This is a genomic window from Actinokineospora baliensis (assembly GCF_016907695.1).
In the GTDB taxonomy this organism is placed as follows: Bacteria; Actinomycetota; Actinomycetes; order Mycobacteriales; family Pseudonocardiaceae; genus Actinokineospora; species Actinokineospora baliensis.
The window spans coordinates 6,039,142-6,154,484 of record NZ_JAFBCK010000001.1; the positions used below are offsets into that span (position 1 = coordinate 6,039,142).

At 71.9% G+C, this 115,343-nt stretch carries 93 protein-coding genes and 2 riboswitches (2 of these 95 only partly in view); of the genes, 43 read left to right on the top strand and 50 right to left on the bottom strand.

Features of this window, described 5'->3' with window-relative positions:
• Together JOD54_RS26885 and cobN are read right to left on the bottom strand one after the other, a co-directional pair.
• Nucleotides 1–167 carry the 5' portion of a hemerythrin domain-containing protein gene (locus JOD54_RS26885; RefSeq protein ID WP_204454461.1) on the bottom strand. 337 nt of this gene lie to the left of the window's left edge, so 167 of the gene's 504 nt are visible here — the first part of the coding sequence; it begins with the start codon at nucleotides 165–167; its stop codon lies beyond the left edge, outside the window.
• Nucleotides 168–534: 367 nt separating this feature from the next.
• Nucleotides 535–4,122: a cobaltochelatase subunit CobN gene (gene cobN, locus JOD54_RS26890; RefSeq protein WP_204454463.1), complete on the bottom strand. Its 3,588-nt coding sequence runs from the start codon at nucleotides 4,120–4,122 to the stop codon at nucleotides 535–537.
• A 49-nt stretch (nucleotides 4,123–4,171) separates the two neighbouring features.
• Nucleotides 4,172–4,288: riboswitch (cobalamin riboswitch) on the bottom strand.
• A 41-nt stretch (nucleotides 4,289–4,329) separates the two neighbouring features.
• Here cobN and JOD54_RS26895 point away from each other — a divergent pair.
• From JOD54_RS26895 to cobJ, 3 genes are read left to right on the top strand one after another with little or no spacing between them, the layout of a single operon-like run.
• A complete protein-coding gene (locus JOD54_RS26895; RefSeq protein ID WP_307860304.1) occupies nucleotides 4,330–5,433 on the top strand; it encodes a ferredoxin-like domain-containing protein in 1,104 nt (367 codons plus the stop codon).
• A gap of 2 nt (nucleotides 5,434–5,435) precedes the next feature.
• On the top strand, nucleotides 5,436–6,062 hold the full coding sequence (locus JOD54_RS26900) for a precorrin-8X methylmutase (protein ID WP_204454465.1): 627 nt from the start codon (nucleotides 5,436–5,438) through the stop codon (nucleotides 6,060–6,062).
• Entirely contained in the window at nucleotides 6,059–7,576 is a 1,518-nt protein-coding gene (gene cobJ, locus JOD54_RS26905) for a precorrin-3B C(17)-methyltransferase (protein ID WP_204454467.1), read from the top strand. The genes JOD54_RS26900 and cobJ overlap by 4 nt, the downstream gene beginning before the upstream one ends.
• Here cobJ and JOD54_RS26910 read toward each other — a convergent pair.
• From JOD54_RS26910 to cbiE, 4 genes are read right to left on the bottom strand one after another with little or no spacing between them, the layout of a single operon-like run.
• Entirely contained in the window at nucleotides 7,565–9,997 is a 2,433-nt protein-coding gene (locus JOD54_RS26910; protein ID WP_307860305.1) for a DEAD/DEAH box helicase, read from the bottom strand. The two genes, cobJ and JOD54_RS26910, sit on opposite strands and share 12 nt — an antisense overlap.
• Nucleotides 9,994–10,713, bottom strand: a complete 720-nt coding sequence (locus JOD54_RS26915) for a cobalt-precorrin-6A reductase (protein WP_204454470.1) — start codon at nucleotides 10,711–10,713, stop codon at nucleotides 9,994–9,996. The genes JOD54_RS26910 and JOD54_RS26915 overlap by 4 nt, the downstream gene beginning before the upstream one ends.
• On the bottom strand, nucleotides 10,710–11,453 hold the full coding sequence (gene cobM / locus JOD54_RS26920) for a precorrin-4 C(11)-methyltransferase (RefSeq protein WP_204454472.1): 744 nt from the start codon (nucleotides 11,451–11,453) through the stop codon (nucleotides 10,710–10,712). The genes JOD54_RS26915 and cobM overlap by 4 nt, the downstream gene beginning before the upstream one ends.
• Complete coding sequence (gene cbiE, locus JOD54_RS26925; RefSeq protein ID WP_307860308.1) at nucleotides 11,450–12,634, bottom strand: precorrin-6y C5,15-methyltransferase (decarboxylating) subunit CbiE; 1,185 nt, start codon at nucleotides 12,632–12,634, stop codon at nucleotides 11,450–11,452. The genes cobM and cbiE overlap by 4 nt, the downstream gene beginning before the upstream one ends.
• A gap of 84 nt (nucleotides 12,635–12,718) precedes the next feature.
• Nucleotides 12,719–12,888: riboswitch (cobalamin riboswitch) on the top strand.
• Nucleotides 12,889–12,915: 27 nt separating this feature from the next.
• Here cbiE and JOD54_RS26930 point away from each other — a divergent pair.
• The 3 genes from JOD54_RS26930 to JOD54_RS26940 are packed head-to-tail and all read left to right on the top strand — an operon-like array spanning nucleotide 12,916 to nucleotide 16,882.
• Nucleotides 12,916–14,904, top strand: a complete 1,989-nt coding sequence (locus JOD54_RS26930) for a magnesium chelatase subunit D family protein (protein ID WP_372440345.1) — start codon at nucleotides 12,916–12,918, stop codon at nucleotides 14,902–14,904.
• A gap of 11 nt (nucleotides 14,905–14,915) precedes the next feature.
• Nucleotides 14,916–15,530 (top strand): cob(I)yrinic acid a,c-diamide adenosyltransferase, encoded by a 615-nt coding sequence (cobO, locus tag JOD54_RS26935; protein ID WP_204454474.1) that lies wholly within the window; start codon nucleotides 14,916–14,918, stop codon nucleotides 15,528–15,530.
• The gene (locus JOD54_RS26940; RefSeq protein ID WP_204454476.1) at nucleotides 15,524–16,882 is read left to right on the top strand and encodes a cobyrinic acid a,c-diamide synthase CobB; all 1,359 of its coding nucleotides are present in this window, start codon (nucleotides 15,524–15,526) and stop codon (nucleotides 16,880–16,882) included. Before cobO ends, JOD54_RS26940 begins: the two co-directional genes overlap by 7 nt.
• A gap of 616 nt (nucleotides 16,883–17,498) precedes the next feature.
• On the opposite strand, the gene JOD54_RS26945 is transcribed toward JOD54_RS26940, so the two are convergent.
• Together JOD54_RS26945 and JOD54_RS26950 are read right to left on the bottom strand one after the other, a co-directional pair.
• Nucleotides 17,499–17,912, bottom strand: coding sequence for a DUF6114 domain-containing protein (locus tag JOD54_RS26945; protein ID WP_204454478.1), 414 nt, complete (start codon nucleotides 17,910–17,912; stop codon nucleotides 17,499–17,501).
• Nucleotides 17,913–17,972: 60 nt separating this feature from the next.
• Nucleotides 17,973–18,578, bottom strand: coding sequence for a DUF6230 family protein (locus JOD54_RS26950; protein WP_204454480.1), 606 nt, complete (start codon nucleotides 18,576–18,578; stop codon nucleotides 17,973–17,975).
• A 554-nt stretch (nucleotides 18,579–19,132) separates the two neighbouring features.
• Here JOD54_RS26950 and lepB point away from each other — a divergent pair.
• Nucleotides 19,133–19,666 (top strand): signal peptidase I, encoded by a 534-nt coding sequence (gene lepB, locus JOD54_RS26955; RefSeq protein ID WP_204454482.1) that lies wholly within the window; start codon nucleotides 19,133–19,135, stop codon nucleotides 19,664–19,666.
• 51 nt (nucleotides 19,667–19,717) lie between these two features.
• Here the strand turns inward: lepB and JOD54_RS26960 are convergent, their stop codons facing one another.
• On the bottom strand, nucleotides 19,718–20,524 hold the full coding sequence (locus JOD54_RS26960; protein ID WP_204454484.1) for a CbtA family protein: 807 nt from the start codon (nucleotides 20,522–20,524) through the stop codon (nucleotides 19,718–19,720).
• Nucleotides 20,515–20,718 carry a CbtB domain-containing protein gene (locus JOD54_RS26965; protein WP_204454486.1) on the bottom strand — a complete coding sequence of 68 codons (204 nt, stop codon included), beginning with the start codon at nucleotides 20,716–20,718 and terminating at the stop codon, nucleotides 20,515–20,517. Before JOD54_RS26965 ends, JOD54_RS26960 begins: the two co-directional genes overlap by 10 nt.
• Nucleotides 20,719–20,934: 216 nt before the next feature.
• Here JOD54_RS26965 and JOD54_RS26970 point away from each other — a divergent pair, with 216 nt between their 5' ends.
• From JOD54_RS26970 to JOD54_RS26995, 6 genes are all read left to right on the top strand, one after another.
• Entirely contained in the window at nucleotides 20,935–21,510 is a 576-nt protein-coding gene (locus tag JOD54_RS26970; RefSeq protein WP_204454488.1) for a histidine phosphatase family protein, read from the top strand.
• Nucleotides 21,511–21,946: 436 nt separating this feature from the next.
• Nucleotides 21,947–23,767 (top strand): sensor histidine kinase, encoded by a 1,821-nt coding sequence (locus JOD54_RS26975; RefSeq protein WP_239575375.1) that lies wholly within the window; start codon nucleotides 21,947–21,949, stop codon nucleotides 23,765–23,767.
• A complete protein-coding gene (locus JOD54_RS26980; RefSeq protein ID WP_204454490.1) occupies nucleotides 23,764–24,417 on the top strand; it encodes a response regulator in 654 nt (217 codons plus the stop codon). Before JOD54_RS26975 ends, JOD54_RS26980 begins: the two co-directional genes overlap by 4 nt.
• 140 nt (nucleotides 24,418–24,557) lie before the next feature.
• On the top strand, nucleotides 24,558–25,766 hold the full coding sequence (locus JOD54_RS26985) for a UDP-N-acetylglucosamine 2-epimerase (RefSeq protein ID WP_204454493.1): 1,209 nt from the start codon (nucleotides 24,558–24,560) through the stop codon (nucleotides 25,764–25,766).
• Nucleotides 25,763–26,929: an MFS transporter gene (locus JOD54_RS26990; protein WP_204454495.1), complete on the top strand. Its 1,167-nt coding sequence runs from the start codon at nucleotides 25,763–25,765 to the stop codon at nucleotides 26,927–26,929. Before JOD54_RS26985 ends, JOD54_RS26990 begins: the two co-directional genes overlap by 4 nt.
• Nucleotides 26,930–26,939: 10 nt before the next feature.
• Entirely contained in the window at nucleotides 26,940–28,286 is a 1,347-nt protein-coding gene (locus tag JOD54_RS26995; RefSeq protein WP_204454497.1) for a GH1 family beta-glucosidase, read from the top strand.
• Here the strand turns inward: JOD54_RS26995 and JOD54_RS27000 are convergent.
• Nucleotides 28,283–29,275: a beta-ketoacyl-ACP synthase 3 gene (locus JOD54_RS27000; RefSeq protein WP_204454499.1), complete on the bottom strand. Its 993-nt coding sequence runs from the start codon at nucleotides 29,273–29,275 to the stop codon at nucleotides 28,283–28,285. The genes JOD54_RS26995 and JOD54_RS27000 overlap by 4 nt on opposite strands.
• A gap of 135 nt (nucleotides 29,276–29,410) precedes the next feature.
• On the bottom strand, nucleotides 29,411–30,763 hold the full coding sequence (locus JOD54_RS27005; RefSeq protein ID WP_204454501.1) for a CoA transferase: 1,353 nt from the start codon (nucleotides 30,761–30,763) through the stop codon (nucleotides 29,411–29,413).
• A gap of 171 nt (nucleotides 30,764–30,934) precedes the next feature.
• Here JOD54_RS27005 and JOD54_RS27010 point away from each other — a divergent pair, with 171 nt between their 5' ends.
• On the top strand, nucleotides 30,935–31,720 hold the full coding sequence (locus JOD54_RS27010) for a metallophosphoesterase (protein WP_204454504.1): 786 nt from the start codon (nucleotides 30,935–30,937) through the stop codon (nucleotides 31,718–31,720).
• Between the two features lie 130 nt (nucleotides 31,721–31,850).
• Here JOD54_RS27010 and JOD54_RS27015 read toward each other — a convergent pair whose 3' ends face one another.
• Together JOD54_RS27015 and icmF are read right to left on the bottom strand one after the other, a co-directional pair.
• The gene (locus JOD54_RS27015) at nucleotides 31,851–32,711 is read right to left on the bottom strand and encodes a 3-hydroxybutyryl-CoA dehydrogenase (protein ID WP_204454506.1); all 861 of its coding nucleotides are present in this window, start codon (nucleotides 32,709–32,711) and stop codon (nucleotides 31,851–31,853) included.
• 44 nt (nucleotides 32,712–32,755) lie between these two features.
• Nucleotides 32,756–35,980, bottom strand: coding sequence for a fused isobutyryl-CoA mutase/GTPase IcmF (gene icmF, locus JOD54_RS27020; protein ID WP_204454508.1), 3,225 nt, complete (start codon nucleotides 35,978–35,980; stop codon nucleotides 32,756–32,758).
• Nucleotides 35,981–36,102: 122 nt separating this feature from the next.
• On the opposite strand from icmF, the gene paaI reads away from it, so the two are divergent.
• Both paaI and JOD54_RS27030 read left to right on the top strand, forming a co-directional pair.
• Complete coding sequence (paaI, locus tag JOD54_RS27025; RefSeq protein ID WP_204456663.1) at nucleotides 36,103–36,468, top strand: hydroxyphenylacetyl-CoA thioesterase PaaI; 366 nt, start codon at nucleotides 36,103–36,105, stop codon at nucleotides 36,466–36,468.
• A complete protein-coding gene (locus JOD54_RS27030) occupies nucleotides 36,465–36,932 on the top strand; it encodes a nucleoside deaminase (protein ID WP_204454510.1) in 468 nt (155 codons plus the stop codon). Before paaI ends, JOD54_RS27030 begins: the two co-directional genes overlap by 4 nt.
• A 411-nt stretch (nucleotides 36,933–37,343) precedes the next feature.
• Here the strand turns inward: JOD54_RS27030 and JOD54_RS27035 are convergent, their stop codons facing one another.
• From JOD54_RS27035 to JOD54_RS27045, 3 genes are all read right to left on the bottom strand, one after another.
• Nucleotides 37,344–39,944 carry a P-loop NTPase fold protein gene (locus JOD54_RS27035; RefSeq protein ID WP_204454512.1) on the bottom strand — a complete coding sequence of 867 codons (2,601 nt, stop codon included), beginning with the start codon at nucleotides 39,942–39,944 and terminating at the stop codon, nucleotides 37,344–37,346.
• 23 nt (nucleotides 39,945–39,967) lie between these two features.
• Nucleotides 39,968–42,067, bottom strand: coding sequence for a GAF domain-containing sensor histidine kinase (locus JOD54_RS27040; protein ID WP_204454514.1), 2,100 nt, complete (start codon nucleotides 42,065–42,067; stop codon nucleotides 39,968–39,970).
• A gap of 94 nt (nucleotides 42,068–42,161) precedes the next feature.
• Complete coding sequence (locus JOD54_RS27045) at nucleotides 42,162–42,761, bottom strand: hypothetical protein (RefSeq protein WP_307860311.1); 600 nt, start codon at nucleotides 42,759–42,761, stop codon at nucleotides 42,162–42,164.
• A gap of 90 nt (nucleotides 42,762–42,851) precedes the next feature.
• On the opposite strand from JOD54_RS27045, the gene JOD54_RS27050 reads away from it, so the two are divergent.
• Genes JOD54_RS27050 through JOD54_RS27065 form a run of 4 tightly spaced genes read left to right on the top strand, consistent with a single transcriptional unit; the run spans nucleotide 42,852 to nucleotide 45,853 of the window.
• Nucleotides 42,852–44,138, top strand: coding sequence for a class I SAM-dependent methyltransferase (locus JOD54_RS27050; RefSeq protein ID WP_307860313.1), 1,287 nt, complete (start codon nucleotides 42,852–42,854; stop codon nucleotides 44,136–44,138).
• Complete coding sequence (locus JOD54_RS27055; protein ID WP_204454517.1) at nucleotides 44,135–44,905, top strand: DUF1295 domain-containing protein; 771 nt, start codon at nucleotides 44,135–44,137, stop codon at nucleotides 44,903–44,905. The genes JOD54_RS27050 and JOD54_RS27055 overlap by 4 nt, the downstream gene beginning before the upstream one ends.
• On the top strand, nucleotides 44,902–45,366 hold the full coding sequence (locus JOD54_RS27060; protein ID WP_204454519.1) for a peroxiredoxin: 465 nt from the start codon (nucleotides 44,902–44,904) through the stop codon (nucleotides 45,364–45,366). The genes JOD54_RS27055 and JOD54_RS27060 overlap by 4 nt, the downstream gene beginning before the upstream one ends.
• Before the next feature lie 10 nt (nucleotides 45,367–45,376).
• Nucleotides 45,377–45,853, top strand: a complete 477-nt coding sequence (locus tag JOD54_RS27065; RefSeq protein WP_204454521.1) for a DinB family protein — start codon at nucleotides 45,377–45,379, stop codon at nucleotides 45,851–45,853.
• 675 nt (nucleotides 45,854–46,528) lie between these two features.
• On the opposite strand, the gene JOD54_RS27070 is transcribed toward JOD54_RS27065, so the two are convergent.
• The 6 genes from JOD54_RS27070 to JOD54_RS27095 all read right to left on the bottom strand — a co-directional run bounded on the left by JOD54_RS27070 (nucleotide 46,529) and on the right by JOD54_RS27095 (nucleotide 52,701).
• Entirely contained in the window at nucleotides 46,529–47,221 is a 693-nt protein-coding gene (locus tag JOD54_RS27070; RefSeq protein WP_239575407.1) for a peptidylprolyl isomerase, read from the bottom strand.
• A 158-nt stretch (nucleotides 47,222–47,379) separates the two neighbouring features.
• Nucleotides 47,380–48,600, bottom strand: a complete 1,221-nt coding sequence (locus JOD54_RS27075; protein ID WP_204454525.1) for an LCP family protein — start codon at nucleotides 48,598–48,600, stop codon at nucleotides 47,380–47,382.
• A 155-nt stretch (nucleotides 48,601–48,755) separates the two neighbouring features.
• The gene (locus tag JOD54_RS27080) at nucleotides 48,756–49,982 is read right to left on the bottom strand and encodes a class I SAM-dependent methyltransferase (RefSeq protein WP_204454527.1); all 1,227 of its coding nucleotides are present in this window, start codon (nucleotides 49,980–49,982) and stop codon (nucleotides 48,756–48,758) included.
• Entirely contained in the window at nucleotides 49,979–50,701 is a 723-nt protein-coding gene (locus tag JOD54_RS27085; protein WP_204454529.1) for a DUF1365 domain-containing protein, read from the bottom strand. Before JOD54_RS27085 ends, JOD54_RS27080 begins: the two co-directional genes overlap by 4 nt.
• A complete protein-coding gene (locus tag JOD54_RS27090; protein ID WP_204454531.1) occupies nucleotides 50,698–51,972 on the bottom strand; it encodes an NAD(P)/FAD-dependent oxidoreductase in 1,275 nt (424 codons plus the stop codon). Before JOD54_RS27090 ends, JOD54_RS27085 begins: the two co-directional genes overlap by 4 nt.
• Before the next feature lie 24 nt (nucleotides 51,973–51,996).
• Entirely contained in the window at nucleotides 51,997–52,701 is a 705-nt protein-coding gene (locus JOD54_RS27095) for an alpha/beta hydrolase (RefSeq protein WP_307860317.1), read from the bottom strand.
• Between the two features lie 876 nt (nucleotides 52,702–53,577).
• Between JOD54_RS27095 and JOD54_RS27100 the strand changes: the two genes are divergently transcribed.
• From JOD54_RS27100 to JOD54_RS27110, 3 genes are read left to right on the top strand one after another with little or no spacing between them, the layout of a single operon-like run.
• Complete coding sequence (locus JOD54_RS27100; RefSeq protein ID WP_204454534.1) at nucleotides 53,578–54,402, top strand: alpha/beta fold hydrolase; 825 nt, start codon at nucleotides 53,578–53,580, stop codon at nucleotides 54,400–54,402.
• A 19-nt stretch (nucleotides 54,403–54,421) separates the two neighbouring features.
• Nucleotides 54,422–54,985: a nucleotidyltransferase family protein gene (locus tag JOD54_RS27105; protein WP_204454536.1), complete on the top strand. Its 564-nt coding sequence runs from the start codon at nucleotides 54,422–54,424 to the stop codon at nucleotides 54,983–54,985.
• Nucleotides 54,986–55,018: 33 nt separating this feature from the next.
• Nucleotides 55,019–55,744, top strand: a complete 726-nt coding sequence (locus JOD54_RS27110; RefSeq protein ID WP_204454538.1) for a sugar isomerase domain-containing protein — start codon at nucleotides 55,019–55,021, stop codon at nucleotides 55,742–55,744.
• Here JOD54_RS27110 and JOD54_RS27115 read toward each other — a convergent pair.
• Together JOD54_RS27115 and JOD54_RS27120 are read right to left on the bottom strand one after the other, a co-directional pair.
• Nucleotides 55,741–56,433 carry a hypothetical protein gene (locus tag JOD54_RS27115; protein WP_204454540.1) on the bottom strand — a complete coding sequence of 231 codons (693 nt, stop codon included), beginning with the start codon at nucleotides 56,431–56,433 and terminating at the stop codon, nucleotides 55,741–55,743. The two genes, JOD54_RS27110 and JOD54_RS27115, sit on opposite strands and share 4 nt — an antisense overlap.
• Complete coding sequence (locus tag JOD54_RS27120) at nucleotides 56,430–57,341, bottom strand: ABC transporter ATP-binding protein (RefSeq protein WP_204454542.1); 912 nt, start codon at nucleotides 57,339–57,341, stop codon at nucleotides 56,430–56,432. The genes JOD54_RS27115 and JOD54_RS27120 overlap by 4 nt, the downstream gene beginning before the upstream one ends.
• A gap of 146 nt (nucleotides 57,342–57,487) precedes the next feature.
• Here JOD54_RS27120 and JOD54_RS27125 point away from each other — a divergent pair, with 146 nt between their 5' ends.
• Together JOD54_RS27125 and JOD54_RS27130 are read left to right on the top strand one after the other, a co-directional pair.
• The gene (locus JOD54_RS27125; RefSeq protein WP_307860318.1) at nucleotides 57,488–58,645 is read left to right on the top strand and encodes a sensor histidine kinase; all 1,158 of its coding nucleotides are present in this window, start codon (nucleotides 57,488–57,490) and stop codon (nucleotides 58,643–58,645) included.
• A complete protein-coding gene (locus tag JOD54_RS27130; protein ID WP_204454545.1) occupies nucleotides 58,642–59,238 on the top strand; it encodes a response regulator transcription factor in 597 nt (198 codons plus the stop codon). Before JOD54_RS27125 ends, JOD54_RS27130 begins: the two co-directional genes overlap by 4 nt.
• Here JOD54_RS27130 and JOD54_RS27135 read toward each other — a convergent pair.
• Nucleotides 59,191–61,059 carry an ABC transporter ATP-binding protein gene (locus JOD54_RS27135; protein WP_239575430.1) on the bottom strand — a complete coding sequence of 623 codons (1,869 nt, stop codon included), beginning with the start codon at nucleotides 61,057–61,059 and terminating at the stop codon, nucleotides 59,191–59,193. The two genes, JOD54_RS27130 and JOD54_RS27135, sit on opposite strands and share 48 nt — an antisense overlap.
• 152 nt (nucleotides 61,060–61,211) lie before the next feature.
• On the opposite strand from JOD54_RS27135, the gene JOD54_RS27140 reads away from it, so the two are divergent.
• Nucleotides 61,212–62,510 carry a glycosyltransferase 87 family protein gene (locus tag JOD54_RS27140; protein WP_204454550.1) on the top strand — a complete coding sequence of 433 codons (1,299 nt, stop codon included), beginning with the start codon at nucleotides 61,212–61,214 and terminating at the stop codon, nucleotides 62,508–62,510.
• A 28-nt stretch (nucleotides 62,511–62,538) separates the two neighbouring features.
• Here JOD54_RS27140 and JOD54_RS27145 read toward each other — a convergent pair whose 3' ends face one another.
• Together JOD54_RS27145 and JOD54_RS27150 are read right to left on the bottom strand one after the other, a co-directional pair.
• The gene (locus JOD54_RS27145) at nucleotides 62,539–62,748 is read right to left on the bottom strand and encodes a helix-turn-helix domain-containing protein (RefSeq protein ID WP_092780245.1); all 210 of its coding nucleotides are present in this window, start codon (nucleotides 62,746–62,748) and stop codon (nucleotides 62,539–62,541) included.
• A 187-nt stretch (nucleotides 62,749–62,935) separates the two neighbouring features.
• Nucleotides 62,936–64,564: an ABC-F family ATP-binding cassette domain-containing protein gene (locus JOD54_RS27150; RefSeq protein WP_204454552.1), complete on the bottom strand. Its 1,629-nt coding sequence runs from the start codon at nucleotides 64,562–64,564 to the stop codon at nucleotides 62,936–62,938.
• A 184-nt stretch (nucleotides 64,565–64,748) separates the two neighbouring features.
• Here JOD54_RS27150 and JOD54_RS27155 point away from each other — a divergent pair, with 184 nt between their 5' ends.
• Nucleotides 64,749–65,519: an SDR family oxidoreductase gene (locus JOD54_RS27155; RefSeq protein ID WP_204454554.1), complete on the top strand. Its 771-nt coding sequence runs from the start codon at nucleotides 64,749–64,751 to the stop codon at nucleotides 65,517–65,519.
• On the opposite strand, the gene JOD54_RS27160 is transcribed toward JOD54_RS27155, so the two are convergent.
• The 4 genes from JOD54_RS27160 to JOD54_RS27175 form a co-directional block, all read right to left on the bottom strand.
• Entirely contained in the window at nucleotides 65,516–65,764 is a 249-nt protein-coding gene (locus JOD54_RS27160; protein ID WP_204454557.1) for a hypothetical protein, read from the bottom strand. The genes JOD54_RS27155 and JOD54_RS27160 overlap by 4 nt on opposite strands.
• A gap of 43 nt (nucleotides 65,765–65,807) precedes the next feature.
• A complete protein-coding gene (locus JOD54_RS27165; RefSeq protein WP_204454559.1) occupies nucleotides 65,808–66,476 on the bottom strand; it encodes an acVLRF1 family peptidyl-tRNA hydrolase in 669 nt (222 codons plus the stop codon).
• Nucleotides 66,477–67,521: 1,045 nt separating this feature from the next.
• Nucleotides 67,522–70,317: a S8 family serine peptidase gene (locus tag JOD54_RS27170; RefSeq protein ID WP_204456675.1), complete on the bottom strand. Its 2,796-nt coding sequence runs from the start codon at nucleotides 70,315–70,317 to the stop codon at nucleotides 67,522–67,524.
• Between the two features lie 208 nt (nucleotides 70,318–70,525).
• Entirely contained in the window at nucleotides 70,526–72,079 is a 1,554-nt protein-coding gene (locus JOD54_RS27175; RefSeq protein ID WP_204454562.1) for a deoxyguanosinetriphosphate triphosphohydrolase family protein, read from the bottom strand.
• A 414-nt stretch (nucleotides 72,080–72,493) separates the two neighbouring features.
• Here JOD54_RS27175 and JOD54_RS27180 point away from each other — a divergent pair, with 414 nt between their 5' ends.
• The 3 genes from JOD54_RS27180 to JOD54_RS27190 all read left to right on the top strand — a co-directional run bounded on the left by JOD54_RS27180 (nucleotide 72,494) and on the right by JOD54_RS27190 (nucleotide 76,059).
• Nucleotides 72,494–73,612, top strand: coding sequence for a lycopene cyclase family protein (locus JOD54_RS27180; protein ID WP_307860323.1), 1,119 nt, complete (start codon nucleotides 72,494–72,496; stop codon nucleotides 73,610–73,612).
• A gap of 108 nt (nucleotides 73,613–73,720) precedes the next feature.
• Nucleotides 73,721–75,406, top strand: a complete 1,686-nt coding sequence (locus tag JOD54_RS27185; protein ID WP_204454570.1) for a GGDEF domain-containing protein — start codon at nucleotides 73,721–73,723, stop codon at nucleotides 75,404–75,406.
• A 74-nt stretch (nucleotides 75,407–75,480) separates the two neighbouring features.
• Nucleotides 75,481–76,059 carry a DUF2867 domain-containing protein gene (locus tag JOD54_RS27190; protein WP_204454575.1) on the top strand — a complete coding sequence of 193 codons (579 nt, stop codon included), beginning with the start codon at nucleotides 75,481–75,483 and terminating at the stop codon, nucleotides 76,057–76,059.
• Nucleotides 76,060–76,930: 871 nt separating this feature from the next.
• Here JOD54_RS27190 and JOD54_RS27195 read toward each other — a convergent pair.
• From JOD54_RS27195 to JOD54_RS27260, 14 genes are all read right to left on the bottom strand, one after another.
• On the bottom strand, nucleotides 76,931–79,606 hold the full coding sequence (locus JOD54_RS27195; protein ID WP_204454580.1) for an AAA family ATPase: 2,676 nt from the start codon (nucleotides 79,604–79,606) through the stop codon (nucleotides 76,931–76,933).
• Between the two features lie 237 nt (nucleotides 79,607–79,843).
• Nucleotides 79,844–82,009 carry a M4 family metallopeptidase gene (locus tag JOD54_RS27200; RefSeq protein ID WP_204454583.1) on the bottom strand — a complete coding sequence of 722 codons (2,166 nt, stop codon included), beginning with the start codon at nucleotides 82,007–82,009 and terminating at the stop codon, nucleotides 79,844–79,846.
• Nucleotides 82,010–82,174: 165 nt separating this feature from the next.
• Nucleotides 82,175–83,989 (bottom strand): glutamine--fructose-6-phosphate transaminase (isomerizing), encoded by a 1,815-nt coding sequence (glmS, locus tag JOD54_RS27205; RefSeq protein ID WP_204454587.1) that lies wholly within the window; start codon nucleotides 83,987–83,989, stop codon nucleotides 82,175–82,177.
• A 10-nt stretch (nucleotides 83,990–83,999) separates the two neighbouring features.
• Nucleotides 84,000–84,293 (bottom strand): hypothetical protein, encoded by a 294-nt coding sequence (locus JOD54_RS27210; protein WP_204454592.1) that lies wholly within the window; start codon nucleotides 84,291–84,293, stop codon nucleotides 84,000–84,002.
• A 34-nt stretch (nucleotides 84,294–84,327) separates the two neighbouring features.
• Nucleotides 84,328–84,873: a G/U mismatch-specific DNA glycosylase gene (mug, locus tag JOD54_RS27215; protein WP_307860325.1), complete on the bottom strand. Its 546-nt coding sequence runs from the start codon at nucleotides 84,871–84,873 to the stop codon at nucleotides 84,328–84,330.
• A gap of 151 nt (nucleotides 84,874–85,024) precedes the next feature.
• Nucleotides 85,025–86,434: an FAD-dependent monooxygenase gene (locus JOD54_RS27220; RefSeq protein ID WP_204454598.1), complete on the bottom strand. Its 1,410-nt coding sequence runs from the start codon at nucleotides 86,432–86,434 to the stop codon at nucleotides 85,025–85,027.
• A gap of 860 nt (nucleotides 86,435–87,294) precedes the next feature.
• On the bottom strand, nucleotides 87,295–87,669 hold the full coding sequence (locus JOD54_RS27225; protein ID WP_204454602.1) for a metal-sulfur cluster assembly factor: 375 nt from the start codon (nucleotides 87,667–87,669) through the stop codon (nucleotides 87,295–87,297).
• Nucleotides 87,666–88,109: a Fe-S cluster assembly sulfur transfer protein SufU gene (gene sufU / locus JOD54_RS27230; protein ID WP_204454607.1), complete on the bottom strand. Its 444-nt coding sequence runs from the start codon at nucleotides 88,107–88,109 to the stop codon at nucleotides 87,666–87,668. The genes JOD54_RS27225 and sufU overlap by 4 nt, the downstream gene beginning before the upstream one ends.
• A complete protein-coding gene (locus tag JOD54_RS27235; RefSeq protein WP_204454611.1) occupies nucleotides 88,109–89,386 on the bottom strand; it encodes a cysteine desulfurase in 1,278 nt (425 codons plus the stop codon). The genes sufU and JOD54_RS27235 overlap by 1 nt, the downstream gene beginning before the upstream one ends.
• Before the next feature lie 38 nt (nucleotides 89,387–89,424).
• Nucleotides 89,425–90,195: a Fe-S cluster assembly ATPase SufC gene (sufC, locus tag JOD54_RS27240; protein ID WP_204454615.1), complete on the bottom strand. Its 771-nt coding sequence runs from the start codon at nucleotides 90,193–90,195 to the stop codon at nucleotides 89,425–89,427.
• 20 nt (nucleotides 90,196–90,215) lie between these two features.
• Nucleotides 90,216–90,530, bottom strand: coding sequence for a Rieske 2Fe-2S domain-containing protein (locus tag JOD54_RS27245; RefSeq protein WP_204454625.1), 315 nt, complete (start codon nucleotides 90,528–90,530; stop codon nucleotides 90,216–90,218).
• A complete protein-coding gene (gene sufD, locus JOD54_RS27250) occupies nucleotides 90,527–91,663 on the bottom strand; it encodes a Fe-S cluster assembly protein SufD (protein WP_204454627.1) in 1,137 nt (378 codons plus the stop codon). The genes JOD54_RS27245 and sufD overlap by 4 nt, the downstream gene beginning before the upstream one ends.
• The gene (gene sufB / locus JOD54_RS27255; protein ID WP_204454629.1) at nucleotides 91,664–93,112 is read right to left on the bottom strand and encodes a Fe-S cluster assembly protein SufB; all 1,449 of its coding nucleotides are present in this window, start codon (nucleotides 93,110–93,112) and stop codon (nucleotides 91,664–91,666) included. It abuts the gene before it with no gap.
• Between the two features lie 22 nt (nucleotides 93,113–93,134).
• Nucleotides 93,135–93,860, bottom strand: coding sequence for a helix-turn-helix transcriptional regulator (locus JOD54_RS27260; protein ID WP_204454631.1), 726 nt, complete (start codon nucleotides 93,858–93,860; stop codon nucleotides 93,135–93,137).
• 326 nt (nucleotides 93,861–94,186) lie between these two features.
• On the opposite strand from JOD54_RS27260, the gene JOD54_RS27265 reads away from it, so the two are divergent.
• The 5 genes from JOD54_RS27265 (at nucleotide 94,187) to JOD54_RS27285 (ending at nucleotide 101,305) form a co-directional block, all read left to right on the top strand.
• A complete protein-coding gene (locus JOD54_RS27265; RefSeq protein WP_204454633.1) occupies nucleotides 94,187–95,869 on the top strand; it encodes a hypothetical protein in 1,683 nt (560 codons plus the stop codon).
• Between the two features lie 760 nt (nucleotides 95,870–96,629).
• The gene (gene mptB, locus JOD54_RS27270) at nucleotides 96,630–98,246 is read left to right on the top strand and encodes a polyprenol phosphomannose-dependent alpha 1,6 mannosyltransferase MptB (protein ID WP_307860327.1); all 1,617 of its coding nucleotides are present in this window, start codon (nucleotides 96,630–96,632) and stop codon (nucleotides 98,244–98,246) included.
• 11 nt (nucleotides 98,247–98,257) lie between these two features.
• Nucleotides 98,258–99,184, top strand: coding sequence for an ABC transporter ATP-binding protein (locus JOD54_RS27275; RefSeq protein ID WP_204454635.1), 927 nt, complete (start codon nucleotides 98,258–98,260; stop codon nucleotides 99,182–99,184).
• Complete coding sequence (locus JOD54_RS27280; RefSeq protein WP_204454637.1) at nucleotides 99,181–99,960, top strand: ABC transporter permease; 780 nt, start codon at nucleotides 99,181–99,183, stop codon at nucleotides 99,958–99,960. Before JOD54_RS27275 ends, JOD54_RS27280 begins: the two co-directional genes overlap by 4 nt.
• Before the next feature lie 397 nt (nucleotides 99,961–100,357).
• Nucleotides 100,358–101,305 carry a COX15/CtaA family protein gene (locus JOD54_RS27285; RefSeq protein ID WP_204454639.1) on the top strand — a complete coding sequence of 316 codons (948 nt, stop codon included), beginning with the start codon at nucleotides 100,358–100,360 and terminating at the stop codon, nucleotides 101,303–101,305.
• Nucleotides 101,306–101,311: 6 nt separating this feature from the next.
• Here JOD54_RS27285 and JOD54_RS27290 read toward each other — a convergent pair whose 3' ends face one another.
• Complete coding sequence (locus JOD54_RS27290) at nucleotides 101,312–101,623, bottom strand: hypothetical protein (RefSeq protein WP_204454641.1); 312 nt, start codon at nucleotides 101,621–101,623, stop codon at nucleotides 101,312–101,314.
• 138 nt (nucleotides 101,624–101,761) lie between these two features.
• Between JOD54_RS27290 and JOD54_RS27295 the strand changes: the two genes are divergently transcribed.
• Entirely contained in the window at nucleotides 101,762–102,733 is a 972-nt protein-coding gene (locus JOD54_RS27295) for a quinone oxidoreductase family protein (protein ID WP_204454644.1), read from the top strand.
• Between the two features lie 758 nt (nucleotides 102,734–103,491).
• Here JOD54_RS27295 and JOD54_RS27300 read toward each other — a convergent pair.
• On the bottom strand, nucleotides 103,492–103,935 hold the full coding sequence (locus JOD54_RS27300) for a MarR family winged helix-turn-helix transcriptional regulator (protein WP_204454646.1): 444 nt from the start codon (nucleotides 103,933–103,935) through the stop codon (nucleotides 103,492–103,494).
• Nucleotides 103,936–104,024: 89 nt separating this feature from the next.
• Between JOD54_RS27300 and JOD54_RS27305 the strand changes: the two genes are divergently transcribed.
• Nucleotides 104,025–106,073, top strand: a complete 2,049-nt coding sequence (locus tag JOD54_RS27305; RefSeq protein ID WP_204454648.1) for an MMPL family transporter — start codon at nucleotides 104,025–104,027, stop codon at nucleotides 106,071–106,073.
• A gap of 58 nt (nucleotides 106,074–106,131) precedes the next feature.
• On the opposite strand, the gene JOD54_RS27310 is transcribed toward JOD54_RS27305, so the two are convergent.
• Complete coding sequence (locus tag JOD54_RS27310) at nucleotides 106,132–106,737, bottom strand: FKBP-type peptidyl-prolyl cis-trans isomerase (protein WP_204454650.1); 606 nt, start codon at nucleotides 106,735–106,737, stop codon at nucleotides 106,132–106,134.
• Between the two features lie 190 nt (nucleotides 106,738–106,927).
• Here JOD54_RS27310 and JOD54_RS27315 point away from each other — a divergent pair, with 190 nt between their 5' ends.
• The 3 genes from JOD54_RS27315 (at nucleotide 106,928) to JOD54_RS27325 (ending at nucleotide 109,389) form a co-directional block, all read left to right on the top strand.
• Entirely contained in the window at nucleotides 106,928–107,932 is a 1,005-nt protein-coding gene (locus JOD54_RS27315; protein WP_204456680.1) for a hypothetical protein, read from the top strand.
• 46 nt (nucleotides 107,933–107,978) lie between these two features.
• Nucleotides 107,979–108,596, top strand: coding sequence for a hypothetical protein (locus JOD54_RS27320; protein ID WP_204456682.1), 618 nt, complete (start codon nucleotides 107,979–107,981; stop codon nucleotides 108,594–108,596).
• 121 nt (nucleotides 108,597–108,717) lie between these two features.
• Complete coding sequence (locus JOD54_RS27325; RefSeq protein WP_204454652.1) at nucleotides 108,718–109,389, top strand: HD domain-containing protein; 672 nt, start codon at nucleotides 108,718–108,720, stop codon at nucleotides 109,387–109,389.
• Nucleotides 109,390–109,515: 126 nt separating this feature from the next.
• Here JOD54_RS27325 and JOD54_RS27330 read toward each other — a convergent pair whose 3' ends face one another.
• Nucleotides 109,516–110,478 carry a heme o synthase gene (locus JOD54_RS27330; RefSeq protein WP_204454654.1) on the bottom strand — a complete coding sequence of 321 codons (963 nt, stop codon included), beginning with the start codon at nucleotides 110,476–110,478 and terminating at the stop codon, nucleotides 109,516–109,518.
• 330 nt (nucleotides 110,479–110,808) lie between these two features.
• On the opposite strand from JOD54_RS27330, the gene tkt reads away from it, so the two are divergent.
• The 3 genes in view from tkt to JOD54_RS27345 are tightly spaced (at most 56 nt apart) and all read left to right on the top strand, a layout consistent with a single transcriptional unit that may run on beyond the window.
• A complete protein-coding gene (gene tkt / locus JOD54_RS27335; protein WP_372440347.1) occupies nucleotides 110,809–112,926 on the top strand; it encodes a transketolase in 2,118 nt (705 codons plus the stop codon).
• A complete protein-coding gene (gene tal / locus JOD54_RS27340) occupies nucleotides 112,923–114,032 on the top strand; it encodes a transaldolase (protein WP_204454656.1) in 1,110 nt (369 codons plus the stop codon). Before tkt ends, tal begins: the two co-directional genes overlap by 4 nt.
• Nucleotides 114,033–114,088: 56 nt before the next feature.
• Nucleotides 114,089–115,343: the 5' portion of a phosphoglucose isomerase-related protein gene (locus JOD54_RS27345; RefSeq protein ID WP_204454658.1), read on the top strand. Its footprint extends 371 nt past the window's final position; the window shows 1,255 of its 1,626 coding nt (coding positions 1–1,255); its start codon is at nucleotides 114,089–114,091; its stop codon lies beyond the right edge, outside the window.

A 115,343-nucleotide genomic window follows, 5' to 3' on the forward strand; every position in this document is an offset into this window, starting at 1 on the left:
AGCGCCGGGTAGATCTCCCCCTCCTCGGCCTCCGCGTGCGCGACCAGCAGTTCCGCCAGGTCCCCGAGCACCGCCACCCGGTCGTTCGAGTTGTCCCGCAACCGCCGGAACAGGTCCTCGAACCGCCGGTGATCGGCCAGGATCAACTCGATCACGTCCGCAGCCACCCGCCGCCTCCTCACTGGTCGTCCCACCCGGATCAATACCCAGGACAACGGCGGGTCAACCCCTCCAGGCCACGGTAGGACCGCTCCGGGGACCCAGCCCCCGGAGCGACCCGATCAGGCGACGCGGACCCGGGCGGCTACTCCGATCCGGCCTCGATGTCCCCTTCGACCTGCAGGTACAGCTCGCGCAGCGCGGCCAGCGTGTCCGGGTCGGGTTCGGCCCACATCTTGCGTTCGGCGGCCTCCAAGAGGCGTTCGTCGATGCCGTGGCCGTCAGGACCGCGATCGCCGGGAACCCCCGTGTTCTCCGCGATGCTGGACGACCACCGCCACGGGTCGGTCCACCGGAGACCAAGTCCGCCCAGGGCTACTCGGATCCAGCCTCGATGTCCCCTTCGACCTGCAGGTACAGCTCGCGCAGCGCGGCCAGCGTGTCCGGGTCGGGCTCGGCCCACATCTTGCGTTCGGCGGCTTCCAGGAGGCGTTCGGCGATGCCGTGCAGGGCCCAGGGGTTGGACTCGGTGAGGAACTTGCGGTTCTCCGGGTCCAGGGCGTAGGTCTGGGCCAGCTTGTCGTACATCCAGTCCGCTACGACGCCGGTGGTGGCGTCGTAGCCGAAGAGGTAGTCCACTGTGGCCGCGAGTTCGAAGGCACCCTTGTAGCCGTGGCGGCGCATGGCTTCGATCCAGCGGGGGTTGACGACGCGGGAGCGGAAGACGCGGTTGGTCTCCTCCGACAGGGTGCGGGTGCGGACCGCTTCCGGGCGGGTGCTGTCGCCGATGTAGGCCTCGGGGGCGCGGCCGGTGAGGGCGCGGACGGTGGCGATCATGCCGCCGTGGTACTGGAAGTAGTCGTCGGAGTCGGCGATGTCGTGTTCTCGGGTGTCGACGTTCTTGGCGGCCACCGCGATGCGGCGGTAGGCGGCTTCCATGGCGGGGCGGGCGGCGACGCCGTCGAGGTCGCGGCCGTAGGCGAAGCCGCCCCAGACGGCGTAGACCTCGGCGAGGTCGGCGTCGTCGCGCCAGTTGTGGCTGTCGATCAGCGGGAGCAGGCCCGCGCCGTAGGCGCCGGGCTTGGAGCCGAAGATGCGGGTGGTCGCGGTGCGGGCGTCGGAGTCGGCGTCGGCGCGGACGTGGGCGCGCACGTAGTTGTCGGCGTCGGACTCGTCGAGGTCGGCGACCAGGCGCACGGCGTCGTCGAGCAGGTACACCACGTGCGGGAAGGCGTCGCGGAAGAAGCCGGAGATGCGGACGGTGACGTCGATGCGGGGGCGGCCGAGTTCGGCCAGCGGGATGGCCTCCAGGGAGCTGACCCGGCGCGACGCCTCGTCCCAGACCGGGCGGACCCCGAGCAGGGCGAGGACCTCGGCGATGTCGTCGCCGGAGGTGCGCATCGCGGAGGTGCCCCAGACCGACAGGCCCACCGAGCGCGGCCACTCCCCCGTGTCCTTGCGGTAGCGGGCGAGCAGCGAGTCGGCCATGGCCGAGCCGGTCTCCCACGCCAGGCGGCTGGGGATGGCCTTCGGGTCGACGGAGTAGAAGTTGCGGCCGGTGGGCAGGACGTTGACCAGGCCGCGCAGCGGCGAGCCGCTGGGCCCGGCGGGCACGTACCCGCCGTCGAGGGCGTGCAGGACGTGGCCGATCTCGTCGGTGGTGCGGGCCAGCCGGGGCACGATCTCCTCGGCGGCGAAGGTCAGCACGGCCACCACGGCCGGGTTCTCCGCGCCGAGGACGTCCACGCTGACCTGCCGCGCGTCGCCCCAGCCGCTGTCTTCCATGGCCTGGACCAGCGACAACGCGAGGGCGTCGATCTCGTCGACCCTGGTGCGGCTCTCCGACCCGTCCTCGCTGAGCCCGAGGGCCTCGCGCAGGCCGGGCAGCGCGGCCACCTGGCCGCCCCACATCTGCCGGGCGCGCAGCATCGAGTTGACCAGGTTGACCCGGCCGGGGCCGACCGGGGCGTCGCCGAGGGTGTGCAGGCCGTCGCGGATCTGGACGTCCTTGATCTCGCAGAGCCAGCCGTCGACGTGCAGCAGGAAGTCGTCGAACTCGGCGTCGTGCGGGCGGTCGTCGAGGCCGAGGTCGTGGTCGAGCTTGGCGGCCTGGATCAGGGTCCAGATCTGGGCGCGGATGGCGGGTAGCTTCGCCGGGTCCATGGCGGCGATGTTCGAGTGCTCGTCGAGCAGTTGCTCGAGGCGGGCGATGTCGCCGTAGCTCTCGGCGCGGGCCATCGGCGGGACCAGGTGGTCGACCAGGGTGGCGTGGGCGCGGCGCTTGGCCTGGGTGCCCTCGCCGGGGTCGTTGACCAGGAACGGGTAGATCAGCGGCAGGTCGCCCAGGGCCGCGTCGGGGCCGCAGGACGCGGACAGCCCGAGGTTCTTGCCGGGCAGCCACTCCAGGTTGCCGTGCTTACCGAGGTGGACCATCGCGTGCGCGCCGAAGGTGCCCGCGACCCACCGGTACGCGGCCAGGTAGTGGTGGCTGGGCGGCAGGTCGGGGTCGTGGTAGATCGCGACCGGGTTCTCGCCGAAGCCGCGGGGCGGCTGCACCATCAGCACCAGGTTCCCGGCCTGGAGCGCGGCGAGGACGATCTCCCCCTCGGGGTCCTGCGACCGGTCGACGAACAGCTCGCCGGGTGCGGGGCCCCAGTGCTCCTCCATCGAGGACCGCAGGTCTTCTGGCAACGTGTCGAAGTACGCGCGGTAGTCGGCGGCGGAGATGCGCACCGGGTTGCCGGTCAACTGCTTCTCGGTGAGCCAGTTCGGGTCTTGCCCACCGGCTTCGATCAGCGCGTGGATCAGCGCGTCACCGTCGCCGTTGGCCAGACCGGGCAGAGCGTCTTCAGCGCCGAGGTCGTAGCCAGCGTCCCGCAGTGCGTTGAGCAGCCTGATGGCGCTAACCGGCGAGTCGAGGCCTACTGCGTTGCCGATGCGTGAGTGCTTGGTCGGGTACGCGGACAGCATCAGCGCGACGCGGCGCTCGGCTGGCGGAGTGTGGCGCAGCACTGCGTGCCTATAGGCGATCCCAGCGACCCGAGAAGCGCGCTCGGGGTCGGCGACATAGACCGAGAGGCCGTCGCGGTCCTGTTCCTTGAACGAGAACGGCACCGTGATCAGGCGGCCGTCGAACTCCGGTACCGCCACCTGGGTCGCGGTGTCCAAAGGCGACAAACCGTCGTCGCTCTCCTCCCAGGCGGCCCTGCTGGAGGTGAGCGCAAGCCCTTGCAGGATCGGGATGTCGAGGTCGGCGAGCGCACCGACGTCCCACGCGCCGTCGTCGCCACCCGCGCTGGCGGCGGCGGGCAACGTGCCACCGGCGGCGAGCACGGTCACGATCAACGCGTCGAGGGACCCCAGGACCTCCAGCAACTCCGCGGGCGCGGTGCGCAACGACGCGCAGTACACCGGCACAGCCACTGCCCCGGCATCCTCGACAGCGTCCGCGAGCGTCGCGATGAACGCCGTGTTCCCGGCCAGGTGGTGCGCGCGGTAGTACAGGACGCCGACGCGCGGACCCTCGGTCCGGCGGACCTGCCGCTCCAGGTGGCCCCAGGGCGCCAACTCGACCGGCGCGGCGAACCCGGTGCCGGTGAGCAAGATCGTGTCGGACAGGAAGTGAACAAGCTCACGCAGGTTGTCCGCGCCGCCGAAGGCGAGGTAGCGGTGGGCCTCCGCGACGACCCCGCCCGGCACCGTCGACAGCTCCATGAGCTCCGCGTCCGGCGCCTGCTCACCGCCGAGGACGACCACCGGGCGCGGTCCCGCGAGCAGCGTGTCCAGGCCCTCTTCCCACGCCCGCCGACCACCGAGGAGCCGGACGACGACGATGTCGGTGCCCTCCAGCAGACCGGGCAGGTCGTCGAGGTGCAGCCGGGCGGGGTTGGCCAGCCGGTACTCGGCGCCGCTGGCGCGCGCGGAGAGCAGGTCGGTGTCCGAGGTCGACAAGAGCAGGATCATGGGGCCCTTCCTGGGGTCCTCGCCCCGGGTCGTGGGTGGCGACGGCCGGAGTGTCCTGGCTCCCGGATCGGTGCTCGACCTGGCCTTCCGGCGGGTGCCGTGGCGGGTTCAGGTGTCGCTCCCCGGTGACAGTGGCGGGACCGCGCCGGACTCGCACCGGCTTCCTCCATTGCCATCGCTGCTTCGCGCTCACCCTATATTCGGCGGGTGTCTTCCTCCCAGCGCCGAACGGGCGCCGATGCCTGCCCAGGTGCGCTCGACGTGCACCGGGCGGCCGACGGCGGCCTGGCGCGGGTCAGGATCCCGGGTGGACGGCTGCGCGCCGAGCAACTGCACCGGCTGGCGGATCTGGCCGCCGACCTGGGTGATGGCGCCCTGGAGTTGACCTCCCGGGCGAACCTGCAGTTGCGCGGGCTGGCCGAGGGCGCCGAGGTGGAGTTGGGCGCCGAGCTGGCCGGGATCGGCCTGCTGCCCTCGCTCTCGCACGAAAAGGTGCGCAACATCATGGCGTCCCCGCTCGGCCCGGGTGGGCTGGTCGCCGAGTTGGACGCGGCGGTGTGCGCGGAGCGTGACCTGGCGGAGCTCCCCGGGCGGTTCCTGTTCGCCCTGGACAGCGGTGCCGGTGACGTGGCGTGGTCTCGGCCGGACGTCGCGGCGCTGCCGGTCGGTGATCGGGTGGCGGTGCTCGTCGGCGGGGTCGATCACGGCATCCGGGTCGAGCAGGAGCGGGTCGTGTCGACCATGGTTGCGTGCGCGCTGGCGTTCCTGCGGGTGCGGGACACGCAGTGGCGGATCGCTGAGTTGCCGGACGTCGCCGCGGTCGTGGCCGGGTTCGACCGCGGGCCGGACCGGGTGATCCCGGGCACACCACCCACCGGCGGGCCGATCGGGCCGATCGTGTTCGCTGACGGCGGGCGCGGGGTCGGCGCGGCGGTGCCACTCGGGCGGTTGGCGGCGGATCAGGCGCGGGCCTTGGGCGATGTGGTGATCACGCCGTGGCGGGGGGTTGTGGTGCGCGGCGGGATGCCCGACATCGGGCTGATCACCGACCCGTCGGCTCCCGGGATCGGCGTGACGTCGTGCGCGGGTCGGCCGCACTGCAACAAGGCGCTGGCCGACGTGCGGGCGGCGGCGTTGGCGACAGCGGTGCCCGGGCGCGCGGTGCACTGGGCGGGGTGCGGGCGCCGGTGCGGGCGTCCGGTGGGTGAGGTGCTCGACGTGGTGGCCACCGAGGACGGCTACCTCGTCGACGGCCGGGCTGTGCCCGGCGAGCGGGTGGCTGAGGCGGTCGCCCGGGGAAGGCAGGACTGACGGTGACCGAGTACATCAAGGACGGCGCGGAGATCTACCGCCGCTCGTTCGCCACGATCCGCGCGGAGGCCGATCTGGCCGGGCTGCCTGAGGACGTGGCGCGCGTAGTGGTGCGGATGATCCACGCCTGCGGGATGGTCGATCTGGTCGGCGATGTCTCTTACTCCCCCGACGTCGTCGCCTCGGCTCGTGCCGCGCTGCTGTCAGGCGCACCTGTGCTGTGTGACGCGCAGATGGTGGCCTCCGGGATCACGCGTAAGAGGCTTCCCGCGGACAACGAGATCATCTGCACGTTGGGCGACCCTCGGGTGCCACCGCTCGCCCAGGAGTTGGGCAACACCCGTAGTGCGGCCGCGCTAGAGCTGTGGCGGGATCGCCTAGAGGGTGCGGTGGTGGCCATTGGCAACGCACCTACTGCCTTGTTCTACCTGCTGGACATGATCGATGCGGGGGCTGGGCGCCCGGCCGCGATCCTGGGTCTGCCAGTGGGGTTCATCGGCGCCGCTGAGTCGAAGGACGCTCTTGCCGCGCACGGCGGCGGCATCCCGTACCTGGTTGTTCGTGGTCGACGTGGCGGTAGTGCCATGGCGGTGGCCGCGGTCAACGCGATCGCGAGTGAGGCAGAGTGACCGGCACCCTCTATGGCGTCGGGCTCGGCCCAGGCGACCCGGATCTTGTCACCGTCAAGGCAGCCCGGTTGATCGGCGCAGCCGACGTGGTCGCCTATCACAGTGCGCGCCACGGCAGGTCTATCGCGCGCGGGGTCGCTGCTCCTTACCTTCGCGAGGGGCAGATCGAGGAGCAGCTGGTCTACCCGTTGACCGTGGAGACAACGGACCATCCCGGTGGGTACGCGGGGGCGATGGCGGAGTTCTACGAGCACGCCGCCGCGAGGTTGGCAGCGCACCTCGACGCCGGTCGCGACGTAGTTGTTCTCGCTGAAGGCGATCCGCTCTTCTACGGCTCTTACATGCACATGCACAAGAGGCTCGCCGACCGCTACCCGTGGGTGGTTGTGCCTGGCGTGACATCTGTTAGCGCTGCCGCCGCTGTCTTGGGCCGCCCGTTGGTAGAAGGCGAAGAGGTTCTCACCGTACTGCCGGGAACCCTGCCCGAAGAGGACCTCGCAGCGCATCTAACGCGAACCGACTCGGCGGCCGTGCTCAAGCTCGGGCGCACCTTCGGCAAGGTGCGGGATGCGTTCGCTGCAGCGGGCAAGTTGGATCAGGCTCTCTATGTAGAGCGGGCGACGTGGTCGGAAGGACGCAGCCTCCCACTGTCCGAAGTAGATCCCGAGACAGTCCCGTACTTCTCGCTCGCGCTGCTTCCCAGTCCTCTTAACGACAGTGTCCCCTCTGCCACCCCCGCGACAGGGGCATCGCCTGCGGCGGGTGAGGTAGTCGTAGTCGGCACCGGCCCGGCTGGGCGGCCTTGGCTGACGCCGGAAGCACAAGAGGCGCTATCAGCCGCTGATGACCTCGTCGGCTACAAGACGTACCTGGACCGAGTCCCGGTCAATCCCCGGCAGCGGCGGCACGCTTCGGACAACCAGGTCGAGGCCGAGCGCGCCGCTTTCGCCCTGGACCTGGCCAAGCGCGGCCGACGGGTCGCTGTCGTGTCCTCCGGCGACCCGGGGGTGTTCGCCATGGCCACGGCTGTGCTGGAGGTCGCGACCGACCCGCAGTGGGCGGACGTCCCGGTTCGGGTCCTGCCCGGTCTGACGGCCGCGCAGGCGGTGGCGAGCCGGGTGGGGGCGCCGCTGGGGCACGACTTCTGCGTGATCTCGCTGTCCGACCGCCTGAAGCCGTGGCAGGTCATCACCGAGCGCCTTGAGGCGGTCGCCAAGGCGGACCTGGTGATCGCCATCTACAACCCGGCGTCCAAGGCCAGGACCTGGCAGCTCGGCGAGGCCCGCGATCTGCTGCTGCGGCACCGGTCCCCGGACACGCCGGTCGTGATCGGCCGGGACGTGGGCGGCCCGGAGGAGTCGGTCCGGGTCGTGCGGTTGCAGGACCTCGACCCGGCGACCGTGGACATGCGCTGCCTGTTGCTGATCGGCTCGTCCCAGACGCGGCACCTGCTCAAGGCCGACGGCTCGCACGTGGTGTTCACCCCACGCCACTACCCGGCTTCACCTGCGTAGTTCCACCAGCGAGGCCAGCTCGTCATCGCCGAGTTCGGTGATGGCGCTGTCGCCGCCAGCGAGCACGGAGTCGGCGAGGTCGCGCTTGGACCGCAACAGCTCGGCGATCCGGTCCTCGACCGTGCCCTCGGTCACGAACCGGTGGACCTGGACGGGCCGGGTCTGCCCGATCCGGTAGGCGCGGTCGGTGGCCTGGTCCTCCACCGCCGGGTTCCACCAGCGGTCGTAGTGCAGGACGTGGTCGGCGCGGGTCAGGTTCAACCCCGTGCCCGCTGCCTTCAGCGACAACAGGAACACGCTGAACTCGCCAGAAGAGAAGTCTGCGACCAGACGCTCCCGTTGCGGCACAGGCGTGCCGCCGTGCAAGAGGCCGCAGTGGACGTGTCTATCGCGAAGATGCCGCTCCAGCAACCGGGCCATAGAGACGTACTGCGTGAACACGAGTACCGCTGACTCCTCGGCGAGGATCGTGTCCAGCAGTTCGTCCAAGAGACCCAGCTTGCCCGAGCGGCCTGTCAACCGCCCTTCGCGTTCACGCAAGAACTGGGCGGGGTGGTTGCAGATCTGCTTAAGCGACGTCAGCATCCGCAGTACGTGCCCACGGCGAGCCATGCCCTCGGCGGACCGGATCTCCGCCATCGCCTCACGCACAGCCGCCGTGTAGAGGCCAGTCTGTTCCCGGGTCAACGACACCGGGTGGTCGGTTTCGGTCTTCGGGGGCAACTCGGGGACGATTCCCGGGTCGGACTTACGCCTCCGCAGCAGGAACGGGCGGATCAGACGCGCGAACTTCGCCGCCACATCGGCGTCTACTGCCACCGGCTCGGCCCAACGCTTCTTAAAGGCAGCACGCGTACCGAGGAGCCCTGGGGTGGTCCAGTCGAGTAGGGCCCATAGGTCAGTGAGCGTGTTCTCGACTGGTGTGCCCGTTAGCGCTATCCGTGCCTGGCAAGGGATGGCGCGCAGGGCTTTGGCTGTAGCGGAATCCGGGTTCTTAGCGTGTTGGGCCTCGTCGGCGACTACCAAGCCCCAGGGCTGGTTGGACAACCGCGCGGTGTCGCGGCGTAGTACCGCGTAGGTGGTCAACACGATCCCCGTTGTGGCCACCATGCGTCCTTGGCCGTGGAACCTGGTCACTGGAACTGTTGGGGCGAACTTTGCGACCTCTCTAGCCCAGTTGCCCAGTAGCGAGGCGGGGCAGACCACGAGCGTGGGTTCGGTCGATGAGCGTTGCAGGTGCAGCGCGATCACGGTGATGGTCTTACCCAACCCCATGTCGTCGGCGAGACATGCGCCCAGGCCGAGCCGGGTCATCCGCGCCAGCCACCGCAGGCCGCGCAGCTGGTAGTCCCGGAGTACCCCGGTGAGTCCGCTCGGCTGCTCCACCGGGTCCGCGTCAGGCTCCTCCACTCGCTCGCGGAGTTCATCGAGCCACCCGGTCGCGACTACGTCAACTTCGCGCCCGTCGACTTCGGCACTACCAGTCAGCGATGCGGCCAATGCCTCTACGACCGTGAACGGCTTAATGGCGCGTGGTACGACCGTGGCGTCCAGTAGCACCCACCGGTCTCTTAGCCGCACGGCCTGAGCATGCGTCGCGGCGAGCCGGTCCACCTCGTCCTTGCTCAACGCGCTGCCGTCGAGCACAAGCTCCCAATCAGCGGCCAGCAGCCCGTGGGTCGCCTCTATGCGGCCCACGGTCACGCGGCGGGTGAGAGTGCCGACCATGTGGCGGGGCCAGTGCACGTCCACGCCTACGCGGGTCGCGTTGACCAGTAGGTCGCCGACCTCGGCCTCGGTCAACGCCAGGCGGTCAGGGACGTCGTGGTCGAGCAGCCTGCGCATCGGCGGCCAACGGCGCGCGACCCGGTGCAGGGCGTCGACCAGGGTCGCCCGCGCCTGCTCGTCGCCGCGCTTGGCCACCTCGACGGCGTCGACGACGACCCCGGCGAGGTGTACTTGCGGCACACACGTCCCGTCGGGGTCCAGCCGCAGCGACAACCGCAGCCCCCCGAGCACCCGCAACACGTCCTCCGGCGGCGGCCCGGCGATGGCCTCGACGAACATCCGCACCACGGCCAGCGGCTCAGCCGCGGTGACGTGCGCGTCCACCGGCATCCGCTCCGCCAACTCGGCCAACCGCTCCCGGTCGTCGCCGCTCAACGCCCCCCGCGCCACCTGCCGCAACGCCACCACCACGACCTCACCCCAGAACACCGCCGTCGGGTGGCACCCCACCGACCGCCGAGCCCGCGTCAACACCGGCACGGCGTCCGCGATCGGCAACCGGACCGCCGCCACGATCCGCCCCGGCAACACCAACTCCCCCAGCTCAACCCCATCGGGGAGGGCGTCGCCGTGGAACGCGACCCCACCGGCTGACTCCACGGTGGCCGCGCAGCGGTCCAGCCCGGTGATCACCGGAGCCAGGCCAGGACTTGGTCGACGGTCTCGGCAAGGGGGATGGCAGGTGGGGGTGGGGGGCGCCGGACGACCACTACGGCGAGGTCGAGGGCTTGGGCGGCTTCCAGCTTCGCAGCGGTGAGAGGACCGCCGCTGTCTTTGGTGACCAGAACGTCTATGCGGTGGTCGCAGAGTAGGGCGAGTTCGCCGTCCACTGTGTACGGGCCGCGGTCGAGGAGAAGTTTGGCGCCCGCGGGCATAGGCACTTCCGGCGGGTCTACGCAGCGGATCAGGTACCAGCGGGTGGAATCGGTGAACGCCGCGAGGCCCTGCCTGCCCGTAGTGAGGAAGATGCGGTCCCCGAGGCGTTCGGCGGTGGTACGGGCTTCGGAGAGGCTGTCGACCCAGTGCCAGCCGGAGCGGGAGGCCCAGCCGGGGCGGCGGAGCATGAGCAGCGGGACTCTTGCGATAAGAGCGGCTTCGGCGGCGGAGGCGCTGATTCGCTCGGCGAACGGGTGCGTGGCATCCACCACCGCGGCGATCCCGTGCTCAAGCAGCCACTGCGCGAGCAAAGCAGGCCCACCGAAGCCGCCGACGCGGACCTCACCGACCGGCAACCGCGGCTCGCGGACCCGACCAGCCAACGACGACACGACGGTGTGCTCCGGGCTGGTGTGAAGGGCGGCCGCGAGGGCCCGCGCCTCGCCGGTACCTCCCAGGACCAGGACCTTCACGGGCGGTCCCGCTCCGCGGAGTACAGGTGGCTCTCACGGAACCCACCCGGGTCGAGCACGCGCCCGACGATGATCACCGCGGTCCGTTTGATCCCCGCGGCGTGGACCTGGGCCGCGATGGAAGCCAGCGTCCCCCGCAGCACGACCTCCTCCGCGCGCGAAGCGTGCGCGACCACGGCGACCGGGCAGCACTCCCCGTAGTTCGGCACCAGCTCGGCGACGACCTCGTCAATGCGCTGCACGGCAAGGTGCAGCACCATCGTCGCGTGGGAGCGACCTAGCGTGTCTAGGTCCTCACCCGGAGGCATAGGCGTCGCGCGGGCGGCAGTTCGAGTGAGCACCACGGTCTGCCCTAGGGCGGGCACGGTCAACTCTTGCCGAAGGGACGCGGCAGCGGCGGCGAAGGCGGGCACGCCAGGAGTCACGTCATAAGGCACCTCAGCGGCGTCCAAGCGGCGCATCTGCTCGGCCATAGCGCTGAACACCGAGGGGTCCCCGGAGTGCAACCGAGCGACGTCGTGGCCAGCGGTGTGCGCTGCCACCATCTCGGCGACGATCTCGTCCAGCGTCAGGTTCGCCGTGTCGACCTTGCGAGCCCCGGATGGGCACACCGCCAGCAACTCTTCGGGCACCAGCGCACCCGCGTAGAGGCAGACCGGCGCGGCAGCGATGAGGTCGCGCCCGCGCACGGTGATCAGGTCAGCCGCACCCGGGCCAGCCCCGATGAAGTGCACGGTCATGTCCGCTCCTTGCTCGCGACCCACTGCGTGACCGGCATGGCCTGCCGCCAGCCGGTGAACCCGCCGACCGGGGCGGCCCGCCCGACGGACAACCGGGTCAGCGTCCCGCCGACCTCGGCGTACCAGCGCGCGACGAGCACCTCCGACTCGAGCGTCACCGCGTTCACCACGATCCGCCCACCCGGCCGCAGCGCCGCCCAGCACGCGGGCAGGACACCCTCGACCGTCACTCCCCCGCCGACGAACACCGCGTCCGGCCGCTCCAGCCCGGCCAACGCGTCCGGCGCCGAACCACGGACCAGGACCACGCCCGGCACTCCCAGCGCGGCCGCGTTGCGCGCGACCCGGTCGGCCCGGTCGTCGCGCGGCTCGATGGCGATCACCCGGCACGCGGGGTGCGTCCGCGCCCACTCGATCCCGACGCTGCCCGACCCCGCGCCGACGTCCCACAGCAGCTGCCCCGGCTCGGGCGCCAGCGACGACACCGTGACCGCCCGGACCTCGCGCTTGGTGATCTGCCCGTCGTGCTCGTAGACGTCGTCAGGCAGGCCAGGCACGCGCGGCAGCCGACGAGCGCCGGGATCGGCCACGCACTCGATCGCGACGACGTTGAGCGGCGACACGTCGTCCCAGTCGGTGCCGATCCGCTCGCCCGGCCCACCCAGTTCCTGCAAGACCGTGACCGCGCTCGCACCGAACCCGCGGTCGCGCAACAACGCGACCACCGCCGCGGGCGTTGCACTGTTGGCGCTGAGCACGAGCACACGGCGTCCCTGGTGCAGCACGGCGTGCAACCGCTCCACCGGCCGTGCGACCGCGCTGACCACGGCCACCTCCTCGACCGCCCACCCGAGCCGCGCGCACGCCAGCGACAGCGACGACGGGTGCGGCCACACCCGGACTTCGGCGAACCGCGACAGCGTGGTGCCGATGCCGTGGAACATGGGGTCGCCACTGGCCAGCACGCACAGCACCCGGTCGCGGTAGCGCTCGAGCAGGCCGGGGATGGCCGGGACCAGCGGCGAGGGCCACGCGACCCGTTCGGCGGTGACCTCGGCGGGCAGCAGGTCGAGCTGGCGGGCCGACCCCAGGACGACTTGGGCGCGGTCCAGCTCGGCGCGCGCCGCGGGCGAGAGCCCGACCACACCGTCCGCACCGATTCCCACCACCGAGACCGCCACGGGCCCAGACCCTAACCGACCCGAGATCCCCACCACGTGCCTTGGCCGCGAGCCCCGCCGGATGCGACGATGCCTGGCGAGCCAACTGAAGACAGAACAGCAGGTGTGCGAGGAAGCCGGTGCGAGTCCGGCGCGGTCCCGCCACTGTGACCGGGGAGTGCCGTCCCCACGCTGGCCACCGGGGCGACTCGGGAAGGCCGGGGCGGCGCGGCGATCCGGGAGCCAGGACACTCCGCCCGCTGACCCACCGACCCGGGCGCGGACCCGGAGTGAGGAACGACGTGACCCGTCCAGCCCTGCCCGGCTACCCGTTCTCCGCGGTCGTCGGCCACGCCGACCTGCGGCTGTCCCTGTTGCTCAACGCGGTGCACCCCGGGATCGGCGGGGTGCTGGTGCGCGGCGAGAAGGGCACCGCCAAGTCGACCGTGGTGCGCGCGCTGGCCGCGTTGCTGCCCGTGGCGGGCGTCGTGGCGGACTGCCGGTTCTCCTGCGACCCGGCCGCGCCCGACCCGGCCTGCCCGGACGGCCCGCACTCGGCCCCCGACTCCGACACCCGCCCGGCGCGGCTGGTCGAGCTCCCGGTCGGCGCCACCGAGGACCGGGTCATCGGCTCACTGGACCTGGAACGCGCGCTGACCGAGGGGGTCCGCGCCTACCAACCGGGTCTGCTGGCGGCGGCGCACCGGGGGGTGCTCTACGTCGACGAGGTCAACCTGCTGCACGACCACCTGGTGGACCTGCTGCTCGACGCCGCCGCGATGGGGCGCGCGCACGTCGAGCGCGAGGGCGTGTCGGTCTCGCACGCCGCGTCGTTCCTGCTGGTCGGCACGATGAACCCGGAGGAGGGCGAGCTGCGGCCGCAGCTGCTCGACCGGTTCGGGCTCACCGTCGAGGTGCGCGCCGCCCGCGACGTGGACACCCGCACGGAGGTGATCCGGCGGCGGTTGGCGTTCGAGGCCGACCCGGCGGGCTTCGCCGATGCCTGGTCCACTTCGGACGCGGAGCTGGCCGCGCGGATCGTGGCCGCCCGCAAGGCACTGCCGGAGGTCGTGCTGCCCGACGCCGAGCTACGCCGGATCGCGGCGGTGTGCGCGGCGTTCGACGTAGACGGCATGCGCGCGGACCTGGTGGTTGCCCGGGCTTCGGTCGCGCACGCGGCGTGGCGCGGGGCGGGCGCGGTCGAGGAGATCGACGTCGAGGTGGCCGCCCGGCTGGCCCTGCCGCACCGGCGCAGGCGTGACCCGTTCGACGAGCCCGGACTGGACCAGGAGCAGCTGTCGCAGGCGTTGCGCGACGCCGCCGAGGAGGCCGACCGGGACCCCGACGACAGCGGCCCCGGTGGCGGCGCTCCGGAACCGGGTGAATCCGAGGCGCCCCAAGGGGATCAGGGCAAGCAAGACGCCGAAGCACCCCAGGGCGGCGACCAGTCGCAGGCGGCTTCGCGGCCGGACGAGGCGTTCCGGGCCAGGGTGCTGCAACTCGACGGCGTCGGCGAAGGCGCGCCGGGCAGGCGATCGCGGTCACGCGCCGGTTCCGGCCGGGCGCTGCGCGCGGCGCAGAACCAGGGCACCGGAATCCACCTGGTCGGCACGCTCACCGCAGCGGCGCCTTTCCAGCACACGCGGGGTCGCAGCGGTCCGGGGATCGTGGTGCGGTCGGGGGATGTCCGGCGCGCGGTGCGGGAGGGCCGGGAGTCGAACCTGGTGCTGTTCGCGGTGGACGCGTCGGGCTCGATGGCCGCCCGCAAGCGCATGTCCGCGGTGACCGGCGCGGTGATCTCCTTGCTGCGCGACGCCTACCAGCGCCGGGACAAGGTCGGGCTGGTGACCTTCCGCGGCGGTGAGGCCGTGTTGTCGTTGCCGCCCACGTCGTCGGTCGAGGCCGCTGTCGCGCGGCTGCGTGATCTCCGCACCGGCGGGCGCACCCCGCTGGCGGACGGGTTGTTGCGGGCGCGGAAAACGCTTGCCATTGAACGGATGCGTGACCCGAGGCGGCGGGCCCTGCTGGTCGTCGTGACCGACGGCCGCGCCACGGTGGCGGTGAACCGGGACGGGCGCACCTCGCACGACGCCGTCGGCGACGCCATGCGCGCGGCGGCCGCACTCGCTGCCGACGGGGTGGTCAGCGTGGTCGTGGATTGCGAGAACGGGCCGGTTCGCTTGGGGTTGGCCGACAATCTCACGGCGGCGCTCGGCGGAACCGGTCTCCGACTCGCGGAACTGTCCGCCGACGCCGTCGCCGGTGTGGTCCGCGCGGCGCGCGCCGCCTGAGGGGAGTCGTTATGCCACAAGGGAAGCCGGAGGTTGTCCCGCAAGACGGGCTCACCACCCGGCAGCGGCGGAACCGGCCGTTGGTCGTGGTGCACACCGGGGAGATGAAGGGCAAGTCCACCGCCGCCTTCGGATTGGCGCTGCGCGGGTGGAACCAGGGCTGGTCGATCGGGGTGTTCCAGTTCGTCAAGTCCGCGAAGTGGCGGGTCGGCGAGGAATCCGCGTTCCTGGCGCTGGGCAAGCTGCACGAGCAGACCGGCGAAGGCGGGCCCGTCGAATGGCACAAGATGGGCGCGGGGTGGTCGTGGTCGCGCAAGGCGGGCACCGAGGACGACCACGCCGAGGCCGCGCGTGAGGGCTGGGCGGAGATCACCCGCAGACTGGCCGCGCAGCAGCACGACCTGTACGTGCTCGACGAGTTCACCTACCCGCTCAAGTGGGGGTGGATCGACACCGACGAGGTCGTGGCCACCCTGGCGTCCCGACCGGGCCACCAGCACGTCGTGATCACCGGCCGCGACGCGCCGCAGTCCCTTGTGGACGCTGCGGACCTGGTGACGCACATGACGAAGGTCAAGCACCCGATGGACTCCGGCCACAAGGGCCAGAAGGGCATCGAGTGGTAGCGCGGGTCGTCATCGCCGCTCCGGGCTCCGGCAGCGGCAAGACGACCGTGGCGACGGGGCTCATGGCCGCGCTGCGCGCGCGTGGGCACGTGGTGGCGCCGTTCAAGGTCGGGCCGGACTACATCGACCCCGGGTACCACACGCTCGCCTCGGGGCGCCCCGGCCGCAACCTCGATCCCGTGCTGGTCGGCACCCACCGCATCGGACCGCTGTTCCGCCACGGCGCGACCGGCGCGGACATCGCCGTGGTCGAGGGCGTGATGGGCCTGTTCGACGGGCGGGTCGGGCACCACGTCGAGGAAGGCGGGCTGGGGTCGACCGCGCACGTGGCCGGGCTGCTCGCGGCGCCGGTGCTGCTGGTGGTCGACGCGCGGGGGCAGAGCACGAGCCTTGCCGCGCTACTGCACGGGTTCCGGTCGTTCCGGCCCGGGGTGCGGATCGCCGGGGTGGTGCTCAACCGGGTCGGGTCGGACCGGCACGAGCAGGTGCTGCGCGAGGCCTGCGGCGAGGTCGGGCTGCCGGTGTTGGGGGCCGTGCGGCGGGCGGGCGAGGTGGATGTACCGTCGCGGCACCTGGGTTTGGTCCCGGCGGCCGAGCACGGGACGCCCGCGGTGCGGGCCGTCGCGGCGATGGCGGCGTTGATCGAGTCCTCTGTGGACTTGGACGCGGTGGTGCGGTTGGCGCGGTCGGCCGGGCCGCTCGACGGTCCGGTGTGGATCGCGGCGGACGAGGTCACGCCGGTGCCCGGGCGGCCGGTGGTGGCGGTGGCGGGCGGACCGGCGTTCACGTTCGGCTACGCGGAACACGCGGAACTGCTGCGCGCTGCCGGTGCGGACGTGGCGATCGTCGACCCGTTGCGCGACGAGCGGCTTCCCCCGGATACAGCCGCCTTGGTACTGCCGGGCGGCTTCCCGGAGGCGCACGCGGAAGCGTTGTCCGCCAACACTCCCCTCCGCGAGGAGGTTTTGACTTTCGCTCGCGCGGGCCGCCCGATCCACGCCGAATGCGGCGGCCTGCTCTACCTCGCCAAACACCTCGACGGCCACCCCATGGCAGGCGTGATCGACGCCGAAGCCACCATGACCCCCCGCCTACTCCTGGGCTACCGCGACGCTGTGGCGACCGCGGGTTCGGTGCTGCACACCGAAGGCACCCGGGTGACCGGCCACGAGTTCCACCGCACCCGCCTCACCCCCGCCCACCCCAGCACCCCCGCCTGGACCTGGCGAGACCACGACGGCACACCGCACGGGGAGGGCTTCACCACCGGCCCCCTGCACGCGTCGTACCTGCACACCCACCCCGCGGGCAACCCCCAAGCCATCGCCCACTTCGTCCGCGCCGCAACCTAAACCACCACCTCGGGCGCCGCGTGCATGACCACAGGCGGCCACACACCCCCCCGGCCAACGCACGCACTGCCGACTTCGCCCAGTGGCGGCACCGCAGGCGGCCGCAGACTCGACGGGAGGCGCCCACGCTCAGGCTGCCACACCGTGTGGCCGCACGCCGAACAGCGCAGCGGACCGCTGGCTACCAACTCGGCAATCCCCAAGCTAGCGCACCCCACTGCCAGCTTCGTCCGCGCCGCAACCCAGACCGCCACGTCCGCCTCAGGCGCCGCGCGTGACCGCAGGCTCGACGCGAGGCGGCCCCCGCTTTGGGCAAGCACACCATGCGGCCGCCCGCCGGGCGATGTAGCGGACCGATGGCTGCCCCAGCTGGCCCCTCTGCCAGCTTCGTTCACGCCGCAACCCAATCCGCCATGGGCGCCGCGCGTGACCGCAGGCGGCCCAGACTCGACACAGGCCTCTCCGCCCGGGGCCGCCACACTGTGCGACCAACCGCCGGACAGCGCAGCGGATCGGTGGCTGCCACTCAGCGATCTTCCCCGGGCCAACGCACCCCACCACTGGCTTCACCCCCCAGCGGCAACCCCACCACCACCAGCTTCGTGCGCGCCGCGACCTAAACCGACGCGTCCTCTTCGGTTTCCTCCAACGCTTCTTCCGCCTTCGGTGCCGCCTTCTCCTTGCGGGGTGCCCAGGACGCAGCCATGGCGCCGCCGAGGATGCCGGAGAGGGAGCCGATGAAGAAGCCGCCCAGGTTGGTGAGGGGGAAGGCGGCGACGGAGACCAGGACCGCGATCAGGCCTGCGATCACCCGGGTCTGGGGGCTGAACCACAGGCTGGCCGCCAGTACGGCCATGATCGAGCCGAGCAGGAGGCCGGAGACGCCTGCGATGCCGCTGGCTACCAGGACCTTGATCGGGGCGAGCGGCAGCACGAAGATCGGTACCGCGCCGACGAGCACGAACAGGCCGCCCCAGAAGGGGCGGGTTTTGCGCCACTGGCCGAAGGTGCGCCACAGCTGACCGATCACGTTCGCCTCCTTGAGGTGGGGCCCGGTCCGGCGGCGCGGACACCGCCGGACCGGGAGGTGCTAGCAGCCTGCGGCGCCGGGGACGACGCTGAGGCTGAGGTTGTCGAGCTTGAAGCTGCCCGCGATCTGGGCGGACAGGGCGTCCGCGCGCAGGTTGGTGATGTCGGCGGTGTTGGCCTGCAGGCCGAAGTCGCCTGCGCCCTTGCGGACCTCGGCCGGGCCCTTGGACAGCGAGTTGCTGGCCACGCCGAGGTCGAGGCCGGTGAACTCGCCGTTGCCGGTGAGGTTCTTGGCGTCGAGCAGCAAGTTCGCCGCCTGCAGCTCCTTGGTCGCCGGGTCCGAGTCACCCGCGGTGATCTTGAAGGTGACCTGGCCGACGATCGGGACGTTCGGGATCACCCCGGCGCACAGCTTGCTCAGCTGGGCCGAGCTGAAGCCCGCGTAGGCCACGCCCTGGTCACCGGCGTTGTAGACGGTGCCCGCGAACCCGGTGCCCGCCACGCTCTCCGAGGTCAGCGTGATCGGCACCCCGGACACCGCGAAGGACGCGGCGAGCAGGCCCTGGGCCATCGCGACGGTGATGGCGCCGATCGCGCCGATCGCCGGGACCGCGGTCAGGGCCGTGCGGCCCCACCGGGTCCGGCCCCGCTTGGCTTCCTCTGTCATGGACACGAGCCTCCCTGGTTCGTCGGGGCCGGACGCCGGGTGCGACCGGCCGCCCCGGGCGCCCGCCGAACCGGGGCCGGGCAGCCGCCACCCGCGTTCGTCGTGAGCGAACGCCCAGGTGGGGGGCTGTCGCGGCCGGGGATCGGGGTGCGCCGCACTGTGTGGGTGGGCAGATGGTGCCCGGGTGTGCGCCAGCCCACAAGCGCCCGTCCGGGCCGCCGGGGGCTGCCGCCGGAAGCTGGAGTGTGACGGCGAGTAACAGGTACCGTGGCGCACGTTAGCGACCACCCGCAATCTGACCGGTTTCGCCTACCGACCGTATTTCGATCTTCACTGATACGAGTGATGTTCGCGTTTGAGATCGACGGAGAGTTACCTTTGACCACAGGTAACAGTTACGCAACATCGCAGTACCGCGGTGTTCACCTGAGCCACTCGGCCGGGTTGGGTTACCGCCAACCGGCCGAAGCGGCCACGATCCGGGAGAGGGCGGGTACATGGCGCTGACAACCCGCGGACGGGTGACCCGAGCCGCATTGGTCACACTCTGCGTCGTGACGGCGCTCACCCTGACGGCGGCGGGCCTCGGCTACGGCCTGTCGATGCGGGTGGACGGCCGCAGCATGGCCCCAACCCTGGCCGACGGCGAGCGGGTGCTGACCAACCCGCTCGCGGGCGACTACACCCCCGCCCGACTCGACGTCGTGGTGCTCTCACCGCCCGGCCGTGAGGCACCGGCGGTCAAGCGGGTCATCGGCGTGCCAGGCGACCAGGTGCGCGCCGACGACGGCCGGATCCTGGTCCGCCCCGGCGGCAGCGGCCCGTGGCTGCAGGTGCTGACCGCCGCGGGCGACGCCTGGGGCCGCCCGCCCCGGCAGTGCTGCGAACCGACCGGCCGCGGTGGCACGGGCGGCGGGGTGACCGTCCCACCTGGACAGTACTGGGTGATCGGCGACAACCCGGCGGTGTCCGAGGACTCCCGCGAGTACGGCTGGGTGCCCGCGGACCGGATCAAGGCCCGACTGTGGCTTCGCTTGTGGCCACTGGGATCCGTCGACACCACACCAACTTTGCGCCCGGTGGAATGACAACGGCCCCACCCTCCACAAGGGAAGATGGGGCCGAAGTGCCGTGCGAGATCAGGCCGTGCGGCTGCGGGTGATGCCCCGGTGCAGCAGGGCCGCGAAGGTCAACCCGATGCCCGCCCACAACACCGCGGACGTGCCGAGGGAGGCGATTCGGAACTGCCACAGCAGGTCGCCCGGGAAGCCTTCCGGGACCTCCTGGAAGGTGGGCAGCAGCTTGGCCACCAGGGTCACGATCACCGCGTACCCCACCCCGGCGGCCACAGTGGACCACCAGCCGCCCAGCTTCGGTGCCAGCGCCCTGGCCGCCGCGACGGCTGTCACCAGCAGTGCCAGGGAGATGGCGATCATCCCGAAGAACAGGCCGGTGCGCTCGCCGATGGTGTCGGGGTTGCCGACGGCGGGCGGGTTGGCCGGGTAGGTCAGGAACGGCACGAGGACCACGGCCAGGTAGCCCAAGCCCGCGACGGCGAGGGAGGTGGCTCGGGGGGTGAGCGAACCGACGCGGCCGTAGGCGAAGGCGAAGGCGAGGCTGAACAGACCGCCCAGGCCGAGGCCGTAGATGACCGCGCCGATGCCGAGGCCGCCGGTGGACTGGAACGCCCGCGACACGACCTCTTCCTCTTCGGCCTCGCCGTGGCTGTGTTCGGCGGCGGGCTGTTCGGCGGTCTCGCCGGGGTGCTGGTGACCGGCGCCCGCCTCTTCGATGGAGATGGCGCGTTCGACGGCGGGCTCACCGAAGGCGGAGGCGAACCCGAACGCGAGCAGGCCGCCGACCAGTCCCGCCAGCAGGCCCCAGACGAGCAAGGAGCGGACGGTGAGGGTGGCGGCTGGGGCGGTCGGCGTCTCGGTCAGTGGCACGGGAAGCCCAGCAGGTGCCGCGCGTCGTGGACCAGCTCGTGCACCGTGGTCCCCTCGAAGACCGCGAGGGCGCCCTGTTCGGCGCCGACGAAGTAGAGGGCGATGAGCGAGATGATCCCGGCGAACACGGCGTACGGCAGGATCTGCCGCACCGGGATGCTCACGGGGGTGGGAATCGCGACGGCATGCGTCATGGGAGCCTCCTCGGGGCTTCACGCGGCCCGGTCGGTGGAGCGTTGGACGGTGGAGGGTCTGACTGCGGGGGCGCTGGCTCCCGGTCACAGTGGCGCGGCCGTGCCGGAGTCACACCGGCTTCCTCTTACCATCAGGGTCGATTCGGCAACGTAGGTCAGCGCGCGACGCGGTGTCAACGCGGTCCAAGATCAAGTCATGGTCACGGTGGGTGGGATATGTCATCGTCACGGGTGCTGCTGCTCTGCCACGGCGCGACCAGCGCGACCAGGGCCGCCGCCTTCCCCGGCGACGAGCCGCTGCTCGACCCGGCGGCCGCCACCGCCACCCCGCTCCAGCGCGGGGTCGGCACCGACCGGGCGGACCTGGTGCTGCGCGGCCCGGCGCTGCGGTGCGCGCAGACCGCGGCCGCCCTCGGCCTCGACGCCGCGCCCGACGAGCGGCTGCGCGACCTCGACCACGGTTCGTGGCGCGGTCGCGCGCTCGACGAGGTGGCCGCCGCCGACCCGGACGGCATGGCGCGCTGGCTCACCGACCCGGAGGCCGCCCCGCACGGCGGCGAGTCGGTCGCCGACCTCACCCGCCGCGTCGGCGGCTGGCTCGACGACCTCCCGATCGGCGCCCGCACCGTCGCGGTGACCCACCCCGCGGTCGTCAAGGCGGCGATCGCGCACGCGCTCGGCGCCGGGCCCACCGCGTTCTGGCGGGTCGACGTGGCGCCGTTGTCGCGCACCGCGCTGCGCGGTGGAGCGGGCCGGTGGGCGCTGCGCTGGATTGTCGCCGGTACCGGTTGATCCCATTTCCGCAATGCGCTGACGCGATTCGCTGGAATTGCACAGCGGGATTCGTCTGCGCCATTTGGGCCGAACAGGCCATCAGCCGCGCGTATCGGTGGTGACGCTGCGGCACCATCCGCCCCGGCGGTCGGGTGGGCGGGACTCCAGTTGCCGGAGCGATATCCCCACCCGGGGTCGCCACCCGGACACCCACGGTGAACGCGAGCCATAAGGTCACCAACAACCCCACCGCCGCGCGAGCCGGTAACGGCGACTGGTCAATTCGGGGGCTTCACCTGCCCGCCCTTGCGCGGTGCGCGAATGTCGTGGACGCTCAACGCACCGATCACCCCCGAGGGATTCCCGGGCGTGCCGCCGTGCGGGCGCCACCCGGTGCGGGGGTGGGGCGCACACGAAACCGGACGGGCTCGCGGAGGAGAGCGGTGACGCCGTGATGGAGGCTGGTGCGGGCGCCCCGGGTGGCCCGGACGAGGCCGCCGCCGCCGCGTCGACCGGGGCGGGTCTGGCCGAGTTGATGGCTTCGGCGCACCGGGACAACCTCTTCCGGGGCTTGGTCGACCGGGCCGCGGCCGCCGAGGTGTCGCAGGAGCGGGTGCGCCACCTGCTCGACGCGGTGCTGTCGGTGGCCAGCGACCTGTCGTTGCCCGACGTGCTGCGCCGCATCGTGACCGCGGGCTGCGAACTCGCCGGTGCCCGCTACGGCGCCCTCGGCGTGCTCGGCCAGGACGGGCACCTCGTCGAGTTCACCCACACCGGGATGAGCGAGGGGGTGCAGGCGGCCATCGGCGCCCCGCCGGTCGGCAAGGGCGTGCTGGGGCTGGTGATCGAGCGCCCGGAGCCGCTGCGGGTGCCGGACCTGGCGCTGCACCCCGAAGCCGCCGGGTTCCCGCCGGACCACCCGCCGATGAGCTCGTTCCTCGGTGTGCCGATCCGGGTCCGCGGCGAGGTGTTCGGCAACCTCTACCTCACCGAGAAGCTCGACGGCCGCGCCTTCACCCAGGAGGACGAGGACGTCGTGGTGGCGCTGGCCGCGGCGGCGGGCATGGCGGTGGAGAACGCCAGGCACTTCGACCGCAGCCACCGCAGGGAGCGCTGGCTGCGCGCGACCACCGAGGTCACCGCGGTGCTGCGGACCAGCCAGTGCAACTCGACCGGGATGGTGCTGCTGGCCAAGCGGGCCAGGGAGACCGCGGGCGCGGTGATGGCGTTCGTCGCGGTGCCCGCAGGCCCGGAGCACCTGCGGATGGCCACCGTCGACGGCGTGCTCGCGGAGGAGCTGACCGGGGAACGCCTCTGCACCCTCGACAGCATCACCGGCGACGTCTACGTGACCGGTCGGGCGCGGCTGCTCACCGAGGTCGCCAAGGCGACGCTGACCCGCTCCCCCGCGCTGTTCCAGCAGCTGCCGGACGGGATCAGCGACCTGGGCCCGGCGATGTTCGTCCCGCTCACGACGGGCGCGCGCACCAGCGGGGTGCTGATGGTGGCCCGCGAGCACGGCGGGGCCCGGTTCGACCAGGACGACCTGCGGATGATCACCGACTTCGCCACGCACGCCGCGCTGGCCATCGACTTCGCCGACGCCCAGCAGGACCGCCAGCGCCTGGCGCTCTACGAGGAGCGCGACCGCATCGCCCGCGACCTGCACGACCTGGTGATCCAACGGCTGTTCGCGATCGGGCTCGGCCTGCAGGGCCTCAAGCGGGTGCCCGACACCCCGGACGCGCCGGAGCGGCTGACCGGGTTCATCGGCGAGATCGACCAGACCATCCGGGAGATCCGGCGCAGCATCTTCTCGTTGCAGCAGCCCACCGGCGGCCCCTACAGCCTGCGCGGCGAGGTGCTGCGGGCGATCTCCGAGGCGACGGTGACGCTGGGGTTCGAGCCGACCGTGCGGCTGGAGGGCCCGCTGGACTCGGTGGTGCCCGCCGACGTGGCGCTCGACCTGATGGCGACGCTGCGCGAGGCGCTGTCGAACGTGGTGCGCCACGCCGGGGCGGGCAGCGTGGCGCTGACGGTGTCGGTTGACCGGCACGCGCGGCGGCTGCGGCTGCTGGTGCAGGACGACGGCGCGGGCCTGCCCGACGACATCGCCCACCGGGGCGGGCTGGCCAACATGGTGCAGCGGGCCCGCCGGTGGGACGGGGATTGCGTGATCGACTCGCCCGCGGTGGGCGGGACCAGGGTCGACTGGGACGTGCCGCTGGCCAGGCACGCCGGGTCGGCGGCACGAGGCCAGGAGGCGCGTGGATGAGCATTTCCGTGTTCGTGCTCGACGACCACGAGGTGGTCAGGCGGGGGCTGCGGCAACTGCTGGAGGTCGAGCCGGACATCGAGGTGGTCGGTGAGGCGGCGACCGCGGCGCAGGCGCTGGCCAGGATCCCGGCGGTGCGGCCCAGGGTGGCCATCCTGGACGTGCGGCTGCCCGACGGCGAGGGCGTGTCGGTGTGCCGGGACGTGCGGTCCTCGGTGGAGCCGCCGCCAGCGTGCCTGATGCTCACCTCGTTCTCCGACGACGAGGCGCTCTTCGGCGCGATCATGGCTGGCGCGGCCGGGTACATGCTCAAGCAGGTCAGCGGGGACGACCTGGTGTCGGCGGTGCGCACCCTGGCCGGGGGCGGGTCGCTGCTCGACGCCGGGGTGACCGCGACGGTGCTGGACCGGTTGCGCGCCGGGCGGGTCGAGGACCCCAGGTACGCGACGCTGAGCCCGCAGGAGCGCAAGATCCTGGACCTGATCGCCGAGGGCATGACCAACCGGCAGATCGCGGGCGCGCTGTACCTGGCGGAGAAGACGGTCAAGAACTACGTCTCCACGCTGCTGCACAAGCTCGGTTTCGACCGGCGCACCGAGGCGGCGGTGTACGCGACCCGACTGCACCGCGGGCTGGGCCAGGACCGCTGACCCGTGCCCCTGGCGGGTCCGGCGTGTCACCGGGTCGGCCGGAACTACGGGCGGTAACGTCGCGGGGGTCCAGCGCTATACCGCATGCAGGAGACGGGGACGCGACCGGGGGTGTCCGCCGCGGAGTGGAAGGGGCGCCCGTGCCGCACACCCTGGTGCCGCTGCCCTCGCCACCCCGTCCGGGACACGTACCTGAGGTGTGCCTGGTGGCGGGCGACGCGGCGGCCGCGGTGAAGGTGGCGCCGCTGGCGGCGGCGATGCGGGCGCGCAAGCGGGTCCGGCCGGTGCTGCTGGCCTGCGGCGACCAGGCGCGCGCGGCGGCGGAAGTGCTGTCCGGCTTCGGTTTGGCCATCGACGTGCTGGTGGAGCTGGCCCGCGACGGCCAGCCGACGACCTGCGCCGCGGCCCAGTTGCTCACCGGTCTCGACCACGCCTTCGCCGACCGCCCACCGGACGCGGTGGTCGTGCAGGGTGATTCGGCGACGGCGTTCAGCGCGGCCATGGCGGCGTTCTGGCGGCAGGTCCCGGTGGTGCACCTGGACGCCGGGGTGCGCTCGTTCGACCTGACGGCGCCGTTCCCGCAGGAGGGCCACCGCCGGTTGATCGCCCAGGTGTCGTCGCTGCACCTGGCCGCGACGCCGGACGCGTCGGCGAACCTGGCCCAGGAGTCGCACGGCGGCCCCAAGGTGGTGACGGTCGGCAGCACGGCGGTGGACGCCGGGTTCGACGCGCTCGACCGGTATGTGCGGCACAACGACGAGCGCGTGCAGGCGGTGGAGAACGCGGTGGTGGCCGGGGAGGTCCGGCTTGCGCTGGTGGTGCTCGACGAGGCGCGGGTGCCAGACGAGCGGGCGGCCCAGGTGCTGCACGGGATCGCGGACCTGGTGCTGGCGTGCCCTGACTTGGAGGTCGTGCTCCCGGTCGCGCGCGGCGCGCTGCGCCACCTCGCCTACGACATGCTCGGCCGGTTGGTGCGGGTGACGATCACCGACCCGCTGCCGCAGCCGGAACTGGTGTGCCTGCTGTCGGTCTCCGCCGCGGTGGTCACCGATTCCGCGACCCTCGCCGAGCAGGCCCCCAGCTTCGGCGTTCCGGCCTTGGTGCTCGGCGGTGAACCGGGTACCTGGAGCGAGCCGCCCGCGCTCGGCCACCCCTGGACCGCGGGGCCGGATCGGGCCGCGATCGCCCGTATAGCCGAGAAACTCGTCCTCACCCACGTGGAACGCCGCTGCGCCACCCCGACCGACAACCCCTTCGGCGACGGCTTCGCGGCCGTCCGCTGCGAACAGGCCGTCCAGTGGCTCTTGGGCCTGCGCGACCGCCCGTCCGAGTTCGCGCCCCGCCCTTGAGCGGTGTCGGGACCCGCACGCAGCCGGGAGCACGTTGGGTCGCCGCGTTCAGCCTCGCGACGGCGGCGGTCTTCATCGGGTGGTACGGGCCGCTGCAGATCCTGCTGGCCAAGCAGGCCGATCTCGTGGACCCGGCGAGCAAGGAGCACGTGCTCGCCCTCGTCGCGGGGGTCGGTGCCGCGTGTTCGATGGTCGCGAACCCGTTGTGGGGTGCGCTGTCGGACCGGTCCCGCCGCAGGATCCCCTGGGTCGTCGGTGGTGCGGTCGCCGGGGCGGGCGGGCTGCTCGTGTTGGCCAGCGCCACGAGCACCGGTGCGATGATCGGCGGGTGGGCGGTGGTCCAGGTCGCGCTCAACGCCCCGTTCGCCGCGCTCAGCGCGGTCATCCCAGACCAGGTCCCGGCCGAGCGCCGCGGCACCGTCGGCGGCTGGTTCGGCCTCGCGCAGACCATCGGGATCATGGCGGGCACCGGGCTGGCGTTGACCGGCGGGACCGTCGTCGGCGGGTACACCGCCTGCGCGGTCGCGGTGGTCCTCGGGGCCATCCCGTTCGCCCTCGTCGCCACCGACGACGTGCCGGAGCGGCGGTCGACCCGGTCGCCGGTCACGCCGGACTTCCGGTGGGCGTGGGTGACCCGGTTCCTGATCAACCTCGGCAACGGCCTGACCCTGCTCTACCTGCTGTACTACCTCAAGGACGAGGTCGGCGTCGCGGACCCGGAGTCGGGCGTCTTCCTGCTGACCGCGATCTACGCCGTCGCGCTGCTGACGACGGTGCTCACCGGTGGCGTGCTGTCGGACCGGGTCGGCAAGCGGCGGGTCTTCGTCTGCGCGGCCGGGGTGGTGATGGCGGGGGCGGCGATGCTGCTCGCGGTGTGGCCGACCTGGCCGGGGGCGGTCACCGCTGCGGTCGTGCTCGGCATCGGGTTCGGCGCCTACACCTCGGTGGACTTCGCGTTGATCACCGAGGTGTTGCCCGCGGCGGCCGACCGGGGGAAGGATCTGGGGGTGATCAACGTGGCCAACGCGCTCCCCCAGGTGCTCGCGCCCGTGGTCGCCGCGCCGATCGTCGCGGGCGGCGGCTACCCCGCGCTCTACGCGGTGGCCGCTGCGGTCGGCCTGGCGGGCGCGGTGCTGGTGTTCCGGATCAAGACAGTCCACTGAGGAGTCCCGCATGCCGTTCCCCGGTTTCCCGGCCGATTTCCTGTGGGGTGTCGCCTCGGCGGCCTACCAGGTCGAGGGTGCTGTCGCCGAGGGTGGGCGGGCACCGTCGGTGTGGGACACGTTCTGCGCGGAGCCGGGCCGGATCCGCGACGGCGACACCGGGTCGGTCGCGACCGACCACTACCACCGCTACCGCGAGGACGTCGCCCTGCTGCGCGACCTCGGGGTTGGCGCGTACCGGTTCTCCGTGTCCTGGCCCAGGGTGATGCCGGGGGGCGTGGTCAACCCGGAGGGACTGGACTTCTACGACCGACTCGTCGACGAGCTGCACGCGGCCGGGATCGAACCGGCGGTCACCCTCTTCCACTGGGACACCCCGCAGGCTGTCGAGGACGCGGGCGGGTGGCTCGAGCGCGACACGGCGGACCGGTTCGCCGACTACGCGGCCGTTGTGGCCGAACGGCTCAAGGACCGCGTGCGGCTGTGGATGCCGCTCAACGAACCCGTTGTGGTCACGATGTTCGGCTACGCGCTGGGCAACCACGCGCCAGGCAAGTCCCTCGGGTTCGGCGCGCTGCCGGTCGTGCACCACCTGCTACTCGGGCACGGCCGCGCGGTGCAGGCACTGCGCGCGGCGGGGTGCACGGGGATCGGCATCGCCAACAACCACGGTCCGGTGTGGTCGGCCAGCGAGTCCGAAGTGGACACCAATGCCGCGCAGACCTACGACACCATCGTCAACTGGCTGTTCGCCGATCCGGTCCTGCGCGGCACGTACCCCGCTCCGGAGTTGGCGGCCGCCATGCCGGGACCGGTGGTCGAGGACCTGAAGGTGATCTCCGAGCCACTGGACTTCTACGGGATCAACTACTACCAGCCCACCCTGGTCGGCCAGTCCACAACGGACTCGGCGCAGGTGGTCGAGGGCGCTATGCTCCCGCCCGGCCTGCCGTTCGCGCCGCAGCCGATCACCGGGTACCCCGTCACCGACTTCGGGTGGCCGGTCGTTCCCGATGGACTGCGCGAGATCGTCGCGACCTTCACCGAACGCTACGGCGACGCGCTGCCCCCGATCCACATCACCGAGAGCGGGTGTTCCTACCACGACCCGGATCCCGTCGACGGCCGTGTCCCGGACCCGGAGCGGGTCGCGTACCACGAAAGCCACCTCACGGCGCTGGCCGCCGCGATGGCGGCGGGCGCCGACGTGCGCGGCTACTTCGCGTGGTCGGCCACCGACAACTTCGAGTGGGCGGCGGGCTACCGCGAGCGCTTCGGCCTCGTCCACGTCGACTACGCCACGCAGCGGCGCACCCCGAAGGACTCCTACTTCTGGTACCAGCAGGTGGTGCGCTAGACGACTGCGGGAACGCGGGCGGGCAACCGGACCACCTGCGCCGCGTAGGTCAGCCCGGCGCCGAACCCCACCAGCAGCGCCAACCCGCCCGGCTCGACCTGCCCCTCGGCCAGCAGCCGCTCCATGGCCATCGGGATCGAGGCCGCCGAGGTGTTGCCCGCCTCGACCACGTCCCTGGCGATCACCGCGTTCGGCGCGTCGAGCTTGCGCGCGATGGCCTCGATGATGCGCAGGTTCGCCTGGTGCGGCACGATCGCGGCCAGGTCGGCCGGGGTGATGCCCGCGCGCTCGCAGGCCAACCGGGCGATCGGGTGGATCTCGGTGGTGGCCCAGCGGAACACCGCCTGGCCCTGCATGCGCATCCGGCCGCCGCGCGGGATCTCGATCAGCTCGGCCGCCGCCCCCGCGCCGTCGCTGCCCCACACGATCGGCCCGATGCCCGGCTCGTCGGCCGCGACCACCACCGCGGCGCCCGCGCCGTCGGCGAAGATGATCGAGGTGCCCAAGTCGGCGGGGTCGACCCAGGCCGACATGGTCTCGGTGCCGATCACCAGCACCTTGGCCGCCGACCCGGCGCGCACGACGTCGGAGGCGACGGCGAGGGCGTAGCAGAAGCCGGAGCAGGCGGCGTTGAGGTCGAACGCGGCGGCCGCCGAGGAGCCCAGCGCCTTGGCCACGCTCGCCGCGCGCACCGGCACCGGGTTGCCCGCGCTGCAGGTGGCCACGACGACCAAGTCCACCTCGCTCGCGTGCAGGCCCGCCTGGGTCAGCGCCCTGGTGCCCGCGGTGACCGCCATGACCTCCAGGCCCTCGCCCTTGACCACGCGGCGCGAGACGATGCCGGTCCGCTCCCGGATCCAGTCGCCGGTGCGGCCGAACCGGGCGGCGATCTCGGCGCTGCCCACGGCGGTGCTCGGGCGGTAGGCGCCGAGGCCGACGACGCGGGCACCCGCCGCCCCTTGGCGCTGGCGCAAACCGATGACTGTCACCGGGTCACTGTGGTCAACTACCCCCGGGTAGCACGGGGCCTGTGATGGATTTCTCACCGAAAGTGTTACGTGCCAGCGACTTCGGCAACTGTTCAGTAGCACCCGCCGGTAGCCATCCGCTGTCGCGTGTGGACGCTAGTGGAAGGTCCACGGGCTCACCGGGACCACACACCCGTCCCGGGTCAGCGCCTTGGCGAACCTGGGGTCGTCGGCCAGCTCGGCGAGATCGGTGCAGACCGGGACCGACAACGGCGCCGTGCAGGCACCTCGGCGGGCGTTGAGCCGGGCGGCCGCGGCGGCCAGCGACGACTCGACCCGGTGGCCCCGACCGTGCTCGACCCGACCCTCCAGCGCGGTGGTGACCGCACGGGTGAGCACGACACCGGCGAACACCGCGACGACCGGCAGCAGGGTCGGCGGCACGCCCGCGTAGGCCTGCACCACCGGGTCGGTGCCCGGCGGCGGCCAGCGCCCGAGCGCGGACCCCCAGTCGGTGGCGTGCGCGTGCACGATCCCGGGGCGGACCCCGCTCACCCCGGCCGCGTCCAGCGACCACGCCCGCGCCTTGTCCGGCGGCCAGTCGTGGGTGAACACGTCGGCCGCCGCGACCAGGTCCCGCAGCACCCGCCGCCCCGCGACCGTCGCCGGGTCGGCCGCGACGACCCGCTTGCCCCGGTTGAGCACCGCGGTGGAGTCGGCGTGCCGGTCTGGCACGACCCGGACCACGGTCGCACCGAGGAACCCCAGCAGGTGCCCGGCCATCATCCCGTGGTCGCGGCGGCAGCACTCGACCACGCGCAGCCCCGACAGCGGCAGCGGCCCGGCGGGCGGGAGGTCCGCGCCGACGGCCTCCAGCGGCCGCGCGCTGTAGGGCGCGAGGTCGTCGATCGGCGGGTGCGCGACCCGCACCACGGCCATGCCCGTGTCGCGCGCGCACCGCTCGGTCACCCCGATCGACGTCCGCGCGGCGACCCGACCGAGCTCCGCAGGCAACGGGCACGCCGCCGTCTGCGTCCGCCGCGCGAACAACGGCCACCCAGCCGCCACCGCACCCGCGTCCGCCCCCAGCGCGGCCCAGAACCGCCGCCACACCACCGCGTCCACGGCCTCGACCTCGTACCCGACCCCCTCCACCGAAACCAGCGGCGCCCCACCCGGCCCCGGGATGTCCTCGCCCCCACCACCAGTAGCCGCCGCCAAGTACCGCGACACCGCCAACAACCCAGCCTGCGCCGCGGACGTGCTCATCCCCCGCAACGCCATCCCCCTGGCCCGCCCCACCCGCACAGCGGCGGCCCCCGTCTCCCCCAGCTCGCTGGCCACGATGCACGTGTAGTTGAGGTCCAGCCGCCGAGGCCCCCCGAACCGCCGCCCGTGCACGTGCATCACCCCACAGGCCGCCTGCACATCGATCTCCCCCGCCAACGGCAGGTCCACCGGCCCAGCCCAGGAGACCCCCTCAGGCAGACCCCCCACAACCCCACCCATCACGTCACCTCAGCGTGAACCCCTCCACACAACGGCAACCACCTTCCCCACCCACCCCCCGATCTCGCGATACCAGCGACCACTCTTCACACGAAAGAGAAGGGAGCGCTCCCACCCATCTCACGGACAGTCACAAGCCCGCCTTGGGTACTTTGGCGGGGGGAGGTGGCCGTGGGACGAATCGCCATCGTGGGGGACGTCGGTGGGCACTCGGAACAGCTGCGCTGGGTGCTGCGGTGGTTGGGAGCGCGGGATTCGCGACTACCCGAGGATCTGACGGTGGTGCAGGTCGGGGATCTTGTCGACCGGGGGCCGGACAGCGTGGCCGTGCTGGACGAAGTGGAGCGTGTCGCTGGCCGGTGGGTCCAGCTGCTGGGCAACCACGAAGCGCAATACCTGCCCGGCAACACCGTGTTCTGGCCGGAACCGCTGGCCGGGGACGAGGTGGCGCGGCTGCGTGAGTGGTGGTCGGCAGAGCGGTTCGGGGTGGCCTCTGCGGTGCGGACCGCCGACGGGGACGAGCTGTTGGTGACGCACGCCGGGCTGACGGTGGCGGCGTGGCAGGAACTGGGCGAGCCGGGTTCAGCCGCCGAGGCCGCCGCGTTGTTGAACCAGCGGCCACCGCTGATCTGGGAGGTCGGCGCGCACGGTCGGGACGAGCGGGCCGGTCCGCTGTGGGCGGAGTCGGGCGCGGCCCTGCACGAACCGTGGCTGGCCTACCGCGGCGTCGTGCCGTTCGGCCAGGTCCACGGGCATTCGGCGCTCGTGCGGTACACCGACCGGCAGTGGCGTTGCGCGGGCCGGGTCCGCCAGCGCGCCACGGTCGACTGGCACGCGCGCCACGTGCGGGTCCGCATCGGCGGCCGGGTCTTCACCGGCGTAGACCCCTGCCACGGCAAGACCGGAGCCGACAAGTGGGAACCCCTAGTCCTGAACGACGCCACCATCCTGACCTGACCCGTACCCCACCCACACCCCGCCCCGCACACCCCCAACCCCCACACCCCGCCCTCACACCCGAGCCCGCCCACCCAAAGTCGGGGACGATGCCGGGCGGGGATGAGGGGGCGGGTGGCGGGAGAGAGTGTTACTGATACTGGTAGAAGCCGCGCTTGCTCTTCTTGCCGAGGAGGCCTGCGTCGACCATGCGCAGCAGCAGTGGGGGCGCCGAGTACAGCTGTTCCTTGAACTCCGCGTAGAGCGAGTCCGCGATGGCCTTGGTGGTGTCGAGGCCGATGAGGTCGGTCAGGCGGAGGGGGCCCATGGGGTGGGCGCAGCCGAGGACCATGCCGTTGTCGATGTCCTCGGCTGAGGCGAAGCCGGACTCCATCATGCGGATCGCCGAGAGCAAGTACGGGATCAGCAGGGCGTTGACCACGAACCCGGCCCGGTCCTGCGACAGGATGACCTGCTTGCCCAGCACGTCCTCGACGAACACCTTCGCGCGGTCGCGGGTGTCGTCGCCGGTGAGCAGGGACGGGACCAGTTCGACGAGTTTGAGGACCGGGACCGGGTTGAAGAAGTGCACCCCGATGACCGCCTGCGGCCGCGTCGTCGCCATGCCCAGTTTCATGATGGGGATGGAGGACGTGTTGGACGCGAAGATGGCGTCCGGGTCTTCGACGACCTTGTCGAGGGTGGTGAAGACCTCGGTCTTGACCTGCTCGTTCTCCGCGACCGCCTCGATGGTGAGCTGGCGGTCGGCGAACTCGCCGAGGTCGGTGCTGAACCGCAGCCTGGCCAGCGCGGCGTCGCGCTCGTCCTCGGCCAGCTTGCCGTTGCGCACGCCGCGCGCCAGGGACGCCTCGATCCGCGCCCGGCCCGCGTCCAGCGCGCCGCTGCTGACCTCGGCGACCACCACGTCCAGGCCCGCCCGCGCGCACACCTCCGCGATGCCCGAGCCCATCAGGCCCGCCCCGACCACGCCGACCCGGCTGATCTCACTCACCCGCACTACCCCTTCGCTCACCGAAACCCGCCACGGAACCAGGATCACACATTGCGCCGGTACTGCCCACCGACCTCGAAGAACGCCTCGGTGATCTGCCCGAGGGTGCACACCCTGGCCGCGGCCATCAGCACGTCGAACACGTTGCCGTCGGAGGCGGCGACCTCGCGCAGCCTGGCCAGGGCCGCGGTGGCCTCGTCGCGGTGGCGCTGCTGGTAGTCGCGGGTGCGCTCGACCTGCGAGCGCTTCTCGTCCTCGGTGGCCCTGGCCAGTTCGATCTCCACGACCCCGTCCTCCTCGCCCTTGGCTGGCAGGAAGGTGTTGACGCCGATGAGCGGCAGGGTGCCGTCGTGCTTGCGGTGCTCGTAGAGCATCGACTCGTCCTGGATGCGGCCGCGCTGGTAGCCGGTCTCCATGGCGCCGAGCACGCCGCCGCGGTCGGAGATGCGGTCGAACTCGGTGAGCACGGCCTCCTCGACCAGGTCGGTCAGCTCGTCGATGACGAAGGAACCCTGCAGCGGGTTCTCGTTCATCGACAGGCCCCACTCCTTGTTGATGATGAGCTGGATGGCCATCGCGCGGCGGACCGACGACTCGGTCGGTGTGGTGATCGCCTCGTCGAAGGCGTTGGTGTGCAACGAGTTCGCGTTGTCGTAGAGCGCGCACAGCGCCTGCAGCGTGGTGCGGATGTCGTTGAAGTTCATCTCCTGGGCGTGCAGCGAGCGCCCGGAGGTCTGCACGTGGTACTTGAGCTTCTGCGACCGCTCCGCCGCGCCGTAGCGCTCCTTCATCGCCACCGCCCAGATCCGGCGGGCGACCCGGCCGATCACCGAGTACTCGGCGTCCATGCCGTTGGAGAAGAAGAACGACAGGTTCGGCGCGAAGTCGTCGATGTCCATGCCGCGGGCCAGGTACGACTCGACGTAGGTGAACCCGTTGGCCAGGGTGAAGGCGAGCTGGCTGATCGGGTTCGCCCCGGCCTCGGCGATGTGGTAGCCGGAGATGGACACCGAGTAGAAGTTGCGGACCTTGTTGCGGATGAACCACTCCTGGATGTCGGCCATCATCCGCAGGCTGAACTCGGTGGAGAAGATGCAGGTGTTCTGGCCCTGGTCCTCCTTGAGGATGTCGGCCTGCACGGTGCCGCGCACGTTGGCCAGCGCCCACGCGGTCAACTCGACGCGCTCGTCGTCGGTGGGCTGCCTGCCCTCGGCGGCGACGAACGCCTCGACCCGCTTGTCGATGGCGGTGTTGAGGAAGTACGCCAGGATCGTCGGCGCCGGGCCGTTGATCGTCATCGACACCGAGGTGGTCGGCGCGGTGAGGTCGAAGCCGTCGTAGAGCGCCTTCATGTCCTCGAGCGAGGCGATGGACACGCCGGAGGTGCCGATCTTGCCGTAGACGTCCGGCGGGGTGTCGGGGTCGCGGCCGTAGAGGGTCACCGAGTCGAACGCGGTGGACAGCCGGGTGGCCGGGTTGCCCTCGGACAGCAGCTTGAACCGGCGGTTGGTGCGGAACGCGTCGCCCTCACCGGCGAACATGCGCGCCGGGTCCTCGCCCTCGCGCTTGAACGGGAAGACGCCCGCGGTGAACGGGAACGAGCCGGGCAGGTTCTCCTTGCGCAGGAACCGGGTCAGCGAGGTCTGCTCGTCGTAGCGGGGCAGCGCAACCCGGGGGACCTTGTTGCCGGACAGGGTTTCCCGCCACAGCTGGGTGTGCAGCTCCTTGTCGCGGACCTTCACCACGAGCTCTTCGGCCCGGTACTGCTCCACTGTGGACGGCCACGCGGCCAGCAGGTCCTCGGTGTCGCGGTCGACCCGGCGCTGCGCCTCGGCCACCAGCCGATCAAGGTCCTCAGTGGACGAACCGGCCAGCTCGATCGCTTTGCGCGCCAAGGAGAGCGCCGAGTGCTCGCGCACGGCCTCGACCTGCTGGTCGGTCTTGCGGTGGTAGCCGCGGACGGTGTCGGCGATGTCGGACAGGTACCTGGCGCGCTGGGCCGGGACGACGGTGGCGGCCGAGGTGGAGACCTTGCCCTCGACGTGCGGGAGCGCGCCGTCGCCGAACGCGACGCCCTTGTCCGCCAGCAGTTCGCGCAGCGCCTGGTAGAGCGCGGTGACGCCGTCGTCGTTGAAGGTGGCCGCGCTGGTGCCGTAGACCGGCATGTCCTCCCAGGACTTGCCGAACGCCTCGCGGTTGCGCACCAGCTGGCGGGCGACGTCGCGGCGGGCGTCCTCGGCACCGCGGCGCTCGAACTTGTTGATCGCCACCACGTCGGCGAAGTCGAGCATGTCGATCTTCTCCAGCTGCGAGGCGGCGCCGAACTCCGGCGTCATCACGTACAGCGAGACGTCGACGTAGGGCACGATCGCGGCGTCGCCCTGGCCGATGCCGGGGGTCTCCACGATGACCAGGTCGTTGCCTGCGGCCTTGGCGGCGGCGATCGCGTCGGCGAGCCCCTCGGGCACCTCGGACCCGGCGCCGCGGGTGGCCAGCGAGCGGAAGAAGACCCGGTCGCCCTCCAGCGAGTTCATCCGGATCCGGTCGCCCAGCAGCGCGCCGCCGCCGCGGCGGCGGGTCGGGTCGACGGCGATGACCGCGATCCGCAGCTTGTCCTGCTGGTCCAGGCGCAGGCGGCGGACCAGCTCGTCGGTCAGCGAGGACTTGCCGGAGCCGCCGGTGCCGGTGATGCCCAGCACGGGGACCGCGCGATCGCCTGTGAGCGTGGCGCGCACGTCCTCGGGCAGGGTGCCCGCCTCGATCCTGGTGACGGCCTTCGCCAGGGCCGCGTGGTCGCCAGCCAGCAGCGCCTCGCGGGTGAACTCGCCAGGCGGGGTGAAGTCGCAGGCCTCGACCATCGAGTTGATCATCTTGGCCAGGCCGAGCCGCTGGCCGTCCTCCGGGGAGAAGATCCTGGCGACGCCGCGCGAGTGCAGCAGCCGGATCTCCTCGGGCACGATGACGCCGCCGCCCCCGCCGAACACCTTGACGTGGCCCGCGCCGCGCTCGGCGAGCAGCTCGACCAGGTAGCTGAAGTACTCGACGTGCCCGCCCTGGTAGGCGCTGATGGCCACGCCCTGCACGTCCTCCTGGACGGCGGCGGCGACCACCTCCCGCACCGAGCGGTTGTGCCCGAGGTGGATCACCTCGGCGCCCTGCGTCTGCAGGATCCGGCGCATGATGTTGATGGCCGCGTCGTGGCCGTCGAACAGGCTGGCCGCGGTGACGAACCGGACCGGGTTGGCCGGTCGGTACAGCTCGGCGGACATGGGGCCTCCCGGGTGTGGGACGTACCGGAATAGTTTGACGTCCTACTTTCGGACGGGCAAGTACCGTGTGGTTGAGCTTACGGGCATAGGATGGTTCGGTGGTACCCGAACCGGTGGCGAGGATGCTCGCCGACGACCTCGCCTCCAGCGCCCTGGGCATCCGGTTGCTCGACGCGGGCCCCGGTCGCGCCAGCGCCGCCATGCTGATCACCGAGACCATGGTCAACGGGCACGGCATCGGCCACGGCGGGTACGTGTTCCTGCTGGCCGACACCGCGTTCGCCTGCGCGTGCAACAGCCACGGCCCGGTCACCGTCGCCGCGGGCGCCGAGATCACCTTCGTCGCCGCGGTCCGCCTCGGCGACGAGCTGGTGGCGACCGCGACCGAGCGCACGGTCTACGGCCGCAGCGGCATCTACGACGTGACCGTCACCCGGGAGGATGAAGTCGTGGCCGAGTTCCGCGGGCGCAGCCGGACCCTGCGATGACCGTCGAGCGCTGGCTGACCGAGGCCATCGACCTCGCCACCACCAACGTCGCCGCGGGCGGCGGCCCGTTCGGCGCCCTGGTCGTGCGCGGCGACGAGGTGATCGCCAGGGGCGTGAACCGGGTGACCGCCGACACCGATCCCACCGCCCATGCCGAGGTCGTCGCCATCCGCGCCGCCTGCCGGGCCCTCGGCGACTTCCGGCTGCACGGGTGCCTGCTGGTGTCCTCCTGCGAACCCTGCCCCCTGTGCCTCTCGGCCTCCCTCTGGGCCCGCCTCGACCAGGTCATCTACGCCGCCGACCGCGACGACGCCGAACAAGCGGGCTTCGCCGACCGAGAGTTCTACGACGTGCTCGGCCGCCCCCGCGACACCTGGCCCCTCAAGGTCGACCAACTGCGCCCCGGCACCGAATCAGCCCCCTTCACCGCCTGGACCACCCGCCTAGACCGCACCGACTACTGAATCAGGCGTGGCCCCAGATGGGGCGACACGACACCCGCCCTCGCACGACGCCCATCACGGCGTGGACCGCCCGCCTCGACGGCACCGACTACCGAATCAGGCGCCGCCGACCCGCCGCGCATGCGGCGCAGGCCTGGAACCGCTCCACCGTCGGCAAGGCGACCAACTCCGCCACCAAACCAGGCTGGCGTGCGGGCGCGTCGACAACCCGCCCGGACGACACGACTTGCCCTCGCGCCGCTTACGGCGTGGACCACCGCCCCGACGGCACCGGGCGTGGCCGAGCCACCGCACCTGCGGTGCGCGGACGTGAAACCGCCCCACCGTGGGCCTGGTGACAAGCTCGGCCACCGGGCCCAGGCTGACGTGCACGCCCACGCCTGCACCCGCTCGACCGCACCGACTGCCAAGTCAGGCGTAGCTGAACCGCCGCACGTGTGGTGCCCAGACCTGGAAGCGCTCCATCGTGGGCAAGGCGACCAACTCCGTCACCGAACCCAGGCCGGCGTGCAGCCGCGTCCACGACTCCGTCCGCTCAGGCGACACAACACCCACCACCGCACAACGCCCGTCCACCGGGAGCAGATCCGCGACGAAGTCGCGCCACTGGCTTGTCGGGTCGCGGTGCAGCAGTCCGCCCGCGCCCGACGGGGACGGTCGCGCGGAGAACACCTCGTCGACCAGTGCGGGGACTGCCGCGATGATGCCGAGCAGCACGATGACCGCTTGGTGGTCACCTGGTGTCGCCTCGTCGCCGAGGAAGGTCGCGGCGTCGGTGAGGTCCCTCGTCGCGCGGACCATCCGGTAGGTGTTGAGCAGCCGCTTGGCCGCTCGGGGGGTGGTGATCAGCGGGTCGAGCGCGGTGAGCAGGTCCAGTTCGCGTTCGGTGAGCGCGAGCGGCGGGTCGTTCGGGAGATCCGCACTGATTTCGGATCCCGGCTCCGCGGTGAGCTCGACCGCGGTCACGGACGGCGCGGGGTCGGCGCCTGCTTCGGCGGCCACCTCCTCGGCGGGGACAACCGCGACGGGGACCATGGAGCGCAGCAGGGTGCCCAGGCTCCCGCCCGCCATCGGCGGCAGGGTGAACGGGATGTTGATGATCTTCTCCAGGTAGTCGGCCGGGGTGGCCGCGCCGAGCACGTCGGCGTAGCGCGCCTCGACGCAGCGCCGCAGCCACCCGGGGTCGACGCCGATCACGACGGTGAACAGGTCCATGGCGAGCAGGATGTGCACGGCTTCGAGCACCTCGACGACCTGCCGCGGTGGGCACCGGTCCAGGTCGTCGATGTAGAGCACGACCCGGTCGACCGGCCGCTGACCGCCGACCGGGGTGGCCCGCCACTGGGCGAGCAGCGCCACCAACTGCTCGAAGTCCTTGCGCAGCGTGGAAACGACGCCGAGACCGCGGGTGTAGGTGTCGCCGTCCGCCCGGTCGGCGACGAACGTCGCCACCCGCCGCCCCGGGTCGGTGTCGACCAGCCGCTTGCCCAGTTCGCCGATCCGCGCGACCACCTCGTCGAGGCGGGCGGTGGCGACCTCCTGCTCGGCCTCGGCCGCGCGCAACTTGTCCATCAGCGCCACGGATTCGGGCGTGGCCAGGCCCGCCCGGAGGTCCTCGCCGAGCCTGCGCAGTTCGCCGATCCCCTTCCTGGCCCGGGCGAGCGCACTGATGCCGAAGGCCGCGATCACGGCACTGACCGCACCACCGAGCATCGTCGCGACCGGAACGAGCAAGGCCGCACCCGCACTGACACCGAGAACGGCGGCGGCAGCCCACAACGCCGTCCTGCCCCGACGGGTGCGGGCGAGTTCGCGCACCGCCACCACATCCCCGTGGACGTCACGCAATTGCGCCGACAGCAGCCGCGCCTGTTCAACCTCGTCGGCGACCCCGAGATGCCGCCACGTGGCGTCGGCCTTCTGCTTCACGAGCTTGGATTGGCTCAACGCGGCCAGCACCTCGCGGGCACCCGACACGTGCTTGGCGTCCGCCTGGTCGATTTCGGCCTTCAACTGGGTCACCTCGGCCCGCGCACGCTCGCTCGTGGCCACCAGGTCCTCGCGCAGCCGATCGGCCTTGGCGAGCTCCCGACTCAGCTCGTCCCGGTACGGCCCGGTGCCCGCGAGCCCCGCGAAGATCACGTCGGCGAGGCTCGCCCAGAGGTTGGCTTCCGCGTAGTGCCACGCGTTGAAACCGATCTGCGTGACGTTGGTGCAGTACCGCCCCTCACGCGACAGGGCGTCGATCTGGCCGTGCACGAGCCCCATGAAGAAGCTCTTCCCACTCCCCCAAGGGCCGAACACCCCGACGGACAACGGGGTCTCGGTCGTCCGGTCCGCGATCACGGCGGCGAGCATGGCCGCGTAGGTACCGACACCGAGCCGGTCACGCCCGAGCGGGATCGCCTTGTTCGGATCGACCAGATCGGTACTCGCCCCACCCGCCAACTCAGCCGACACCGAATCCGGCTTGGCCCGCCTGCGGCGCTGGCCCCGTTGGTGGACGTTGTCGACCCACTGGTCCTGGCCGAACAGCACGACCTCGCGCAAGCGTGGGGTGGGAATGTCAGGGACCGCGTCGCGTATCGCCCTCATGACGGGATAGATGATGTCCTCCGGCGCCCCGCTGATTTCGCCTGCCGCCATCAACGGCAGCGCTACTTCCTGCGCTCTATACATGATGACCTCACGGATCGCGGATCGGATGGCCAACTCGACCGACACCTCCGACACCCGTCCGAAACGGTCATGCGGTGTCGCCAAGACCACCATCTGGACACGCCCAAGGGAATTGACCCGGAGGGTAACCGGGCGGTCCGTATTGACGTCTTTCAGCAAAGCGGGCTGTGCCAGCCGTTCGAACTCCTCGTTGTGCCTGGCGAGGGCGACGCCGACTTGGCCGAGCTCCGCGCCGACCGTGACGACCAGGGCGTCTACCCCGAGATCCCACGGTTTCTCGGTGCGCTCCACCGAGATCGTCACCTGCCCGACCGAAGCGATCCGTCTGCGCACGGCGCAAACCGTACACCCGACGGTCAGGTGCGGTGGACCGCCTGCCGGTCGTCGCCCGCGCGCTGAGGGGGCGCTGTGTGGCTGCGGGACGGGATGGTGAAGCAGGCTCGGGTGCCGCCGCCGGGGGCGGGTTCTATCCAGATCCGGCCGCCGTGGCGGTCGATGATGCGTTTGCAGGTGCTGAGGCCTATGCCGGTGCCCTGGTAGCCCGCTCCGGCGTGTTCTCGGTGGAAGAGGGCGAAGACCTTGTCCCTGGACTCCTCGCTGATGCCGATGCCGTTGTCGGTGATTCGGAGGGTGACCCAGCCGTCGGTCGTCTCGGCGCTGACGTGCACGCGCGGGTCGACGCCGGGGGCCACGTACTTCACGGCGTTGCCCAGCAGGTTGGCCATGACCTGGCGCAGCAGGGTCGGGTGGGCGGGGACGGCGGGCAGGTGGTCGCGGGTGATGGTGACGTGGTCGCGGGCGGCGCGCAGTTCGGCGGCCAGGTCGTCGACGACGGTGTCGAGGTCGAGGGAGCGCAGGCTCAGCGGCTCGTGGCAGGCGCGCGCGTGGTCGAGCAGGTCGTCGATCATGGACGTCATGCGGTGCGCGGCGCGGGTGATCGCCGAGATCGCCTTGGCCTCGCTGGGGCCGTGCTCGGCCGAATCGGCGAACACCTCGGCGTAGGCGGAGATCGCCGTCAGCGGCGACTTCAGGTCGTGGGCGACCATCGCGGTGAACCGGTCGAGCTCGTCGTTGGCGGCGGCCAGTTCGCTGTTGGCCATCGCCAGCCGCTCCCTGGCGGCCTCGCGTTCGGTGACGTCGCGCAGGAACGCGTGGAAGCGCTTCTCCCCCTGCCAGGTGAACGGCGCCAGGCTCAGCTCCACCAGCAGCCCGGTGCCGTCGCGGCGGCGGGCGGGCACGCGCACCAGCCGGGTGCTGCCCAGGGCGGCGCGGGCGAGCAGGCTCTCGCCGTCGGCGCGCTGCGGGAAGACGAGCTCCTCCAGCCGCCTGCCGACCGCCTCGATCGAGGTCCAGCCGAACATCGCCTCGGCGGCCGGGTTCCAGCGGGTGACCACGCCGTCGGGGTCGGTGACCACGAACGCGTCCTGCGCGGTGTCGAGCACGGTGGTCAGCAGCCGCTCGCGGTCGGCCAGTTCGCGGCGCTGGGCCCGTTCCACGGTGACGTCGCTCATCGCCACGACCGCGCCGAGCAGGCTGCCGTCGGCGCGGCGCATCGCCCGGCCGGTGCACACGACCCGCACCGGGGGGCGGCCCACCCTGGCGATGACGATCTCCTGGTCGACGACCTTGCCCTCGTGCAGGGCGCGGAACAGCGGGATCTCCGGCACGGCCAGCGGGGTGCGGCCGTCGCGGGCGAACAGGCTGTAGCGGCCCGCCCAGTCCGCGGAGTCCAGGCCCGCGTCCGGGTCGAGGCCGTGCCACTCGCGGGCGGCCCGGTTGAACATGCTCAGCCGCCCGGTCTCGTCGCAGACCACGATGGCCACGTCGATCGACTCGTGCACGGCGTCGGTCAACTCCTGGCGGGCCTCCACCTGGCCCGCGTAGCCCTCGGCGAGGGTCCGCGCGGCCTGGGCCTCGACCGCCAGCGCGGCGGTGGTCCTGGCCTGCTTGCGCCGCTCGAACAGGGCGAGCACGACCGTCGCCAGGTCCTCCATCGCCGTGATCTGGGTGTCGGTGAACTCGCGGGCCATGGTGTCGAACGCGCACAGGGTGCCCAGCACGTGGCCGTCGGGGGTGATCAGCGGGACCGAGGCGTAGCCGCGGACCCTGGCCAGCTGCCCGGTGACCCACGGGTTGGCGGCGAACCGGTGGTCGAGGCTGGCGTCCGCGACGTGCACCGGCAGCCCGGTGTCCACCACGACCTGGCACATCGAGTCGGAGCGGGCGGAGTCGGCGCCCTCGAAGCCGACCGTGGTCAGCTGGCACTGGCGGTGCTCGTCGAGCAGGTTCAGCGTGGCCGTCGGCACCCCGGCCAGCACAGCGGCGACCCGGACCACCGCGGCCAGCTCAGCGTCAGCGGGGGTGTCGAGCACCCCGTACTCGTGCAACGCGGCCAAGCGCGCCGACTCGTCACCCAAGAACGCCTCCCGGATCCGCCGAGACCACTGGTATCCCATCGACCACTCCGGCGGAACCTGAAGCGTCTTCAGCTGATACCCGCCAATCGAGTGACGGCCGTGCAGCGGCTCCACTCTGCGTCATATGACCCGGTCAGGTGACGGCGAGGAACACCAGCCCACCCACCAGCGGCCCGACCACGGCACCGGCCACCACCTGCGCGACCGTGTGGTCCCCGAGCACCACCCGCGACCAGCAGACCAGCGCGACGAGGACGACCAGCACCAGCGACCACGGCCCGTGCAGCAGGGTCACCATCGCGACCGCTCCCCCGGCCACGGCCGCGTGCAGCGAGATCTTCCAGCGCTGGGTGATGGCCACGCACACCGCGAGGGTCGCGAACATCGCCAGCGACAGCGCCAGCACCTGCCGCGGCGCGTCGGCGACGACGAGGATCCCGATGCCGACCGCGGTGGACGCCAGCCCGACGGCGAGCGGCACCAGCCGGTGCTCGCGGTCGCGCACGTGGTGGGTGTCCCACCGGCCGGAGCGGGCGCCGCGGATGATGAAGACCATCGGCAGCACGCTGGAGAACAGCGCCACCTCCAGGCCCCACAGCAGCGTCAGCGCCGGGTCGTGCCCGGTCGCGGTCCAGGCGACCACCAGCGGGAGGACGAGGACGACCACCGCGGGCGAGAGCACCTCGGTGATCACTTTGGCCAGCCGGTCACCCCGGGCGACAGCGGTGTTCACGCGGGGCAATGCTGCCACGCCGGACCCATCCCCGGCTTCGCCGAGACCGAATGACCGGTGGTCGGTTTCACCTGAAGATGGGAGTCGCGCGTGGCCACATCCCCAGTCGCCCCGGTGCTCGTGCAGGTCGTCGAGCGGGCGCTCGGCGCGGCGCTGCCGATCCGGCTGCGCGCGTGGGACGGCAGCGAAGCCGGTCCCGCGGGCGGTCCGGTCGTGGTGGTGCGCGACCGGCTGGCGCTGCGGCGGCTGCTGTGGAACCCCGACGAGCTGGGACTGGCGCGCGCGTACGTGTCCGGCGAGTTGGACGTGGAGGGCGACCTCGGCGAGGCGCTGGGGCGGTTCTGGGCGCTGACCCGCGAGGGCGCGCTGCGCAAACTGTCCACCCGGGACAAGCTCTCGCTGGTCTCGGTGGGCATCCGGTTGGGTCTGGTCGGCCTCAGGCCGAAGCCGCCCGCGGAGGAGGCCAGGCTCTCGGGCCGCAAGCACAGCCGCGACCGCGACCAGGCCGCGATCGCCCACCACTACGACATGTCCAACGCGTTCTACGAGCGCATCCTCGACCCCAACATGGCCTACTCGTGCGGCTACTGGACCTCCGACGCCCCCGAGTACACCGTCGAGGACGCCCAGCGCGACAAGCTGGAACTCGTCTGCGTGAAGCTGGGGTTGCGGCCGGGGACACGGATGCTGGACGTGGGTTGCGGGTGGGGTTCGCTGGCGATCCACGCCGCCAAGCACCACGGCGCGCGGGTCACCGCGATCACGCTGTCGCGGGAGCAGCGGGAGTTCGTGCTCGCGCGGATCGCCGCCGAGGGGCTCGCGGAGCAGGTGGAGGTGCGGCTGCAGGACTACCGCGAACTGGCCGACGAGCCGTTCGACGCGATCGGGACCCTGGAGATGGGCGAGCACGTCGGCGCCGAGAACTACCCCCTGTACGCCGCGACGCTGTTCCGGATGCTCAAGCCGCAGGGGCGGTTGCTGCTGCAGCAGATGTCGCGGGGCGCGGTGGAGCAGGGCGGCGGGTCGTTCATCGAGACCTACATCGCGCCGGACATGAACATGCGCCCGGTTGGGCAGACTGTCGACATGCTGGAGCAGGCGGGCCTGGAGGTCCGCGACGTGGAGGCGTTCCGCGAGCACTACGTGTGGACGTGCCAGGCGTGGGGTAAGACGCTGGAGTCGCGGTGGGACGAGCTGGTCGCGTTGGCGGGTGAGACCACTGCGCGCGTGTGGCGGCTCTACATGGCGGGAAGTGCGTTGGCGTTCGCCGAGAATCGGGTCGGGGTGCATCAGGTGCTCGCGGTTAGGCCAACTGTGGCTGGTAGCGCTGGGATGCCTCGTACGCGGTCGGAACTCCTCGCGTCGGAGTCGGTGTGATCCTGCTCTTGAGTCTCGCGGTCGTCGTCGTGGTCATTGGCGCGACCTTCGCGGTCAGTGCTGCCCGGGGCCGCTACGACACGATCGACTCCATCTGGGGTCTGGGTTTCGCGGCCATCGCGGTGGCGGGGTTCTTCGTGTCCACAGGGGACTTGGCGCTGCGGTTGACGGTCGCGGCGATGGTGGTCGTCTGGGGTGTTCGGCTCTCCGCGCACATCCACCACCGCAATCGCGGCAAGCCCGAGGACCGCAGGTACGTCAAGATCCTCAGCGACGCCAAGGGCGATCCCCGGTGGCACATGCTGCGGCGGGTGTTCCTCCCGCAGGCGGCCATCATGTGGTTCGTGTCGCTGCCTTTGCAGGCGGCGCTGTACGGGGACTTCGGTGTGCTGGCCTACCTGGGTGTCGCGGTGTGGGCGGTCGGCTTCGGTTTCGAGGCCGTGGGAGACTGGCAACTGGCCCGCTTCACCGCCGACCCGGCGAACAAGGGGACCGTTCTCGACACCGGGCTCTGGCGCTACACCCGCCACCCCAACTACTTCGGCGACGCGTGCGTGTGGTGGGGCGTGTACCTCACCGCGTGCCACTCGTGGCTCGGCGCCGCCACCCTGGCGTCGCCGGTACTCATGACCTACCTGCTCGCCAAGGGCACCGGAAAACCCCTGACCGAGCGGCACCTGTCGTCGAGCCGCCCCGGCTACGCCGACTACGTGGCACGCACCAGCGGGTTCTTCCCGCTGCCGCCCAAGAGAGGACCGCGCGCATGAAGACGGGCGACACCGCACCGGATTTCACCCTGACCGATGAAACCGGAACGTCGCGCACACTCAGCGACTGGCTGGAAACCGGCCCGGTCGTCCTCTTCTTCTACCCCGCCGCGATGACCGGTGGCTGCACCGCCGAGAGCTGCCACTTCCGGGACTTGGCGGCCGAGTTCGCCGAGGTCGGCGCGCACCGCGTGGGGATCAGCCCGGACAGCGTCGCCAAGCAGGCCCAGTTCTCGGAAATCAACTCCTTCGACTTCCCCCTCCTGGCCGACCCGGACGGCACGGTAGCCACCGAGTTCGGCGTCCGCCGCCGCTTCGGCCCCTTGCTGACCAAGCGCATGACCTTCGTCATCGACACCGACCGCACGGTACTGGCGGCTATCAAGAGCGAACTGCGGATGGCGGTACACGCGGACAAGGCCCTGGAAGTCCTGCGCGAACGGCTCTCCCGCACGGCTTAGGAGGAGTGCGGTGGACTGGTTCGACGTACCGCTGGCGGACGAGCGAACGCAGCTGCGGGCCCTGGTCGAGGACTACCGCGACGCCATGGCGGCCACCCTGCACGGCGTGACCGAGGAGCAGGCCCGCCGTCGGCTCGTGCCCTCGGCGACCACCCTGCTCGGGCTGCTCAAACACGTCACCTGGATGCAGCGCGTGTGGTTCGAAGAATGCGTCGGTGGCACGCCCCGGGGCGAACTGGACCTGGTCATGACCCCAGACGACTCCTTCCGGCTGACCGACGACGACACCATCGCCTCGATCACCGCCGCCTACCACCAAGCCTGCGCGACCGCCCGGAACACAGTCGCCAACCTCCCCCTGGACACCGTCGTCACCGGCCACCGCTCGGGTCCGCGCACCCTGCGCTGGGTGTACCTCCAGGTCCTCCGCGAACTAGCCCACCACAACGGCCACGCCGACATCCTGCGCGAACAACTACTCGCCTGACGCCAGCCGGGACCGCGCACGGACTCCGGGTAGAGCCAGGCAGCGAGCTCACTCAGTTCACGGCCGCGTGCATACTCGGCCCGCTTAACGCGCAGCAATTCCTGCTGGCTGCGGGGGTCTCCGCAGCTCACCACTCAACCGAACCTGGACCTCTGGGCGGGTGTCGACGAGTGCGGGGAGCGTTTCGAGGAGTAGCCGGAAGCTGTGGCACCAGCGGCTTCGGGGTCGGCTCGCCTTCGGCATTGCGCTGGATCCGTGGGATGTGGGTGTGCTCGATGGGGCGAACTTGTTTTGCGCGGGGCCCCTGCACCAGCCGTGGCAGGACCGCAAAAGCCGGGGCCGAAAAGCATGGCCCTGCAGCGAGGCAAGGCTACGACTGCCGCCACCCCACACAAAACAAGTCCGCCCCATCGAGCAGTTGGCACCGGAAGTTCCGAGTGTCCAGTGGTTGCTTTGGGTGGGCTGGCTCGGTGGGTTGGTTTGGCACCGGCTGTTCCGAGTGTCCAGTGGCTGGCATTGCTGTCGGAGTCGGGTGGTTGCTGCTCGCGGGCGTGCCAATCGAAGCCGCTTGGCCATGAGCGCCCCCGAGAACATGTGCCGGAAGGCGACCGTAGCAGGGGATCTTCAGGGGCATGCCCACCGCGGCGGGGTGGGTGCCCCGCCGCGGCTGTTGGGTCAGCAGGGGGTGTGCACGCGCAGGATCTTGGTGGTCTTCACCGGGGTGCCGTCGACGGGGGCCGGGTTGTCAGAGGTGGGCTGGATGCCGCCCGCGGCGACCTTGTCGAGGGTGGTCAGGCCGCGGGTGTCCACGGTGCCGAAGACCGTGTAGTTCGGCAGGAGGCGGGAGTCGCCGTAGACCAGGAAGAACTGGCTGCCGTTGGTGGCGGGTCCGGCGTTGGCCATGGCCAGGAGGCCTCGGCCGTAGACCTTGCGGGTGCCGGTGGTGTCACCGGGCCAGTTGGGCAGGTCGGTGGGGAGTTCGTCCTTGTACTTGTAGCCGGGGCCGCCTTCGCCGTTGTCCTTGGGGTCGCCGCACTGCAGGACCTTGAGGGTGGGGTAGGCGGTGAGCCGGTGGCAGGTGGTGAAGTCGTAGAACCGGTGCTCGGCCAGGTGCAGGAAGCTCTGCACCGTGCAGGGCGCCTTCGCCCGGTCCAGGGTCAGGCCGATGTGGCCCTGGCTGGTGGGCAGGTCGACCTTGACCGTGCCGCGGTTGGGGGTGCGCTTGGGGTCCCTGGGCAGCGGCACCGGGCGCGCGGCCGGGTCCTCCGGGGTCTCGGTGTACTGGCACGGGCCTTTGGTCACCTTGGGCGGCGGCTCGGTGGCGGCCGAGGCCGCTCCGGGGACCACCACGGCGGCCGAGACCGCCAGCGCCGCGGCGACGATGCCGCGGGTGAGCAGGGACTTCACGGGGTTCCTCCTAGTCGGCGACCGGGTCTCGGTCGCCGACGGCGAGGGTAGGGCAGCCCTCCGTCACCAGAACAGGTGCGCGGGACCCCACCCCGGCGCACCCGAACGGCCCAGTCCCCTTACTTCGGCGGGGCCACGATGACGTCCGCGGGCACCTCGGCGTCGGTGCGCAGCGCCTCGAACAGCTTGGCCGACTTGGTCTTGTCCCACAGGATCGCCGACCCGACGCCCTTGACGCTCTTGGAGCCGCTGAAGGGCACCGTCGTGGTGGTCAGCCCGTCGCCCGCGCCCATCGCGAAGGCCAGGCCGGGCAGGTTGTGCAGGTGGTCGCCCTCGTCGAGGGTGACCGCGTCCGGGGCGCTCGACAGCAGCGGGAACAGCCGGAACGGGTTGACCAGGGTGCTGAAGCTGGTGGCCTTGTCGGTCAGCGCGCCGATGAACTCGCGCTGGCGGATCACCCGGTCCAGGTCGGCGCGCGGCCCCTTGCGGGTGCGGACGTAGCCGAGCGCGTTGGCACCGTCCAACTCCTGGCAGCCCGCCGGGAGGTTGATGCCCGCGAGCGGGTCGTCGATCGGCGCGGCCAGGCACATCTCGACCCCGCCGACGGCGTCGACGACGTTGGCGAAGCCGCCGAAGCCGATCTCGATGTAGTGGTCGAGGCGCAGGCCGGTCGAGAGCTCGACGGTCTTGGCCAGCAGCGGCGCGCCGCCGAAGGCGAACGCGGCGTTGAGCTTGTTCTGGCCCTTGCCGGGGATCTCCACGAGCGAGTCGCGCAGCAGCGACACCAGCGTCGGCTTGGTGCCGTTGTCCGGCAGGTGCATCAGCATGATCGTGTCGGTGCGCTTGCCCTTGGCGTCACCGGTGGCCAGCCGCGCCTCGTCCTCGGCGGAGAGCTCCTCGCGGCTGTCGGACCCGACGATCAGCCAGTTGGTGCCCGCGCCCGCGGCCGGGCGGCCCTCGTAGTCGGTGAGCGCCTCGACCCGGTTCAGCGCGTTCTCCAGGTAGATCCACAGCCCGCCGAGCAGCGCGACGACGACCGCCAGCGCGATCAGCGCGATGCGGCCCTTGCGCCTGCGGCGGCGCGGGGGCGGTGGCGGGGTGCCGTACGGCTTGTGCCCCGACGGACCGGGCGGTCCGGGCGGCGGCTGCGGCGGACCAGCGGGCCGCGACGGCCGAGCGGGCTGCTGACCGCGCGGAACCTGGAAGGCGCCAGCGTGGTCGGGCTGGTACTTCGGCACCGCGGGTTCCGGTCGGTACGTCGGCGGCCTGCGGTCGGATCCGGGTTGCTCCATCTTCCGGGTCGGGTTGTAGCGCCGCTCCGGCTGCTGCCCATAGCTCATCCCAGCCCACCAACCTGGCCCGTCACCGGACGCCCCCTACCCGTGGGATTCTCCCACCTCACCTACCCGTACACCTATCCAAGACGCGGGGCGACCACCCGGGGTTGCCACGCGCGGCCACGGTACGGGGACGGTCGGTTCAAGATCACCTCGGGTCAGCGGCCGAGGGACAGCTGCCGGACGCCGATGTAGCCGGAGGCGAACCCGGCCTCGCAGTAGGCCAGGTAGAACTCCCACATCCGGCGGAACGTCGCGTCGAACCCGAGCTCGGCGACCGAGGGCCACGCGGCCAGGAACCGCTCCCGCCACTGCCGCAGCGTCTCGGCGTAGTCGGCCCCGAACTCGCGCTGCCGCAGCACGCGCAGGCCGGTCCCGGCCAGTGACCGCTCGATCGCCTCGGGTGAGGGGAGGATGCCGCCGGGGAAGACGTACTTGTGGATCCAGGTGTAGGTGCCCCTGGTGGCGCGCAGCCGGTCGTCGGGGATGGTGATCGACTGCAGGCCGAAGCGGCCGCCGGGGCGCAGCAGCCTGGCCACGGACTGGAAGTAGGTCGGCCAGTACCGCTCCCCCACCGCCTCGATCATCTCGACGCTCACCACGGCGTCGTAGCTGCCGTGCGCCTCGCGGTAGTCGCGCAGCAGCACCTGGACCCGGTCGGACAGGCCCGCCTCGGCGACCCGGCGCTCGGCGAGGTCCTTCTGCTCGGCGGAGATGGTCAGCGACGTCACCCGCGCCCCGCGCTGGGCCGCGCGCACCGCCAGCGCACCCCAGCCGGTGCCGATCTCCAGCACGTGGGTGCCCGAGCCGACGCCCGCGTAGTCCAGCACGCCGTCGATCTTGCGGAGCTGACCGGCGACCAGGTCGGTGCTACCCGGCTCGAACCACGCCGAGGAGTAGGTCATGGTCTCGTCGAGGAACAGCTCGAAGAGCTCGTTGGACAGGTCGTAGTGCCGCTGGATGTTGCTGCGCGAGCCGGTGAGGGTGTTCTCCTCCGCGGCGGGCTGGCTGCGGTCGACCAGGCCGCGGAACACCTGCAGCGGGCGCGGGATCAGCCGGGCCATCCGCGCGGAGAACGCGGTGAGCAGCTCCGGCAGCCGGGTGCTGGTCCAGTCGCCGACCATGTAGGCCTCGCCGAAGCCGATCTTGGCGTCGACGCCGAGGCGGTGGAAGAACGCCGAGGGCCGGTGCACCCGCATGACCGGCGAGTCGGGGCCGCCCGCGCCGAGCCTGCGGCCGCCGGGGAACACGACCCGGACCGGCAGCGGGCGCACCGCGTGCCGGAACAGGGCCGCGGCGATGCGGGCGCGGGTGGGGTCGCAGGGCGGGGTGAACAGGTCGCCCCAGTCGTGGGCGTTGGCTGGGCGGGTCGACAGCTCGGTCACTGGACTCCTTCTTGCCGGGCGTGGCGGGGGCGGCGGACCACCGGGATCCGGCGCAGCCACAGCGCGATGCCGTGCGCGCGGATCAGGGCGGTGACCCGCAGGGTCATCAGGGGGCGGCGCACGACCATGCGCGCGACTTCGGCCGTGGTCGCCGGGCGGTGGGTGCCGGTGAGGGTCGCGGTGAACGGGACGGTCCCGTTCTGCCGCAGGGTGACCGTGAGCGACAGGCGCTGGCCTGGCCGGGGCAACCGCATCTGGTAGTGCCCACCCATCTCCAGGAAGGGTGAGACGTAGAACTCCTTGTCGGTGTCCGCGCGGCCGGAGTCGTCTGTGCGCAACAGGTAGCAGTGCCGTTCGCCGTAGGTGTTGTGGACCTCGGCGACCACGCACTCGAGCGCGCCGCTCGCGTCGTGCACCCAGTAGACGGTGAGCGGGTTGAACACGTACCCGAGGACACGGGCGTTGGTCAGCATCAGCACCCGCCCGGAGACGGCGATCCCTTGACCGGCGAGCCACCGGGTCAGGTTGTCCTTGATGGACCTGTCCGGGTCACCGAGGTGGTCCCTGGCCTGGAACCGGGCGAACGGCCGCAGCCACGGGGGCAGGCGCGGCAGGTCGTCGAGGTCGACGTACCAGAGGTAGACGGGGTGCTCGAAGGTGGTGTCGACGCGCTCCATCCGCACGTGGCGCACCCGCGCGTCGTAGAGCGCGGCGGTCATGCGTCCCAACCGGATCCGAGTGAGGCGGCCGCACGGACCCCGGCGGCGCACCCGTCCTCGTGGAAGCCCCAGCCGTGGTAGGCGCCCGCGTAGGCGACGACCCCGTCGTTGAGGCTGGGCAGCTTTCGTTGCGCTTCAAGCATTTCCGGCGTGTAGATCGGGTGGTGGTAGGTCATCCTGCGCAGCACGGCCTTGTCGGAGACGAGGTCCGTTGCGTTGAGGGTGACCACGTAGTCCTCCGGCTCGACGAGACCCATCAGCCGGTTCATGTGGTAGCTGACCTTCACGGGACCGTCGTCGGAACCGCAGGCGGGCTTGAGGTAGTTCCACGACGCCCGCGCCCGCTCGGAGCGGGGCAGCACGGACGGGTCCGTGTGCAGGACCGTCTCGTTGGTCGAGTACTCGATCGCGCCGAGCACCTCGCGCTCGGCCTCGGTCGGTTCGGCGAGCAGCCGCAGCGCCTGGTCGGGATGGGTGGCAACCACGACGCGGTCGAACCGGTGGCTCTGGTCGGCGGCGTCGCGCACCTCGACGTGGTCGCTGTGGCGGTGCAGCGCGCGAACGGGGGTGTCGGTGAGCACCGTGGTCAGCTGCTTGGCGACCAGGTCCACATAGGTCCGCGACCCGCCGACGACCGTGCGCCACGTCGGCGACCCGCTCACCGACAGCAGGCCGTGGTGGTCGAGGAAGCGGAACAGGTACTTGGCCGGGTACCGCATGCTCAGCTCCGGGCCCGCCGACCAGACGGCCGACACCAGCGGCACCAGGAAGTGGTCGACGAAGTACCGGGAGTAACCGCCGACGACGACGAACCCGCGCAGGGTGATCTCGTCCAGGTCGGAGCGCAGCACCCGGCGGGCGTGCAGGTGGAACCGCTTGACCTCGGCGAGCATCGCCAGGTACCTGGGCCGGAGGAGGGAACGCGGCTGGGCGAACACGCCTGCGAGACCGCGCGCCCCGGCGTACTCCAGGCCGCAGCCCTCGCACCGCACGCTCATCGACATCTCGGTGTCGCGGGTGGCCACGCCGAGCTCGCCGAACAGCCGCAGCAGGTTCGGGTAGGTGCGCTCGTTGTGCACGATGAACCCGGTGTCGACCTGGGTGAGCCCGCCGTCGGGCGTGCTGAGGTCGTGGGTGTGCGCGTGCCCACCGAGCCGGTCGTCCGCCTCGAACAGGGTCACCTCGAAGCGGCGCCGCAGCAGGTACGCGGCGGTCAGCCCCGCGACACCGCTCCCGATGACGGCCACCCGCCGTCTGTCGCCACCGGTCACTGCGCTCTCCTCCTCGGCCCGCCGCTAGAGCGGCACCCGAAGCCCTTCCGGTGAGGGCTGTCGCATGGCGTTCGTAATCCGGGGGTCCCCCGGTTGGGTGGCCAGGGCACCGAGCACGAAACCGGTCACCAGTCGGGTCCACTGGTCGGCGCGGCGCAACATGGCGTGCCGCTCACCGTGCACGTCGAACCGGGCGACACGGTCGGTGACGGCCTTGGCACGGCGCGCGTAGTCGTAGGACAGCCGCGGGTCGGTCATCCGGTCGAGCACACCGTGCGCGATCAGCACCTCCCGCCCCGCGAGCTGCTTGACCGGCTCCCCCTCCGGCGTCCACGGCGCCAGCGCGCACACCGCGATCACCGACGGGTCGTCGGCGACGCGCAGCGCAACCCGGCCGCCCATGGAGTGACCAACCAGGACAACGGGGACGTCACCGTGGGTGCGGCGGATCTCCTCCAGCGCCCAGCGGGCGTCCTGGACGGGGTCGAGATCGGGGGCGTTCCAGCCGCGGTAGCGGTCACGCAGCAGCCAGGCCGCGATCCCGTGCTCGGCACCCCGCCTGGCGATGTCCTTGGCGAACGGGACCATCCGCAGGTAGGCCAACTGGAGCGGATGGGTCCGCGCACGGCTGTGCTCACGGCCGCCGTGCAAGACGAGCGCCACCGCCCGCACGTCCGGGGGGCGGCCGTGCACCGCGATCGTCGGCGTCGGCCCGGTGGAGGGGGTCACAGCACAATCTTCGCGCAACCGGCGGAATCGGCTTGGTGGAGTGATCCTGGTCGCTGTCGGGTCTGGGTGGTGTTGGGTCTGGGTCGCGCGGTGGGCTCGATGGGGCGGACTTCCTTTGCGCGGGGCCCCTGCGCCGTCCTCGGAAGAGCACAAAGGCGGGGCCTGAAAAGACGGCCCTCCCTCGCGCGAGAGCTTACGGACGGCGCCACCCCACGCAAAGGAAGTCCGCCCCATCGAGCAGGAGGTGGCGGACTTCATCGCGGGCCCTGCACCGCCCTGGATCGAGCACGAGGCAGAGCCAAAGAACACCTCCCCGCGCGCGGGCCTGCGGACCGCGCCACCCCACGCGAAAGAAGTCCGCCCCATCGAGCAGGAACGGGGGTCACCGCCTTTGCGCGCGGGGCTTGCACCGTCCTGGAGAAACACGAGGCGGGGCCTAGATGCGCCCTCCCCCGCGCGCGGGCATGCGGACGACACCACCACAAGGCAAGTCCGCCCCATCGAGCAGGAGGTGGCGGACTTCACCACGGCCCCACATCGTCCCGAGAAGAACACGAACCGGGGCCTAAAGACGCCCTCCCCCGCGTGGGCCTGCGGACCGCGCCACCCACGCAAAGGAAGTTTGCCCCATCAAGCAGGAGATGGCGGACATCATCACGGGCCCCGCACCGTCCTGCGAAGAGCACCAAGCGGGGCCCAAACGCCCTCCCTCGCGCGCGAGCTTGCAGACCGCGCCACCCCACGCGAAAGAAGTCCGCCCCATCGAGCAGGAGATGGCGGTCTTCATCGTCCGCGCGGGTCCGCGGTCGCCCAGGTCGCGCGGGGCTTGCCGGTCGCCGTGAGAGGTGTGTCGGGCGCGGTCGATAACCTGCCGCGGTGAGCGAGTACCGGCAGATCACCACTGAGGCGGGCACCTTCGACGCTGTGGGCGCGGGGCCGCCTGGTGGGCAGCCGGTGTTGTTGTTGCACGGGTTTCCGCAGGCGGCGGTGGCGTGGGAGCACCAGGTGGAGGTGCTGGGGCATGCCGGGCTGCACGCGGTCGCCTTCGACCAGCGCGGGTACTCGCCGTCGGTGCGGCCGGACGATGTGGCTGACTACCAGGTGGACGCCCTGGTTGGCGATGTGCTGGCGGTGGCGGACGCGCTGGGGTGGGCGGAGTTCGACCTGGTCGGGCACGACTGGGGTGCTGTGGTGGCTTGGCACACCGCGGCCGCGCACCCGGACCGGCTGCGCACGCTGACCGCGGTGTCCACCCCGCACCCGTCCGCCCTGGCCGCCGCGCTGAGCGGGGACGAGGACCAGCGGCTGCGGTCGCAGCACATCCCGGTGCTCAAGGAGCGCTCGGCCGAGCGGCGGCTGCTGGCCGACAACGCCGCCGCGCTGCGGCAGGTGTTCGAGTACCGGATCCCGCAGTCCGCCGTGGACGAGTACGTCTCGCGGTTGGCCGAGCCGGGCGCGTTGACCGCGGCGCTGAACTGGTTCCGGGCCGAACGGTGGAATGTGGCGCCCGATCCGGTGACCGTGCCGACGATGTACGTGTGGGGCGGCGAGGACGTGGCGATCGGGTCGACGGCGGCGCTGAGCTGCGGCAACTGGGTGAATGGTCTATACCGATTCGAGCTGGTGGAGGACGCCTCGCACTGGGTGCCGCAGGAGGCTCCCGACCTGGTGGCGGGCCTGCTACTCGATCATCTGCGGTAGCTGCCTCTAGGCTGCCGCCATGGTGGTTCCCGGCGGCGCGCGCACGGCGGGCCTGCTGCTGGCGGCGGGCGGCGGCAGGCGCTTCGGCATGCCCAAGGCACTGGTGCCCTACCGGGGCAGGCTGCTGGTCGAGCACGCTCTGATCGCGCTGGCGGATTGTCACCCGAGGGTCGTGGTGCTGGGCGCGGGCGCCGAGCAGGTGCCTGAACTGCCCGCCGTCGTGGTGCGCAACGAGGTCTGGACCACCGGGATGGGCTCGTCGTTGCGGGTCGGGCTCGCGGCCCTGGAGGGCACCGACGCCGACGCCGTGGTGGTGCTGCCGGTCGACACCCCAGGCGTGACCGCGGCCGCCGTGGCCCGCCTCGCCGCCCTCGCCGCGCCGGACGCGCTGGCCAGGGCCTCTTACGCCGGGGTGCCAGGTCACCCCGTCCTCATCGGGCGCGCGCACTGGGCGGGGGTCGCCGAGTTGGCCGTCGGCGACACCGGCGCGCGGCCGTACCTGGCCAGGCACCCGGTCACCGACGTCCCGTGCGGGGACGTGGCCGAGGGCGCCGACGCGGACCGTCCCGAGGAACTCAGCTAAGCCAGTCCCCACTTCCCCCGAGGAGGAACCCCCATGCCAGAAGACGTCTACGGCGACCAGGTCCTGGCCCACCTGGCCCGGGTCGGCGCGCACAACGCGGACGCCCTCGACGACGTGTCCGACCTGGTGCTCGCCTGCGTCCGGGCCGACGGGCTGGTGCTGACCGCGGGCGCGGGCCACTCGCTGGCCGCGGTGGCCGAGACGTTCTTCCGCGCGGGCGGGCTGGCCAACGTGCGGCCGCTGTTCACCGAGGACCTGCAGGTCTTCGGCGGGGCGCGCCGGGCGACGGCGGCCGAGCGGCGGCCCGGCCTGGCCAGGTCGGTGTTCAGCCTGGTCACCCGCTCCGGGCACGAGGTGCTGTTCCTGTTCTCCAACTCCGGGATCAACCACTACCCGGTGGAGTTGGCGCTGACCGCGCTGGAGGCCGGGGTCCCGGTGGTGGCGGTGACCTCGCCCGCGGCGTCGGCCGACACCCCGCCGCGGGCGGGCACCAAGCTCTCGCTCAACGCCACGATCATCCTGGACACGCTGACCGGCCCCGGTGACGTGAGCTACCCGGCGGACTCACCGGTCACCGCGTCGTTGTCCACGTTGAGCAACGCCTACCTGTGGAACCAGGTCCTGGCCAGGGTGTTCGACAAGGCCACCGCCGCCGGGGTGCAGCTGCCGCTGTGGCGCAGCTCCAACGTGGAGGGCGGCGACGCGGCGAACGCCGGTCTGCTGGAGCGCTACGGCGAGCGCGTTCCCCAGCTGGGCTAGTCGCGACGGTCCCACCTGGCGTACCGCAGGCCGAGCGCCCAGCCCACCGCGGTCCAAGCCGCCATCGACAGCAGCGGCAGGAGCACGTCGCCCCCGCCGCCGACGAGGGTGGCGACGGCACCGCCCGGTAGCGCGACCGCCCAGCGGGAATCCGTGCTCAGCGCCCAGATGGCGCCACCGAGGGCGAGGAAGAAGAACGGCGCGGTGGTGATCTGCGCCGCTTCGGCGGAGGCGGAGAACGCGGCGGTCAGCAGTCCGACCGCCGCGTTCACCGCGACGCCGCCGACGATCGCGAGGACGAGCCCGGCCGGGTTGGCGGGCGCCGGGGCGCCGAAGGCGAACGCCACACCGGTCAGCAGCAGGCACTGGGCGACGCCCAGCACGAGGAAGGGCGCCAGCACCCCGCTGATGATCGCCAGGTCGGAGAGCTCACCGGAGCGCAGCCGCTTGAGCGAGAGGTCTTGGCGGCGCGCGGCGAAGACGGTCGTGGTGCACACGTAGACGGTCAGCCCCTGCGCCGAGATCAACTGCATCGAGAGGGCGAACTTCCACCAGTCGGGCTCGCCGTCGGGGCTGAACAGGAACAGGACGCCGAGCACGATCGGCAGCACCAGCGCCATCGACGCGGTGGTCTTGTTCCGCAGCAACTGGACCAGCTCGGCGCGCGACAACGCCATCACCGCGCTCACGCGGTCACCCCCTGGGTGTTGTGGAAGACCTCGGCGAGCGAGGCGTGGGAGGCCCGCAGCCGGGCCAGTTGCAGGTCGCGGGCCGCGGCCCAGGTGAGCAGGGCGGTGAGGTCGTCCTGCAGGGCGCGGGTCCGGATCTCGACCCGGCCCGCGGCGAACGCGTCGGGGTCGAGGGTGCCGGTGAGCGCGGGCAGGTCGGCCGCGACGACGCCGGGCGGGGTCACGAAGGCGATCCGCGACGCCTCGCGCTCGAGGACGTCGACCAGGGTCCCGGTGACGGCGACCTGGCCCTCGTGCAGGATCGCGAGCCGGTGCGCGAGGTGTTCGGCCTCTTCCAGGTAGTGGGTCGTCAGCAGCACGGTGGTGCCGCGGGCGACCATGCCGCGCAGCATGTCCCAGGTGCGCCGCCGCGACTCCGGGTCGAGGCCGGTGGTCGGTTCGTCCAGGAACAGCAGCTCCGGTTCCCCCAGGGTGGCGACGGCGAGGTCCAGGCGCCTGCGCTCGCCGCCGGAGAGCTTGCTCGTGCGCACCCCGGCGCGGTGTTCGAGGCCCGACGCGGCCAACGCGGCGTCCACTTCGGCTGGTCGTGAGGTCAGCGACCGCCACATCCGCAGGGTTTCCAGCACGGTCAGCTCGCCGCCCGGCCCGCTGTCCTGCAGCAGCACCCCGGTGCGCGGGCGGATCCTGGCCCGGTCGGCGTCCGGGCGCAGGCCGAACACGCGGACCGTGCCCCCGCTCGGCGCGCGGTGGCCCTCCAGCACCTCCAGCGCGGTCGTCTTCCCGGCGCCGTTGGTGCCCAGCAACGCGAACAGCTCCCCCTGGGCCACGTCGAAGTCCACGCCCCGCACGGCCTCGAAGGTGCCGTAGCGGCAGCGCAACCCCCGTACCTCGATGACTGATTCCCTCATGGCCGAAGTGTGCGGCAACGGCCGAACGTCGCGGTAGGACCGGGGGTCAGCGGTCGCCGGGTGATCACCACGACCGGGGCATGACAAATGTCAGCGGTTCGACCCGCCGCGGCTCCGGTCGCCCCTGCTTCCCCTACATTCACCCCGTGGACCGACTGGCGCACAACCTCCTGGACCGGGTCCGGCGCTACATCGTCGTCACCCTCGCGTTCACCGCGTCGCTGGGGGCGCTGGTCCTGGCGCTGGACCTGATGAGCCTGCGCTACGGTCCCACCGCGACCGCCGCGCTGGCCCCGGCCGGGTTGATCGGGCTGGTGCAGTACGTGCGGATCAGCGGGTTCAGCATGCCGACCCTGCGCGCGGCCGTGCCCCGGCGCGGGGAGATCGCGGCGACGGTGGTGCTCACGCTGGGCGCGTGGTGGCTGGCGCAGTGGCAGGCGCCGCTGGGCATCGGGTGGGCGCTGCCGTGCAGCCTGGTGATCGGCGCGTGGCTGCCCATGGTCGGCGGCTGGTGGCGGTGGCCCGCGGTGGTGGGCGGCGGGTTGCTGGTCGGGCTGTCCGGCTACGCGGTGGAGGTGCTGTCCGGCAGACCGAGCGAGGGGTCGTCGGTGGCGTGGGTGGTGGTCCTCGCCCTGCTGGTGCCGTTCGTCGCTTTCTGCAACTTCCTGCAGGTGTGGCTGTGGTCGATGGTCCGCCAGCTCGACAGCGCCCGCCAAGTCGCGGGCGAACTCGCTGTTGCCGAGGAACGGCTGCGGTTCGCCGCGGAGCTGCACGACATCCAGGGCCACCACCTGCAGGCCATCGCGCTCAAGGGCGAACTGGCTGCCCGGCTGATCGGACAGGACGACGAGGCCGCCCGGGTCCAGGTGACCGAGGTGGGCGAGCTGGCCAGGACCGCGCTAAAGGAAACCCGCGCGGTCGTACACGGCTACCGCCGGTCGAGCCTGCCCACCGAGATCGGCAACGCGGTCGACATCCTGCGCGCGGCAGGCATCAACGCGACGGTGCGCGGGAGTGCTACCGAAGTCCCGCCGCCACTGCAGCCGCTGTTCGGGATCCTCGTGCGGGAAGGGACCACGAACATCTTGCGGCACAGCACGGCAGTGGAGTGCTCCCTGACCGTCGAGGTCATCAGCGGCCGAGTCCGGGTGGAGCTGTCCAACGACGGCGTGCGCGACCGAGACACCGTGCCGGGCAGTGGTTTGCAAGGACTCAAGGAACGATTCGCCGTAGTGGGCGGATCGGTCCGAGCACAACGCGACGGCGACGGTTTCCACCTGATCGGCGAAGCGGTACTGCCGTGATCCGGGTGGTCTTGGCCGACGACGAGGACCTCATCCGGGGGGCGTTGGCGGCGTTGCTGGAACTCGAACCTGACATCTCCGTGGTTGCCCAGGCCAGTGACGGGAACGCGGCGGTGGCCGCGGTGGCCGCCGCCGCGCCCGATATCGCGGTGCTTGACCTGGAGATGCCTGGCCGGGACGGGATCGCGGCCGCGGAGGCGATCGGGCCTGGTACAGCGGTGGTGATCGTCACCCGGCACGCGCGGCCCGGGGTGTTGCGGCGTGCCCTGGCCGCCGGGGTGCGGGGGTTCGTGCCCAAGACGACGCCCGCGGCTCGGTTGGCGGTGATCTTGCGCGATGTCCACGCGGGCGGGCGGTACGTCGACTCCGAGATCGCCGCGAGTGCGCTCACCGAGGACGCGTGCCCGTTGACCGCCCGCGAGCTGGAGGTCCTGCGGCACACCAGGGCGGGCGGGTCTGTGCTCGACATCGCGGCCGCCGTGCACTTGGCCCACGGCACGGTCCGCAACTACCTGTCCTCGGCGATGACGAAGCTGGGCGTCACCTCACGGCACGACGCCGCCCGGATCGCCTGGGAGGAGGGCTGGATCTGAGAACTGGGTGCGGTAGAGCGCCGCGTAGCGGCCGTCCGCGGCGAGCAGTTCGTCGTGGGTGCCGCGCTCGGTGATCGCGCCGTCCTCGACGACCAGGATCAGGTCGGCCGCCCGGATCGTCGACAGCCGGTGCGCGATCACCAGGGCTGTCCGGTCGCGCAACGCGTCGGCCAGGGCTTCCTGCACGGCGACCTCGGACTCGGAGTCCAGGTGCGCGGTCGCCTCGTCGAGGACCACCACCGCGGGGCGGGCCAGCAGCAGCCGCGCGATGGTCAGCCGCTGGCGTTCCCCGCCGGAGAGCCGGTAGCCGCGTTCGCCGACCACGGTGTCGAGCCCGTCCGGCAGCGCGGCCACCACAGTGGACAGTCGGGCGCGCTCGATCGCCGCCAGCACCTCGGCGTCGGTGGCGTCGGGTCTGGCGTAGCGCAGGTTGGCCATGATCGTGTCGTGGAACAGGTGCCCGTCCTGGGTGACCACCCCGACCGCGGCGCGCAGGTCGGCGAACGACAGGTCCCGCACGTCCACCCCGGACAGCCGCACCGCGCCGGACTCGACGTCGTAGAGCCTGGGCACCAGCGAGGCGATGGTCGACTTGCCCGCACCCGAGGGCCCGACCAGCGCGACCATCCGCCCCGGCTCGGCGCGGAAGGACACCCCGTGCAGCACCTCGTACCCGCCGCGGCGGTCGAGCACCGCGACCTCCTCGAGCGAGGCGAGCGACACCCGGTCCGCCGCCGGGTACCCGAACCGCACCCCGTCGAACTCGACCGACACGGGTCCGGCGGGCAGCGCCGTCGGCCTGGCCTTCTCCGCGACCATCGGCTCGAGGTCGAGCACCTCGAACACCCGCTCGAACGACACCAGCGCCGTCATCACGTCCACCCGGGCGTTGGCCAGGGCGGTCAGCGGCGAGTACAGCCTGGTCAGCAGCAGCGCCAGTGCCACGACCGTGCCCGGCGCGATCCGCCCGGTCAGCGCCAGGTACCCGCCGAGGCCGTAGACCAGGGCCTGGGCCAGCGCCGACACCAGCTGCAGCCCGGTCATGAACCAGCGGCTCGCCATGGACGTGCGGACCCCGATGTCGCGCACCCGCGCCGCCCGCGACCCGAACTCGTCGGCCTCGGCGGCGGGCCGCCCGAACAGCTTCACCAGGGTGGCGCCCGGCGCGGAGAACCGCTCGGTCATCTGCGTGGTCATCGCGGCGGACAGGCCTGCGGACTCGCGCTGCAGGTCCGCCATCCGCCTGCCCATCCGCCGGGTGGGCAGCACGAACACCGGCAGCAGCACCAGGGCGAGCGCGGTGACCTGCCAGGACAGCGTGAGCATCACCCCGAGCGAGAGCACCAGCTGGATGAGGTTGCCGACCAGCCCGGACAGCGCCGAGGTGAAGGTCCGCTGCGCGCCGATCACGTCGTTGTTGAGCCTGCTGACCAGCGCGCCTGTCCTGGTGCGGGTGAAGAACGCCACGGGCATCCGCTGGACGTGCTCGAACACCGCGCGCCGCAGGTCGTAGATCAGCCCCTCGCCGATCATCGAGGACTGCTTGCGCTCGGCCAGCCCCAGGGCCGCGCCCAGCACCGCGAGCCCGGCGATCGCCACCGCCAGCCACACCACGGTGCTCACCTGGTCGCGGGCCACGATCGCGTCCACCACCCGCCCGGCCAGCAGCGGGGTCGTCACCCCCAGTGCCGAGATCGCCACGGTGAGCAGCAGGAACAGCGCCAGCCTGCGCCGGTGCCGGGCGCCGAACGCCCACACCCGGCGCACCGTGCCCCGCCGCACCGACTTGGGCGCGTCCGCCGCCTTCACCGCCACGGCCATCAACCTGCGCGGACTGTCCACGTCTGCCTCCCGTCCCCCACCAGCGACTAGCAACGCCGCGGGCACCGCCTACGTTCCCGCGCCCGAACGGCGGATCACCCCAGGGGGTCGGTAGCCTGGTCGCGACGCGGAACGAGGAGGACAACGGACGAATGCAGGGCACCCCCGCGCGTCGTCCCCTCTACGTGGATCTCGCCCTCTACGGCGGCTTCCTGGCGTTCGCCGCCATCTCCGCCTTCGGCTCGGAGTTCTACGGCTACCGGGTGTGGGGCAACTTCGCCACCGCCGGGTACCTCGCCGCCCTGCTGCTCACCGCGTGGACCGCGCTCACCGGGCGCGGGTCCCGGTGGCTGCCGGTGTGGGTGGTGACCGCGGTGGCGACCGTGGCTCCCCTGCTCTACCTGGCGTGGCGCCGGTCGCCGACGTTCACCTGGGGTCCGTGGCCGTGGTCGTTCCCCGCGCAGCCGGAAGTCTGGGTGATCGAGAGGTCGGCGCGGGCGCTGATCACCCACGGCACCCCGTACCTGGACCTCGCCACGCTGGGCCGGGCGCCGCACCCGGACGACTACACGCCCTACGGCCCGTCGATGACCCTGTTCGGGTTCCCGCGCGCGCTGCTGGGCGAGCACCCGCTGACCGACGCCCGGGTGGCGTTCCTGGTGGTCACCGCGGCCGCGCTGCTGCTGGCCTGGCGCGCGCTGGGCAGGCCGGACGTGCCGGTGCGGGCCGCGCACCTGGTGCTGGCCTGCCCGTTGACCGCGCTCACCCTGGCCGTGGCCGGGGACGACGTCGCGGTGATCGCGCTGGTCGTGCTGGCCACCGCGCTCGCCTACCGCGCCGGTCCCGCCGCGCCGCTGTGGGCAGGCGCGCTCGGCGCGGTGGTGGTGACGATGAAGTTGACCGCGTTGCCCGCGGTGGCGGTGCTCGCCGTCGGGATCGCCGCCACCCGGGGGTGGCGGGCACTGGGCGCCTTCACCGCCGCGCTCGTCGCCGTCGGGTCGGTGCTGGTGCTGCCGGTGCTGCTGGCCGACCCGACCTCGTTCGTCGAGCACGTCATCAAGTTCCCGGTCGGCCTCGGCCAGGCGTCCTCGCCCGCGTCCAGCCCCCTGCCGGGGCACCTGGTCGCGCGGCTGGGCCCCGCCGGTCACGCCGCCGCGTTGGTCCTGTTGGGACTGGCCGCCGCCGCCACGACGACCTGGGTGCTGGTCCGTCCACCGAGGACGGCCCGGGACGCGCTGGCGCGCACCGCGGTCGGCCTCGGCCTGGCCATCGTGCTCGCGCCCGCGACCCGCTGGGGTTACCTGGTGTACCCGGTGGTGCTGGTGGGCGCCGCGATCGCCCTCGGCCGCGGTGGCCAAGGGGGACTGCGGGTCCGAGTGGGAACCGGGGTGTCCGCACCGGCCGATGACTCCGGTGTGGACAGCCCGCCGGGCGGACCGCGCACGGCCTGAGCCGCCGCCCGTCCGCGTCCCGGCGGACCTACTTCTTCTTCGTCCGGGTCGCCCCGCCCCGCCCGCGCAGCGTCACACCCGACTCGGAGAGCACTCTGTGCACGAATCCATAGGAACGGCCGGTGCTTTCCGCGAGCGCCCTGATGCTGGCGCCCTTCTCGTACTTCTTCTTCAAGTCGGTGGCGAGCTTGTCGCGCAGGGCGCCGGTGATCCTGGCGCCTTTCTTGAGGTCAGCCACGTTGTCCGCCTTCCATCGCGAGTGGCTGGGGCCACGGGTGGCCCCTACCGCCGCAATGATCGAACACCGCCGCGCGAAATGCCAGACGAGACGAGCAAATGGTTGCCCGACCCGGTGATCACCGCCGATGCCGGTGGCGGGACTCAGCGTGATCTGTGAATACAAGATCCCAGCAAAACGGCCAATTTCAGGCGAGCTGAACGAGTTCGAGGTACTCGGCAGACCAGTGGTCCTCGGTCCCGTCTGGGAGCAGGATCACCCGCTCGGGTTCCAGTGCCTCGACCGCGCCGGGGTCGTGGGTGACCAGCACGACCGCCCCGCTGTAGCGGCGCAGCGCGTCGAGCACCTGCTCGCGGCTGGCCGGGTCGAGGTTGTTGGTCGGCTCGTCGAGCAGCAGCACGTTGGCGGCGCTGGAGACCAGGCCCGCCAGGGCCAACCGGGTCTTCTCGCCGCCCGAGAGGGTTCCGGCCGGCTGGTCGAGCTGCTCGCCGGTGAACAGGAACGTGCCCAGCAGCGACCGCAGCTGCTGCTCACCGGTGTCGGGCGCGGCGTGCCGGATGTTGGACCACACGCTGGCGGCGTGGTCGAGCGTCTCGTGCTCCTGGGCGTAGTAGCCCAGCCGCAGCCCGTGCCCGGCGATGACGCTGCCCGAGTCGGCCGCCTCCATGCCGCCGAGCAGCCGGAGCAGGGTGGTCTTGCCCGCGCCGTTGAGGCCGAGGATGACGACCCTGGACCCCTTGTCGATGGCCAGGTCCACCCCGGTGAAGATCTCCAGCGAGCCGTAGGACTTGCTCAGCCCCTCGGCCAGCAGCGGGGTCTTGCCGCACGGGGCTGGCTCGGGGAAGCGGATCTTGGCGACCCGGTCGGCCTGGCGGACCTCGTCGAGGCCCGCGACCAGCTTCTCGGCCCGCTTGATCATGTTCTGCGCGGCGACCGCCTTGGTGGCCTTGGCGCGCATCTTGTTGGCCTGGTCCAGCAGGACCCCGGCCTTCTTCTCGGCGTTGGCCCGCTCGCGGCGGCGGCGCTTCTCGTCGGCGGCGCGCGCGTCGAGGTAGCGCTTCCAGCCCATGTTGTAGATGTCGACCTCGCCGCGCATGGCGTCGAGGAACCACACCTTGTTGACCACGTCGCCGAGCAGCTCCACGTCGTGGCTGATGACCACCAGACCGCCGTTGTGGCCCTTGAGGAAGCCGCGCAGCCAGGTGATGGAGTCGGCGTCGAGGTGGTTGGTCGGCTCGTCGAGCAGCAGGATCGTGCCGGAGCCGCCGCCTGCGCCCGCCTCGGAGGCGGCGAACAGGATGCGGGCCAGCTCGACCCGGCGGCGCTGCCCGCCGGAGAGGGTGCGCAGCGGCTGGGCCAGCACCCGGTCGGCCAGGCCGAGGTTGGAGCAGATCCGCGCGGCCTCGCTCTCCGCGGCGTACCCGCCGAGCCCGGCGAAGCGCTCCTCCAGCCGCCCGTACTTGCGGACCGCCTTGTCGCGCACCGAGTCGTCGGCGTGCTCGGCCATGGCCGTCTGCGCCTTCTCCATCTCGCGCAGCAACTCGTCGAGCCCGCGGGCGGAGAGCACCCGGTCCTTCGCGGTGACCGACAGGTCGCCCTCGCGCGGGTCCTGCGGCAGGTAGCCGAGCTCGCCGGTGCGGCGCAGCTCGCCGCCGTAGGGCTCGCCCTCGCCCGCCAGGACGCGCAGGGTGGTGGTCTTGCCAGCGCCGTTGCGCCCGACCAGGCCGATCCGGTCCCCGGCCTGGATGCGCAGCGTGGCGTCGGCGAGCAGGATGCGCGAGCCCGCGCGCAGTTCGAGGTCAGTTGCGGTGATCAAGGCGAAGCTCCGTGGGTGGGGTGGTCGTGGGCAGGGGTGATCCGCTCGCGTGCCGTGACCCGCGAGCTCGCCCGCCCATCAGTCGATGAGCACAGCCCAGACTTCCTGCAACCCTGCGGCGAGAACCACGGGTCCAGTCTAACGGTGGCGCGCCACTGTGATTGCGCCGGCTAGAGTCGCGGGCATGCAGACCGCCGAGTTCGCAGGCAAGGCCGCGCTCGTCACCGGCGCCAGCAGGGGGATCGGGCTGGCCATCGCCACCGAGCTGGCGCGCCGGGGCGCGGCGGTGGCGATCAGCTCCCGCAAGCTGCCCGACCTGGAGGAAGCGGCCGCCTCGATCGTGGCGGCGGTGCCGGGTGCCCGGGTACTGGCGGTGGCGGGCAACACCGGTGTGGGTGAGGACCGCGCCGAGGTGGTCACCCGTACGGTGGCCGAGCTGGGCGGGCTGGACGTGCTGGTGAACAACACGGGCATCAACCCGGTGTACGGGCCGCTGGTGGACGCCGACCTCGACGGGGTGCGCAAGACCTTCGACACGAACGTGGTGGCCGCGCTGGGGTTCGTGCAGCTGGCCTACCGGGCGTGGCTGGCAGAGCACGGCGGCGCGGTGGTCAACATCGCCTCGGTGGCGGGCCTGCGCTCGACCGGGGTGATCGCGGCGTACGGGGCGAGCAAGGCGGCGCTGCTGCGGCTCACCGAGGAGCTGGCGTGGCAACTGGGGCCCGCGATCCGGGTGAACGCGGTGGCGCCGGGCGTGGTCAAGACGAAGTTCGCGACGGCCCTGTACGCCACCCGGGAGGACGAGGCCGCCGCTGTCTACCCGATGAAGCGGCTGGGCACCCCGGAGGACGTGGCGTCGCTGGTCGCCTTCCTGGCCTCGCCCAGCGCCTCCTGGATCACCGGCGAGACCGTCCGGGTCGACGGCGGGCTGCTCGCGACCGGGTCGCTGGCCTAGGTGGTCGACGCCGGGGTCGGCGTCTGGACGGGCGGCGAGTTCGGCCGCTGCCCCCGCGGCTGGGCGTCCGGCGGAACCGGCGGGTGCGGCGGCGGCCGGTCGTAGCGGGAGTGCCCCGGTCGGTCGGGACCGCCGGGATCGCCGATCGCGTAGCCCGCGATCCCCCCGACGAGCAGCAGCACGGCGCCGCCGAGCCCGGCCACCAGCAAGCTGACGGTCCGGCGCGGCGCTGGGGTCTCGGTCACGGCACCACTGTGCGCCCCGAACCTGTGCGTCGGCTGTGAACGATCATGGATCTTTCACAACGATTTCAACCGAGAACACCCGCTCCGCCGCCTCCTCCAACACCGACCGCCGCGGCTCGGCCACGTCGAGCACCCGGTCCTGGGCGATCGCGAAGACCGGCGCGAGCGCCCGCACCCCCCGCAACACGTCCAACGCCTGCCGATCGCCCCCCAACACGACCGCCGCGAGCTCCCCCACCCTCGGCACCAACACCTCCCCGACGTCCTTGGCCGCCGCCTCAAGCGCCTGCCGAGCCTGCCCCTCCCGCCGCCTCGCAAACCGCTGCTGCGACCACCCGCCTGCCGCGCTCCGCCCCTGCACCAAGTGCCGGTCAGTCCGCGAAACCAACACCCTCCCCGGCTCGACCACCCCCAAGCTGTGCCCACCCCGCCGCACCAAAACCAGCCCCACCCTGCGCGGCACAGACAGGTGCTCCACCAACCCCCCGATCACCAACCCCGGCCACTCCCCCACCCCCACCAACCCCCCAACCCACACCCCCACCGTCGCGGTAGCACCGTCCGCAGCGGTGCAAACCACCTCCCGCTCACCGACCAGGGTCCGCACCACCCCGCCATGCCGCTCCCCGAACCTCTCGAACCACCCCGCCACCCGCCCCACCGAAACCTCCACCGCCCGCCCACCCCCGGGGACGGCCCTGGTCCTGCTCATCTCCCACCTCCTCCCCCACATCTGAACACATTCACGCCCACGCCAGCGATGTCCGAGCAGCAGGACCCGCGAGGCTTTGAGTGTTCCAAGTGGCCGGTAGTCGTGTTTGGGCAATGGTGCAGGAGGCGAACATCGCCAGCTGGACACTCGGAAGCAGAGCTACCAGAAGTCGCCAGTGCCAACCCAACCCCACCGAGCCAGCCCCGCCAGCCCAACCACCCGACTCCGACCACCGAACCCAGCCACTGGACACTCGGAGCAGGCGGTGCCATCCCAGCCGCCCTACCCCGACGTCTCAAGCGACCACTGGACACTCGGAGTCGCTGGTGCCATCTGCTCGATGGGGTGGACCTGTATTGTGTGGGGGGACGGCAGCCGTAGCGTCGCCTCGCTGCAGGGCCATGCTTTTCGGCCCCTGCTTTGCGGTCCTGCCACGGCTGTCGTAGGGGCCCCGCACAAAACAGGTCCACCACATCGAGCAAAGCTCGAAACTCGCGGACCGGGTCGCGATGCCGCAGGCGGAGCCGACCAACCCACCGAGCCAGCCCACCAGCCCACCCCCCGAGCTGGCCCACCCAAACCCAACCCACCGAGCCAACCCCACCAGCCCCACCACCGCCCCCGGAAGTCGCTGGTGCCAACTGCTCGATGGGGTGGACCTGTTTTGTGTGGGGGGACGTCAGCCGTAGCGTCGCCTCGCTGCAGGGCCATGCTTTTCGGCCCCTGCTTTGCGGTCCTGCCACGGCTGTCGTAGGGGCCCCACGCAAAACAGGTCCACCACATCGAGCCTGCACTTAAATCGCGGATCCAGCCGATGGCGCAGCCGAGGCGACGATCCGATGCAAGGCGCGAAGCGACGAGCCGAAGATCATCTACCCCGGGATCCCCCGATTTCCATCCTACCGCGACACACCGACAACCCAGCCGCAGCAACAGATCCCTGTGGACCATCCACCACGTTGTGGACAACCAAGCACAGCAACCCACAGCGACACAGAAACGGCCGCCCGGCACCGCAGCGCCGAGCGGCCGTCTCCCCCTTAGATCAGCCGCCAGGCGGCGGCGTCAAGTACCCGTTCACGTGCAGCGACACCGCGCGGATCGCACCGGCGTCACCGCCCGCGGCGTCCACCACCTTGTACGTCCACACGCCGTCCGCCACCACGGCCGCGAAGCCGCTCAGTGCCGTGACCGGTCGCCACGAGCCGGTGAACGGGGCGTTCGCCGACGTCACCGTTGAGAAGGCCGCGGTGGCAGCGTCGGTGAAGACGACCTGGCAGAAGTTGTTTCCGCCGCCGCCGCTGCGGGTGTGCAGGGTGGCAACCGCGCCGTTGGGGGCGGTCAGGGTGCCGACGAGGTCACCGACGAAGGTGTGGTCCAGGCCGACGGTGGTCGCGCCGGTCGCGGTGCTGCAGGTGGCGCCGTCGACCGAGAACGTGACCTTGGAGGCCCGGCCGACGCCGCTCACCGGGATCGACACGCTGGCGCCGAGCGGGTTGTTGTCGGGGATCGCCACCGGTGCGCCGGAGTACGCGAAGTCCCGCACCACCGGTGAGGGGCGCCCCACCGGGAAGCTGAAGGACGCGCGGGTCGGCGACGCCGAGGCCGCGAAGGTCACCCGGGCGTCGAGGACGACCGGGGTTCCCACGGGGTGGCTCAGCGGGACGACCACGGTGAAGGTACGGGTGACTGTCTGTCCCTTCTGGACGGTCCCATAGCCCTGCGAACGCGGCGTCACGGTGGTGTTCGCGGTCGGGGAGGTCAGCACGACGCTGGTGGAGACCGCGTCGGCGTCGCCGGTGTTGGCTACCGGGAGGGTGACCGAGACCGTGTCGCCCGGGTCGACCAGGCCGCCGCCGTCGGTGGGGGCGATGGTCGGGTTCTGCGCCAGCGCGCGGGGTTGCGGGCTGGCGCCGGTGTAGGCCAGGACCCGGTCGGCGAGGATGATGCCCGCGCCGGTGCGGCTGTCGAAGCCCGCCGGGCCGAGGTCGAGCGCGGTGTTGACCAGCGCCTCCCTGACCTCCGCCTGGGCGATGCCCGGGTTGCCGGAGAGCACGAGGGCGGCGATCGCGGCGGCGTGCGGGGCGGCCGCGGAGGTGCCGAAGAACGGGTCGAAGCCGTCGACGCTGGTGAGCACGCCGTCGGCGGCGGTGATGTCGGGCTTGGCGCGCACCTCGCCGCCGGTGGCGCTGACGTTGCCCGGGGTGATCGGGGTGCCGTCGGCGTTGTAGAAGACCCGGCGGGGGCCGTCGGAGGAGAAGCGCTCCAGCGCGGAGGTCGCGCTGAACGAGCCCGGGTACGGGCCGCGCGGGTTGGCCGGGTCACCCGGCTCCAGGTCGAACGGCAGCGGACCGGCCGCGGGCGCGGCGGCGACGCTGAAGGCGCGCTTGGCCGCGGAGTGGCCGACGGTCACACCGGGGGTGTTGAACGCCTTGAGGCCGTCGGCGGAGTCGGTGAAGCGGCCGCGCAGCGCCGAGAGCGACAGGTACCGGTTCTCGCCGTAGAACTTCACCACCGCCAGCCGCAGGCCGGTGCCGCCGAAGGTCGGCGTCTGCAGGATCTCGTACGGGTCCTGCTCACCGTCCTGCACGTCCTGGCTGAAGGTGACCACGTTGCCGTTGCGGTCGAACAGGTACAGGTCGTAGTCGTTGGCGGAGGCGCCCAGCGGGTCCGACCAGTGCAGCGTCACCGGCACCTGCGCCGAGGAGGCGTTGGAGATCGGCTGGAACACCTGCGTGGTGGCCGTGGGGTCCCAGTCGTGCGCGGTTCCGGCGAACTTGCCGACGATGCGGCCGGAGTCGCGGAAGTCGCCCTCCCAGTGCCCCGCGGTGCCATCGGCGACGTTGCCCTCGTTGCCCGCGGAGGAGAAGTACAGCGCGCCGTCGGCGGTGACGTCGTTGACCGCGCGGGCGATCAGGCCGTCCTGGAACGGCGACTCGACGAAGTAGAGCACGTCGTCGACGATGATGTCGCAGTGCAGTTGCGCGCGCAGCGCGCGGATGTTGTCGGCGAAGCTGGCCTCGCTGTTGAACGCCGACGCGAAGCCGAGCGCGGCGCCGGGTGCGAGGTCGTGCAGGATCTCCAGCATCGCGGTGCCCTCGTCGCCCTCGCCCTCCTGGGTGGGCAGCACGTCGACGGCGGGCAGTTCACCGGCGGCCTGCGAGGCGGCGAGCGAGTCGACGCCGTCGGACAGCGCGCAGATCTTCACCCCGACGCCGGTGACCCCGTACTCGGCGCGGGCGGTGTCGGCGTTGTGCGCGCGGTCGCCCTCGCTGGTGACCAACGCGGCGGTGCCGCGCTGCTCGATGGCCGACTGGACGGCCGCGGCGACCCTGGCTTCCTTCTGCTCCTTGGTTTCCTGCCGCGCGGGGGTCTTGCTCGACTTGGCGGACGCGGTGATCGCGCCGCTGGCCGCGGCGACCTTGCGCACGTCGGCGCGGCCGGAGATGCCGGTGAGCGCGGCGAAGGGCACGTCCGCCCGGATCTCCCCCAGGTCGGTGGACACCGCGCGGATGCCAGCGCCCGACTTGGTCAACGCGCCGAGCAGGTCGTCGCTGACCTTCTCCACGCTGATGTCGACCAGCACGCTGCCACTGGCCGAGAGCTTGACCCCGCTGCGCAACTGCGGGAGCGCGGCCGCCGCGGCGCGGTCGGTGCGCAGCCGTTGTTCCACGGCGAGCTTGCTGTCCAATTTGGACTCGGCCTTGGTCTGGTTCTGCTTGAGCCGCTGCAGGGCGGCGATCTGGCGGGACGCGGTGTCCTGCACGGCGGTGTGGCCTGCGGGCAGGGGTTGCGCCGAGGCGGGCGCGGTCATGCCCGCGATCAGCGCGAGCGCCGACATCCCCGCGATCAGGCCGTTCGAGGCGCGTTTGGATAAGAACGAGCGATCGGACGTACGCACGGGTCCTCCCCCGCTAGTGCGTGCCCCGACCCACGCCGCCCATCGCCGGGAGTGCTCCCGACCAGGTGAACGTATGGTTCACACCAACGAGGTGACATCTACCGTTCGAGTGATAGTCACCGTCCAGTTGTAACGCTCGGTATTTTTCTCACAGCACCGAAAGGTCCGACCAGAACTGTCCGGTCCGGCCGGACAGCGCCTCGAGCAGACTCGCCGCCTGGCCGTCGGCGAGCGAGGCGGCGAAGTCGATGACCGCCCGCCCCCTGGCCAGCGCGAGCACCGTCGCGGCGCCGTCCGGCCACTCCCCCGTCGCGCCGACCAGCGCCCCCGGGTCGTCCTGGGCCAACCGCCCGTACTCCACGCGCGCCAACTCGACGAGGTCGTGCAGCCTGCGCGGCAACCGGTCGGCCTCGTAGCGGTCGCCGAGCCACTGCTCCAGCGCCTCAACCAACTTGGTCAGCAACCGCGCTTGGCCGCGCTGGTGCAGCGCCAGGTCCGGGCGCAACAGCACGAACCGGCGGTGCACGAACTTGAGCACCTGCACCTCGTGCCACTGCTGGGGACCGAGCAGCACGTGCCCGGAGCGGGTCGGCGGGTCGGCGACCACGTGCACACCGGCGACCAGCCGCGCGGTCCACCCGGAGGAGAACCGGCCGAACGCCTGCTCGGCGGCCACGGACCCGTCGAACGGCATGGACAGCAGGTCGTCGACCAGTTCCGCGCGCACCCGCGACACCGCCGCGCCGAACGCGTCGTCGTCGACCACCCAGGAGTCGCGGGCGTGCAAGCGCCTGCGCAGCCGCTCCAGCGACTGTCCCGGGCGGCGGCTGGCGTCCAACTCGTCGGCGTCGAGCTTGGCGAACTCGGCGCGGTCGGCCTCCCACTGGCCGAGCTCGGCCGAGACCGGGGCGTGCTGCAGGACGCCGATGCGGTGGAAGTCCTCGAGGTCGTGGATCGCGTAGGCGATGTCGTCGGCGTTGTCCATCACGGACGCCTCGACCGTCTGCTGCCACGGCGGCACCAGCCCGTCGAACACCGCGCGCGCCTCCCGCAGGTCGTCGAGTTCGGTGACGTACGCGGAGAACTTGCTCGACCCGGTCCCCGGCGCGTCGGGCGGCTCGGCGGCGCCGCGCGGCGGATCGGCCATCCGACTGGGGTGCTCGGCGGGGTGCGAAAGCCTGGTCCACGGGTATTTCAGCGTCGCGGCCCGCACGGCGGCCGTCAGGTCCAACCCGGCGGCCGCGGGCCCCCTGGTGTCGGTGGTGGTGATGATCCGGAAGCTCTGCGCGTTGCCCTCGAACCCGTCCGGCAGGCCGAACCGGTGCCGGGCGAGCCGGTCGAGCACCTGCTCCCCGAGGTGGCCGAACGGCGGGTGCCCCAGGTCGTGCGCGAGCGCGGCCGCCTCGACCACATCGGGGTCGCACCCGCCGAGCTGGTCGATCAGATCGGCGGCCCCGGGGTCGGCGGTCAACCGCTCGGCGATCGCCCTGGCGATCTGCGCGACCTTCAAGCTGTGCGTCAGCCGGTTGTGCAGCACCCCCGACCCACCCGCGCTGACAACCTGGGTGACCCCGCCGAGCCGCGCGAAGAACGGCGAGGCCACGATCCGGTCCCGGTCGGCGCGAAAGGGGTTGGCGGTCAGATCCCCGCCCCCACTGACCCCGTCTCGCCGCGCGACCCGCCGCTGGTGAAGATCGGACATGCCCCCGAGCCTAGGCCACCCCGCCGACGATCCCCGCCCGCCGCACCCACTGGACAGCACTCGCGAGGCCCACGATCACGCCCCCCACCAGCACAAACCCGCCCCAGCCCTGCCACAACGCCCCGCAACGCCCCCGCAACGCCCCCACGACGGCCCCCACCCAGACCCCACCCCATCCCGGGGGATCCCCCACGACCATTCTACCGGCGGGGAGTGACAGACGATCTTGGTTGACGGGGCGGGGAGGGGCTTCTGTGGATAACTCGGGTCGCTGAACCGGGTGATGTTTGGGCGGGAGCGGCAACGGCCCTGGCCTGGGCAGAGGTCGCCGAGCAGGCGACCGCGAGCGGCACCGAGCCGGTTGGTCGACCACGGCCAGCGGCGGCGACCGATGAGATGTTGGGAAGGAGCGCCGTGCGCAGGGCGGATGTCGTGGTGGTCGGCGGTGGGCCCGCGGGGTGGGCGATCGCCGATGCTTGTGGGCGGGCGGGGTTGGGGGTGGTGGTGATCGCACCGGGCGGCAAGCGGGTCTGGGCGGCCACGTTCGGGGTGTGGGCCGATCAACTCCCGGGGCGGTTCCCGGGGTTCGCCAGCGCCAGGGTGTTGGGGAACGGGCGGGAGTTGGGGCGCGAGTACGTCGTGCTGGACAACGCGGCGGTGTGCGCCGAGCTGTGGGCCGGGCCCGCCGAAGCGCTGGACGACGAGGTGGTGGAAGCGCGGTTCGGGCGCCGGGGCGCGACGCTGTTGTTGGGGTCTGGGCGGCGGGTGGCGTGCGCGGTGGTGGTCGACGCGAGTGGGCCGCGGCGGGTGGTGTCGGGTGGGCCGCCGCGCGGGGTGCGCGTGGAGCAGACGGCCTATGGGGTTGTGGTTCCTTCGGCCGCCGCCGACGGGATTGTCCGATCGGGTGACGCGATCTTGATGGGGTGGGACCGCCCGCCGACCTTCTTGTACGCCGTCGGGGTGTCGTCCGACCGGGTGTTGCTGGAGGAGACGTCACTGGCGGCCAGACCCGGGGTCGGGTGGGACGTCCTGCGGCGACGACTGCACCAGCGGCTCGAGAACGAGCCCGCCGCGCTGGCGGTCGAACGGGTGCGGTTCCCGGTGGACCTGCCCGCGACGCCGTTGTGGCACCGGGGTTCGGTTCCGTTCGGCGCCGCGGCGGGGATGGTGCACCCGGCGACCGGCTACAGCGTGGGTGACGCGCTGGCGCTCGCACCGGTCGTGGCCGACGCGATCGGCGACGCGTGGCCCCGGGGCCCGGTCGCGGCGGCCGCAGCCGGGCGGGCGGCGGTGTGGTCCGCACGGGCTCGGGTCGTGCACGCGATGCGGCTGCACGGATTGCGCGCTCTGCTCACCCTCCCCCCGGACCGCCTGCCCGAGTTCTTCGACGCCTTCTTCGCACTGCCGCCCGACCTGCGGAAGGCGTACCTGAGCGGCCGGGAGGACGTCGCCGGGACGGCCGGGGCGATGGCGGCCGTGTTCCGCACGACCCGGTGGGAGATTCGCCGGAAATTGGTCCTATCGCGGTATTGACTACCCGGATGACCGCCGCTCGGCCGGGTTTCATTCTTCCGGGTACAGCTGGGTGAACAGATGGTGACCAACTATCCCCTGAGCTGGTGGGCCAGGCACGATGTCAGGGTGACCGTCGCGCCGGACGTCAGGTTCGCCTTCCAGCCGCTGCTCAGCACCCGTACCGGTGAGCCGATAGCCGTCGAGGCCCTGGCCCGACCGCGCACCGGGAACGTCTACGACCTGCTCCGCGCCGCGGGCAAGGCGGGCAGGCTGGTGCAGACCGACATCTCACTGGCCAGCCGGGCCGTGCTCGCCAGCGTGCGGCAAGACCCGCCACTGCCGCTGCACGTCAACATCGTCGCCGCCACCGCGACCGCGCCGCAGGAGCTGCTGCGGTTCCTGCGGCCCTCGCTCAGCCAGACCGGGCGCAAGCCGCGCGACATCGTCCTGGAGGTCACGCCGCCGTTCAGCCGGGTGCACCGGGCTGAACTGATCCGCGGGCTCGCGGTGCTGCGCGAAGCCGGGTACGGGATCGCGTTCGACTCCCTCGGCGACGGCGACCTGCCGCTGTCGCTGCTCACCGACGTCGGACCGGACCTGATCAAGCTCGACGCGCACCTGGTCGCCGGGTTGCCCGACGACGCCGCGTGCCTGGCGGTGGTCGAGTGCCTGGCGCAGTACTGCACCCGCACCGGCACCCGGCTCGCCGCGGTGGGCGTGGAGTCCGAGGAGCAGCTAATGTGCCTCAACCGCGTGGGGGTGCGGTTGGCGCAGGGGAACCTGCTCGCCGGGGCGAGCCAGGAGGGCGGGATCGCGCTCCCGCTGCCCCGGCCGGTCGCCGAGATCATCGAGTTGAACGCGACCACCGGCGCCGCGCCGATCCCGGTGGTGTCGGACTACCTGCGGCCCGCGACCACGATGGCGCAGGACGCGATCGCCGAGGAGGTCCGCGACACCTTCGCCGAGAGCCCCACGATCAGCGGGATCGTGCTGGTCGACGCGGAGGGCAGGCCGGTGAGCACGTTGCCGCGCAGCCGGTTCCTGCTCGCGGTCACCGGGATGTACGGGCACGCGCTCAACGCCAAGAAGCCCGCGGTGCGCCACGGCGACATCCCGCGCACCATCCGCGCCGACGCGACCTGCCTGCAGTTGCTGGACCTGGTCGGTGACACCGACTGGGACCGGCACGGCGACGAGGTCGTCGTGGTCGACGCCGACCGGGTGTGCATCGGCGTCGTCCGGCTCTCCGAGGTCGTGCGCGGCGTCGCCGAGGCCAAGATCGAGCAGGCCGCCGCGCTCAACCCGCTGACCCGCCTGCCCGGCAGCGACGTCGTCGACCGCGACATCGACCGCCGCATCCACAACGCCGAGATGTTCGTCGTGGCCTGGCTCGACGTCGACTCGTTCAAGCTGGTCAACGACACCGTCGGCTTCGCGGCGGGCGACGACCTGATCCGCCACATCGGCCGCGAGCTCGCCGACGCCGAACGCGACCTGCCCAGCACCAGGGTGGCCCACGTCGGCGGCGACGACTTCCTGGTGGTCACCGACCTCGACGAGATCACCGCGCTCGCCGCCCGGCTGGTCGACCGCCAGTGGACCACCGAGGGCATGAGCGTCAGCGTCTCGCTCGCCTCGCTGGTCTGCGCCGTCGGCTCGGTCCACTCCTACCGCGAGGCCTCGCGCCTGCTGGCCCCCTTGAAGAAGCGGGCCAAGTCGGTCCCCGGCTCCAGCTGGGTCCTCGGCCGCCCCGGCAGCGACCGGGTCGAGGTCCTGCGCGGTTCCCGACCAGCGCACGCCAGGGTCAGCTGAGGTCCTAAGTGGACTCCGGTGCCACTTCGCCGCCCGGTAGGATGGGGCGCGGCGGGGGAAACGGAGACACCGACATGCGACTTCCCGACACGGCGCACACCGACCGGCCGTGGCGCATCCACGAGATCGCCCCCGACTTCCACCTCGAGGACGTCTGGGCACTACCCACCCCCGGCACCACCGACGACTTCCCCCGCCTGGTGCGCCTCGCCGCCAACCGCGACTCCGCCGACACCCCGTCGCGCGCGGCCCGCGCGCTGGTCGCGATCCGCCGCACCCTGGGCACGTGGTTCGGTTGGGACACCCCGGACTCCGGCGTCGGCACCCGGGTAGCGACCCTGCGGGACCGACTGCCCGCCGACCTGCTGGCCGCACCAGCGGGACCCGCGTTCCCCAACCGCCCCTTCACCCCCGTCTACTTGACCGACACCGAATGGGCGGCCGAGATCGCCAACCGAACGGTCCACGCCGTCATGCACCTGTCCTGGGTCCCCGACGCCGCAGGCGGCTACCGAGGCCAGATGGCCGTCCTGGTCAAACCCAACGGCACCCTCGGCAAGGCCTACATGAAAGCCATCACCCCCTTCCGCCACCTGATCGTCTACCCACCCCTGATCCGCCACTTCGGCCAGGCCTGGCAGTCCCAGCCCTAGCCCAAGCCCAACCCGCCGAGTCAGCCCCGCCAGCCCGACCACTGGACACTCGGACCTTCCGGTGCCATCTGCTCGATGGGGCGGACTTGTTTTGTGTGGGGTGGCGGCAGTCGTAGCCTTGCCTCGCTGCAGGGCCATGCTTTTCGGCCCCGGCTTTTGCGGTCCTGCCACGGCTGGTGCAGGGGCCCCGCGCAAAACAAGTTCGCCCCATCGAGCACCCCGCACCACCACGGATCCAGCGCAATGCCGAAGGCGAGCCGACCCCGAAGCCGCTGGTGCCAACCCAGCCCCCCGGAGTCAGCCCCGCCAGCCCGACCACTGGACACTCGGAAGCCGCCCACCTAAATGCTCGATGGGGCGGACTTGTTTTGTGTGGGGCAGCGCCAGTCGTAGCGTTTCAGCGCGGACAGGGCCATGCTTTTCGGCCCCAGCTTTGCGGTCCTGCCACGACTGGCGCAGGGGCCCCGCGCAAAACAAGTCCGCCCCATCGAGCACACCCCACCCACCACGGACCGCGTCGCGATGCCGAAGGCGAGCCGACCCCAGATGCCGCCCGCACTCTCTGCTCGATGGGGTGGACCTGTTTTGTGTGGGGGAGCGGCACCAAACAGGTCCACCCCATCGAGCCCACCGCACGACTCGGCCAGCCCCACCCTCGCCGGTTCACCTTCATCAGGCCCCACCGCAAGCCCGAACCCCTGAACAGCCCCCACCCTCCCCGGGGCGGCGTCCCTGGTCCAGTCTACTAGGCCCCACCGACAGTTGATCTTGACAAGGGCCACCAAAGATCCACATGTGGACAACTTCTGTCGCTGGAACGGGTGAACATCCTGGCAGGGCAACGGCTCCGGCCCGGCGCCACAAGCGCGACCTAGACCGACAGGTCGGCGCGGTTGCGGACGCCTAGTTTGCGGTAGATGCGGGTGAGGTTGGCTTCCACCGCTTTCACCGACAGGTGTAGGGCGGTGGCGATCTGGCGATTAGTAGCACCTTCACGCAGCTGCGACACGATCTGGTTCTCCAGGTCGGTCAGCGGGGCATCCTGGGTGTCCAATTTGGACAGTTCGACCGCGACCCTGTCCATCCAGGGGGTGCAGCCCGCGGTGGTGAAGCGGCGGAGCGACTCGGCCAACGCCTCGCGGGCGGCGGCTTTGCGCCGGGCGCGGCGTTCCAGGACGCCTAGGGTGAACCAGGTTCGGGCTAGTTCGAGCGGGTACGGGTGGTCGGTGGAGAGTTGGGCGCGCAGGGTGTCCGCCGCGGCTCGGGCGTCTCCGGCTACGGCGGTGAGTACCGCAGTAGCGCGGTGCAGGCCCAGGGCGACGACGGGGCGGCCTTGAGTCTCTACTTTGGACCAGGCGTCGGCCAGTGCCGCTTCCGCCTGGTCCGGTTGACCGGCCCACGCCAGGGATTCCACGAGGTCCGCGTCGGCCAGGAACATCGCCGGGTCGGTGTAGCCGACGTCGCGGAGCATCCAGAGGCAGGTTGAGAGGAGGCGGGCGGCGGCGCGGTGTTCGCCGCGCAGGATGGCGACCCGGCCTGCCAGGCCCGCGGCGTAGGCCGACCATTCGCCGTCTCGGGCTTGTTCGTCGGCTGCGGCGGCGCGGGTCAGCAGGGCGCTCGCTTCGTCCAGGCTTCCGGTGTTGAGTTCGGCGACCGCCCGCATGGTCAGGCCGATGCCGGGGTGCTGGTCGACGTCCACCCGCAGCCGCGCCCCCCACAGGGCCGAGCGGCGCGCGTCGGCGCACCGGCCCGCGCGTTCGTAGGCGGAGGTCAGCGAGTAGAGCACGGCGATCAGGTCGCGGATTCGACCGGCGGCCTCGGTTTCGTGGCGCAACTGTTCCAGCATCTCGACCGCGTGGCCGGTCGAGCCACGGCGGAGGCTGATCACCGCCAGGTAGACCCTGGCGAACACGACGGGTTCGGACAGCGGCAGACCCGTGCAGTGCCGCTCCAACCGCCGGTACAGGTCGGTCTCGGTGTCCGGGCCGGACGCCGCGGCGAACGGGATGCGCATGATCAGCGACCGCAGCACCAGGGTCGGGTCGTCGGCGCGGGCGGCGAGGGCGTCGGCGTGGTCGAGGTGGGCCAGGGCGTCGGCGGTCCGTCCTATGTGGGCGGCGAGCTCGGCGCGGCGCAGGAGCAGGGCGCAGCGCAGGGCGGGGTCGTCACCGCTGTCGGCGGCGACCTCGTCGAGCAGGCCGGAGAAGGCGACCATGTCCCGGCCTGCCAGGTCGAACAGCAGCAGCCTGGCCCACGCCCTGGTCGCCCCCGCGGCGATCCTGGCGACCGCCCGGCACAGGTCGGCGGCGACGGCGGTGAGGCCCGCCTCGGCAGCGGCGCGGGCGGCACCGAGGAGGCGCTCGGCCCGCGGGCCCGGTGCGGGCGTGCGGTGCGCGGCCAGGCGCAGCAGGTCGGCGGCGGTGGCGGGCGCGCCGCGGGTGGTGGCCAGGCGGGCGGCTTCGACGAGCTCGGCGGCGATGGGGGCATCCGGTCGGGGAGTGGCCAGGGCGCGGTGCCTGGCGCGCTCGATCGGGTCGGTCACCAGGGACGCCATCCTGGCGTGCGCCGAGGTCCACTCCCCCGCCGTGGCCTCGGCGGCGATGATCTCGGCGAGCAGCGGGTGGCTGAACCGCAGCGTGCCGTCCTCGTCAGCGACCAGCACCCCGGCCGCCCGAGCGGCCGCCAGGCCGGGGTCACCGAGCGGCAGCAGGTCCAGTCCTGGTCGGACGGCGACGGTCACCAGGCGCAGGACGTCCCAGGCGGACTCGGGCAGTGGTGCGAGGCGGTCGATGACGAGTTCGCGGAGCCTGCCCGGAACCGGCAGCGGCTCGTCCACAGCGATCGACCCGCCGTGGCGGGCCAGTGCCCTGCCCAGCTCCAGCGCGTAGAACGGGTTGCCGCCGCTGGCCGCGACTACACGGCCGACCGTCGCCGAGGACAGCGGCCGCACGAGGCGGGTGCGCAGGAGTTCGGCGACCGAGGCGGCGTCGATGCCGGTGACTTCGACCTCCAGCAGCGGTGACGGCGAGAGACCGGCCACCGAGGGCGGGCCGTCGGCGCGTTCGGCCACCAGGACCCGCACCCGGTGCTCGGCGAGCCTGCGGGCGGCGAACTCGAGCACGTCGGCGCTCGCCTTGTCCAGCCACTGCGCGTCGTCGACGACCAGAAGCACCGACTGGCGCTCGGCGAGGCCGCGCAGCAGGTCGACCACGGCCAGCCGCAGCGCGAGCGGGTCGACCGGGTGCGCGGGCGCGGCGCGCAGCAGCGCGGTGTCCAGCGCGGCCCGCAGGTGCGGTGGCAGCCCGGCGGCGGGCAGGACCTTGGCGAACAGGTCGTACAGCGCGACGTGCGGGAGGTCGTGGTCGGCGGCGGCCGGGCAGGTGCGCAGCACGAGGTCGGCGCCCGACCAGGCGACCAGGGTGTCCAGCAGCAGGGACTTGCCGATGCCCGCGGGTCCGTGCAGCAGGACACCGCCGCCGTCGGCGAGCGCGGCCTGGCAGCGCGCGATCACCTGGGTCCGGCCCAGCACCGGGGGGATGGCCGCCATACACAGAAAGTACCCAACCGGGCCGCGGCGGTGCGAGACCGAACTACGTCATCGGCGAGAGTAAGACACCGATGGTGCCGGATCAGACCACAGCGGACCCCGCACGCGGGGTCCGCTGATGGCTCAAAGATCTTCCCTTATGACAGCGCGGCGGCCCGGCGCAGTGGTCCCGGGCCGCCGCGGTCGGCCCCTCCCCGGCGGGGCCACACGCCGAGGAGGGGGTCAACCAGCCAGGGCTCAGCCGAGGCTGACGTCGTCGAGCAGGAAGTTGGTCGCCAGGTAGGCGTCCTCCACACCCGAGAACCGCAGGGTCACCGTCTGACCGCGGTAGGCGGACATGTCCAGCGTGCGCTGCACGTAGCCGGTGCCCGCGTTCGCGTTGGAGTAGGTCTGCAGGTTCGCGCCGTTGACCTGGACGCGCAACACGTCGTAGGCGGTGCTGCCCGTCTCCTGCGTGGTGATCTTCAGCCAGAACCGGAGCGCGGGCGCGCCGGTGCTGGGCACCTTGACCTGCTGGCTGATCGCTTCGCTGGCGGCGCGGCCGTTGCCGAGCAGCCAGGCGTAGTACGACCCGCTGCGCGGTGCCTGCTGGGTGCCGTTGGTGACCACCGCGGACTCGCTCCACCCGGTCTGGCCGGACTCGAAGCCGCCGTTGGTGATCGCGTTGCCCGACGGCGGGTTGGTGGTCGTCGTGGGCGGCGTGGTGGTGGTCGGCCGGGTGGTCGTGGTCGGACCGGTCGGGCTGGTCGTCGTGGTCGGGCGGGTCGTGGTGGTGCTGGGCGGCGGCAGGGCGGTGCCGACGCTGACCGCGGCCCACGCGACGCTGACCAGGTAGCGCTCCTGGCTGTTGGTGCCGTACAGGTCGGCCGCGGCCTGCAGGGTGGCGGTGCGGGCGCCCGCGTAGTTGGTCGTCGAGGTCATGTAGGTGCTCAGAGCGCGGTAGAAGACCGCCGCGGCCTTGTCGCGGCCGATGCCCGCGAAGGTGGTGCTGTTGCAGGTGCCGCCGCTGTGCGCGAGACCGCCGATGGTCTTGTTGCCGGTGCCCTCGGAGGCGAGGTAGAACCAGTGGTTGCCGATGCCCGAGGAGTAGTGCACGTCGACCTGGCCCGCGGTGGAGCGCCAGCAGCTCAGGGAGTTGCCGTCGGCGGCGGGGTTGTCCATCCGGCGGAAGTAGCCGGTGGGCATGCGCAGCTTCTCGCCGATGTAGTAGTCGGCGGGGTCGTTGGCGTTGTTGGCGGAGAACTCGACCATGGTGCCGAAGATGTCGCTCGCGGACTCGTTGAGACCGCCCGACTCCCCGGAGTAGTTGAGGTTGGCGGTGGCCGCGGTGACGCCGTGGGTCATCTCGTGGCCGACGACGTCGAGCTGGGTCAGCGGCGTGTTCTGGTTGGTGGAGCTGCCGTCGCCGAAGACCATGCAGAAGCAGGAGTCGTCGTAGAACGCGTTGAGCAGGCCGGATCCGATGTGGACGTACATCGTGTGGCCCTGGCCGTTGTTGCGGATGCCGTTGCGGCCGTAGGCGTTCTTGTAGAAGTCCCAGGTCTTGGCCAGGCCGTAGTAGGCGTCGACGGCGATGGTCTGCCGGTTGCTGAGCTGGCCGTTGCCCCAGACGTTGTCGGCGTCGGTGTAGGCGGTGGCGCGGGCGGACGGGCTGTTCTCGGAGCCGCCGTTGCCGTCGAGCACGCGGGTGCCGCCCCGAGTGGTGTCGGTGAGCGTGTAGCCGCCGGAGCCGGAGCTGGTGGAGATGTCGACGGTGCCGACGTGGTAGCCGTTGCCGGTCGCCTTGTGCCGCTTCTCGTAGCGGTCGAGCAGCGACCCGGTGCCCGCGTCGGTGACGACGACCTCGGCCCCGCCGCCCTCGACCGTGGTGCGGTAGGCCAGGACCGGCTTGCGGTTGATCGCGTAGATGACCAGTTCGGGCTTGGCCGCGCCGTCCTTGTTCTCCGCGGTGAGCGCGGGCGCCAGCGCGGCGGCCTTGGTCGAGGCGATGGTGGGCGTGACCGACGGGACCGCGATGGTCTGGTCGCTGGCCTTGTCGACCGCGGTGATCCGACCGTCGGCGGCGCGGTGCACCACGAGGTCGCCCCCCACGACGGGCAGCTTGTCGTAGGTGCGGTCGTAGCGGACGTGGCGGCTGCCGTTGTTGTCGACGACGACGTCCTTGGCGACGAGTTTCTCCTTGGCGCCCAGGCCGAGTTCCTTGGCGGCCGAGGTGGCCTCGGCGGTGGCCCGGTCGAGCTCGGTGGCGCGCTGCTGCGGGCTCAACACCCGGGCGCCGAGTGCGTCGGACTGGCCTTGCGCGGCACCGGCCTGGGTGGCGGTCACCGCGATGACCGCGGCGCCAACGGCGGTCGCCGCGGCGACCGCCGCGGCGACGAGAGCCTTGCGACCCTTGCGTGACATGACGTCTCCTCCACCGGCCCGGGAGGACAGGGACCCACTGTCCACGGTGGAGTGGACGGTGGGCTAGCGGGCCGGTGCGCGGAAACTAGGTGTCGGTTCCGCGTGAACAAATACGTCGATTGCCCCGCAAGGGGTCGGCAAGGGGTGCTCAAGGGGGCCGCGAGATCACTCCACGGTGACGCTTTTGGCCAGATTGCGCGGTTTGTCGATGTCGCGGCCGAGCGCCGACGCGGTGTGGTAGGCCAGCAGCTGCAGCGGGATGGTGAGCAGGATCGGGTCCAGTTCCGGTTCGCCGCGCGGGACCCGGATCACCTCGTCGGCCAGCCCGGCGGGCAGCTCGGCGTTGGTGACCGCGATGACCGGGCCGCCGCGCGCCTTGACCTGCTCGATGGTGGCGATGTTCTTGGCCAGCAGTTCGTCGGCCGGGACGATGACCACGCTCGGCATGCCCGCGTCGACCAGGGCCAGCGGGCCGTGCTTGAGCTCAGCGGACTGGTAGGCCTCGGCGTGCACGTAGGAGATCTCCTTGAGCTTCTGCGCGCCTTCCCTGGCCACCGGCCACCCGCGCACCCGGCCGAGGAAGAACATGTGCTCGGCGTTGGCGTAGCGCTTGGCAATCCGGGCGATGTCGGCGTCGTCGGCGAGCACCCGCTCGACCTGGCCGGGCAGCGCCCGCAGGCCCGCCACGATCCGTTGCCCACCCGCCGCGCTGAGGTCGCGGACGCGACCGAGCAGCAGGGCCAGCATCGCGAAGGAGACGGTCATGTTGGTCAGCGCCTTGGTGGAGGCGACCGACACCTCCGGTCCGGCGTGCAGGAACACCCCGCTACCGCACTCGCGCGCGATCGCGCTGCCGACCACGTTGACCGCGCCGATCACGCGACCGCCCTTGCGCCGCAGCTCCTGCACGGCCGCGAGCGTGTCGAGGGTCTCGCCGGACTGGCTCACCGCGACGTAGAGGGCGTCGGGGTCGACGACCGGGTTGCGGTAGCGGAACTCCGAGGCGGGCTCGGCGTCGGCGGGGATGCGGGCGAGCTCCTCGACCAGGGTCGCCCCCATCTGGCCCGCGTAGTAGGCCGAGCCGCAGCCGAGGAACTTGACCCGCTTGATCGCCCGCAGGGCCATCGGGTCCAAGCCGAGGCCGCCCAGGTGCGCGGTGGCGAACCGCTCGTCGAGGCGGCCGCGCAGCGCCCGGGAGATCGCCTCGGGCTGCTCGGCCATCTCCTTGCGCATGAAGTCGGTGTGCCCGCCGAGCTCGTAGTCGTCGGCGGCGAGGTCCACGGTGGTCGGCGTCTTGCTGGTGAGCCTGGCCTCCAGGGTGGACGTGCGGAAGCCCGCGGCGGTCACCGTGGCCAGCTCGCCGTCGTCGAGGAACACGACCTGCTGGGTGTGGTGCACCAGCGCGGCGACGTCGGAGGCGATGAACATCTCGCCGTCGCCGATGCCCAGCACGATCGGGCTGCCGTTGCGGGCGACCACCAGCTCCCCCGGCCGGGTGCGGTCGAGCACGACCAGCCCGTAGGTGCCCTCGACCCCGCGCAGCGCGGCGCGGACGGCGTCCTCGAGGGTGGCGGCCTCCTGGCGGGCGATGAGGTGCGCGAGGGCCTCGGTGTCGGTGTCGGAGGTCAGCTCGACCCCGTCGGCGGTCAGCTGGGCCCGCAGCTGCTCGGCGTTCTCGATGATCCCGTTGTGCACCACCGCGATCCGCAGACCGGCGTCGAGGTGCGGGTGCGCGTTGCGGTCCGACGGCTCGCCGTGGGTGGCCCACCTGGTGTGCGCGATGCCGACCGTGGCCGGGTCGTCGGTGAGCTTGTCGCGCAGGTCCCGCACCCGGCCCGCGGTCTTGGTGACCGCGATCCCGCCGTCGCGCAGCACCGCGACCCCCGCCGAGTCGTACCCCCGGTACTCGAGCCGGAGCAACCCCTCGACCAGCACCGGCGTCGCCGGGCGGGCCCCCAGGTAGCCCACGATTCCACACATAGCTCTCTCCCTAGCCGTAGACGATCCGCCGTAGCTGCCGCTCGCTGAGCGCGGGCGCCCTGATCGGCCGCGCGGCCAACTCCGCGCCGACCCGCGGCCAGATGTCGGCGTTGGGCACCCGCTTGCGGCGCAGCTCCGAGTGCCTGCGCCGGACGAACTCCTCGACCGTCTCCCCGAAGTAGGCCAGCACGTCGGAGACCACCCGGGCGGCGACCCCCGGCGGCAGCCCGGTGGTGCCCACGACGTACCGGATGAGGTCGGCGGGTGGTTCGGTCACGCCAGACCCTGGCACTGTGTCGACCATCGAGGCAACTTCCGTGCCCGATTTCGGGCAGGGGTCAGCCGAGAGAGGCCCTGAGCTGCCCGAACTCGGCTGCGAGGTCGTCGAGCTGGTAGTGCGCGTTGAGCCCGCTCGGGTTGGGCAGCACCCAGACCCGAACCGACTCGAACAGCTCGGCCTGCGCCCCGACCACGGCTTTCGGCGCGGCGAAGGCGGTCCGGTACGCGGTGATCCCGACCACGGCGACCACCTGCGGCCGGTACTCGGCGACCAGCTCGCGCAGCCGGTCGCCACCGGCCTTGAGCTCGTCGTCACCGAGTTCGTCGGCGCGGGCGGTGGCCCTGGCGACCAGGTTGGTCACGCCGAGGCCGTAGTCGGGCAGCAGGTGCTGCTCGTGCGGGGCCAGCAGCCGCGGGGTGAACCCGGACCGGTGCAGCGCGGGCCAGAACCGGTTGCCCGGCCTGGCGAAGTGGTGGCCGGTGGCACCGGAGTAGAGGCTGGGGTTGATCCCGCAGAACAGGACCTCGAGCCCGCGGCGGCCCAGGACGTCGGCGATGGTCCGGTCCTGGGCCGCCGCGAGCTCGGCGCGAGTGGGTCGGGGCACGCAGACCATGGGAGCAGAAGACGATCACCACCGCCACCGACGAACGTCGATGTGGGCCGGGCACACCACCGGGCCGAAGGTCCCGGAACCCGTTGCCCAGCAGAGGTTTTCCGCCTCGGGAGGTGGGTGCGCGACACCGACCGGGATCAGGTCACACCGCAATCCCGCCGAACCAGCGGGCGAGGTGCTCGTCGAGGTCCGACTGCCGCTGCCCGATCCACGCGACGTACCCGTCCGGCCGCAGCAGCAGGGCAGGGACGTCCACGGCCGCGGCCGGATCGGCGATCAGATCGACCCGACCCGACCAAGCGCCCACCGCCAACCGCCCGGTGCGGTCGAGCACCAGGCCGCGTCCACGGCGCAGGCGGTCGTAGAGCGTGCCGCGCTCCAGCCCGATGTCCGGCAGGCGGCGGCCGAGGAGGTCGGGACCGTCGCCGAAGTCGTAGCGGATACCGGTGGCGATGATCTTCTCGGTCAGGTGCCGGGTGACCTCGGGGATGTCCATCAATTCCGACAGCAACGCGCGCATGGCCCGCGACCCCGGTTCCGCCGACGACAACGCGACCTGGGCGCGGGTGTTGTTCAGGACGTCCGCGCCGACCGGGTGGCGTTCGGCGTGATAGGTGTCCAACAGGGATTCCGGCGCTTGGCCGCGCAGGTGCGCCGCCAGTTTCCACCCCAGGTTCACCGCGTCTTGGACACCGAGGTTGAGGCCCTGACCGCCAGCGGGCGGGTGGATGTGCGCGGCATCCCCGGCGAGGAGAACGCGGCCGATCCGGTACTGCTCGACCTGTCGACTGGCGTCGCCGAAACGGGAAAGCCAGCGCGGGGAATGGATGCCGAAATCAGTTCCGGCAATGGCGAGCAGCTGCTTCTGGAAATCTTCGAGAGTGGGCGGTTCCGCGCGGTCTTCGTTGACACCCTCGGCAGGCACAACAACGCGGTAGACATTTTCCCCGACGGGGTTGAAAAGGAACGACCGGTGCACTTCGCGGATTTCGCCCAGTTTCTCGGCGTCGGGCGGGGCGGTGGCCGCCAACTCACCCATCAGGGTGTCGTTGCGCGAGGGCTCACCGGGGAAGGCGACACCGAGGAGCTTGCGGGTGGTGCTGCGAGCACCATCGCACCCCACGACGTAGCGCGACCGGAGTCGCTCCCCACCAGCCAGTTCGACGGTCACCCCCTCGTCGTCCTGCTCAAGACCGGTCACGGCACACCCGCGGCGGACTTGCGCCCCCAACCCGGCGGCGTGCTCTTCGAGGAGGCGGTCGATGACGGGCTGCGGGATGCCCAGCAAGTAGTCGTCCCCGGTGGGCGGCTTGGGGATCGCGGCGAACACACCGGCGAGCGGACGCCGCCTGCCGCGCTCGAGGAGGCGGTCCAGCAGGCCCCGCATCGCCATCAGCTCCAGGCTGCGGACGTGCAAGCTGACCACCCGCGCGAACGACGAGACGGGCTCGAACTCCTTCTCCAGGACCAACACCCGCACGTCGTGCAGCCGCAACTCAGCGGCCACCATCGCCCCGGTCGGCCCACACCCGACCACGATCACATCGAACAAGGAACCGCCCACTTCGCTCGCTCACCCGGTATCCCGGGGTGCCGACACCGGCGGCCGATTCTCCGCACCGGCGGATCACCCCGCAACCGAGAAAAGCACAACGCGAAACGGCCCACCTCCCGGCGCCGAAGCCGGGCCGCCGACAGCGCGCACAGACCGTGGAACACCCACAGCGCGCACCCGCTTCCACCGCTGCGCGCCGACTCGGCCAGGCCGCGCCCCGGACATCAGCGATGGTTCGGCACCGGCCGCCCCGGCGCCAGCCGATCGCTCCGCAAGCGAGGCCCCCGCCCAACGCGAAATGGCCGCCTCCCGGCAGGGAGGCGGGCCGCAGCCACCACAAGCCAGACCGTGAAGCCGAGGGCACGCTACCCGCCGACCTTCCAGACCGGCCACGCCGCAAGCAAGACCAGCCACCACCGCAGCCACGTCCCCGCCCACCCCCAGCACAGCGCGACAACACCACCCCGCGAAACGACCCGCCTCCCCAACGGGACAGCGGGCCGCGCACACCACATGCCAAACCGCGAAACCACAAGCAAGCCGCCCACCGACTCCCAGACCGGCCGCACCGCAACCAAGACGACATCCGCCGCAGCCATCACCCCGCCCGCCCCCAGCACCAACCACAGAACTTCGCGGGAGGCCACCCACGCGAAGCGGCCCGCCGCCCGGCGGGGAAGCGGGATCGCCGACAGCGCGCACCCGCTCCCACCGCTGCACGCTCACCCAGCCAGCCGCGCCCCGGACATCAGCACCGGCCCCTCTCCCGCGCCGGCCGATCGCCCGCGAGCGAAAGCCCCCGCCAACGCGAAACGGCCCGCCTCCCCAGTGGGGAAGCGGGCCGCGCACAACGCGGGTCAGACCGTGAAGCCGAGGGCGCGCAACTGCTCCCGCCCGTCCTCGGTGATCTTCTCCGGGCCCCAGGGCGGCATCCACACCCAGTTGATCCGGAAGTCGTCCACCAGGCCGCCGCCGGTCAGCGCCGCGCGGGTCTGGTCCTCGATCACGTCGGTCAGCGGGCAGGCCGCTGACGTCAGGGTCATGTCCAGGGTGGCGGTGTTGTCGTCCTCGACGCGGATGTCGTAGACCAACCCCAAGTCCACGACGTTGATGCCGAGTTCGGGGTCGACCACGTCCCGCATGGCCTCTTCGAGGTCGTCCAGGGACGCCACGTCCGCGCGGGGGGCCTGGGTCGGCATGCCCGCTGCGCCGCGTTGGACTTCTTCGGTCATGAGGGTCCTCCTTCAGCGCGGGCGGCCGCGTCCTTGAACGCCATCCAGCCGAGCAGGGCGCACTTCACTCTAGCGGGGTACTTGGCCACGCCCGCGAAGGCGATGCCGTCCTCCAGCACGTCCTCGTCCGGCTCCACGGTGCCGCGGCCGTGCATGAGCTCGACGAAGGCGTCGAACTTGGTCAGCGCCTCCGCCAGCGGGCGGCCGACCACCAGGTCGGTGAGCACCGAGGTGGACGCCTGGCTGATGGAGCAGCCCTGCCCGTCGTAGGACACGTCGGCCACCACCGGGCCGTCCAGCTTGACCCGCAGGGTGACCTCGTCGCCGCAGGTCGGGTTGACCTGGAACGACTCGGCGTCGTACGGGTCGCGCAGGCCGCGGCCGTGCGGGTTCTTGTAGTGGTCCAGGATGATCTCCTGGTACATCTGCTGCAGCTGCATCAGGCCACCCCGAAGAAGCGCTTCGTCTCCCGCACCCCGGCCAGGAACGCGTCCACGTCGGCCAGGTCGTTGTACAGGTAGAAACTGGCCCGCACCGACGCGGGCACACCGAGCCGCCGGTGCAGCGGCCACGCGCAGTGGTGCCCGACCCGCACCGCGATGCCCTGGTCGTCGAGGACCTGGCCGACGTCGTGCGGGTGAACGCCCGCCAGCACGAACGACACCGCTCCCCCGCGCGCGTGCCCGTCGACCGGGCCGATGACCCGGACGCCCGGGATCTCGGCGAGGCCGTCGAGCGCGGCGACGGTGAGCAGGTGCTCGTGCGCGGCGACCCGGTCCATGCCGACCGCCGACAGGTAGTCCACGGCCGCGCCGAGGGCCACCGCCTGCGAGGTCATCGGGGTACCGGCCTCGAACCGCTGCGGCGGCGGCGCGAACGTCGACCGCGCCATCTCCACCATCTCGATCATCGACCCGCCGGTGAGGAACGGCGGCATCGCCGCGAGCAGCTCCCGGCGGCCGTAGAGCACCCCGAGGCCGTACGGGCCGAGCATCTTGTGGCTGGAGAACACCGCGAAGTCCACGTCCAGCGCGGGGAAGTCGACCACCGAGTGCGGCACCGACTGGCAGGCGTCGAGCACCACCAGCGCGCCGACCTCGCGGGCGCGGGCCACCAGCGGCTCCACCGGGTTGACCGTGCCGAGCACGTTGGACTGGTGGGTGAACGCCAGCACCTTGGTGCGCGGGGTCACCACCGAGTCCAGGTCGGACAGGTCGAGCCTGCCCTCGTCGGTCACCCCGAGCCAGCGCAGGGTCGCCCCGGTGCGCTGGGCCAACTGCTGCCAGGGCACCAGGTTGGCGTGGTGCTCCATCTCGGTGGTGACGATCTCGTCGCCGGGGCCGAGGACGAACCTGGCCGCCTCGGGCCCCGAGGTGGCCGCGTTGCCCATGGCGTAGGCGATCAGGTTGATGCCCTCGGTGGCGTTCTTGGTGAACACCAGCTCGTCCGGCTTCGCCCCGACGAACGCCGCGATGCGGGCGCGCGCCGACTCGTAGGCGTCGGTGGCCTCCTCGGCGAGCTGGTGCGCGCCGCGGTGCACGGCGGCGTTGTGCTCGGTGAGGAAGGCCCGCTCGGCGTCGATCACCTGGACCGGGCGCTGCGCGGTGGCCCCAGAATCCAGGTACACCAGCCGTTTGCCGTCGCGCACGGTGCGGCCGAGGATGGGGAAGTCGGCGCGCAGGGCGTCGACGTCCAGTGGTGCGGTCACTGCGGTCACCAGTACCCCCTTGTCGCTCTCTACCGCCTACAACGCACTCAGACGCCCGCGGCTTCCGCGGCGCCGGTGTACTTCACGTAACCCTCGGCCTCGAGCTGGTCGGCCAGCTCCGAACCGCCGGACTCGACGATGCGACCGCCCGCGAACACGTGCACGAAGTCCGGGGTGATGTGGCGCAGGATGCGGGTGTAGTGCGTGATCAGCAGGACGCCGGACTCGCCGGAGGCCTTGAACCGGTTCACCCCGTCGGAGACCACCCGCAGCGCGTCCACGTCGAGGCCGGAGTCGGTCTCGTCGAGGATGGCGATCTTCGGGTTGAGCAGGGCCAGCTGCAGGATCTCGTGCCGCTTCTTCTCGCCGCCGGAGAAGCCCTCGTTGACGCTGCGCTCGGCGAAGGCGGGGTCGATCTCCAACTCCTTCATCGACTCCTTCACCTCCTTGACCCAGGTGCGCAGCTTCGGCGCCTCGCCGCGCACGGCGGTGGCCGCGGTGCGCAGGAAGTTCGACATCGACACGCCGGGGACCTCGACCGGGTACTGCATGGCCAGGAACAGGCCCGCGCGGGCCCGCTCGTCCACGCTCATCTCGAGGACGTCCTCGCCGTCGAGGGTGACCGAGCCGGAGGTCACCTCGTACTTGGGGTGCCCGGCGACGGCGTAGGACAGGGTGGACTTGCCGGACCCGTTCGGGCCCATGATCGCGTGGGTCTCGCCTGCCCGGACGGTCAGGTCGACGCCCTTGAGGATCTCCTTGGCACCGTCGTCGGTCGCGACCGAGACGTGCAGGTCCTTGATCTCCAGGGTGGCCATGGTGGTTCTTCTCTCCAGTACTAGTTCAAGGTTCGGGTGACGTCGACCAAGACGTCATCACCGTCGACGGTGACCGCGTACACGTCGACGGGTTCGGTGGCCGGTGGCGCGGAGGGGGCGCCGGTGCGCAGGTCGAAGCACGACCCGTGCAGCCAGCACTCCAGCCCCTTGCGGGACAGCTCGCCCTCCGAGAGCGCCACCGCGGCGTGCGAGCACTCGTCGCGCAGCGCGTGGACCGCGTCGCCGCGGCGCACCAGCACCACGGCGACGTCGTCGACCTCAACGGCGAACGGCTTGTCGTCGTCCAGTTCGGACAGTCCACAAGCGCGGGTCATACCCCGACGGCTTCCAACTCGGCCTCGATCGCGGCCTCGAGGCGCTCGCGCACCTCGGGGACCTGGATCTTCATCAGCAGCTCGTGGAAGAAGCCGCGCACGACGAGGCGGCGGGCCTGGTCCTCGGGGATGCCGCGGGCCTGCAGGTAGAACAGCTGCTCGTCGTCGAAGCGGCCCGTCGCGCTGGCGTGACCGGCACCGGCGATCTCGCCGGTCTCGATCTCCAGGTTCGGCACCGAGTCGGCGCGGGCGCCGTCGGTCAGCAGGAGGTTGCGGTTGAGCTCGTAGGTCTGCGTGCCCTCCGCCGCGGCCCGGATCAGCACGTCGCCGACCCACACCGTGTGCGCGTCGTTCCCTTGCAGCGCACCCTTGTAGACCACGTTGGACGTGCAGTTGGCCTGCGCGTGGTCGACGAAGGTGCGGTGCTCGAAGTGCTGCCCCGCGTCGGCGAAGTAGAGCCCGTTGAGCTCGACCTCGGCGCCCTTGTCGGCGAACGCGGCCGTCGGCGCGACCCGGACGACGTCGCCGCCCAGGGTGACCACCGTGTGCCGCAGCACCGCGTCGCGGCCGATGCGGGCGTGGTGCGCCGAGACGTGCACGGCGTCGTCCGCCCAGTCCTGGATGGACACCACGGTCAGCTTCGCGCCGTCGGCCAGCACGAACTCCACGTTGTCGGCGTACACGCCGGACCCGCGGTGGTCGAGCACGACGACGGCCTCGGCGAACCGCTCCGCCCGGACCTGCAGGTGCCCGTAGGCGACCTGCCCGGCGCCCGGCCCGGTCACCGTGACGGTGACCGGCGCCGACGCGCGGGACTCGGCGGCCACGGTCAGGACCGTGGCCGCGGTGAACGAGCTGTACGCCTGCGCCGCGACCCGGTCGGCGGGCACGCCGCCCTGACCGAGCCGGGAATCGCCGCGCTGCACCGTCTCCACGGTGACCTCGGCTGGCGCGTCGACCTCGACGCCCGCCGAACCGGTCGCCTCGACCCCGGTGTGCAGACCGGCGAGGCGCTTCATCGGCGTGAAGCGCCAGATCTCCTCACGACCCGACGGCACCTCGAAGGCCGCCACGTCGTAGGAGGTGAACCATTCGGCCCGAGAAGCCTCGGGCACCACAACCGCCGCGGTCATCTAGCCGACCGCTCCTTCCATCTGCAGCTCGATCAGTCGGTTCAGTTCCAGCGCGTACTCCATGGGCAGCTCGCGCGCGATGGGCTCGACGAACCCGCGCACGATCATCGCCATGGCCTCGTCCTCGGTCAGGCCGCGCGACATCAGGTAGAACAGCTGGTCGTCGCTGACCTTGGACACGGTCGCCTCGTGCCCCATCGCCACGTCGTCCTCGCGGACGTCGACGTAGGGGTAGGTGTCGGAGCGGCTGATCTGGTCGACCAGCAGCGCGTCGCACTTGACCGTGGACTTGGCGTGGTGCGCCCGCTTGTTGACCTGCACGAGGCCGCGGTAGGAGGTGCGGCCGCCGCCGCGCGCCACCGACTTGGAGATGATCGTCGAGGACGTGTGCGGTGCCATGTGGACCATCTTGGCGCCCGCGTCCTGGTGCTGGCCCTCACCGGCGAAGGCGATGGAGAGCACCTCGCCCTTGGCGTGCTCGCCCATCAGGAACACCGCCGGGTACTTCATGGTCACCTTGGAGCCGATGTTGCCGTCGACCCACTCCATGGTCGCGCCCGCCTCGGCCTTGGCCCGCTTGGTGACCAGGTTGTAGACGTTGTTCGACCAGTTCTGGATGGTGGTGTAGCGGCAGCGCGCGCCCTTCTTCACCACGATCTCCACGACCGCCGAGTGCAGCGAGTCCGAGGAGTAGATCGGCGCGGTGCAGCCCTCGACGTAGTGCACGTAGGCGTCTTCGTCGACGATGATCAGGGTGCGCTCGAACTGGCCCATGTTCTCGGTGTTGATCCGGAAGTAGGCCTGCAGCGGGATCTCGACGTGCACGCCCTTGGGGACGTAGATGAACGAGCCGCCCGACCACACGGCGCCGTTGAGCGCGGAGAACTTGTTGTCCCCGTGCGGGATCACCGAGCCGTAGTACTCCTCGAACAGCTCCGGGTGCTCCTTGAGCGCGGTGTCGGTGTCGAGGAAGATCACGCCCTGCTTCTCGAGCTCCTCGTTGATCTTGTGGTAGACCACTTCGGACTCGTACTGCGCGGCGACACCGGCGACCAGGCGGGCCTTCTCGGCCTCCGGGATGCCCAGCCGGTCATAGGTGTTCTTGATGTCCTCCGGCAGGTCCTCCCAGGACTGGGCCTGCTTCTCGGTGGAGCGCACGAAGTACTTGATGTTGTCGAAGTCGATGCCCGACAGGTCGGCGCCCCAGCTGGGCATCGGCTTGCGGTCGAACAGCCGCAGCGCCTTGAGCCGCGACTCGAGCATCCACTCCGGCTCGTTCTTCTTGGCCGAGATGTCCCGGACCACGGCCTCCGACAGGCCGCGCTGGGCGCTGGCGCCCGCGCTGTCGGAGTCGGCCCAGCCGTACTCGTACCGCCCGAGCGTCGCCAGGGTCTCGTCCTGGGTGAGCGGCTGGGGTGTGGTGGTGCGCTGCTGCGCAGCGGCAGTCATGGGGACTTCCCTCCATCCGGGTCTAACTCGTCGTGGTGCCGGGTGCCTGGGGCTGGTGCGGGACGTGCGTGGTGCACGCCGCGTCGCCGCGGGCGATCGTGGCCAACCGCTGCACGTGGGTGCCGAGCAGGTCGGCGAACGCCGCCGTCTCGACCTCGCACAGCTGGGGGAACTCCGCCGCGACGTGCGCCACCGGGCAGTGGTGCTGGCACAGCTGCTCCCCCGCCCCGACGCTGCGCGTCGAGGAGGCGTAGCCCTCCCTGGTCAACGCCTCGGCCAAGGCCTCGGCGCGACCCGCGGGATCCACCGGCGCGGTGACCGCGTCCCGGTGCCGGTCGACCAACGTGGCCACCCGGCGCTCGGCGAACGCGCGCACCGCTTGCTCCCCCCCGCTCTCGGCGAGGAAGCGCAGCGCGGAGATCGCGAGGTCGTCGTAGGCGTGCCCGAACCGGGACCGACCGGTCTCGGTGAGCAGGTAGAGCTTCGCCGGCCTGCCGCGGCCCCGGGCGCCGAGGCGGGGCGCGTCACGGGTGTACGCCTCCCCGTCGGCGACCAGTGCGTCCAAGTGCCTGCGGACGGCGGTCGAGCTCAACCCCAACGCCTCGGCGATCGCGACCGCCGCGACCGGTCCCCGTTCCAGCAGCAGCCGGGCCACACCCTCGCGGGTGCGCCCCTCGGCCTGCTGCCCGGCCGCGGCGGGGCCGGTGGCCTCGGGCGCGGTCCGCGGAGCGGGGGCGGTCTTTTTCACAACACAAGTGTGTCTTATTTCCCGGCCGGAGGCAAAGACGGGGGTCAGCAGGCGTGAGCCCCCTCACAAGCCCCCGTCCGGGTGACCCCCCACCAGCCCACGCCGAGCGACGGTACCAAGATCGGAATCCCCCCTGGTCGCGGGTGATCTCGGTGCCACCCGAAGTCAGTCCGATCGCGGTGTCCGAAGGCGCTGTCCACCGCGCTTCGGGTTCGGTGGGGTCCCTTGGGTCCGTTGGGGCGGATCGGGCGGAACCGGACCTGTGCCCGTCGCACCGGCGCTACCGTCATGATCAACCGTGTTGGTGGTGGGTTCGAGGGGCGGTCATGGTCGATCCGTCTGTGCTGTCGGTCGTGCTGGTCGTCGCTGTCGGGGTGCACGCGGTGGCGCGCAGGTTGGGCGCTGCCGATTGGGCGAGGCCGCTGCCGTGGGTGGACCTGGGGCTCGGGGTGCTGTTCGGGATCTTCGCGGGTTCGGTGGCCGACGGTGCTGGGGTGTGGGTGGGGGTCGCCGCGTTCGTGGTGGGGTTCTGCGGGTTCGGGTTCCTGGCGGGGGTGGCCGCGTTGACCGTGCTGCGGTTGCCGGACCCGGACCTGATGGCCTGGGTCGTGGTGCCGCTGCTGGTCGGGTTCGGGTTCGGCTACTACCTCCGGGCCGTCCGGGGCAAGGCCATCCCCCTGCGGGCCGCGGTCAGCGACAGCGCGGTCGCCGACAAGCGCTGGCGCTACGCGGCCCTCGCCGCGCCCTACCTGTCGATGGTCGTGGTGCTCCTGGTGCCGATGACCGTCAGCGGGCACGTCCTGGCTCGGGTCCTCGGCGTGGCCGTCCTCACGATCTACCTGATCGCGATCGACCACACGCGGCAGTGGCTGATGCGGCCGCGCCGGTGGACGACCCGGTCGGCCGAGCTCGGGCTGGCGCTCGCGCTGGTCGCCGCCGCGGCGAGTCCGGTCGGTGAACAGGTGGTCCGGTGGTGGGCGGCGACCCCGGAGTTGACCGGCGGCGGGTGGTACTGGGGCGCCTTGATCACGTTCGGGGTCTTCGTCGTGTGCGCCGGGGTCGTGGGCAGCCGCGTGGCCACCGGGCCGGTGCTGGCCCTGTTCATCGTGGTCGGGCTCGTCACCAGGCTGGTGATGCTGCTCGCGTTGGTGCTCACCGCGTGCGTGGCGCTGTTCCACCCGCACCCCGACCTGCTGTTCCTGGCCGCCGTCGGTGGTCTGCCCGCCGCCCTGTCCAGCGCGATGGCCGCCCGCCGCGGCCAGGTCAGTCGCCAGTTCGGCGACGTCGGGCTGCTCGCCGAACTCAACGACACCGTGCGGACCAGGGTGATCGACGCGTGGGCCGTCGAGGTCGCCGCGACCAGGTTGCCGCTGATGCTGCCGGACGCGGCGGGGGCGCTGGCCCACCAGGCGCTGATCGAACCGCAGCCCGCCCCGCCGTGGCGGGTGACCCCCGACCAGGCCCTGGCCGTCGCGGCCGACCTGCTCGACGGCATCGACCGGCAACTGGCGCGGGAGCCCTTCCCCCTGCTCAACCGCGCTCGCATCGCCGCCGGGGGCGACCACGCGCTCTGGCAGGCGAAGGTCAACGGCGAACGCGGGCAGACCGCGGTCGCGCTCGAAGCCGCCAAGACCGCGGTGAGCACCTTCGCGCGCGCCGAAGCCCCCTTCGCCACCGCCCTGGCCTGGTCCGCCGTCGTCGACCACGCCGAAGCCGACCCCACCCTCGACCCCGTCGCCGAGATCGAGGCCTGGATCGAGGCCCACGACCTGCTCGCCGCCCCCCGCCGCCACGCCCACGGCGCGGCCGCCCGAGCCGCCCTCGACCGCGGCGACCGCGCCACCGCCCGAGCCCACCTCGACCGCGCCGCCACCTTCCACGCGAGCATCGGCGCCACCGCAACCGCCATGCGCACCGACAAGATCTACTTCGGCGCCACCCCGCGCTCCCTGTTCGCCATCATGCTCGCCAACGAACGCCACCTAGGCCTCCAACTCCCACCCGGCTGACCACTGATGACCCGTGCCCGGCGGTGGTCGCGAGCTCCACGGATGGCATCACCCGCCGATCGAGCACCCCAGACCTAGCCGTGTCGCGGCCATCAGCGGGCCAGCGAGTCGCCTGTGGGCAGCGGTCCACGCTTCGGGCGCCACCCGAGTCCGCCGCCGCTTTCGCCGGGCCCTGTGGCCACGGGTTCCACCGCCCTGAGCACCATCCGACCGCCGCCACCACACGGCCGAGATCGCCACGTAACGCGGGCCCACACTCTGGGCGCCACCCGAATGCAACCGCCTGCCACGGGCTCCGCCACTACGAGCACCATCCGGAGCCACTGTCGCGTGGTCAAGCAGCCTTGCGGTGCGGGCCCGAGCCCCGAGCGCCACCGCTCGGCCAAACCGCCTGCCACGAGTCCCGTCACCCTGAGCGCCGCTGTCGCGCTGCATTCGCCGGGCCCTCGGGCCGTGATCGCTTCGGCGCCACCTCGCGCATCGTCGCGTGGGCGACTCACCGCGCGCTGTCGGCCACGAGGCCCATGCTTCGGGCGTTGTGCGGGTCGCGGGTTCCGCCGCCCCAGCGCGTCGAGTCGCATCGCGGAGGCCGCTGGTCCGCCCGCGCGATCAGCACCAGCTCGCAATGGGCGACCAGCCCGCCGAACGCGCCGACCCCGATCCCCGACCGGCCCCCTCGACCCCCCTCCCCGCGCGGGTTGATCATGTCGGTGGGCCTGGTCCGGTTCCGGTCGGTCGGGCTGCCGCTACCCTTCCGGTCGTGGTGGCGGGAGACACGACGCGGTTGGCGCGGGCGGGGGACGAGCCGGGGCGGGCTGGGTCCGGGCCGTTGGACGAGCGCGAGCGGCGGCAGTTGGACGTGGTGCGCCGGTTCGGGACGGTGGGGTCGCTGCTGCTGACCATCGGGTCGCTGGGGGCCGGGGCGGCGCCGGTGTTCAACCCGGTGTTCCGGATCCCCGTGCTCGGGCTGTTCAGCCGGATGACCACGGTGGCGCTGGCGTTCGCGTTCACCGGGGTGTTCATGATCGTGCTGGCCTGGCTGGCGCTGGGGCGGCTGTCGCGGCCGGGGCGGGCGCGGGCGGTGTCGGTGCCGCAGATGGCCCGCACGCTGGTGATGTGGATCGCGCCGCTGGTGTTCACCGTGCCCAGCTTCAGCCGCGACGTCTACAGCTACCTGGCGCAGAGCGAGATCGTGGCGATGGGCCAGGACCCCTACACCGTCGGCCCGGCGCAGGCGCTGGGGGTCAACCACCCGCTCACCCAGGGCGTGCCGACGATGTGGCGGGAGACGCCCTCGCCGTACGGGCCGCTGTTCCTGACCCTGGGCAAGGCGATCAACTGGCTCACCGGCGACCACGTGGTGGCCGGGGTGGCCGCGCACCGGGCGCTGGCGCTGCTCGGCCTTGCGATGATCATCTGGGCGCTGCCGAGGCTGGCGCGCCGGTTCGGGGTGAGCCCGGTCAGCGCGCTGTGGCTGGGCGCGGCGAACCCGCTGGTGCTGTTCCACCTGGTGGTCGGGGTGCACAACGAGGCGCTGGCGATCGGGCTGATGCTGGTCGGCTTCGAGGTGGCGCTGCGCGGGATGCCCAGGGTCACCCCGGACGGGCCGTTCCCGCCGTGGCAGCGCGGGGAGCTGCTCTGGTACGCCGTCGGCGCCGCGGTGATCACCCTCGGCGCGGCGGTCAAGATCCCGGCGGCGCTGGCGCTGGGCTTCCTCGGGGTGATGATCGCCCGCCGGATGGGCGGCTCGTGGAAGAACCTGTTCGCCGTCGCGGGCGGGCTCGGCGTGGTGTTCGCCGTGGTGCTCACCGCGACCTCGCTGGGCAGCGGCCTGGGCTACGGCTGGGTGGCGACGCTGAACACGGCGGCGACGATCAAGAGCTGGATGGCGCCGATGACCGCGCTCGGGTTCGGCGCGGGCTGGCTGGGCATCGTGCTCGGCCTCGGCAACCACATCGACGCCGCGATCACCGCCGGTCGCCTCGTCGGCGCGGTGATCGGCCCGCTGATCGCGGCGAAGCTGCTGCTGGACAGCTTCCGCTGGAAGCTGCGCCCGCTGACCGGCCTGGGTGTCAGCCTCGGCGCGGTGCTGGTGTTCGGCGCCACGGTGCAGCCGTGGTACCTGCTGTGGGCGGCGGTCCCGCTGGCCGCGGGCGCCGGGAACACCCGGTTCCGCACCGCGGCGATGGTGGTCAGCGCGGTGCTCGCGGTCGCGCTCGGGCCCACCGGGGCGACCTTCGACGGCCGGGTGTTCGTGCTGCCCTACGCCTACATCGGCGCGATCACCGTGACGCTGATCGCGGTGACCCTGGTCCGCAAGCACATCCCGCGTACCGAGTGGACGCCCGCCGGGGCCGTGACGCCGCCCACGCCCTAGGCTTGGTCGTTGTGAACACGCCCGCCGTCGAGGTGTCCGACCTGGTCAAGAGATACGGGTCCAACACGGCCGTCGACGGCATCGGGTTCGCGATGGCGCCGGGGTCGGTGCTGGCGCTGCTGGGACCGAACGGCGCGGGCAAGACGACCACGGTCGAGATCTGCGAGGGCTTCCGGCGCGCGGACGCCGGGACGGTGCGGGTGCTGGGTCTGGACCCGCGCACCGACGGCGCGCGACTGCGCCCCCGGATCGGCGTGATGCCCCAGGGCGGCGGCGCCTACCCCGGTGTGCGCGCCGGGGAGATGCTGCGGCTGGTGGCGGCGTGCGCGGCGAACCCGCTGGACCCGGCGTGGCTGATCGACACCCTCGGCCTCGGCTCGTGCGCGCGGACCCCGTACAAGCGGCTCTCCGGCGGCCAGCAGCAGCGGCTGTCGCTGGCCTGCGCGCTGGTCGGCCGCCCGGAGCTGGTCTTCCTCGACGAGCCGACCGCGGGCATGGACCCGCAGGCGCGGCGGCTGGTGTGGGAGCTGGTGGCCGCGCTGCGCGCCGACGGCGTCGCGGTGCTGCTGACCACGCACCTGATGGAGGAGGCCGAGGCGCTGGCCGACCACGTGGTGATCGTCGACGGCGGCCGGGTGGTCGCCGAGGGCACCCCGGCCGAGCTGACCGAGGAGCGGCCCGACACGCAGGCGCTGCGGTTCCGGGCGAAGTCGGGGATGGACACCGGTCTGCTGGTCGCGGCGCTGCCCGAGGGCTGCGACGTGTCGGAGCCCTCCCCCGGTGGTTACCTGGTGACCGGGACGGTCGACCCGCAGGTGGTGTCGGCGGTGACGGCGTGGTGCGCGCAGCAGGGCGTGCTCGCCGAGGAGCTGCGGGTGGGTCGGCGCAGCCTCGAAGACGTCTTCCTCGACCTGACCGGACGGGAGTTGCGCTCATGAGCGGTCGGTTCGCCCCCGGCACGTTCACCCCGGCGCCCGGTGCGGGCGCCCCGGTGCGGATGCTGCTGACCCACGCGCGCACCGAGGCGGTGCTGACGCTGCGCAACGGCGAGCAGGTGCTGCTCACCCTGTTGATCCCGTTGGCCCTGCTGGTCGGCCTCACCTACGTGACGGTGATCGATCTGCCGCAACCGCGGGTGGATTCGCTCGTGCCGCGGGTGTTCGCGCTGGCGGTCATGTCGACGGCGTTCACCGGGCAGGCGATCGCGCTCGGGTTCGACCGTCGCTACGGGGTGCTCAAGCGGCTGGCGGCGACGGCGTTGCCGCGGTGGTTGCTGGTGGCCGGGCGGGTCTTGGGCTGCCTGGCGGTGGTGGCGCTGCAGCTGGTGGTGCTCGGGGTGACCGGGGCGTTGCTGGGGTGGTCGCCGTCCGCGGGCGCTCTGGTGTGGACGGTCGTTCTGGTGGTGCTGGGCACGCTCACCTTCGGCGCGCTCGGCGTGCTGCTGGGCGGGTCGCTCAAGGCCGAGGTCGTGCTGGCGCTGGCGAACATCATCTGGCTGGTGCTGCTGCTGGCGGGCGGCATCGTGCTCACCGTCGACTCGCTGCCCGCCGGGATGGCCGATGTGGTGCGGCTGCTGCCTTCCGCGGCGCTGACCGAGGGCCTCACCGACGCGCTGGTGCGCGGGACGGCGCCCGCGGTGTCCACTGTGGTCACCCTGCTCGGCTGGGGCGCGGTCGCGGGCCTGGCCGCCACCCGGACCACGAAGCTGGTCTGACCAGGGCTCGGCGGCTGCCGCCGGACGGTCGTGGGGGATGAACCGGTCCGACGGCAGCCTGGAAGGCGGTGGGGGAGTCCACCTTCCGCGACGGAGTGTAGTTCGCCGTGATCACTGCGTGGGGTCCTTTCGCGAGCATGCCCACACTTTCCGCGATCGCCCCTCGGTGAGAGCCCGCGCACGCTAGTGGTGCGACTCAGAATGTTGGCCGTGTATCGGCCCGTCCACGGCGTGGCTGGCAAGGCGCCGGAACGGCCTCGTACTGGGCGTACTCGGTCGTTTCGGCAACGCCGCCAGGCGCGTCGTGGGCGGGCCGAGACATGGTCAAGGTTCTGGGTCGCACCACTAGCCCCGGGCCTGGTCACGACCCTCAGTGACGCGGGCCTACCATCGGCGGGTGCCGCTGGAGACGCTGAAAGCCCGCATCGATGCCCTGCCGACCCCGAGCGTGCGCCTGCAGCGAGCGGTCGCGATCGCCGTCGTGGTGACGCAGGCGCTGATCGCGGTCACCGGGTCGGTGGTGCGGGTGACCGGGTCCGGGCTGGGCTGTTCGACGTGGCCGCAGTGCCAGCCGGGGAGCCTGGTGCCGGTGTCGCACCCGGAGTTCGCGGCGCTCAACCAGTGGATCGAGTTCGGCAACCGCCTGCTGACCGGCGTCGTGGGGATCGCCGCGTTCGCCGCGTTCGCCTTGGCCTACCTGGCCCGGCCCAGGCGCAGGCACTACGTGCGGCTGGCGTTCGCGATGCCCGCGGGCGTCGTCGTCCAGGCCGTCCTCGGCGGCATCACGGTCCGACTCGACCTGCTGTGGTGGACCGTCGCGGTGCACTTCATGGCGTCGGCGGTGATGGTGTGGCTGTCGGTCCTGCTCGTCGATGCGGTGGATCCCGAACCCAAGCGCGCGAGCCGGGTGCCCGCGGCGCTGCCGGGCCTGCTGACCGGATCGGTCGTCGTGCTGGTGGGCCTGTTGATCGCCGGGACGATGGTGACCGGCGCGGGCCCGCACGCGGGCGACCCGGAGACGCCGCGCCTGGACCTCCCGGTGGAGACGCTGGCACACGTGCACGCGGCGTTCTTGTTCGTGTACCTGGGAATGGTCCTGGCGGCAGGCGTACTGCTGCGCACCGGCGCTGCGGACCGACCGCTGTGGCGGCGGTACTGGGTGCTGGTCGCGGTGGTGGTGGCGCAGGGGGCACTCGGGTTCGTGCAGTTCTGGACCGGGGTACCGGAGCTGCTGGTGTCGCTGCACGTACTCGGCGCAACAACAGTGATCGCGGCGACGTCGGCGCTGTGGTGCGGCACTCGGGACCGATCGCCTGCCGAAGCCCCGCAGCGGGTGTCGGCCTAACCAGGCCTAACCTCGGGTACGGGCCGCCATCTTGGCTCGGTGCTCGGGGCCGATGCGGGTGGCTGTGACGGTGTCGCGGTCCCATTCGCTGAGTTCCAGGCCCTCGACCTGGTCCACGAGCGCCTCACCGACCGAAGTGCTGGACACGACCACGTCCCCCATCGCACCGTCCGCACCGACGAGGACCACTCGCGCACCCGCACGGCCGATGGGCTCCACCACAGCCCTCGACGGCTGTCCGTGGGCGGCGACGAAGGAGGCGGCCGAGCGCAGCGCGGCGGCTGGGACCTGCGGGTTCTCGTCAGCTGTGTTCGCCATGGGTCAGCAGCCTAGGTGCTAGCGGGGTCGCGGACCCGGCGAGCGTGAGCGGGCGCACTCCCGGATGCCGGGAGGCGGTGCGCCCGCCGTGGTCGCGGGTGGTAGGAACGGGTGCGTCGACGCGGAAGGAGAACGCCAGTGCCCCAGGCGATCGTGGTCTCGGTGAACGGTGGACCCGAGGTGCTCGTCCCCACCGAGGTGCCCGCCCGCTCCCCCGGCGCGGGCGAGGTCCTGGTCCGGGTGGCGGCGGCGGGCGTCAACTTCATCGACACCTACCAGCGCGCGGGCATCTACAAGGTGCCGACGCCGTTCACCCCCGGCATGGAGGGCGCGGGCACGGTCGAGGCGGTGGGCGCGGATGTCACCGAGCTCGCCGTGGGTGACCGGGTCGCGTGGGCGCAGTCGATCGGCAGCTACGCCGAGCAGGCCGTGGTCCCGGCGGCCTGGGCGGTCCGCGTCCCCGACGAGGTCCCCGACGACACCGCGGGGGCGACCCTCCTGCAGGGCCTCACCGCCCACTACCTGGTGACCTCCACCTACCCGGTCGTCGAAGGCGACACGGTCCTGGTCCACGCCGCCGCCGGTGGGGTGGGTCTGCTGCTGGTCCAGCTGGCGAAGGCCCGCGGCGCCACGGTGATCGGCACAGTGTCCACTCCGGACAAAGAGCGCCTGGCCAGGGAAGCGGGCGCCGACGAGGTCATCCGCTACACCGAAGAGGACTTCGTCACCCGAACCCGCACCCTCACCAACGGCGAAGGCGTAGCAGCCGTCTACGACGGCGTAGGCGCCACAACCTTCGACGGCAGCCTCGCCACCCTCCGCCCCCGAGGCGTCCTGGCCCTCTTTGGAGCCGCGAGCGGCCCAGTCCCCCCTGTCGACCCCCAACGCCTCAACGCGGCGGGCTCCGTCTTCCTGGCCCGCCCCTCCTTGGCCCACCACCTGGCGACCCCAGAGGAAAACCGCTGGCGAGTGGACGAGGTACTGGGCGCCGTCGCCCGTGGCGAACTCCACGTGAATATCACCGGCCGCTACGCCTTGGCCGATGCCCGCCGCGCCCACGAGGACCTGGAAAGCCGAAAGACCACCGGCAAACTCCTCCTACTCCCCTAGCTTCCGGGCACCCCCCTGGACTCCAACAGCACTGCCGACCGCTGGACACTCGGAAGCCGCCGGTACCAACCCAGCCCCCCGAGCCAGCCCGCTCAACCCGGCCCACCGAGCCCACCCCGCCAGTCCGACCACTGGACACTCGGAATCCGCTGGTGCCAAAGCAGCCCACCGAGCCAACCCCACCAAACCCACCCACCGAGTCAGCCCCGCCAGCCCGACCACTGGACACTCGAAATCCGCTGGTGCCACCCCAACCCACCGAGCCAACCCCACCAAACCCACCCACCGAGTCAGCCCCGCCAGCCCGACCACTGGACACTCGGAAGCCGCCGGTACCACCCCAACCCACCGAGTCGGCCCACCCAAACCCACCCACCGAGTCAGCCCCGCCAGCCCCACCACCGCTCCCGGAAGTCGCTGGTGCCAACTGCTCGATGGGGTGGACCTGTTTTGTGTGGGGGGACGGCAGCCGTAGCGTCGCCTCGCTGCAGGGCCATGCTTTTCGGCCCCTGCTTTGCGGTCCTGCCACGGCTGTCGTAGGGGCCCCACGCAAAACAGGTCCACCACATCGAGCCTGCACTCAAATCGCGGATCGGCGCGCGATGCCGCAGGCGAGCCGATGATCCGATGCAATGCCGAAGGCGAGCCGAAGATCATCTAACCCGAAAGCCCCCGATATCCACCCTACCGAGGCACACCGACAAAACAGGCGCCGCAAGAAAGCCTGTGGACAGCCACCCGTGTTGTGGACAACGCGGTCACCGCTCCGGCCGCACCGCCCGATCGATCCCCAGCGTCGTCACCAATTCCACCAACTGCAGCCGAAACGCCTCATAATCCCGCACGGCCCCCAGTACCTCCGGTGCCTCCCGCTCCGCCCGCAGCGCGTCCGCGTGCACCACCCGCCCCGCGTCCGTCAGCGTCACCAGCATCCGGCGCCGATCCGAGGGGTCCGTCCCCCGCTCCACGAAGCCCGCTCGGTGCAGCCGCTCCACTGTTCGGCTCATCGTTTGGTCGGTGACCTTGGCGCCGTGGGCCAGGGCTCGTTGGGTGCGGGGGCCGTCGAGCAGGAGGTGCAGGGCGATGAGGCCCGCGTGGGTGAGGCCGCGGGTGGCCAGGAACTCCTGCCAGGAGTGCTCCACCAACCGCGCCGCGACCGACAGCAGGCGGCCGGTCGGCCAGGAGGCCACCGGGTCCGGCATGTCCACCCTCCTCCGCCCGAGTTGCGTTGTTCAGCGTGCTGAACAATTATGTGTCGCGACCCCACGCCGGTACCCGCACTAGGGACGCGATGACAGACAACCGTACCCGCGCCGCAGCGGCGCGCTGGATCCTGCCCGCACTGCTCATCGTCGCCTGGTTGGTGGTCGGTGGGATCGGCGGACCCCTGCAGGGCCAGCTCAGCACCGTCCAGCGCAACGACAACGCCGCGTTCCTGCCCGAGTCCGCCGAGTCGACCAGGGTGGCCGAGCTGCAGAAGGGCTTCGCCGAGCAGAGCTCGCTGCCCGCGGTGCTGGTCTTCGAACGGCCCGGCGGGCTGACCGGGGAGGACCAGCGGGCGATCACCGCGGCGCTCGCCGAGGTGGCCGGGGTGCCCGGCGTCGGGCCGGTAACCCCGCTGAAGCTGTCCACACAGGACAAGGACGCCGCCCAGTCGGTCGCGCTGCTGCCGACCGGGGGCGAGAAGCCGCGCGAGGTGGTCGCCGACATCCGGGAGAAGCTCGCCGGGTTGCCCGAGGGGCTGGCGGCGCACGTGACCGGGCCCGGCGGGCTGATCGCCGATTTCACCGCGGCCTTCGGCGGGATCGACGGCCTGCTGCTGGGGGTGACCGCGGCGGTAGTCGCGCTGATCCTGGTGGTGGTCTACCGCAGTCCCCTGCTGCCGTTCGTGGTCCTGCTGACCGCCGGGCTCGCGTTGTGCCTGGCGGTGGCGGTCGTGTACGCGCTGGCCAAGGCCGAGGTGCTGACCCTCAACGGGCAGAGCCAGGGCATCCTGTTCATCCTCGTCTTCGGCGCCGCCACCGACTACGCGCTGCTGCTGATCGCCCGCCTGCGCGAGGAGTTGCGCCGCCACGAGTCCAAGGTCGCGGCCACAAAGGCGGCCCTGCGGGCGGCGGCGGGACCCATCGCGGCGTCAGCGGGCACCGTGATCGCCGGTCTGCTCTGCCTGCTGATCTCCGACCTGCGGTCCAACTCCAGCCTGGGCCCGGTGGCCGCGATCGGCATCGCCGCGTCGCTGGCCGCCTCGCTGACCTTCCTGCCCGCGGTGCTGGTGTTGTTGGGACGGACCGCTTTCTGGCCGTCGCGACCGAAGTACGGGTCCGCCGAGGAGGAGCGGCCCACGCGCGGGGTATGGCCGAAGGTCGCCGGGCTGGTCGGTCGCAGGCCGCGCGCGGTCTGGCTGTTGAGCACGCTGCTGTTGGCGATCGGTGTCGGGTTCCTCCCGCAGTTGCGCTCCGACGGCGTGGCGCAGAGCGAGCTGTTCCTCACCGAGGTCGATTCGGTCACCGGGCAGCAGGTGTTGGCCCGCCACTTCCCCGCGGGCACCGGCTCCCCCGCCATCCTGATCACGGCGGCGGGCTCGGCCGAGGAGGTCGTGCGGATCGCCAAGGACACCGAGGGCGTCGCCGACGCCGGACCGCGCACCGCGAAGATCGTCGATGGCCGCGTCGAGCTCTCCGCGCTGCTCAAGGACGCGGCCGACAGCCCCAACGCGCTCGACACCGTGCAGCGGCTGCGCGAGCGGACCCGCGACGTCGGCGGCACCCTGGTCGGCGGGCCCAGCGCCAGCCAACTCGACGTGCGCACCAGTTCGCTGCACGACCGCAAGATCATCATCCCGGTGGTGCTCGCGGTGATCTTCGCCATCCTGGCGCTGCTGCTGCGCGCGCTGCTGGCCCCGCTGCTGCTGATCGGCACCGTCGTGCTCTCGTTCGCCGCCACGCTGGGGGTGAGCGCGCTGGTGTTCAACCACGTGTTCGACTTCCCCGGGGCGGACCCGAGCGTGCCGCTGTTCGCGTTCGTGTTCCTGGTGGCGCTGGGCATCGACTACAACATCTTCCTGATGACCCGGGTCCGCGAAGAGGCGCTCGTGCACGGCACCCGCGACGGCGCGCTGCGCGGGCTCACCGTCACCGGAGGTGTGATCACCTCGGCCGGTGTGGTGCTGGCGGCCACCTTCGCCGCGCTGGCGGTGCTGCCGATCCTGTTCCTGGCGCAGATCGCGTTCCTGGTGGCCTTCGGCGTGCTGCTCGACACGCTGCTGGTGCGGTCGCTGCTGGTGCCCGCGCTGACCGTCGACATAGGACGCAAGATCTGGTGGCCGAGCAAGGTGGGCTGAGACGTGAGAGGGGCGCGCCCGGAATCGGGCGCGCCCCTGGGCAATCAAGAGACAGTGGTCAGGAGACCTTCACCGCGTCGATGACGAACACCAGGGTCTCGTTGGGCGCGATGCTGGTGTTGCCCCGCGCGCCGTAGCCCTTGTCCGGCGGCACGACCAGCAGCCTGCGGCCGCCCTGCTTCATCCCGGTCAGGCCCTCGTTCCAGCCCGCGATCACCTGGGCCTGGCCCACGTTCTCCAGCGGAAACGGCTGGCCGCTGTCCCAGGAGGAGTCCTTCTCCTGGCGGTCGGACCAGGTCACCAGCACGTAGTGGGTGTCCATGGTGACGCCCGGCTTGACCTCGGGGCCGGTGCCCTCGATGAGGTCCTTGCTCTGCAGGCCGGTCGGCGCGCCGCACGCGGGCGGGATGGTGATCTTCGGCTTGCTGCCCGCCGCGCCCTCGACCAGCACGTCGTCGACCGAGCACTCGGCGCCGCCGCCCTGCTGCTTGGTCGCCGACGGCGCGACCGTGGTGGGCGCCGCGGCGCTGCTGGAGGTGGGGCGCGCCTTGGCGCTCACCGTCGCGTCACCGGGGGGCTGGGTCGAGGCCTGCTCGGAGTTGGCGCAGGCGGTGAGGCTGACCCCCACGGCTACCGCGATCATGAACTTGCCGACGTTGCGCATGGCGGCAGCCTAGGTGGCGCGGCGGACCGGGGCACCAGGTGCCCCGCCACCGGTGGCGGAAAGGCACCCACCGCGGCGCTCACCCGATATTCGCAACCCACGCCCCAGGTGGTCGGCGTAAAGTGACTGTGAGCGCCCGTTCGGATACCGCAAGCGGTCCAGCCGGGCGTCGGTCGAGGAGGTGACCGCCTTGCCCGCGGACGCCAAAGGCCTCCGCTCCCACCCCATCCAGGACCTGTTCTGGACCCGCACCGGCCTGCTGCTGTTCGTCATGCTCGTCGTGTCCGGGCTCTCGATGTGGGTGTCCAGCGAGCTCGACCCCGGCCTCGGCAAGAACCTGCTCACCGCGCTGGGCACCGGGACCCTGGTCTCCTCGGTGGTCGGCTTCGGCCAGACCCTGATCACCGCGAGCGCCGCCCAGCGCGCCATGGTCACCCCGGTGATCGAGGAGAGCCGCAAGGCGCTGCGCGAGCTGTCGGCGGAGTACCGCTCGCTCAACCAGGAGTTCTTCCCCACGCACGTGTTCGAGGCCAGCACCGAACCGGACCCGGCGTTCAACGCGCTGATCATGACCGACCTGCGGCAGACCAGGCAGCTGTGGTTCCGCGGCTTCTCCGGCCGCTACGCCGCGGCCAGGATGCTGCTCTCGCCCGCGCAGTGGGAGGTGCGCGCGGTGCTGGCCGACCCGCGCGAGCGCGGCGCGATCAGCGGCCGCGCCAGGCACCTGGCCAGGCACCAGGGCGCCAGCGCCGACTTCGAGCAGATCCAGCGGACCCTGCACGAGGAGATCCGGATCGGCCTGGTCGGGCTGTACCTGGCGCGCGGGCGCTGCGCGGGCATCGACGTCACCGTGATCGCCGACCCGCCGCTTGACCGGGTCGAGCTGTTCGACGACTGCGTGTGGATCACGCTCTACAGCGCGGTCGCGGGCGCGCCGTCGCTGTACCCGCGCACGCTGCGCTTCTCCGAGGGCTCGTTCATCTACGACATGCAGCGCGCGGAGTTCGCCAGGGTGCACGCCGCGCGCGAGGCGCACCGGTTCGTGCTCACCCCCGACACCGGCCGCGCCGAGTTCTGCGCGCACTTCGCCGCGATCACCGGCTCCTCCCTGTCCGAGGCCGAGTTCCTCGACCTGGAGGCGAAGTTCCACCAGTTCCGCCACGAGTTCTCCACCAAAGCCGAGCTTGAGAGCTGATGCCGTGTCCTCCCCGGTGCCCGCGCTGTCCCAGCTGGCACAGCGCATGCGCGAGATCGACCCCGTCCCCCGTCCCGACCTCCCCTACCCCGCCGCGCACTGGTCCGAGGTGTACGACGGCGTCTCGTCCTGGGTGGACGGTGCGGTGCTGCGCGCCGTGCTGCGCCGCCACTTCGCCGACCTCGACCCGCGGCGGGCGGAGGCGTTGGCGGCCCGTTCCCGCGAGACCACCACGCACTTCGCCTGGTGCCTGCGCGACCGCCCGGCCGAGCCGTTCACCTTCTGGCTGCACGAGTACAAACCCCGGCACGAGTGGCGGCCGGGGTACGCCGATTCGGTGCACAACCACCGGTACCACTTCTGCACGGTGATCCTGCGCGGCGGCTACCGGCACGAGCGCTACGCCACCGACCTGGACCGGACCACGGGGTTGATCACCGGGGTGCGGCTGACCAGGCGCACCGAGTGCCTGGCAGGCGACTCCGGGTTCCTCACCGCCGAGGACTTCCACCGCATCCCGCGCGCCGAGGACGGCACGATGACGTTCCTGGTCAAGTCGCGGCCGGTGCGCAGGTGGAGCCTGTCGTGGGACCCGTCGACGGGGATCGGGCACCGGCACGTCCCGGTCGAGTCCCGGCTGGAGGAGCTCACCAGGCGGCTGTGACCGGGGCGGCTGTGATCAAGATGACGGTGACGTAGGCGACTGTGACGAAGGCGGCGGTGCCGCCCGGCGAGGGCCACTAGCATCACCCCACCCGTTTGTCCAACGGAAGGGGAAGGTCGCCATGTCCACGCCCATCACGTCCGCGCCCGCGCTCGCGGGCACCGTCGAGCGCTCCTCGGTCACCTACGTCGAGCACCGGGTGCGCACCCTGTGCGAGCGGCACGCGAAGCGGTTGCAGTTCCACGGCTGGCACCACGTCAGCTTCGTGCGCGACAAGGCGGTGGAGTTCGCGGGCGGCAACGGCTCCGACGTGGCCGTGGTGGAGACCGCCGCGCTGGTGCACGACGTCAACTACCTGGTGCGGCGCAACTCCACGGCGGCGGTGGGCAGCGGCCTGCGGATGGCGATCCTGGCCGACGCGGGCGTGCCGGACCCGGTGGCCGAGTGGATCGACGCGATCGTCGACGAGGCCGAGATGCGCACCCGCCACCGCCACATCTCCCGCGAGGCGCAGGCGCTCAGCGACGCGGACACCCTGTTCAAGGCGCTGCCGGTGACCCCGGTGGTGCTGGCGCACAAGTACCTGGCGGAGAACGGGGTGAGCCTGCGCGAACTGGCCGACAAGATCGTCGGCGAGCAGCGCGACCCGCACGCCGAGGGCTTCTACTTCTACTCCCCCGCCGCGGCCGCCGCCTACTCCCGCTGGGCGACGGCGAACCTGGAACTGTGGCAGTGCATCAAGGAGTCCCTCGACGACCCCACCGTGGAACGGCTACTCACCGCTGTCGCCTGACCGGGTCCACGTTGTCCACAGGCCCCCGGTCACCGCGACCGAAATGTCCGCCCTGCTCGGTATGCTGTGTATCGGGGGCTGCTCAGACCGGTTCGATCTTGGTCAGCACGTCAGAACGTCACAGCGTCAGAACGGCCAGCCGGTGACCGGCAGCGACAGCGCCGAGTCGACCGCGAGCGCCACGAACACGGCCGTCAGGTACGTGTTGGACATGTGGAACAGCTTCATCGGGTTCGCAGGCTGGTCGCGGCGCACCGCGGCGTAGAGCCGGTGGGCGAACACCAGGAACCACCCGCCCGCCAGGAGGGCGAACGCGGTGTAGACCCAGCCGGTGGCCGGGATCAGCAGGGCGGTCCAGGCCACCATGACCCAGGAGTAGACGACGATCTGCTTGGCGACGTGCTGGGCGGTGGCCACCACCGGCAGCATCGGCACGCCAGCCTTGGCGTAGTCGTCGCGGAACTTCATGGCCAGTGCCCAGAAGTGCGGCGGGGTCCAGAAGAAGATCACACCGAACATGACCAGCGCCTGCCAGCCGACGTCGCCGGTGACCGCGGACCAGCCGATGACCACCGGCATGCAGCCCGCCGCGCCGCCCCACACGATGTTCTGCGACGTCCGTCGCTTGAGGAGCATCGTGTAGACCAGCACGTAGAACAGGATCGCGCCGACGGCCATGGCCGCGGCGAGCAGGTTCGTGGTGGCGTAGAGCCAACCGAAGGACAGCACCCCGAGCACCAGGCCGAACACCAGGGCGTTGCGGGTGGGCACCGCGTGCTTGGCCAGCGGGCGGGCCGACGTGCGCTTCATCACCGCGTCGATGTCGGCGTCGACCACGCAGTTGAGCGCGTTGGCGCTGCCCGCGGCCATGGTGCCGCCGATGAGGGTGTTGAGCACCAGCCACGGCGACGGGATGCCGCGCGCGGCCAGCAGCATCGCGGGCACGGTCGTGACCAGCAGCAGCTCGATGATGCGCGGCTTGGTCAGCGCCACGTACGCGCGCACCAGGGCGCGGGTGTCGCGGCGGGGCGGTGTGGCGGGTACACCTGCGGGAACGGCGTCGGCGGGCACGGGGGTCACCGACGACATCTCGCTCCTCTTGGTCCGCGGTACTCGCCCGGACCTGGTGTTACCCGGGTCACCGCGGTCGCCGCTGCCGCTCGTCCACCACCGCGGGGACGGCCGCGGCACCGAGGGAAATGTTAACCGCGCGGTATCGGGGTACCCGTATCGGGTGGCCGGGTGTCGACGGGAGACGGTCGGAGATCACACGCAGGCGCACCGCCGACTAGGCTGGTCACCGGACCAGGGATGACACGCGGATCCGCGACGCAGCCGGTTTCCGGGATCGATCCAGCCCGGAGGTGGGCGGGGCGTTCGCGTCGACTCCGCCAGACGTGGAAGTGGGAGCCTAAGCCCGTGTCCGTCAGCAGTGAACTACCCGCCGACCTGACCGAACTCACCCGAGCGACGCTGCCGGAGGACTGGTCCGACCTGGACCGCCGCGCCGTCGACACGCTCCGGGTGCTGGCCGCGGACGCGGTGCAGAACGTCGGCAACGGCCACCCGGGCACGGCCATGAGCCTCGCCCCGGTCGCGTACGCGCTCTACCAGCGCGTCATGCGGCACGACCCGACCGACCCGCACTGGATCGGCCGCGACCGGTTCGTGCTCTCCGCCGGGCACTCCAGCCTCACCCAGTACCTGCAGCTGTTCTTCTCCGGCTACGGCCTGGAGATCGAGGACATCAAGGCGCTGCGCACCTGGGGTTCGAAGACCCCGGGGCACCCGGAGGTCAACCACACCAAGGGCGTGGAAATCACCACCGGCCCGCTGGGCCAGGGCCTGGCCTCCGCGGTGGGCATGGCGATGGCGGCGCGGCGCGAGCGCGGCCTGTTCGACCCGGACGCCGCGCCTGGCGAGAGCGTGTTCGACCACCACGTCTACGTCATCGCCTCCGACGGAGACATCGAGGAGGGCGTCACCTCCGAGGCCTCGTCGCTGGCCGGCCGCCAGGAGCTGGGCAACCTCACCGTCGTCTACGACGACAACAAGATCTCCATCGAGGACGACACCGCCGTCGCCCTGTCGGAGGACACCGCCAAGCGGTACGAGTCCTACGGCTGGCACGTGCAGGTCGTCGTGGGCGGCGAGAACGTCACCGGGATCCTCGAGGCGCTGGAGGCCGCGAAGGCCGAGACCGAGCGGCCGTCGTTCATCCTGCTGCGCACGGTGATCGGCTTCCCGGCGCCGACGCTGCAGAACACCGGCAAGGCGCACGGCGCCGCGCTGGGCGTCGACGAGGTCGCCGCGGTCAAGAAGATCCTGGGCTTCGACCCGGAGCAGAACTTCGCGGTGGAGCCGGAGGTGCTGTCGCACGCCCGCGAGGTCGTCAAGCGCGGCGAGGCGGCGCACGGCGAGTGGCAGAAGGCGTTCGACGCCTGGAAGGCGGCCAACCCGGAGCGCAACGCGCTGCTGGAGCGGGCGCAGGCCTACCGGCTGCCCGAGGGCTTCGACGACGCGCTGCCCACCTGGGAGCCGGACCCGAAGGGCGTGGCCACCCGCAAGGCCTCCGGTGACGTGCTCAACGCGATCGGCGGGCTGCTGCCGGAGCTGTGGGGCGGGTCGGCCGACCTGGCCGAGAGCAACAACACCACCATCAAGGGCGCGGACTCGTTCGGCCCGCCGTCGGCGAAGACCGCGCACTGGAACACCACCCCGTACGGGCGGACGCTGCACTTCGGGGTCCGCGAGCACGCGATGGGCTCGATCCTCAACGGCATCGTGCTGCACGGCCCGACCCGGCCCTACGGCGGCACGTTCCTGGTCTTCAGCGACTACATGCGACCCGCGGTCCGGTTGGCCGCGCTGAGCAAGCTGCCCGTCACCTACGTGTGGACGCACGACTCGATCGGTCTCGGCGAGGACGGTCCGACCCACCAGCCGGTGGAGCACCTGGCCGCGCTGCGCGCGATCCCGGGCCTGATCGTGCTGCGCCCCGGTGACGCGAACGAGACCGCCGCGGCCTGGCGCACCACGCTGTCGCAGTCCCAGGCCCCGGTCGGCTTGGCGCTGACGAGGCAGAACCTCCCGGTGCTGGAAGGCACCAAGGAGAAGGCCCGCGAGGGTGTCGCCAAGGGCGCGTACGTGCTGCACGACACCGAGGGCACCCCGGACATCGTGCTCATCGGCACCGGCTCCGAGTTGCAGATCGCGGTCGAGGCGCGCACGGTGCTGGCCGAGGCGGGCGTCGCCGCCCGGGTCGTCTCGGTTCCCTCGATCGAGTTGTTCGACGCGCAGGACCAGTCCTACCGCGACTCGGTGCTCCCGCCGTCGGTCAAGGCGCGCGTGGTCGTCGAGGCCGGGATCGCCCAGCCGTGGCACCGGTTCACCGGCGACGCGGGCGAGATCGTGTCCATCGAGCACTTCGGCGCCTCGGCGGACTACCAGACCCTGTACCGCGAGTTCGGCATCACCACCGAGGCCGTCGTCGCGGCGGCCAAGCGCTCCATCACCAAGGCTGGAGGCGACAAGTGACCGATCCCCTCAAGCAGCTCTCCGACGCCGGGGTTTCCGTCTGGCTGGACGACCTGTCCCGCGAACGGCTGACCTCGGGCAACCTCGCCGAGCTGATCCGCGACAAGCAGGTGGTGGGCGTCACCACCAACCCGACGATCTTCGCCGGTGCCCTCGCCGACGGCCAGGCCTACGACGCGCAGGTCCGCGAGCTGGCCGCGCGCGGGGCGTCGCTGTCGGAGGTCGTGCGCGAGCTGACCACGACCGACGTGCGCAACGCCTGCGACCTGTTCCGCGACGTGCACGAGCGCAGCCACGGCGTCGACGGCCGGGTGTCCATCGAGGTCGACCCGGGCCTGGCCCGCGACACCGACGCCACCACGGCCGAGGCGCTGGACCTGTGGAAGACCGTGGACCGGCCGAACCTGCTGGTGAAGATCCCGGCGACCGAGGAGGGCCTGCCCGCGATCACCAGCACCCTCGCCGAGGGGGTCAGCGTGAACGTGACGCTGATCTTCTCCGTCGAGCGGTACCGGGCGGTCATGGACGCCTACCTCGCGGGCCTGGAGCAGGCGAAGGCCAACGGGCACGACCTGCGCTCGATCCACTCGGTCGCGTCCTTCTTCGTGTCCCGTGTGGACTCCGAAGTGGACAAGCGGCTGGACGCGATCGGCACCGACGAGGCCAAGGCGCTGCGCGGCCAGGCGGCCGTCGCCAACGCCAGGCTCGCCTACGCGGCGTTCCTGGAGGTCTTCCAGGGCCCGCGCTGGGACGCCCTCGCGGCGGACGGGGCCAACCGGCAGCGTCCACTGTGGGCGTCCACCGGGGTGAAGAACCCGGACTACTCCCCCACCCTGTACGTCGACGAGCTGGTGGTGGCCGACACGGTCAACACGATGCCCGAGAAGACGCTGCACGCGGTGGCCGAACACGGCAAGATCACCGGTGACACGGTGACGGGCACCGCCGACGCTGCCCAGTCCGTCTACGACCGCCTGTCCGCGGTCGGGATCGACATCGACGATGTCTACCGCACCCTCGAGGTCGAGGGCGTGGAGAAGTTCGACAAGTCGTGGGCCGAGCTGTTGGAAACGGTCCAGGGCCAGATAACCGCCGCGAAGCGGTAGATCGACACAGCAGCGAAGCGCAGAGAAGTGAATCCCAGGAGAGGCTGACGCCGCACATGGCAGCGCACCCCGGAGAAGTCGCAATTTCCATCGTTGACGAGCGGCTCGCCGAGGAGGCGCTGCCGCTCGTGCACCAACTGGTCGAGGACCGCGTGGCGTCCCGGCTCACCGCGCAGGACCCCACGCTGTGGGGCCCCGACGCCGAGTCGGAGGCGCGCGTCCGCCTCTCCTGGACCACCCTCGCGACCACGTCGCGCCCGTTGCTCGCCGAGATCGATGCCCTGCGCGCGGAACTGCGCGCGGAGGGCATCGATCGGGTGGTGCTGGCGGGCATGGGTGGCTCGTCGCTGGCCCCGGAGGTCATCACCGCGACCGCCGGGGTCCCGCTGGTCGTGCTGGACACGACCGACCCCGGTCAGGTCGCCGACGCGCTCGCGGGCGAGCTTGCCCGTACCGTGCTGGTGGTGTCGTCCAAGTCCGGGTCCACTGTGGAGACCGACAGCCACCGGCGGGTCTTCGCCGCGGCGTTCGCCGAAGAGGGCTTGGACCCGGCCGCGCACATCGTCGTGGTCACCGACCCTGGCTCCCCTCTGGAGCAGGCCTCGGTCGAGGCGGGCTACCGCCGCGTGTTCCAGGCCGACCCGAACGTGGGTGGCCGCTACTCGGCGCTGACCGCGTTCGGTCTGGTGCCCGCCGGGTTGGCGGGTGCCGACGTGGCCGCGCTGCTCGACGACGCCGAGAGCGCCGCCGCGGTGCTGGCCCAGGACTCCCCCGACAACCCCGCCCTGGTGCTGGCGTCCGCCTTGGGCGCGGCGCACGCGCGGGGCGCGGAGAAGGTCGTGCTGGCCGACACCGGGTCGGGCATCAAGGGGTTCGGCGACTGGGCCGAGCAGTTGGTGGCCGAGTCGACCGGCAAGAACGGCACCGGGTTGCTGCCGGTGGTCGTGGAGGGTCCGCAGTCGCCCGGGTTCTCGAACGCGGGCGACGACGCGACCGCGGTCTCCATCGGCGCACCGTCCGACGGGGCCGAGTTGGGCACCACGGGCACGCTGGGCGGGCTGATCCTGCTGTGGGAGTACGCGACCGCGGTGGTGGGCAGGCTGCTGGCGATCAACCCGTTCGACCAGCCCGACGTGGAGGCGGCGAAGAAGGCGGCGCGGGCGCTGCTGGACTCCGCCGACGCACCGCAACCGACGCCCGCGTTTACGTCTGGCCCGATCGAGGTTCACCCGTCCGAGGGTTTCTTGCCGGAGGGAACGGACTCCGTGGCGGGCGCGGTGCACGCGCTGCTGGCGGCGGCTCCGTCCGCCG

Bases quoted from the DNA above. Each gene is read 5' to 3' on its own strand.
- JOD54_RS27170 (WP_204456675.1), bottom strand. From the start codon at position 70,317: ATGTCGGCGCTCGCGCTGATCGCGGGCATGACCGCGCCCGCCTCGGCG.
- JOD54_RS27105 (WP_204454536.1), top strand. From the start codon at position 54,422: ATGGTGGTTCCCGGCGGCGCGCGCACGGCGGGCCTGCTGCTGGCGGCG.
- JOD54_RS26950 (WP_204454480.1), bottom strand. From the start codon at position 18,578: ATGACAGAGGAAGCCAAGCGGGGCCGGACCCGGTGGGGCCGCACGGCC.
- JOD54_RS27320 (WP_204456682.1), top strand. From the start codon at position 107,979: ATGCGCGAGATCGACCCCGTCCCCCGTCCCGACCTCCCCTACCCCGCC.
- JOD54_RS26980 (WP_204454490.1), top strand. From the start codon at position 23,764: ATGAGCATTTCCGTGTTCGTGCTCGACGACCACGAGGTGGTCAGGCGG.
- JOD54_RS27225 (WP_204454602.1), bottom strand. From the start codon at position 87,669: ATGACCGAAGAAGTCCAACGCGGCGCAGCGGGCATGCCGACCCAGGCC.
- sufU (WP_204454607.1), bottom strand. From the start codon at position 88,109: ATGCAGCTGCAGCAGATGTACCAGGAGATCATCCTGGACCACTACAAG.
- JOD54_RS27310 (WP_204454650.1), bottom strand. From the start codon at position 106,737: ATGCGCAACGTCGGCAAGTTCATGATCGCGGTAGCCGTGGGGGTCAGC.
- JOD54_RS27330 (WP_204454654.1), bottom strand. From the start codon at position 110,478: ATGTCGTCGGTGACCCCCGTGCCCGCCGACGCCGTTCCCGCAGGTGTA.
- JOD54_RS27200 (WP_204454583.1), bottom strand. From the start codon at position 82,009: ATGTCACGCAAGGGTCGCAAGGCTCTCGTCGCCGCGGCGGTCGCCGCG.
- JOD54_RS27135 (WP_239575430.1), bottom strand. From the start codon at position 61,059: ATGGCCGTGGCGGTGAAGGCGGCGGACGCGCCCAAGTCGGTGCGGCGG.
- JOD54_RS27110 (WP_204454538.1), top strand. From the start codon at position 55,019: ATGCCAGAAGACGTCTACGGCGACCAGGTCCTGGCCCACCTGGCCCGG.
- JOD54_RS26995 (WP_204454497.1), top strand. From the start codon at position 26,940: ATGCCGTTCCCCGGTTTCCCGGCCGATTTCCTGTGGGGTGTCGCCTCG.
- JOD54_RS26975 (WP_239575375.1), top strand. From the start codon at position 21,947: ATGGAGGCTGGTGCGGGCGCCCCGGGTGGCCCGGACGAGGCCGCCGCC.
- JOD54_RS27155 (WP_204454554.1), top strand. From the start codon at position 64,749: ATGCAGACCGCCGAGTTCGCAGGCAAGGCCGCGCTCGTCACCGGCGCC.
- JOD54_RS27040 (WP_204454514.1), bottom strand. From the start codon at position 42,067: ATGGGATACCAGTGGTCTCGGCGGATCCGGGAGGCGTTCTTGGGTGAC.
- JOD54_RS27085 (WP_204454529.1), bottom strand. From the start codon at position 50,701: ATGACCGCCGCGCTCTACGACGCGCGGGTGCGCCACGTGCGGATGGAG.
- icmF (WP_204454508.1), bottom strand. From the start codon at position 35,980: ATGTCCGCCGAGCTGTACCGACCGGCCAACCCGGTCCGGTTCGTCACC.
- JOD54_RS27300 (WP_204454646.1), bottom strand. From the start codon at position 103,935: ATGCCGGACCCGGTGGCCTCCTGGCCGACCGGCCGCCTGCTGTCGGTC.
- sufD (WP_204454627.1), bottom strand. From the start codon at position 91,663: ATGACCGCGGCGGTTGTGGTGCCCGAGGCTTCTCGGGCCGAATGGTTC.
- JOD54_RS27030 (WP_204454510.1), top strand. From the start codon at position 36,465: ATGACCGTCGAGCGCTGGCTGACCGAGGCCATCGACCTCGCCACCACC.
- JOD54_RS27305 (WP_204454648.1), top strand. From the start codon at position 104,025: ATGACAGACAACCGTACCCGCGCCGCAGCGGCGCGCTGGATCCTGCCC.
- JOD54_RS27120 (WP_204454542.1), bottom strand. From the start codon at position 57,341: ATGAGGGAATCAGTCATCGAGGTACGGGGGTTGCGCTGCCGCTACGGC.
- JOD54_RS27190 (WP_204454575.1), top strand. From the start codon at position 75,481: ATGCGACTTCCCGACACGGCGCACACCGACCGGCCGTGGCGCATCCAC.
- JOD54_RS27165 (WP_204454559.1), bottom strand. From the start codon at position 66,476: ATGAGCAGGACCAGGGCCGTCCCCGGGGGTGGGCGGGCGGTGGAGGTT.
- JOD54_RS27060 (WP_204454519.1), top strand. From the start codon at position 44,902: ATGAAGACGGGCGACACCGCACCGGATTTCACCCTGACCGATGAAACC.
- JOD54_RS27195 (WP_204454580.1), bottom strand. From the start codon at position 79,606: ATGGCGGCCATCCCCCCGGTGCTGGGCCGGACCCAGGTGATCGCGCGC.
- JOD54_RS27290 (WP_204454641.1), bottom strand. From the start codon at position 101,623: ATGGCGAACACAGCTGACGAGAACCCGCAGGTCCCAGCCGCCGCGCTG.
- JOD54_RS26970 (WP_204454488.1), top strand. From the start codon at position 20,935: ATGTCATCGTCACGGGTGCTGCTGCTCTGCCACGGCGCGACCAGCGCG.
- glmS (WP_204454587.1), bottom strand. From the start codon at position 83,989: ATGTGTGGAATCGTGGGCTACCTGGGGGCCCGCCCGGCGACGCCGGTG.
- sufC (WP_204454615.1), bottom strand. From the start codon at position 90,195: ATGGCCACCCTGGAGATCAAGGACCTGCACGTCTCGGTCGCGACCGAC.
- paaI (WP_204456663.1), top strand. From the start codon at position 36,103: ATGCTCGCCGACGACCTCGCCTCCAGCGCCCTGGGCATCCGGTTGCTC.
- JOD54_RS27210 (WP_204454592.1), bottom strand. From the start codon at position 84,293: ATGGTCGACACAGTGCCAGGGTCTGGCGTGACCGAACCACCCGCCGAC.
- JOD54_RS27005 (WP_204454501.1), bottom strand. From the start codon at position 30,763: ATGGGTGGGGTTGTGGGGGGTCTGCCTGAGGGGGTCTCCTGGGCTGGG.
- JOD54_RS27245 (WP_204454625.1), bottom strand. From the start codon at position 90,530: ATGACCCGCGCTTGTGGACTGTCCGAACTGGACGACGACAAGCCGTTC.
- JOD54_RS27140 (WP_204454550.1), top strand. From the start codon at position 61,212: ATGCAGGGCACCCCCGCGCGTCGTCCCCTCTACGTGGATCTCGCCCTC.
- cobO (WP_204454474.1), top strand. From the start codon at position 14,916: ATGCCACAAGGGAAGCCGGAGGTTGTCCCGCAAGACGGGCTCACCACC.
- sufB (WP_204454629.1), bottom strand. From the start codon at position 93,112: ATGACTGCCGCTGCGCAGCAGCGCACCACCACACCCCAGCCGCTCACC.
- JOD54_RS27265 (WP_204454633.1), top strand. From the start codon at position 94,187: ATGGTCGATCCGTCTGTGCTGTCGGTCGTGCTGGTCGTCGCTGTCGGG.
- JOD54_RS27175 (WP_204454562.1), bottom strand. From the start codon at position 72,079: ATGTCCGATCTTCACCAGCGGCGGGTCGCGCGGCGAGACGGGGTCAGT.
- JOD54_RS27075 (WP_204454525.1), bottom strand. From the start codon at position 48,600: ATGAGCTATGGGCAGCAGCCGGAGCGGCGCTACAACCCGACCCGGAAG.
- cobN (WP_204454463.1), bottom strand. From the start codon at position 4,122: ATGATCCTGCTCTTGTCGACCTCGGACACCGACCTGCTCTCCGCGCGC.
- JOD54_RS26965 (WP_204454486.1), bottom strand. From the start codon at position 20,718: ATGACGCATGCCGTCGCGATTCCCACCCCCGTGAGCATCCCGGTGCGG.
- JOD54_RS27325 (WP_204454652.1), top strand. From the start codon at position 108,718: ATGTCCACGCCCATCACGTCCGCGCCCGCGCTCGCGGGCACCGTCGAG.
- cobM (WP_204454472.1), bottom strand. From the start codon at position 11,453: ATGACCGTGCACTTCATCGGGGCTGGCCCGGGTGCGGCTGACCTGATC.
- JOD54_RS27280 (WP_204454637.1), top strand. From the start codon at position 99,181: ATGAGCGGTCGGTTCGCCCCCGGCACGTTCACCCCGGCGCCCGGTGCG.